Origin of the sequence: uncultured Roseivirga sp., assembly GCF_963973945.1 — a bacterium.
Lineage (GTDB): Bacteria > Bacteroidota > Bacteroidia > Cytophagales > Cyclobacteriaceae > Roseivirga.
Genome location: NZ_CAXBBV010000008.1, coordinates 57,672 through 173,014 on the forward strand (window position 1 = coordinate 57,672; position 115,343 = coordinate 173,014).

Annotated in this window: 99 protein-coding genes (2 of these 99 cut by a window edge); 41 read left to right on the forward strand and 58 right to left on the reverse strand. The window is 38.7% G+C overall.

Annotation, left to right across the window (positions count from 1 at the left end; all coding sequences use genetic code 11):
• Window positions 1-412, forward strand: the final stretch of a protein-coding gene (locus AAC026_RS13630) for a M20/M25/M40 family metallo-hydrolase (RefSeq protein ID WP_339699013.1). The gene continues 896 nt to the left of window position 1, outside the view; 412 of the gene's 1,308 nt are visible here — the last part of the coding sequence; its start codon lies beyond the left edge, outside the window; the stop codon is at window positions 410-412.
• Between the two features lie 80 nt (window positions 413-492).
• Here the strand turns inward: AAC026_RS13630 and AAC026_RS13635 are convergent, their stop codons facing one another.
• Entirely contained in the window at window positions 493-1,107 is a 615-nt protein-coding gene (locus AAC026_RS13635; protein ID WP_339699015.1) for a Pr6Pr family membrane protein, read from the reverse strand.
• A gap of 235 nt (window positions 1,108-1,342) precedes the next feature.
• On the opposite strand from AAC026_RS13635, the gene AAC026_RS13640 reads away from it, so the two are divergent.
• The gene (locus AAC026_RS13640) at window positions 1,343-3,196 is read left to right on the forward strand and encodes a hypothetical protein (RefSeq protein WP_339699017.1); all 1,854 of its coding nucleotides are present in this window, start codon (window positions 1,343-1,345) and stop codon (window positions 3,194-3,196) included.
• 5 nt (window positions 3,197-3,201) lie between these two features.
• On the forward strand, window positions 3,202-4,233 hold the full coding sequence (locus AAC026_RS13645) for a hypothetical protein (protein ID WP_339699020.1): 1,032 nt from the start codon (window positions 3,202-3,204) through the stop codon (window positions 4,231-4,233).
• A 172-nt stretch (window positions 4,234-4,405) separates the two neighbouring features.
• Here AAC026_RS13645 and AAC026_RS13650 read toward each other — a convergent pair whose 3' ends face one another.
• Window positions 4,406-4,807 carry a TIR domain-containing protein gene (locus AAC026_RS13650; RefSeq protein WP_339699022.1) on the reverse strand — a complete coding sequence of 134 codons (402 nt, stop codon included), beginning with the start codon at window positions 4,805-4,807 and terminating at the stop codon, window positions 4,406-4,408.
• A 6-nt stretch (window positions 4,808-4,813) separates the two neighbouring features.
• Entirely contained in the window at window positions 4,814-6,046 is a 1,233-nt protein-coding gene (locus tag AAC026_RS13655; protein ID WP_339699024.1) for a TRAFs-binding domain-containing protein, read from the reverse strand.
• Window positions 6,047-6,666: 620 nt separating this feature from the next.
• Between AAC026_RS13655 and AAC026_RS13660 the strand changes: the two genes are divergently transcribed.
• The 3 genes from AAC026_RS13660 to AAC026_RS13670 all read left to right on the forward strand — a co-directional run bounded on the left by AAC026_RS13660 (window position 6,667) and on the right by AAC026_RS13670 (window position 10,603).
• Window positions 6,667-7,668: a hypothetical protein gene (locus AAC026_RS13660; protein ID WP_339699027.1), complete on the forward strand. Its 1,002-nt coding sequence runs from the start codon at window positions 6,667-6,669 to the stop codon at window positions 7,666-7,668.
• 277 nt (window positions 7,669-7,945) lie between these two features.
• The gene (locus AAC026_RS13665; RefSeq protein ID WP_339699030.1) at window positions 7,946-9,910 is read left to right on the forward strand and encodes a tetratricopeptide repeat protein; all 1,965 of its coding nucleotides are present in this window, start codon (window positions 7,946-7,948) and stop codon (window positions 9,908-9,910) included.
• Between the two features lie 39 nt (window positions 9,911-9,949).
• Entirely contained in the window at window positions 9,950-10,603 is a 654-nt protein-coding gene (locus AAC026_RS13670; RefSeq protein WP_339699033.1) for a response regulator transcription factor, read from the forward strand.
• Between the two features lie 22 nt (window positions 10,604-10,625).
• Here the strand turns inward: AAC026_RS13670 and dcd are convergent, their stop codons facing one another.
• The 4 genes from dcd to mog form a co-directional block, all read right to left on the reverse strand.
• On the reverse strand, window positions 10,626-11,153 hold the full coding sequence (gene dcd, locus AAC026_RS13675) for a dCTP deaminase (RefSeq protein WP_339607885.1): 528 nt from the start codon (window positions 11,151-11,153) through the stop codon (window positions 10,626-10,628).
• Between the two features lie 4 nt (window positions 11,154-11,157).
• Entirely contained in the window at window positions 11,158-12,669 is a 1,512-nt protein-coding gene (cysS, locus tag AAC026_RS13680) for a cysteine--tRNA ligase (protein ID WP_339699036.1), read from the reverse strand.
• Window positions 12,666-13,358 (reverse strand): GTP cyclohydrolase I FolE, encoded by a 693-nt coding sequence (folE, locus tag AAC026_RS13685; protein ID WP_339699038.1) that lies wholly within the window; start codon window positions 13,356-13,358, stop codon window positions 12,666-12,668. The genes cysS and folE overlap by 4 nt, the downstream gene beginning before the upstream one ends.
• 179 nt (window positions 13,359-13,537) lie before the next feature.
• Window positions 13,538-14,065: a molybdopterin adenylyltransferase gene (gene mog, locus AAC026_RS13690; protein WP_339699041.1), complete on the reverse strand. Its 528-nt coding sequence runs from the start codon at window positions 14,063-14,065 to the stop codon at window positions 13,538-13,540.
• Between the two features lie 159 nt (window positions 14,066-14,224).
• On the opposite strand from mog, the gene AAC026_RS13695 reads away from it, so the two are divergent.
• Window positions 14,225-15,280: a DEAD/DEAH box helicase gene (locus tag AAC026_RS13695; protein WP_339607881.1), complete on the forward strand. Its 1,056-nt coding sequence runs from the start codon at window positions 14,225-14,227 to the stop codon at window positions 15,278-15,280.
• A gap of 1 nt (window position 15,281) precedes the next feature.
• Here AAC026_RS13695 and AAC026_RS13700 read toward each other — a convergent pair whose 3' ends face one another.
• The 3 genes from AAC026_RS13700 to AAC026_RS13710 all read right to left on the reverse strand — a co-directional run bounded on the left by AAC026_RS13700 (window position 15,282) and on the right by AAC026_RS13710 (window position 18,314).
• Complete coding sequence (locus AAC026_RS13700) at window positions 15,282-16,115, reverse strand: hypothetical protein (protein WP_339699044.1); 834 nt, start codon at window positions 16,113-16,115, stop codon at window positions 15,282-15,284.
• Between the two features lie 81 nt (window positions 16,116-16,196).
• Window positions 16,197-17,942, reverse strand: a complete 1,746-nt coding sequence (locus AAC026_RS13705; RefSeq protein WP_339699047.1) for an ion channel — start codon at window positions 17,940-17,942, stop codon at window positions 16,197-16,199.
• Window positions 17,943-18,077: 135 nt separating this feature from the next.
• The gene (locus tag AAC026_RS13710) at window positions 18,078-18,314 is read right to left on the reverse strand and encodes a hypothetical protein (RefSeq protein WP_339699050.1); all 237 of its coding nucleotides are present in this window, start codon (window positions 18,312-18,314) and stop codon (window positions 18,078-18,080) included.
• A 148-nt stretch (window positions 18,315-18,462) separates the two neighbouring features.
• Here AAC026_RS13710 and AAC026_RS13715 point away from each other — a divergent pair, with 148 nt between their 5' ends.
• Window positions 18,463-19,050, forward strand: coding sequence for a peptidylprolyl isomerase (locus AAC026_RS13715; RefSeq protein ID WP_339699053.1), 588 nt, complete (start codon window positions 18,463-18,465; stop codon window positions 19,048-19,050).
• 58 nt (window positions 19,051-19,108) lie between these two features.
• Here AAC026_RS13715 and AAC026_RS13720 read toward each other — a convergent pair whose 3' ends face one another.
• The 3 genes from AAC026_RS13720 to AAC026_RS13730 all read right to left on the reverse strand — a co-directional run bounded on the left by AAC026_RS13720 (window position 19,109) and on the right by AAC026_RS13730 (window position 23,309).
• Entirely contained in the window at window positions 19,109-20,296 is a 1,188-nt protein-coding gene (locus AAC026_RS13720; protein WP_339699056.1) for an MFS transporter, read from the reverse strand.
• Window positions 20,297-20,356: 60 nt separating this feature from the next.
• The gene (locus AAC026_RS13725; protein WP_339699059.1) at window positions 20,357-21,145 is read right to left on the reverse strand and encodes a thioredoxin-like domain-containing protein; all 789 of its coding nucleotides are present in this window, start codon (window positions 21,143-21,145) and stop codon (window positions 20,357-20,359) included.
• Between the two features lie 130 nt (window positions 21,146-21,275).
• Window positions 21,276-23,309, reverse strand: coding sequence for a M3 family metallopeptidase (locus AAC026_RS13730; protein ID WP_339699062.1), 2,034 nt, complete (start codon window positions 23,307-23,309; stop codon window positions 21,276-21,278).
• A 404-nt stretch (window positions 23,310-23,713) separates the two neighbouring features.
• Between AAC026_RS13730 and AAC026_RS13735 the strand changes: the two genes are divergently transcribed.
• The 3 genes from AAC026_RS13735 (at window position 23,714) to AAC026_RS13745 (ending at window position 33,259) form a co-directional block, all read left to right on the forward strand.
• Entirely contained in the window at window positions 23,714-26,857 is a 3,144-nt protein-coding gene (locus AAC026_RS13735) for a hypothetical protein (RefSeq protein WP_339699065.1), read from the forward strand.
• A gap of 196 nt (window positions 26,858-27,053) precedes the next feature.
• Window positions 27,054-29,177: a T9SS type A sorting domain-containing protein gene (locus AAC026_RS13740; RefSeq protein ID WP_339699068.1), complete on the forward strand. Its 2,124-nt coding sequence runs from the start codon at window positions 27,054-27,056 to the stop codon at window positions 29,175-29,177.
• Window positions 29,178-29,386: 209 nt separating this feature from the next.
• The gene (locus tag AAC026_RS13745; RefSeq protein ID WP_339699071.1) at window positions 29,387-33,259 is read left to right on the forward strand and encodes a T9SS type A sorting domain-containing protein; all 3,873 of its coding nucleotides are present in this window, start codon (window positions 29,387-29,389) and stop codon (window positions 33,257-33,259) included.
• A gap of 3 nt (window positions 33,260-33,262) precedes the next feature.
• Here AAC026_RS13745 and AAC026_RS13750 read toward each other — a convergent pair whose 3' ends face one another.
• Complete coding sequence (locus tag AAC026_RS13750) at window positions 33,263-33,805, reverse strand: hypothetical protein (protein ID WP_339699074.1); 543 nt, start codon at window positions 33,803-33,805, stop codon at window positions 33,263-33,265.
• A 74-nt stretch (window positions 33,806-33,879) separates the two neighbouring features.
• Window positions 33,880-34,851 carry a tryptophan--tRNA ligase gene (trpS, locus tag AAC026_RS13755; protein WP_339699077.1) on the reverse strand — a complete coding sequence of 324 codons (972 nt, stop codon included), beginning with the start codon at window positions 34,849-34,851 and terminating at the stop codon, window positions 33,880-33,882.
• A gap of 113 nt (window positions 34,852-34,964) precedes the next feature.
• Here trpS and AAC026_RS13760 point away from each other — a divergent pair, with 113 nt between their 5' ends.
• Window positions 34,965-35,999, forward strand: coding sequence for a DUF1573 domain-containing protein (locus AAC026_RS13760; protein ID WP_339699080.1), 1,035 nt, complete (start codon window positions 34,965-34,967; stop codon window positions 35,997-35,999).
• A gap of 108 nt (window positions 36,000-36,107) precedes the next feature.
• On the opposite strand, the gene AAC026_RS13765 is transcribed toward AAC026_RS13760, so the two are convergent.
• On the reverse strand, window positions 36,108-36,887 hold the full coding sequence (locus tag AAC026_RS13765) for a hypothetical protein (protein ID WP_339699083.1): 780 nt from the start codon (window positions 36,885-36,887) through the stop codon (window positions 36,108-36,110).
• A gap of 121 nt (window positions 36,888-37,008) precedes the next feature.
• On the opposite strand from AAC026_RS13765, the gene ppk2 (AAC026_RS13770) reads away from it, so the two are divergent.
• Window positions 37,009-37,908, forward strand: a complete 900-nt coding sequence (gene ppk2, locus AAC026_RS13770) for a polyphosphate kinase 2 (protein ID WP_339607063.1) — start codon at window positions 37,009-37,011, stop codon at window positions 37,906-37,908.
• Window positions 37,908-38,690 carry a polyphosphate kinase 2 gene (ppk2, locus tag AAC026_RS13775; RefSeq protein ID WP_339607064.1) on the forward strand — a complete coding sequence of 261 codons (783 nt, stop codon included), beginning with the start codon at window positions 37,908-37,910 and terminating at the stop codon, window positions 38,688-38,690. Before ppk2 (AAC026_RS13770) ends, ppk2 (AAC026_RS13775) begins: the two co-directional genes overlap by 1 nt.
• Window positions 38,691-38,703: 13 nt before the next feature.
• Here the strand turns inward: ppk2 (AAC026_RS13775) and AAC026_RS13780 are convergent, their stop codons facing one another.
• Window positions 38,704-39,900, reverse strand: a complete 1,197-nt coding sequence (locus AAC026_RS13780; protein ID WP_339699086.1) for a 6-bladed beta-propeller — start codon at window positions 39,898-39,900, stop codon at window positions 38,704-38,706.
• 146 nt (window positions 39,901-40,046) lie between these two features.
• Here AAC026_RS13780 and AAC026_RS13785 point away from each other — a divergent pair, with 146 nt between their 5' ends.
• The gene (locus AAC026_RS13785; protein WP_339699088.1) at window positions 40,047-41,624 is read left to right on the forward strand and encodes an FAD-dependent protein; all 1,578 of its coding nucleotides are present in this window, start codon (window positions 40,047-40,049) and stop codon (window positions 41,622-41,624) included.
• Between the two features lie 230 nt (window positions 41,625-41,854).
• Here AAC026_RS13785 and AAC026_RS13790 read toward each other — a convergent pair whose 3' ends face one another.
• Together AAC026_RS13790 and AAC026_RS13795 are read right to left on the reverse strand one after the other, a co-directional pair.
• Window positions 41,855-42,427, reverse strand: a complete 573-nt coding sequence (locus AAC026_RS13790) for a hypothetical protein (protein ID WP_339699090.1) — start codon at window positions 42,425-42,427, stop codon at window positions 41,855-41,857.
• 94 nt (window positions 42,428-42,521) lie between these two features.
• Window positions 42,522-43,730: a thioredoxin fold domain-containing protein gene (locus AAC026_RS13795; protein WP_339607068.1), complete on the reverse strand. Its 1,209-nt coding sequence runs from the start codon at window positions 43,728-43,730 to the stop codon at window positions 42,522-42,524.
• 102 nt (window positions 43,731-43,832) lie between these two features.
• On the opposite strand from AAC026_RS13795, the gene AAC026_RS13800 reads away from it, so the two are divergent.
• Window positions 43,833-44,198 (forward strand): CoA-binding protein, encoded by a 366-nt coding sequence (locus AAC026_RS13800; protein WP_339607069.1) that lies wholly within the window; start codon window positions 43,833-43,835, stop codon window positions 44,196-44,198.
• A 104-nt stretch (window positions 44,199-44,302) separates the two neighbouring features.
• On the forward strand, window positions 44,303-46,258 hold the full coding sequence (gene gyrB, locus AAC026_RS13805) for a DNA topoisomerase (ATP-hydrolyzing) subunit B (protein ID WP_339607070.1): 1,956 nt from the start codon (window positions 44,303-44,305) through the stop codon (window positions 46,256-46,258).
• A gap of 141 nt (window positions 46,259-46,399) precedes the next feature.
• Here gyrB and mnmA read toward each other — a convergent pair whose 3' ends face one another.
• Together mnmA and AAC026_RS13815 are read right to left on the reverse strand one after the other, a co-directional pair.
• Window positions 46,400-47,602: a tRNA 2-thiouridine(34) synthase MnmA gene (gene mnmA / locus AAC026_RS13810; protein WP_339699093.1), complete on the reverse strand. Its 1,203-nt coding sequence runs from the start codon at window positions 47,600-47,602 to the stop codon at window positions 46,400-46,402.
• A 172-nt stretch (window positions 47,603-47,774) separates the two neighbouring features.
• A complete protein-coding gene (locus AAC026_RS13815) occupies window positions 47,775-48,386 on the reverse strand; it encodes a hypothetical protein (RefSeq protein ID WP_339699096.1) in 612 nt (203 codons plus the stop codon).
• Window positions 48,387-48,663: 277 nt separating this feature from the next.
• On the opposite strand from AAC026_RS13815, the gene AAC026_RS13820 reads away from it, so the two are divergent.
• The 3 genes from AAC026_RS13820 (at window position 48,664) to AAC026_RS13830 (ending at window position 51,484) form a co-directional block, all read left to right on the forward strand.
• Window positions 48,664-49,410, forward strand: coding sequence for a hypothetical protein (locus tag AAC026_RS13820; RefSeq protein ID WP_339607073.1), 747 nt, complete (start codon window positions 48,664-48,666; stop codon window positions 49,408-49,410).
• Window positions 49,411-50,041: 631 nt separating this feature from the next.
• The gene (locus tag AAC026_RS13825) at window positions 50,042-50,824 is read left to right on the forward strand and encodes a sensor histidine kinase (protein WP_339699099.1); all 783 of its coding nucleotides are present in this window, start codon (window positions 50,042-50,044) and stop codon (window positions 50,822-50,824) included.
• Between the two features lie 6 nt (window positions 50,825-50,830).
• Window positions 50,831-51,484 (forward strand): response regulator transcription factor, encoded by a 654-nt coding sequence (locus AAC026_RS13830; protein WP_339699102.1) that lies wholly within the window; start codon window positions 50,831-50,833, stop codon window positions 51,482-51,484.
• 8 nt (window positions 51,485-51,492) lie between these two features.
• Here the strand turns inward: AAC026_RS13830 and AAC026_RS13835 are convergent, their stop codons facing one another.
• The 9 genes from AAC026_RS13835 to AAC026_RS13875 form a co-directional block, all read right to left on the reverse strand.
• Window positions 51,493-51,978: a hypothetical protein gene (locus AAC026_RS13835; protein ID WP_339607076.1), complete on the reverse strand. Its 486-nt coding sequence runs from the start codon at window positions 51,976-51,978 to the stop codon at window positions 51,493-51,495.
• 88 nt (window positions 51,979-52,066) lie between these two features.
• Complete coding sequence (locus AAC026_RS13840) at window positions 52,067-52,357, reverse strand: hypothetical protein (RefSeq protein WP_339607077.1); 291 nt, start codon at window positions 52,355-52,357, stop codon at window positions 52,067-52,069.
• A 320-nt stretch (window positions 52,358-52,677) separates the two neighbouring features.
• Entirely contained in the window at window positions 52,678-53,019 is a 342-nt protein-coding gene (locus AAC026_RS13845; protein WP_339699105.1) for a DUF6686 family protein, read from the reverse strand.
• Between the two features lie 6 nt (window positions 53,020-53,025).
• Window positions 53,026-53,352: a DUF6686 family protein gene (locus AAC026_RS13850; protein ID WP_339699108.1), complete on the reverse strand. Its 327-nt coding sequence runs from the start codon at window positions 53,350-53,352 to the stop codon at window positions 53,026-53,028.
• Between the two features lie 40 nt (window positions 53,353-53,392).
• Entirely contained in the window at window positions 53,393-55,450 is a 2,058-nt protein-coding gene (locus AAC026_RS13855) for a PepSY-associated TM helix domain-containing protein (RefSeq protein ID WP_339699111.1), read from the reverse strand.
• Between the two features lie 4 nt (window positions 55,451-55,454).
• Window positions 55,455-55,754 (reverse strand): hypothetical protein, encoded by a 300-nt coding sequence (locus tag AAC026_RS13860; RefSeq protein ID WP_339699114.1) that lies wholly within the window; start codon window positions 55,752-55,754, stop codon window positions 55,455-55,457.
• Window positions 55,755-55,756: 2 nt separating this feature from the next.
• Window positions 55,757-56,047: a hypothetical protein gene (locus AAC026_RS13865; RefSeq protein ID WP_339699116.1), complete on the reverse strand. Its 291-nt coding sequence runs from the start codon at window positions 56,045-56,047 to the stop codon at window positions 55,757-55,759.
• Window positions 56,048-56,153: 106 nt separating this feature from the next.
• Window positions 56,154-58,577 (reverse strand): TonB-dependent receptor, encoded by a 2,424-nt coding sequence (locus tag AAC026_RS13870; RefSeq protein ID WP_339699119.1) that lies wholly within the window; start codon window positions 58,575-58,577, stop codon window positions 56,154-56,156.
• A 310-nt stretch (window positions 58,578-58,887) separates the two neighbouring features.
• Window positions 58,888-59,214, reverse strand: a complete 327-nt coding sequence (locus AAC026_RS13875) for a hypothetical protein (RefSeq protein WP_339699122.1) — start codon at window positions 59,212-59,214, stop codon at window positions 58,888-58,890.
• Window positions 59,215-59,377: 163 nt separating this feature from the next.
• On the opposite strand from AAC026_RS13875, the gene AAC026_RS13880 reads away from it, so the two are divergent.
• Window positions 59,378-60,568, forward strand: coding sequence for a hypothetical protein (locus tag AAC026_RS13880; protein WP_339699125.1), 1,191 nt, complete (start codon window positions 59,378-59,380; stop codon window positions 60,566-60,568).
• Window positions 60,569-60,609: 41 nt separating this feature from the next.
• Here AAC026_RS13880 and AAC026_RS13885 read toward each other — a convergent pair whose 3' ends face one another.
• Window positions 60,610-61,038, reverse strand: coding sequence for a DUF5606 domain-containing protein (locus AAC026_RS13885; protein ID WP_339607086.1), 429 nt, complete (start codon window positions 61,036-61,038; stop codon window positions 60,610-60,612).
• 61 nt (window positions 61,039-61,099) lie between these two features.
• The gene (gene yihA / locus AAC026_RS13890; RefSeq protein ID WP_339607087.1) at window positions 61,100-61,690 is read right to left on the reverse strand and encodes a ribosome biogenesis GTP-binding protein YihA/YsxC; all 591 of its coding nucleotides are present in this window, start codon (window positions 61,688-61,690) and stop codon (window positions 61,100-61,102) included.
• Window positions 61,691-61,946: 256 nt separating this feature from the next.
• Here yihA and AAC026_RS13895 point away from each other — a divergent pair, with 256 nt between their 5' ends.
• Complete coding sequence (locus tag AAC026_RS13895; RefSeq protein WP_339607089.1) at window positions 61,947-62,375, forward strand: peptidylprolyl isomerase; 429 nt, start codon at window positions 61,947-61,949, stop codon at window positions 62,373-62,375.
• A 193-nt stretch (window positions 62,376-62,568) separates the two neighbouring features.
• On the opposite strand, the gene AAC026_RS13900 is transcribed toward AAC026_RS13895, so the two are convergent.
• The 3 genes from AAC026_RS13900 to AAC026_RS13910 form a co-directional block, all read right to left on the reverse strand.
• Complete coding sequence (locus AAC026_RS13900; RefSeq protein WP_339699128.1) at window positions 62,569-63,000, reverse strand: DUF3995 domain-containing protein; 432 nt, start codon at window positions 62,998-63,000, stop codon at window positions 62,569-62,571.
• Between the two features lie 100 nt (window positions 63,001-63,100).
• Window positions 63,101-63,907: a 3'-5' exonuclease gene (locus AAC026_RS13905; RefSeq protein ID WP_339607091.1), complete on the reverse strand. Its 807-nt coding sequence runs from the start codon at window positions 63,905-63,907 to the stop codon at window positions 63,101-63,103.
• Window positions 63,908-63,933: 26 nt separating this feature from the next.
• Complete coding sequence (locus AAC026_RS13910) at window positions 63,934-65,304, reverse strand: Mur ligase family protein (protein ID WP_339607092.1); 1,371 nt, start codon at window positions 65,302-65,304, stop codon at window positions 63,934-63,936.
• A 161-nt stretch (window positions 65,305-65,465) separates the two neighbouring features.
• Here AAC026_RS13910 and dnaB point away from each other — a divergent pair, with 161 nt between their 5' ends.
• Complete coding sequence (gene dnaB, locus AAC026_RS13915; RefSeq protein ID WP_339699131.1) at window positions 65,466-67,034, forward strand: replicative DNA helicase; 1,569 nt, start codon at window positions 65,466-65,468, stop codon at window positions 67,032-67,034.
• Between the two features lie 17 nt (window positions 67,035-67,051).
• Here dnaB and AAC026_RS13920 read toward each other — a convergent pair whose 3' ends face one another.
• Together AAC026_RS13920 and AAC026_RS13925 are read right to left on the reverse strand one after the other, a co-directional pair.
• The gene (locus AAC026_RS13920) at window positions 67,052-68,044 is read right to left on the reverse strand and encodes an NAD(P)-dependent alcohol dehydrogenase (protein WP_339699134.1); all 993 of its coding nucleotides are present in this window, start codon (window positions 68,042-68,044) and stop codon (window positions 67,052-67,054) included.
• Window positions 68,044-69,018 carry an NAD(P)-dependent alcohol dehydrogenase gene (locus AAC026_RS13925; RefSeq protein WP_339699137.1) on the reverse strand — a complete coding sequence of 325 codons (975 nt, stop codon included), beginning with the start codon at window positions 69,016-69,018 and terminating at the stop codon, window positions 68,044-68,046. The genes AAC026_RS13920 and AAC026_RS13925 overlap by 1 nt, the downstream gene beginning before the upstream one ends.
• Window positions 69,019-69,266: 248 nt before the next feature.
• Here AAC026_RS13925 and AAC026_RS13930 point away from each other — a divergent pair, with 248 nt between their 5' ends.
• Window positions 69,267-69,956, forward strand: a complete 690-nt coding sequence (locus AAC026_RS13930; protein ID WP_339699140.1) for an NUDIX domain-containing protein — start codon at window positions 69,267-69,269, stop codon at window positions 69,954-69,956.
• A gap of 92 nt (window positions 69,957-70,048) precedes the next feature.
• Here the strand turns inward: AAC026_RS13930 and AAC026_RS13935 are convergent, their stop codons facing one another.
• From AAC026_RS13935 to AAC026_RS13975, 9 genes are all read right to left on the reverse strand, one after another.
• Window positions 70,049-70,492, reverse strand: coding sequence for a nuclear transport factor 2 family protein (locus tag AAC026_RS13935; RefSeq protein ID WP_339699143.1), 444 nt, complete (start codon window positions 70,490-70,492; stop codon window positions 70,049-70,051).
• Between the two features lie 69 nt (window positions 70,493-70,561).
• Window positions 70,562-71,131: a Crp/Fnr family transcriptional regulator gene (locus tag AAC026_RS13940; RefSeq protein ID WP_339699145.1), complete on the reverse strand. Its 570-nt coding sequence runs from the start codon at window positions 71,129-71,131 to the stop codon at window positions 70,562-70,564.
• Between the two features lie 705 nt (window positions 71,132-71,836).
• The gene (locus AAC026_RS13945) at window positions 71,837-72,424 is read right to left on the reverse strand and encodes a serine hydrolase (RefSeq protein WP_339699291.1); all 588 of its coding nucleotides are present in this window, start codon (window positions 72,422-72,424) and stop codon (window positions 71,837-71,839) included.
• Complete coding sequence (locus AAC026_RS13950; RefSeq protein WP_339699148.1) at window positions 72,412-72,789, reverse strand: serine hydrolase; 378 nt, start codon at window positions 72,787-72,789, stop codon at window positions 72,412-72,414. Before AAC026_RS13950 ends, AAC026_RS13945 begins: the two co-directional genes overlap by 13 nt.
• 362 nt (window positions 72,790-73,151) lie before the next feature.
• Entirely contained in the window at window positions 73,152-73,454 is a 303-nt protein-coding gene (locus AAC026_RS13955) for a rhodanese-like domain-containing protein (protein WP_339606867.1), read from the reverse strand.
• A 2-nt stretch (window positions 73,455-73,456) separates the two neighbouring features.
• Window positions 73,457-75,286: a T9SS type A sorting domain-containing protein gene (locus tag AAC026_RS13960; RefSeq protein ID WP_339699151.1), complete on the reverse strand. Its 1,830-nt coding sequence runs from the start codon at window positions 75,284-75,286 to the stop codon at window positions 73,457-73,459.
• A 54-nt stretch (window positions 75,287-75,340) separates the two neighbouring features.
• Window positions 75,341-76,150, reverse strand: coding sequence for a PASTA domain-containing protein (locus AAC026_RS13965; protein WP_339699154.1), 810 nt, complete (start codon window positions 76,148-76,150; stop codon window positions 75,341-75,343).
• 210 nt (window positions 76,151-76,360) lie between these two features.
• The gene (locus AAC026_RS13970; protein WP_339606870.1) at window positions 76,361-76,597 is read right to left on the reverse strand and encodes a NifU family protein; all 237 of its coding nucleotides are present in this window, start codon (window positions 76,595-76,597) and stop codon (window positions 76,361-76,363) included.
• Window positions 76,598-76,612: 15 nt separating this feature from the next.
• Window positions 76,613-77,710 (reverse strand): Mrp/NBP35 family ATP-binding protein, encoded by a 1,098-nt coding sequence (locus AAC026_RS13975; protein ID WP_339606871.1) that lies wholly within the window; start codon window positions 77,708-77,710, stop codon window positions 76,613-76,615.
• Between the two features lie 120 nt (window positions 77,711-77,830).
• Between AAC026_RS13975 and dnaG the strand changes: the two genes are divergently transcribed.
• The 4 genes from dnaG to surE are packed head-to-tail and all read left to right on the forward strand — an operon-like array spanning window position 77,831 to window position 82,400.
• Entirely contained in the window at window positions 77,831-79,750 is a 1,920-nt protein-coding gene (gene dnaG / locus AAC026_RS13980; protein ID WP_339606872.1) for a DNA primase, read from the forward strand.
• A gap of 31 nt (window positions 79,751-79,781) precedes the next feature.
• Complete coding sequence (gene ribB / locus AAC026_RS13985) at window positions 79,782-80,942, forward strand: 3,4-dihydroxy-2-butanone-4-phosphate synthase (protein WP_339606873.1); 1,161 nt, start codon at window positions 79,782-79,784, stop codon at window positions 80,940-80,942.
• 42 nt (window positions 80,943-80,984) lie between these two features.
• Window positions 80,985-81,623 (forward strand): hypothetical protein, encoded by a 639-nt coding sequence (locus tag AAC026_RS13990; RefSeq protein WP_339606874.1) that lies wholly within the window; start codon window positions 80,985-80,987, stop codon window positions 81,621-81,623.
• The gene (gene surE, locus AAC026_RS13995) at window positions 81,624-82,400 is read left to right on the forward strand and encodes a 5'/3'-nucleotidase SurE (RefSeq protein WP_339606875.1); all 777 of its coding nucleotides are present in this window, start codon (window positions 81,624-81,626) and stop codon (window positions 82,398-82,400) included.
• Window positions 82,401-82,430: 30 nt separating this feature from the next.
• On the opposite strand, the gene AAC026_RS14000 is transcribed toward surE, so the two are convergent.
• A complete protein-coding gene (locus AAC026_RS14000) occupies window positions 82,431-83,099 on the reverse strand; it encodes an MCP four helix bundle domain-containing protein (RefSeq protein WP_339606876.1) in 669 nt (222 codons plus the stop codon).
• Between the two features lie 206 nt (window positions 83,100-83,305).
• Between AAC026_RS14000 and AAC026_RS14005 the strand changes: the two genes are divergently transcribed.
• Window positions 83,306-84,046, forward strand: a complete 741-nt coding sequence (locus tag AAC026_RS14005) for a membrane or secreted protein (protein ID WP_339606877.1) — start codon at window positions 83,306-83,308, stop codon at window positions 84,044-84,046.
• Here the strand turns inward: AAC026_RS14005 and AAC026_RS14010 are convergent.
• Window positions 84,043-84,615, reverse strand: coding sequence for a Crp/Fnr family transcriptional regulator (locus tag AAC026_RS14010; protein WP_339606878.1), 573 nt, complete (start codon window positions 84,613-84,615; stop codon window positions 84,043-84,045). The two genes, AAC026_RS14005 and AAC026_RS14010, sit on opposite strands and share 4 nt — an antisense overlap.
• Before the next feature lie 78 nt (window positions 84,616-84,693).
• On the opposite strand from AAC026_RS14010, the gene AAC026_RS14015 reads away from it, so the two are divergent.
• Window positions 84,694-85,284, forward strand: a complete 591-nt coding sequence (locus AAC026_RS14015; protein ID WP_339606879.1) for an HD domain-containing protein — start codon at window positions 84,694-84,696, stop codon at window positions 85,282-85,284.
• A 2-nt stretch (window positions 85,285-85,286) separates the two neighbouring features.
• Here the strand turns inward: AAC026_RS14015 and yidD are convergent, their stop codons facing one another.
• From yidD to AAC026_RS14035, 4 genes are all read right to left on the reverse strand, one after another.
• Window positions 85,287-85,526: a membrane protein insertion efficiency factor YidD gene (gene yidD, locus AAC026_RS14020; protein WP_339606880.1), complete on the reverse strand. Its 240-nt coding sequence runs from the start codon at window positions 85,524-85,526 to the stop codon at window positions 85,287-85,289.
• 60 nt (window positions 85,527-85,586) lie between these two features.
• Entirely contained in the window at window positions 85,587-85,796 is a 210-nt protein-coding gene (locus AAC026_RS14025; RefSeq protein ID WP_339606881.1) for a hypothetical protein, read from the reverse strand.
• A gap of 21 nt (window positions 85,797-85,817) precedes the next feature.
• On the reverse strand, window positions 85,818-86,390 hold the full coding sequence (locus tag AAC026_RS14030) for a hypothetical protein (protein ID WP_339699157.1): 573 nt from the start codon (window positions 86,388-86,390) through the stop codon (window positions 85,818-85,820).
• 98 nt (window positions 86,391-86,488) lie between these two features.
• Entirely contained in the window at window positions 86,489-87,439 is a 951-nt protein-coding gene (locus AAC026_RS14035) for a calcium/sodium antiporter (RefSeq protein WP_339699160.1), read from the reverse strand.
• A 350-nt stretch (window positions 87,440-87,789) separates the two neighbouring features.
• On the opposite strand from AAC026_RS14035, the gene AAC026_RS14040 reads away from it, so the two are divergent.
• The gene (locus AAC026_RS14040) at window positions 87,790-89,100 is read left to right on the forward strand and encodes a hypothetical protein (protein ID WP_339699163.1); all 1,311 of its coding nucleotides are present in this window, start codon (window positions 87,790-87,792) and stop codon (window positions 89,098-89,100) included.
• A gap of 513 nt (window positions 89,101-89,613) precedes the next feature.
• On the opposite strand, the gene AAC026_RS14045 is transcribed toward AAC026_RS14040, so the two are convergent.
• From AAC026_RS14045 to AAC026_RS14065, 5 genes are all read right to left on the reverse strand, one after another.
• On the reverse strand, window positions 89,614-90,093 hold the full coding sequence (locus AAC026_RS14045) for a hypothetical protein (RefSeq protein WP_339699166.1): 480 nt from the start codon (window positions 90,091-90,093) through the stop codon (window positions 89,614-89,616).
• Window positions 90,094-90,248: 155 nt separating this feature from the next.
• The gene (gene groL / locus AAC026_RS14050; RefSeq protein WP_339699169.1) at window positions 90,249-91,883 is read right to left on the reverse strand and encodes a chaperonin GroEL; all 1,635 of its coding nucleotides are present in this window, start codon (window positions 91,881-91,883) and stop codon (window positions 90,249-90,251) included.
• A gap of 30 nt (window positions 91,884-91,913) precedes the next feature.
• Window positions 91,914-92,192 carry a co-chaperone GroES gene (locus AAC026_RS14055; protein ID WP_053222081.1) on the reverse strand — a complete coding sequence of 93 codons (279 nt, stop codon included), beginning with the start codon at window positions 92,190-92,192 and terminating at the stop codon, window positions 91,914-91,916.
• 302 nt (window positions 92,193-92,494) lie between these two features.
• Window positions 92,495-93,340 carry a DUF2911 domain-containing protein gene (locus tag AAC026_RS14060; RefSeq protein ID WP_339606887.1) on the reverse strand — a complete coding sequence of 282 codons (846 nt, stop codon included), beginning with the start codon at window positions 93,338-93,340 and terminating at the stop codon, window positions 92,495-92,497.
• Between the two features lie 144 nt (window positions 93,341-93,484).
• Entirely contained in the window at window positions 93,485-94,024 is a 540-nt protein-coding gene (locus AAC026_RS14065) for a DUF2911 domain-containing protein (RefSeq protein ID WP_339699171.1), read from the reverse strand.
• Window positions 94,025-94,160: 136 nt separating this feature from the next.
• On the opposite strand from AAC026_RS14065, the gene AAC026_RS14070 reads away from it, so the two are divergent.
• The 8 genes from AAC026_RS14070 to AAC026_RS14105 all read left to right on the forward strand — a co-directional run bounded on the left by AAC026_RS14070 (window position 94,161) and on the right by AAC026_RS14105 (window position 109,740).
• Entirely contained in the window at window positions 94,161-94,757 is a 597-nt protein-coding gene (locus AAC026_RS14070) for a DNA-3-methyladenine glycosylase (RefSeq protein ID WP_339699173.1), read from the forward strand.
• The gene (locus tag AAC026_RS14075; RefSeq protein WP_339699175.1) at window positions 94,739-95,674 is read left to right on the forward strand and encodes a glyoxylate/hydroxypyruvate reductase A; all 936 of its coding nucleotides are present in this window, start codon (window positions 94,739-94,741) and stop codon (window positions 95,672-95,674) included. Before AAC026_RS14070 ends, AAC026_RS14075 begins: the two co-directional genes overlap by 19 nt.
• 156 nt (window positions 95,675-95,830) lie before the next feature.
• Complete coding sequence (locus AAC026_RS14080) at window positions 95,831-96,178, forward strand: PadR family transcriptional regulator (protein WP_339699178.1); 348 nt, start codon at window positions 95,831-95,833, stop codon at window positions 96,176-96,178.
• A complete protein-coding gene (locus AAC026_RS14085) occupies window positions 96,165-98,804 on the forward strand; it encodes an ABC transporter permease (protein ID WP_339699181.1) in 2,640 nt (879 codons plus the stop codon). Before AAC026_RS14080 ends, AAC026_RS14085 begins: the two co-directional genes overlap by 14 nt.
• A gap of 115 nt (window positions 98,805-98,919) precedes the next feature.
• Entirely contained in the window at window positions 98,920-99,555 is a 636-nt protein-coding gene (locus tag AAC026_RS14090; RefSeq protein ID WP_339606893.1) for a response regulator transcription factor, read from the forward strand.
• A 4-nt stretch (window positions 99,556-99,559) separates the two neighbouring features.
• Window positions 99,560-101,215, forward strand: coding sequence for a sensor histidine kinase (locus tag AAC026_RS14095; RefSeq protein WP_339699184.1), 1,656 nt, complete (start codon window positions 99,560-99,562; stop codon window positions 101,213-101,215).
• Between the two features lie 364 nt (window positions 101,216-101,579).
• On the forward strand, window positions 101,580-108,182 hold the full coding sequence (locus AAC026_RS14100) for an Ig-like domain-containing protein (protein WP_339699187.1): 6,603 nt from the start codon (window positions 101,580-101,582) through the stop codon (window positions 108,180-108,182).
• 10 nt (window positions 108,183-108,192) lie between these two features.
• Window positions 108,193-109,740, forward strand: coding sequence for a PorP/SprF family type IX secretion system membrane protein (locus tag AAC026_RS14105; RefSeq protein WP_339699190.1), 1,548 nt, complete (start codon window positions 108,193-108,195; stop codon window positions 109,738-109,740).
• Between the two features lie 34 nt (window positions 109,741-109,774).
• On the opposite strand, the gene AAC026_RS14110 is transcribed toward AAC026_RS14105, so the two are convergent.
• The gene (locus AAC026_RS14110; protein WP_339699193.1) at window positions 109,775-111,064 is read right to left on the reverse strand and encodes a hypothetical protein; all 1,290 of its coding nucleotides are present in this window, start codon (window positions 111,062-111,064) and stop codon (window positions 109,775-109,777) included.
• 273 nt (window positions 111,065-111,337) lie between these two features.
• Here AAC026_RS14110 and AAC026_RS14115 point away from each other — a divergent pair, with 273 nt between their 5' ends.
• Together AAC026_RS14115 and AAC026_RS14120 are read left to right on the forward strand one after the other, a co-directional pair.
• Complete coding sequence (locus AAC026_RS14115) at window positions 111,338-114,340, forward strand: glycosyl hydrolase (protein WP_339699196.1); 3,003 nt, start codon at window positions 111,338-111,340, stop codon at window positions 114,338-114,340.
• Window positions 114,341-114,528: 188 nt separating this feature from the next.
• On the forward strand, window positions 114,529-115,343 hold the 5' portion of the coding sequence (locus tag AAC026_RS14120; RefSeq protein ID WP_339699199.1) for a hypothetical protein. It continues 580 nt past the right edge of the window; the window shows 815 of its 1,395 coding nt (coding positions 1-815); its start codon is at window positions 114,529-114,531; the stop codon falls past the right edge of the window.

Sequence of the window (115,343 nt, forward strand, 5' to 3'; positions counted from 1 at the left end):
ATTGAATCCAGATGAAATTGTAGCCATGTTCAATATTGAAATGATTGGAAAAGGAGCGAAGGAAGGGCCAAACACTGCATGGATTACAGGTTTCGAAAAGTCTAGTTTTGGTAAATTATTGCAAGAGGCGGTTGAAGGAACGGAATACACTTTCTACCCAGACCCTTACCCAACTCAGAATTTATTCTACAGATCTGACAATGCTACATTGGCTAGGTTGGGAGTTCCTGCTCATTCGATTAGTACTACACAAATCGATATTGATCAAGATTACCATAAAGCTTCTGATGAAGTAAGTACTTTAGATATGGCACACATGACGAATACCATTAAGGCCATTGCTAAAGCCGCAGAAAGAATGATTTCTGGTGAACAAACACCCACCAGAGTTGACCCAAGTGGGTTAAGATAAACTGGATATAAACCTATAAAAGAGGCTCATCTGCAATTTGCGGATGAGCCTCTTTATATTATAATGACACTTTTACAAACTTAAACGCTCTTCTTGCTCAGCCACCTACCTTTAAAAACGAATAAGGCAGACATAACAACGAACACTAAAACTAAAGCCGCTGAATTGATTAAAACCTGAGATAAACCTAGAGCAGATACGTCTATAAAAGCGTAGGGGTAAAATTGAGAAATACTCCCTCTAAAGAGTATGAATATCAAATAGACAAGTGGAAAAACAAGCCATTTAGGAATCTGCTTGTAACTGATTTTTGATTTGTTTTCATATAAAAACCAAAAGCATATGACTAACAACGGATTTACTGAATGCAGCAGTTCATCTACTAACATGCTTAAGCCTTGAGGCTCCCATATTTGACGAAGTAAAATTTGATAAACCAAACCCACAATAGTAATGTAAACTGTAATTGCGGTTAAAAAGCCAGAGCTGTTAGCTCTAGTGCTTTTGGTTACTGAAATCGCCTGATCAGTAAAGTAAATGGCCACCAAGGAGTTGGTAAGGATAGTGAAGAAGCTAAAGAACCGAATTGTAGTTTCTGGAATTCCCGTAACCCTGTTTTCTAACATTATGTAATACTGCGCGACTACAGCGAACCAAACGATAAGAGCAAAAATTACAGATAAGGTTCTTTTCATTTTAAGACTGTTCACAAGGTTATTGAATCAAAGATATCCTCTAGTAATTACCTAAATTCTTTTGGAACAATAAGCATCTAGCAAACTATAAAGCCTCTTTTTTGAAAATTAAGCTGAGTAAAATTGGTTTAGTTTCCTCTTTGACTTTTACTCCATTCCCAATTTTACGGCAATTGCCTTATTGAAGCAGCTTGGGCGAGCAGGTAAGTTTGTAGAGTACATAAACCGTTCAATCATGCATTTTGAAAAGAAAGTCCTAGTGCTCATAATTGCTATTTTAGCAGTTTTTGCTTGCGACCCCAAAGAAGACACAGACCCAACTATTAAGGCAGCACAAAACGTCACATTCAAGAAAATTATGGAGCTTTCTCCCTTTGCTGCTGCTGAAAACATCAGTGTAAGCCCTAATGAGAAGTACATGATATTCTCGTATCAGGAGAACACCACGGTAAAAAATTATTATTCTAAAGATGGCGGAGAAACAGTTCAAGAGTTGTTTACCTACGGAAACGGCAGTGGCATCTCGACTCAAACCAATATCAGCAATAGCGGACTATTTGTTACAAGCGGTGGAGGAGTCTATGACCTCAACAATATCAGGTCAGGTTCTGCGGCTGTGCATTACGCCACAGGGGTAACTGATTCAGGAAAACTGATATACATTCAGAATGATGGTGCCAATGGCAAAACTTTCTTTATCGACAATAATGGCACTTATGAAAGTACAGGAGTTCGACTAACCATGGACCAGAGTTTCTACCTAGGTACTTCGGGTGAGAAAATGGGCTTTTTCGATAGCTATAATAGAGTGATAGGTGAGTTTGATGTAGCTACAAAAACCTTCACCCAAGCTACTTTAACCAACCTCAATTATTCACAAGTGTATGGCAATGGACTCAGTAGAAACAAAGTGAAAACTGCTTATAGCTACGGTCACTTCGCTTATGCAAAAGAGGGTGGAGTAATCATTATTACGCCAAGTAAAGAAATTCGGTACTATAATTACCCAGCCGATTATCAGATTTGGCAAAACACCGAAGGCGGTATGAAGCTTTTTGGCGACCATGCTTATGTAAATATTTTCGACAGGTGGGGCGCGAAAAAGTTGTATGTAGCTTCAGGCACTACGGTAGAACCAGTTGACCATGACTTTGCTGTTTGCCGAGTAGGAGATAAGGTGTACAGCCAAGGGTTTTTAGAAAATGGCTCTCGTTTTAAAAGCGGAATTATTAAGGAATCGAATGGGACGAAGTCTTACCTGCCATTGGAGTACGACTTTCAATATGCTTCAAATCAGATGTTTGGAAAAACTTATGTATTGGGCAATTACGCCTATGTGAGCGATAAAGTATACGACATTAGTGCTAAAACTTATGCCACTTCGCCCATCGGTGAAATAGTAAGCATTTATCATGACGAAAGTAAAACACTGGCTTACACTTCAAAGGGGATTTACACCAGTACTGATAACAGAAACTGGACCGAAGAATCTACTGACCCGATAAGACCTAACTTGGTGACCAAAGGCACCGATGGAAAATACCATGCGCTAACACTGGTTCAGCAAGTGTACATATCACCAAGTACCCAAGCTAGAACATATTCGGTCGATATCCGTGCCTACGAGTCTGTCAATGGTATTGGTTGGAACTTTGTAACCGGATCGGCCACAAACCTGTCAGGTACCGGTCCGAGATTTATGAGCTCTGATGGTAAAGTTCAGGCTATAAACAATAATGTGGGTAGTGCAGGTATCTCCTCTTTTAGTGAAAACTTTGGAGAAAGTTGGGTGAGGATTGTCAACGGTGTGAATACAACAACTGGCGAAGCAGTTCCAGCTGGTTTTAAAACCAGTGAATTTGAAATGAGCAACGGTAAGTTTTTGTCAGTGCAATTCGAATTCAACGGACAGATGTTCCTCAACTCTTGCGCAACTTCTACAGGCGATTGTACCGAAATAGAAATTGTTCCAAGTTTCAATGCTGAAAGCATGTATCAGTTCGATGATGGTAGTACCACTTTAACCAGTAAAGATGAATTGGTTTTCAATACGTTAGACGGTATTTACTTATCGAGCAGCATTCGCTAAGGTTAATGAAAGAACAACTTCCTTTAGCGCCAGAAGACATTAAAAGGCTGAGAAGGCACCTTATTCCCATGATGATTTTCCCAATCATGGTGGTGGTGATGTTTGGCCTTTTCGCCTCCTTTGTTTTCGAAGATATTTTTGAAACTTTCGGTAGCGACAGCAGCGGAAAAATTATGCTGGCTGTATTTGGCTTATTCTTTTTCGGCATTATCGGTTATATGATATGGTCGGCTTCTATCGATTTAAAAAGAGGTATTAAATATAGAATTACAGGCAAAGTTACCGACAAGCGCTTAAATGTAACCACGTCAACCACCACAGGCAGTGGTGGTTCAAGAGGGGCAAGTGGAACTAGTACTAAAACCACGAGAAGCTACTTTTTATACATCGATGGAGAAGAGTATTCTGTAGAGTATAAAGAGTATACGCGAACCAAAGTTGGTTCTCAAGTGGTGCTAGACCAAGCGCCAAAATCTAAACTTACTTTAAAACTGACCGAAGTACAGCCTGCAGGTTTCGATCAAAAAGTAGTGGAAGAGCAGAAAACCGAGAATAGAAAGTTTTTAGAAAGCACAGTTCAAGAAGTTCGCCTCAGCGACCGCGACCTAGAGGCCATAAAGGGTATTTATACTGCCGAAAAGAATAGACGGTTTATGTTTATGGGGCCTGTGCTAATTTTTGACCTGATGTTAATCGCTAATGGTTTATGGACTTTCGTGTTGGTGATTTTTCCGCTTCTGCTTGTGCCCTTATGTCAGTTTTATAGGGTGTTGAGAAGTTACATAAGGTACAACAATGCTAAGCTTTACGGATACAAAATAGGATACACAGCCTTGGTAGAAGATAAATTGACTTTCACTTCTAACCGTTCGGGCAATGTAAATAGGGTAGTGACTACCAGAGGCACTATTAATGTAAATACCCTTCTTTACGATAAGCTTTCAGTTGGTGATAAAGTCATTTTATTCGCTCCAAAGCAGGGTAAACACTACTTAAGTCTGGTCACTTTAGACAAAGAAGAGTTTCATTTGAGGTAGGGGAATGGTTAAGTCCGAACGGCTTGCACCCAACGGTTCTCAGCTATACGCAGGCAGGGCTTTTTACCACTGAGCTTCCTACGAAGAACTGAACTTCAAATTTACCACTTGCCTGTCCTACGAAGCACGAAACCCCTGCTTGCGTATAGGTGATGTTATGCGGTCGTACTTTTTAAGCCCATTTTCTTATAGCTTCTACAATACTATCTGTATTCCACCTAACAACTTCATTTGCTCTTGATGAAATAACTGTTGATACTCTCTCTGCTCCACGAGGCACAACACCAATAATAGGTTTTCCTAACCCCAAAGCCTTGTCCAATTCCCAAACCATCCATTCACTATGAGATGCATAGATACCTGCTATTCCTAGAACGACATCTGAATTTGATATTTTCTGTTTTAATCGTTGTCTTATATAATATGCATTATCTGAATTTATTGGAACGTCAGGTGTCGCTTCTTCAAATTGCACATTAAAATATCCTTTATTCTCTAATAGTCTTTTCAGACTGTTTAGGTCATCGATATAAGCCCAAGAGTGGCTTATGAAAATAGTGTATGTCTTTGCCATATTTTATTATTTTAAAAGATTCTTAATTTGATTAAGAGATTTTTGGTATGTTTCCAATTGCCATTCCTTTGGACTTAACTCCATAAATTTTTGTTCAAACTCTTTATGTTTTTCTTTTTCTCCTATACCAAAGTAACAATTTGATAAAGTAGCATAAATCCACATCAAATCACTTCTAATCTCAAAATCTTCATCCTCTTCAAAAAGATTAATGATTTTGATAATTTCCTTTCTAGTCTCTTTGGCAGAAAACTTCAAAAATACTTTTTCATCGGGATCCTCAATTAATTCAGCTTTTAGATTTAGGCATAAGGCAAAATTTTCACCTGTATAATAATCTTGATTAATTGTGAAGCCTCTTTTGTAATAATCTATTGCCCTATCAAGGTATTCTATTTCGTCTTGATTATTCTCCCAAAGTCTCTTATAAATTGCGCCTGTTATTCCTAAAGTTTCTGGGTCAATTGTATTCCTATCATCGGGTTCAAGCTGCTTTATTATGCCTAATGCGTCAATTAGAGCAACATTAGGGCTAACTGTTTTATCCTTGTAAGTACAAAGTGCAAGTTGCTGGATGAAATAAGTGTCATTATCAACCTTGTCTACGAGTTTTCTCCATAGTTTCTTAGCTTCTTTAAAGTTACTGTTTGACATTTCAATTTTAGCTTTCTCTGAAATGGCAAAAATGCTTTTCTCTTTCTCCGCCAAATCTTTAATGACTTGAATGTACTCTTCTTCAGGTAAGGTATATGGTTTTACGCCTCGAATATGATGAAATAAAGGACTGTCGGTTTCTTGACTTCTGTCTACTTCCTTTATTAATTCAGTTAATTCTCTAATACATCTTTCAGCCTCTTTACTCCCTATGTCCTCGCCCATATGAGTATATGTGAAAGTTTTGTTGTGGTTAATATCAAATGGGATGTTTCCATCCTTTTCTTTCATTACTATTGTAGAAAATGGGCGTGCTGCGTGTCTAATGCCAAGTTCATAAATTGCATTAGGGTTAAATGTCGTTATATCTGCAATTACAAGGTCAGAATGTATTAATAATGCATACATACTTTTGTCTATTATACCTGACTCTAATACCTCGTCACCTCTGATACATTTAAAACCTGCATTTTCTACCGCTGGTTTAATTATGGTGTTATATGTGACATCTAAGTCGAAGGTTTTACCTAATGTTGGGTCTGTTTTCTTTCCATAACCCATAATCACAAAACAAATCTTTTCCATTTTTTAGTTGTTCGTTGTTTTTTTAGTATGCCGCATAACGTTAGCTATCTTGCACTTTTATGCACGATATATTTCCAATAATTTACGAAAAGTGCACTATAGCCAACCAACGGGTACTGTATAACGTGCACTTTTTGAATTTTCTAGAAAAACACAGGGGTTTAAAAAGTATATGCGTGTTTTTCTTCTCGGAAGAAAAGAATTTAAAAGAATAATTACAAGGGTAGGTTGGTTTTGGAGCTAGAATTAGTCGGCTGAGCAATTGTCACCAACACAGGCCAGAGTTTCAGCTCTAAATCCGATTAACCGATAACTAATACACCAATCACCGATTTTTCTAGTCAAGTGCAAGGCCGTGGGAGATGCTGAAATAAATTCAGCAGGACGCTGTATGGCTGGCTTTTGAGCTAACCCCAACTTTTAACCATGAACCATAAACTCGGAACTTTCTTCCTCTTTTCCGATTAACTGATAACTAATCCTCTAATCCCCCAATGACTAATGACCGATCCACTGTTTCCCTGCTTCTGCGAAGCAGATTACGTCAATTGCCCTATTGAATGCCGTAAGCAAGCAGCCTAAGTTTGATTTATAATTTAGATTAAAATAGGAGGTACATTATGAATAGGAAATTATGGTTGTTTATGCTAGTCGCGATGTTTGCTGGCTTAACACTCAAGGCGCAATCAGTTGGTGAAATTAAAGTGAAAAAATTAGGGCCCGCTAACCTGAATTATCGCAAGAGTCCTAAACGAGTTGCCATTTCAGATTTTCAGGTAAACTATCAAACTGCACTTACCTTAGAAGATGAGAAAAAGGGCGGGAAAATGTGGCGAGGTGGAATTAAGGGAGATGCCAAAGCTTCACTTACCGTTGTGCTCGATGGTCTGAACCCAGATGATTTGCAAAAACTTACTGACCAGCTATATGCCCAGTACGTGAACGATTTAAAAGCTCAGGGTTTTGAAATCGCTTCCATTGATGAAGTTTGGAACCACAACGCTTTTGTGAAAAACCGTGAGAAAAGGTGGGAGTTAAAGGCAGGTGAAGGACCCGAGCAAGGCAAAGCCTTTGGTGTGATTCTGACCAGACCGTCTACGCAAAAATTTGTTGTTCCGCTTAAAACATTCGATAAGAATAAACCAGGTATCGCCAGTTTAGCCGATTATGTAGAAGGTACCGAAAACAAAGTGGTTAATCAGAAGCGTGACTTTATTTGGAACAAAGTAGTGATTGAGGTGACTGTTTTTGAAGATGGGCAAGGCGAGATGTCTAAAACGCTAAACAGACATGCAGGTTCGGCACAGGTAAAGGTGGAAACCAATTTTAAGGTGAATGAAGCCAGTACAAACCGATTTGATATGGGAACTTTCATGGCCAGAGGCGGAGTGGAAATCGAGGATGTTTTGGAAAGACAAAAGTTTGAGGCAGGTATGAATGCCGACAGAGATAAATTAGGAACAGATTATGGTGTTTTGAGAGTATGGAGTGTTGAAGATAGAGAGAAAACCAATTTTGCTACGGTGGTTTGCGATCCTTCTAAATACTTAAAAGGTGCTGAAATGGCAGTAGATGCATTCTTAAAATCTACTGTTCAGGAAATGGCCGCTAAAGCCAATTGAGAATACTTTTTATGGTGATGTGCATAAGCTCGTTGGGTTCTCAATTTATTCAGAACTCGCGGGCTTTGCCTTTTGAGTTTCTATCGCCATTTCTAATTTGCTTTCCCTTCTCAAAGCAGTTTTCAGAAAGAAATTCAGGTACGCTTCAGTCCAAACCTTGTTAATAATCAAATTAGGTTTGATCTTATAAAGGCTTGATCGGGTAATGAATGAAAAAATGTTTCAAATACTTTAAAGCTCAATTTCCCTAATTCAAATTCTTCTCTATTTTTATTACATGCGTTCATTCCATAAACTTCGTTTCCTAATAGCCATTTCGCTGCTACTATTCACGGGCGCCTACTTACAGGCACAGAATACACCTCAATCGGTTATCGATGCCCTTAAAGATTCCCTCTCTGTGAAGAGTGGAAAAGAGCGAATTGAGTTTTTAGGAGATATAGGCTTTAAGTACCGAACCATTAATAAAGATAGTGCATGGCATTACGTTCGCCAAGCCTATAAAGAAGCAGAGGCTTTTGGAGATAAGGATCTTCAAGGTAGAATATCAATGAATTTGGCCATTCTGAAAACCGAGGCCGGAGATTACGAGGATGCCATCAAGTCTTATAAACTCGCTATGAATTTGGTAGACTCTACCAATGGTTCGCAAACACTGAGTTTTGTATATCACAATATGGCGAATGCCTATGAGCGCACTGGCGTTATAGATACCGCTATTTACTATTCCTTAAAGGCGCTCAGACGTTATGAAATCGCCAATGATTCGCAGAGAATCGCATCGGTAAAGCTGAATATTGCCAGCCAATACCGAACCATTAAAGAGTATGAGTTGTCGGAAAAGGTGAATATGGAGTCTTTAGAAATGTATCGCGCTTTGGGCGATGTGTTTTTTCAGGCGGCAATTGAAAATAATTTATCCTTGCTCAATAATGATCAGGAGCGCTATCAAGAAGCACTTCAGCATGCAAAAAAGTCACTGGAATTATGGCAGTCTATTGGGCAAAGGTTGGTCGTAGCTTACAGTTATACCAACTTAGGTATTGCGCAAAAAGGACTGGGTCAGTTAAATGAGTCAGAGCAATCTCTTAAAAATGCCTTGGCACTTCAGCAAGAAAGGGGAGATAGATACGAGGTAATATTCTTGAAGATGCATTTAGCAGATGTATTAAATAAGAGAGGAAATTATACCGAAGCGGCAAACTTAGGTAAAGAAGCATATCAAGGAGCGGTGGATGATGACCTGCTTATCTTTCAACAAAAAACAGCACTCACGCTTTCTAGCATTTATGAAAATGAGCGCAACTACCAAAACGCATTAGTTTACCTGAAAAAGAGTAATGCGGCTCAGGATAGCCTATTTATTACCGATAAGGCCAAAGAAGTTTTAAAGCTTAAGCAGCAATACGAAACAGAACAAAAGGAAAACGAAATCCTTCGTCAACAAAATGAACTGGTTGAAAACGAGCTGATTATTAAAAAACGAAACAACTTGCTTTTAGCCAGCGGTGGCTTAGTGATACTTATTCTTGTGATAGGTTATGGGGTTTTTAGAGATCAGAAGTTGAAAGCACAAGCGCAAAAACGAGAGGCCGAACTGCAAAAGGCCATGGTAGAAGCGCAAGCACAAGAAAATTTAAAGGAACAACGTATTCGTATTGCCCGCGATTTACACGATAATATCGGGTCTCAACTTACCTACATTACCTCAATTACAGATACCGCAAAACGCAATATCGAAAAAGGAGAGGTGTTTATGGCAGAGAAACTAACCCAAATGAAGCAGTTCACTTTAGTTACCATTTCTGAATTGCGCGATACCATTTGGGCGATGAATAAGGATGAAATCAGTTTGGAAGACATTCAGGAGCGTACAAATCAATTGGCCGCTACCATTCACGATGCCACTGATGATGCCATTAGCGTACGCACAGTTGGCGACAATAGCGATAAGGTGCTGAATGCTTTTGTGGGAATGAACCTGTTCAGGATTATCCAAGAATCTATCAATAATGCCGTAAAACACTCAGAAACTAAAGAGGTGGTGGTGTCTTTTAAAGATGTTGGAAGCAAGATGGAAATTGTGATTGAAGACTTCGGAAAAGGCTTTGACACCAAAACACAGTCTGCTGGAAACGGACTTTATATTATGAAAAGTAGAGCGGAAAAAGCCGGGATAGAATTTAAGCTTAGCAGTAAAGTAGGAGAGGGAACAAAAGTAGAGTTAAGTGTAGAAGCTTAAAAATGTTAAAATTGGAGACCAATTAAGGCAGTGAAAAGTATGAGAACAAGGTTAGCCATAGTAGATGATAATACCTTTTTAGCGAGGGCTATTAATGAGAAACTGTCTCCTTTTAGTGATTTAGATATTAAATACACTGTTCATAACGGAAGTGAGTTTTTAGCCAAACTAGAAAAGAACCATAACCTTGATTTGGTATTGATGGACATTGAAATGCCTGTACTCGATGGTATTGAAACCGTGAACATTGTCAAGCAGAAATACCCTCATATCAAGGTGCTTATGCTCACGGTTTTCGATAATGATGAGAACATCTTCAATGCCATTCGTGGTGGAGCCGATGGTTACTTACTAAAGGAAATTGAAGGAGATAAATTATACAAAGCCATTGTAGAAACCATTGAGGGAGGCGCAGCCATGAGCCCTTCAATTGCAGTGAAAACGTTAAAATTGCTTCGGTATCCTGAAAAACAAGACTCACTCCGAATCGAAGAAGATATTGTGGGTTTAAGTACGCGTGAACAAGAAGTACTAGAGCAATTGGCCGAAGGGCTGAGCTATACTGTAATTGCCAATAACCTGTTTCTTTCGCCCAGTACAGTAAGAAAGCACATCGAAAATATCTACAAAAAACTACAAGTGCATAATAAGCTAGAGGCCGTTCAAAAGGCCAGAAGGCAAAGCTTGATCTGACCCAAGCTCAGTTTTTTTCAGATTAAGCCTTTTTCTCGAAATCCTTATAAAGTAAACTTGGCTGAATACCTTGGTTGTTCTGATACTTGCCTTCTTTGTACGTATCGTAATCCCCTTCAATGGTGTGATAGAAAATCTGACAAATTTCTACACCTGAATAGATTCTAATCGGTTGTACACAGAAAATCTCCAAAGTCCAGAAACCGTTGAAGCCTACATCGCCAAAGCCAGCAGTAACGTGAATAAACAAGCCTAAGCGCCCGATAGAAGAACGGCCTTCCAGCATAGGCACAAACTTAGAAGTTTCGGTGTGCTCCACCGTACGACCCAAGTAAAGCTTATTGGTTTCTAACAGTAACCCTTCTTCAGGAATAATCAGTTTTTCTGTTGGGTTAGGTTGCTTCATATCCAACTCGTTGTTGGAATAAGTGAGCAGCTCGTGATGTAACTTTAGGTTATAGCTATTTGGGTTAAGCTGAGAAGGACTAAAAGGCTCTATATTGATGCCTTTGCCCATTTCTCTTTGAATTTCCCTTCCTGAAAGAATCATATGATTAGTCTATGGTAAAAGAGGTTTCCCCTCCTTTTTCGTCTTTTAATTGAATGCCCACATTTTTGAGGTCATCTCTAATTTTATCTGAAAGCGCATAGTTTTTAGAAAACTTGGCTTCTTTTCTAAGATTGATCAAAACCTCCATTGCGCCCTCTAAAACATTGTTTTGAGCGGCATTTTCGGTTTCAGAAACTAGGCCTAGCACATCGTTAATAATGGCTTTAAATTTAGTTGTCACAAAGTCAAAAGCTTCCGCATCAATTTCAGCCAGTTCCGAAGGGTTTTGATAGTAGGTGTTAACTTTAGAACTGATTTCAAACAAAGAAGCAATCGCTTTTGCTGTATTAAAGTCATCGCTCAAATTTTGTATGGCTTGGTCGATAAAACCTTTCAGCTCTTCAGATTTCTCTTTAGAAACCTTTCCAGTTCCAGCAGCTGGCAATTTATCGATCAATTGAACGCTGGCCATTAAACGCTTAAAGCCTTTTTCTGCGGCCTGCAAGGCTTCGTTACTGAAGTCTAGCGTGCTGGCATAATGACTTTGAAGCATAAAGAAACGCACCGTCATTGGGCTATAACCACGCTCCAAAAGTTTGTGGTTTCCTGTAATCAGTTCTTCTGGAGTAAAACCATTGCCTTCACTTTTTGCCATTTTGCGACCGTTTACGGTAAGCATGTTGGCATGAATCCAATAATTGGCTCCTCCAGTATGGTGACAGCCTTTGTTTTGGGCAATCTCAGCTTCGTGGTGCGGGAATTTTAAATCCATTCCTCCTCCGTGAATATCGAAAGACTGACCCAAGTATTTTGTGCTCATGGCAGAGCATTCCAAATGCCAACCTGGAAAACCTTCGCTCCAAGGCGATGGCCAATGCATTAAGTGTCCTGCTTCAGCCTTTTTCCATAAAGCGAAATCCAATGGATCGGCTTTTTGGTCTTGGCCAGCCAAAGCACGCGTGTTCGAAAGCATATCGTCTACGTTTCTGCCCGAAAGCTCTCCGTATTCGTGTGCTTCGTTGTATTTTCTTACATTGAAGTAGACTGAGCCATCTTTTTCATAGGCAAATCCATTTTCAATGATCCTCTTAATAAATTCAATTTGTTCTATTAAATGGCCGGTGGCCGTAGGTTCAATAGAAGGCGCTTGAATATTGAAAATTTGCATTACATCATGGAAGCCATTGGTGTATTTCTGCACCACTTCCATAGGTTCAATTTCTTCTAAACGAGCCTTTTTTGCAATTTTATCTTCTCCTTCATCGGCATCGCCTACAAGGTGACCCACATCGGTGATGTTACGCACATAGCGTACTTTGTAGCCCAAAAACTTGAGGTACCTAAAAACAATATCGAAAGAAAGAAAGGTGCGAACATTACCCAAATGGACATCGCTATACACGGTGGGTCCACATACATACATGCCCACTCGGCTTTCTACTAGTGGCTTGAAAGCCTCTTTTTGTTTTGTGAGAGAGTTGTATACTGAAATTGGATATTGTTCAATCAGGCTCATTTAAGCTTGTCGTTCACGTAAGTTAAAAATTCTCTTTTGGTTTCTTCTTCTTTGAATTTACCGCTGTATTCTACCGTAACCGTAGATGAAGATTGGTCTGACACACCTCTAGAGCTTACACACATGTGTTCGGCATCAATATATACTGCTACATCTTCGGTGTTTAGAGCACTTTTCATTTCATCAAGAATTTGCAAAGCCAAACGCTCTTGCACTTGAGGTCTTCTTGAGTAATAATCTACAATTCTATTGATTTTAGAAAGGCCTATTACGTTTCCGTTTGGAATGTACGCCACATGGGCTTTACCCACAATAGGTAGGAAGTGATGCTCACAGTTTGAGTATAGTGTAATGTTCTTTTCAACGAGCATTTCACTGTATTCATACTTGTTCTGAAAAGTAGAAAGCGATGGCTTATTCTCAGGTTTTAAGCCTTTAAAAAGCTCCTTTACGTAAAGCTTGGCCACTCGCTTTGGCGTTCCACTTAAACTATCATCGGTTAGGTCTAAACCTAAAGTGTGCATGATTTTTTCGAAGTGGGCTTGAATAATAGCGATTTTCTCTTCGTCTGATAAGTCAAAAGCACCTTCGCGCATCGGTGTTTCAATAGAGGACATCACGTGATCGTCACCCATCTCTTCAATTTGCTTCAACAAATCCTCTGAACTTTTACCGTTTTTGTTTTTCATTTATTGATTACCTAAAACAATGAATCGTTTATACTGCCCGTAAGCAGAAAAGTTGTGCAAAAGTACAATTAATTGACTGGCTTTTGAAACGGGATTTCAAAAATGATTAATGCCCAATGCAGCCTTTAAACATGGTATTGCTCTATGTAGTTCAAAAGCCGTTTACTATCCCTTTCTAACTACTGTTTTGGTCTGAAAACCTTCATTATTTCGGGCTTGGTTTCGATAAACGCTCCGCCAATCAAATCGATACAATAGGGGATAGCAGGGAATACAGCATCGAGGCATTCTCTTATCGACTTAGGTTTGCCTGGTAAATTCACTACGAGCGACTTTCCTCTGATACCTGCCGTTTGCCTTGATAAAATGGCTGTGGGCACGTATTTCAGACTTTCTTGACGCATTAGTTCACCAAAACCTGGCAGCATTTTATGGCAGACGGATTCTGTGGCTTCGGGGGTTACATCGCGTGGAGCAGGGCCTGTTCCGCCTGTGGTAACGATTAAAGAACAGTGTTCTTTATCTGCCATTTGTTTGATGGTACTTTCAATTAAATGTTGTTCATCTGGAATCACATGATAAACAGGTTCCCACTTAGAAATGAGGTATTCGTTAAGGGTGTCGATAATGGCAGGGCCAGAAAGATCTTCGTAGGTTCCTTTACTGGCTCGATCTGATACTGTGATTATTCCTATTTTAACTTCCATGTTCCTTGTTTTGATGCAAATAAGTCAGGTTGAAAGAAGAATCCAATGCTTTAATGCGAAGTATTCGTTCTACCTTTGTGGCTGAATAAAATAAAACAAACAGTGACTACATTTTCCGAACTCGGCATATCCAAAGATTTAATCAAAGGTTTAAGCGAAATGAATATCCTTGAACCATCTCAGGTTCAGTCGCTTTCCATCCCAATTCTGCTTCAGCAAAACACGGACTTTATTGGTCAGGCGCAGACGGGAACGGGTAAAACCGCGGCTTTTGGTTTGCCATTGCTTCAGAAAATTGATGCAAAGAAACAGACTATTCAAGGTTTGATTTTAGCGCCAACACGTGAGTTATGCCAGCAAATAGCGAAGCAGCTATTTAAATTCACCAAGTACACCGATAAGATTTTTATTGAAGCGGTATATGGTGGTGCCGATATGCAAGTTCAAATTCAGCGCCTACAACGACCTACGCATATTGTTGTTGCCACTCCTGGTCGCTTAATGGATTTGATCAAAAGAGAAGTGATTGATATTTCTCAGGTGAAGTACGTGGTGATGGACGAAGCGGACGAAATGTTGAGCATGGGCTTTAAACAAGATATGCACAGTATTCTTGATTTTGTTCCTGCCGAACGAACCATTTGGCTATTCTCGGCTACCATGCCTGATGGAATTAGAGAAATTATCTCGAAGTTCTTAAGAAATAATGCTCAGAAAATAGAAGTAGGTAGAAGTGCTGGTGTAAATGCCAATATCAGTCATGAGTATGTGGTTTGCCAATCGAAAGATAAGGTACAGGAAATCAATCATTTCTTATCGTATCATAAAGACGAACGAGGAATGATTTTCTGCCAAACTAAAAATGCAGCTCGTATTCTAACCAAGCAGCTTTTGGCCAAGAATATTGCTGTAGATGTAATTGAAGGCGATATGGGCCAACGCGACCGCGATAAGGTAATGCGTATGTTCAAGAGCGAAAAAGTTGAGCTTTTGGTGGCTACCGATATTGCTGCTCGTGGTATCGATGTAAAAGGCTTGAGCTTTGTATTGCACTATCAACTTCCGCAGCAAATTGAATATTATACCCACCGTAGTGGAAGAACGGGCCGTGCTGGACTGAAAGGAACTTCGATCTTATTCATTTCTGAAAAAGAGAAGTCTAAAATTTTCGAAATCGAAAAGGAATTAAAGATCAAGATTAAACCGTTGAGTTAATTCATTCAGCCATTAGCTTTCTTAAAATACTAAAGTCTTGAGTTTCTGATTTTAGCCCAGTAGCCATCACCTCATGGTAGTTGTTTTCGAATTGAACGTTAACGATGTAAGTTTCTGCGCTATGCAGTTGGCTGGCAATTCCATGATAGATGTATGAAGCAATTTGGTCGTGCGACATCTGGAATGAATTGAAGTAGCCTGCGCTGAACAAGCATACTCTAATTGTATTGATAGGCTTTAGCTTTAGGCTATTTGGACTGTTGTGTAGTGTGAAATTTTTGTTGTAGTACATTACAGCCCTGATAATGTTTTCAGCAGTGTCTTCAATAGCATTCAAAAAATCGTTTGGGGTGCTGTACAAATCGGCTAGGGGAGGCACCACGTAAATCATGGCATAATTGGCATCTATTTGATAGGGGCGTAAATGATCTTTGAAAACATCTACGAAAACCGTTCCGTCAAAATCAATACAAGCTGTATCTATTGGTGGCTTTTGAACAAGCGCAAACTGCACCCCAAAATCACTATCGAAGTCATCTATAAAAGCGGTCTCATTATTTTCGGCAAGACGGTGTAATGTTTTGTGTATTTTCTGATAAGGGTGCTTTCCTACAAAATTTTGTTGTACACTGAGGATGCCATAAAAAGCGCCTGTCATACCTTCTTGCCCCATTTCAAATAAAGACCCTGTGTAGGAAGTTCCAGCGTTTACTGACCCCATAACTACTTCTGGCTGAAGCGGTGGACTTTCGTAAAATACCTCACAAAAGTTGGAATGCTTTGGGTTGAGTAATTCTGCCGTGATGTGGGTTCCAGGGAATTTATTGATGATCATGGTTCAGAAAGCTAATTAAAATTGACGATTGGTCTTTACAAACTACGAATTTCTGCTCACAATTTTAAATGTCAGTATCTATTAAAACATTACCTGATTAATTAAGCTGGCGGTAAAGACGCTTAGCAAGAACCAACCAATAAAACCTTGAAGGATACAAACGTACCGCGCCAAGCCAGTAGTAGGAATGGAACCAAAGCCTAAGGTTACAAATGAGTTCAAACTGAGGGTAAAAGCATTGACCAAACTGACGGTAAAACCACCAGAAAGTCTCAGGAATGGCTTGAAATATCCGTGGTCATTTTTCTCGATAAAAATCTTATAGTCTGCTATTAGTTGTCCCTTGCTTTTTGTGTCCCATTCGCTTGGGAAAAAGAAGTAGAAGATGGCGAATAAGGCCACTACAAAAATTGAGATTCGGATGGCTCGGGCAGGGTTTGTTCCATAGTCGGTGTAGAAACGCAGTAGCTGATTCAGGCGCCACTGGATAAAGTTTTCAAGTCCACCATAGGTTTTGTATTTGTATTTCAGCTGCCTTAGCTGCACATCTTTCATTTCAACATAAGTATGGTTGGCATCATCAATTTGCCCATTTTCTTTAAAGACCTTATATATTCTGTAATAGCTTGAAATAAGCCCTTGGAAAAAATATTCATCTTCAAAGCCGAGTTCTTGATCTCCTTGAAAAGGGATAAGAATCATGTCACTAGTTTGAGCAAAAACGGAATCTCTTTGTGAGAGGTTTAAGCCATAAATTTCGAGGTTTTCAGATAAAACTGATTCTACGGCCAGAGCCGCTGCTAATTTGAAGCCCTGAAGATCCTTCCAATGTAAATCGTTGTTTTTACCTTGAAGTATAAGGTCTGTAAATATAAGGCCCTCTAATACTTCATTCTCGATGAATGTGAATTTGTTAGCAACAGTGCAAGAAGGAAAAAACCTAGATTCAAATAGGTTTTCACTTACTTGCATATAATCAAAATCCCCTTCTATATAAATGATTTGATCCTCTCCATTGGATAGAAATTCATTTCCTTCAACTATCATTTGGTTTACTTCACCAAAAAGATTTGCCCTCAATTGAGTGCGGGGAGTAAAATTTTCAGGAATTAAATCAGGGTATTGAATTTCCATGCTTGAGGAAATTGGGTCGAAAGTATTCCTAGCCAAATAAAAATCAGTAAAGTTGCCCTCAAAAACTGGAGCAATGTACGCACCTTCTTTAAACCTAGAATCTAGGGTCCAGAATTCTTCATTTATGGTGGAACTACCAAGTTCAAAAAAGGAATCAAATACACATGCTGTTATTTGATATTTTATAAAATGGTTTTGATAGTCTCGGAACTTACCAAAGTTAACATTGTCGTAAATCACGCCTTTATTTACCTTGGACTCATAAATGGAATAAAACGAAATATTAGAGTCGTAAAGATTCAAGTACTCAATTTCACTTAAGTCAATCAGAAATTCCTCTATGTTTAAATTCGACAAGGTTAGGACCTTCGCAGAAACATTGATTAATGACAGTTCCAGTACATTGCTTATTAGGCCTGAAGAATCAAGAGGAACTGACTTTCCCAATATTGACTCCAGAGCTGCTATAAAGTTCAGCGAATCATTTTGTAATTGCCTTTTATTGATGTCATCAATAATTGTAGTGTTTTCATAGATCAATACTTCCTCTTTGGAACTTATTAAGTCCTTATAAATTGAAGACAGGTTAATTTGCTTTGGTGTTTGATAAGCAAATGACTGATTACAAATTGATACTGTAAAAAGAAGTAGTAAACTCGTTTTAAAAAAGCTGCTTAGAAATTGGGAATTCATGTTCTTGAAATCGATTAAAGTAGGCTTTTGATAGTGCTGAAATCTTGTTTTATACTCTTTACTTCATCTCCCATTAGGTCATAATAATTGTTTTCGAATGGTATAGAAGTAATACAGGTATAGCGGCTATGTAATTCACTCGCTATACCTACGAATAAAACTCTGTTGCACACTCTCGTAAAAAGCTCCAGTCATGCTTTCTTGTGCCATTTCGAAAAGCGGACTTGTATAAGAAGCACCCGCGTTTACAGTAGCCATTACTACTTCGGGTTGAAGCGGTGGACTTTCGTAAAATACCTCACAAAAGTTAGAGTGCTTTGGGTTGAGTAATTCTGCCGTGATGTGGGTTCCAGGGAATTTATTGATGATCATGGTTCAGAAAGCTAATTAAGGTTGACGATTGGTCTTTACAAACTACGAAAAATAATCGAAGAATTGGTAGGACTATAGTCCTGACTTCATTGTAATTCTCCCATTATGATGACACGTTCATTTTTTATACTTTCATGAAAAAAAGAGAATGAAAAACCTGTTAGCGCTATTATTCATTGGATTCCTTTCAAGTTGCACTCCAGAAACCACTTACCCTGTAGGTCAAATTAAAACCGATAAAGGCGATATTTTGATTTGGCTTTACGATGAAACCCCAAAACATAAAGAAGCTTTTATTGAACTGGCCGAAGAGGGGTATTGGAACGACTATACCTTCAACCGTGTCATTGAGAATTTTGTAGCACAAGGCGGTTGCCCAGATACGCCCGAAGGTTTTGCTTATTCAACCCACCTTTTAGAGCCTGAGTTTGATCCAATTGCCAAGCATGTTTATGGTGCTTTTGGAGCAGGTCGCGATAACAATCCTGGTAAAATTTCGGCTGCCTGTCAATTCTATATTGTTCAGAACAAAAAGGGTTTACCACGTTTAGATGGAGACTATACTATTTATGGGCAAGTGTTTAAAGGAATGGATGTGGTTGATCAAATAGTTAAGGTAGAAAAAGACTCAACGAATGCGCCTTTGGTTCCTATTAAGTTAGATGTTAGTGTTGTACAAATGACAGCCGCTCAAATTGAAGCAGAAGGTTATACAATGCTGACCAAAGGCCAGTAGTTTGGATAGTTTTTCTGATGATTAGGCTTTGTCTCTTCTGTCTGAGTAAAGGAAACATTTAAGCTTTTGAGATATTTTTCTTTACTAGTTTCCAAGTATTGATTAGTCCAAATAAAGGCCCTACAAACAAACTAAACATCAACCATTTGGTATCGATAACAGTGGCCAGATAACCCAAAAGTTGAATACTGGGAATGGTCAGTAGAAAGCCGATACTCACTACAATGGTAATGGCCGTACCGACAGATTCTTTAGGTGCGGTCTGCGCAGTGAGTGATGAAAACTGAGCAGAGTCGCCAATTACGGCAAACCCCCAAACGAGGAGTATTACTATAAAAGCTATTTCGTTCAAATTAAAAATTAGTGGCGAAAGCACGCAGAGTATTCCAGAAATCAATAGGAACATGAAAGCTACTTTGGTACTCCCTTTCTTTACAGAGATAAACCCACCTAAAACACAGCCAAAAGCACCAATGGCCATGATGATAAATGTATATAGACTTGCTGAAAGGTTGGTGTTGTGTGTTTCATTATAGTACACCAGCAATACAGGAAGAAATGCCCAAAAGGTGTATAGTTCCCACATATGGCCGAAATAACCAAAGGCGGCAGATCTAAATTCACGTACTTTGAAAACTTCGAAAATCTTAGCGGGATTGAATTTTGCACCTTTTCTGCGGTGTGGCCCTTCCCCCACAAAAACCACCATGGCTAAACCACCAAGAATGGCCAAAATGGAAGTGCCTATCAAAACGAATTCCCAAGAAAGACTACTGCCAGTATAATTGAGTAAGTGCGGAAAAGCCGAGCCTAAAACCAAGGCGCCCACTAGGTAGCCAAGTGCTTTGCCAAGTTTACCTTCAAACCAATCAGAGGCTATTTTCATCCCAACGGGATAAATTCCAGCAATGAAAATTCCTGTAAGAAAGCGAGCGGAAAGCAGAATAAAATAGGTAGGGGGTAAGAAAATTAATGAGACGTTTAACGCGCTACCTATAAGGGCGCAAAACAGAAATACCCAAGAGGGCTTAAAACGATCGGCAATACTGAGCAAAGCAAAAGTAAAGGTGCCGAAGATAAAACCTAGTTGCACAGAAGATGTTACAGTAGCCAGGGCATCTTTAGGCAACTGCCATTCTAATTGGAGTTCTTTTAAAATAGCGTTACCAGCAAACCAAAGGGAGGTTCCCGCGAATTGGGCAAATACTATAGTGGGCAGTACCCGCTTGGGAACGTTCAAAGTCAAAATTAATGAAGCTTGGTTGGAGTAAAGTTACTCAGTATAGTTTGACTTGCTAAGGGTAACTCACATCTTCTCGATAATCTTTTGAATCAATTCGTTTGTAGTTTCGTAATCTGTATCGCTTTCTTTAGCAAGATCGATTGCCTCTTTGGCTTTTTTAAGTGCTTCAGTGTATTGACCTGAAAGGTATAAAAGGGCTGCGTAAGTATCGGTATTGTTGTAATTAGCATTTAAACTGATGGACCGCTTTACAAACTCCAACGCTTTTGCCATTTTTTCGTCTGTCTCGGGAATAATTTTGTCTTCGGGTTGTTCTAAATAATAGTCCCAAGCATAAGAATTAAGACCTTCAGAATCTTCCCAAATAAACTCTTTACCAAAGTAATCCACAAACATATAAGACCTTAAACTATAGCTTGCATCGATATATTTAACGTGGCCCATATCATCAAAAAGCATTATAACTGGGGCTTTTGCTACTGTGAAATAATTATCAAAGGAGTTGTTTAAATCACTGTCTACATACAGGTTGGTTACATTGCTCCAGTAGTTATTATGATAATTATTGGCTTTCATGGCTTTCCAATCTTCGTCAATATTCACTGCCAAAACCTGAACTTTACCCGATTTTGCGGCAGCTCCCAATGATTTGACTACATCCATGCATGGAGTACACCATTCTCCGCTCCATGTAATTAAGAAAGTTTGTATGTAATCTCCATTCTTGTCTTTTATCAATGTTGAAATGTTAACGGTTTCGTCATTATCCGCTTTTCTCAATTCAAAGCTAATCTGAGCATTGACATATGTAGATAGGGTTAGACAAAGAGCGAGAGTGAGTAGACGTTGCATAAGGGTCGATTTTTAGGCCAATTTAGAGAAAATCAAACATCTAAATCAAACGACTCACATAAAAAAAATAGACACCTGAGAACAAAGGTGTCTATTTTTAATCATTGATACCGAAAGCAAAATGCGGCTTCTAGTTTAATAACCCCGCCCTTCTTAAAAGAGCTTTTACATCTGGTTCTTGACCTCTAAATCTCTTATAGAGAGTCATAGGGTGTTCTGAACCTCCTTGAGATAGAATGTTGTCTTTGAATTTAGTTGCTACTTCTTTATTGAAAATGCCGTTTTCTTTGAAGTACTCAAAGGCATCGGCATCCAGCACTTCAGCCCATTTGTAACTATAATATCCAGCGGAATAGCCTCCTTGAAAGATGTGTGAAAATGAACAACTCATGTTAGTTCCATCAATAGGAGAGAGCACTTCGGTATTCTTCAAAATGTCTCTTTCAAAATCAGAAACACTCGTAATACTAGAGTTGTCTTGCCCGTGCCATGCCATATCTAACTTGCCAAAGCCCAACTGACGCATGGTTTGATAACCTTCTAAGAAATTAGCACTTTCCTTTATTTTTTCTACCAGCGATTCAGGAATAGTTTCTCCCGTTTCGTAATGCTTCGCGAAAAGGTCTAAACATTCTTTTTCGTAACACCAGTTTTCTAATATTTGAGAAGGAAGCTCAACGAAATCCCAGTATACACTTGGGCCAGAAAGACTTTCATATTGAACATTCGAGAGTATTCCGTGTAGGGCATGACCGAACTCATGGAAGAGGGTGGTTACTTCGTCAAATGTGAGTAAGGAAGGTTTACTTTTTCCGGGTTTGGTAAAGTTGCATACGTTTGAAACTAATGGGCGATGATCACCAAGTTCATCTCTGTATTGGCCTGCAAAAAGGGTCATCCAAGCTCCAGCTCGTTTTCCTGGACGTGGAAAGAAATCGGCATAGAAAATTGCCATGTGTTCACCCTTCTCATTCTTCACTTCATAGGCCGTTACATCAGGGTGATAGACTTCTATTTCATCATTCTTCTTGAACGTTAAACCAAATAGCTTTTGAGCAGTTTGAAAAACACCGTCTACCACGTTTTCAAGTTTGAAGTATGGTTTTAGCATTTCATCGTCAATGCTGTACTTTTCCATTTTCAGCTTTTCAGAATAATAACCAAAGTCCCATCGCTCTAACTTTTCTATACCATCTAATTTTTTTGCAAAAGCCTCTACTTCTTTTACATCGTTTTTAGCAGCCTCAATTCCGTGCTTCTGTATTTCATCTAAAAAGGCGAGGACCTTTTTAGGCGATTCAGCCATTCTTTCTTCTAAAATAAAGTCAGCATGTGTTTTGTAACCCAAAAGCGCTGCGCGTTCATTTCTAAGCTTTACAATTTGCTTTACCGTTTCTTGGTTGTCCAAATCATCTCCTTTAAATGCTTTTGAAGAGAAAGCAATACTGAGTTCTTTTCTCAATTTCCTGTTGGCTGCGTAAGTCATAAAAGGAACATAACTAGGGTAATCGAGGGTAATAACCCATTTGCCTTCATGTCCTTTGTCTGTTGCATCTTGAGCAGCTTGCTCTATGGCGTAGTCTGGCAGCCCTTTTAAGTCAGTTTCATTTTCTAAAACCAGCGCATACTTATTCGTTTCGGCTAAAACATGCTCTCCAAATTGTAGAGATAATTTTGACAGCTCTACATCAATGCTTCGAAGTTTTTGCTTTTGTTCATCATTTAAAAGTGCTCCGTTTCTTACAAAACCTTTATAGGTTTTATCTAATAAGGTGATCTGCTCAGGAGTAAGTTTTGAACGATCTGTTGAGTCGTATACCGATTTCACCTTCTTGAAAAGTGCTTCGTTTAAAAGTATATCATTTGAAAACTCAGTCAATAGTGGAGACACCTCTCTTGCAATTGCCTGCATCTCATCACTGGTTTCAGCAGAATTTAAATTAAAAAAGATAGATGAAGCCCTGTCAAGTTGCTTTCCTGAAAACTCTAATGCTTCTACCGTATTTTTAAAATTAGGTGTTTCACTCAGTTTATTAATACTATCAATTTCAACCTTTGCCTGATTGATTAAAATTTCAATAGCGGGTTTGTAATGTTCGTTTTTGATTTGTGAGAAGTACGGAGTTTGAAATGGGTTGTCGTTTTTATTAATAAGGGGATTCATCGGAACAATTTTAATCTGTTTGAACACTGCAATATTAACCAACTCAAAATAGAAGCAGTTTCTAATTCCGGAAAAAGTTTTTCATTCTTTTTGATCACAAAGAGGGTTTGTGTTTTGAGTATTTATCTGGGTGTTATTACAGGGCTTCTTGTATTATAGTCCAAATAAATTGAATCGTGTTTTTCTTTAATGGTTGGCGGGTAAATTGACGCTCCTTTATATTAAATAACGAAATAAAAATAAGCATAGAATTTGAGTAGGGTGTAAACTATTAAAAGAGTAATGAGGTTGTATGAATACAAAAAAGCGCGTTTCGCAATATGAAGATATTCTTAGATTGATAAATCCGACCCCTCCGAACCTCTCGTATGTCAAATCTTTAAAACGCTAACTGATCATCTTTGATGAGATTTATTACTTTCACCATTACCCTTTTCTTGCTATGCCATTTCCCCACTTTTGCTCAAGCTGTATTTGAAACAGCTGGGAGTTCAACATGGAATAGTACATCAAGCTGGACTTTAATTAGTGGAACAGATGCTGATGGAATTCCTGACTCAAATGATAATGTAACAATCAAGTCTGGCCACTCCATTAGGATTACTACAAATGAGGCTGCTAATAACTTGGTTTTTAATGGAGGAACGATTGCTTTTAACAGTACAAGAACGCTAACGGTTAATGGCAATGTTACCATGACTGCTAGTTCTGAAATTTCGGGATATAACAATGCCCATATATTTCGAGTATTGGGTAGCTTAAATGTAAGTACAGGTAATACACTTACTGTAGGTGCAATTAAGTTTGAAATTCAAGGAGCTTCTACCGTAAGCGGAACTTTGGCTATTTCTGGCTATGGAGCAAAACCTCGTGATTTTGGTGATTTAACAATCAACTCAGGAGCCACTATGACAGTAGGTGGTCAAGACCTTTACACTTTCAATGGTAATGTAACCAATAACGGAACTTTTACGGCCAACGATCAAACGGAATTTAGATTTGCTAAATCAGGAGGTACAATTGGTGGAAGTGGAGTTATGAGCATGTATAAAGTGGTTTTTAATTCTCCAGCTTCATACACCAATAATGGAAATTTAGCGGTGAGGTCTACCATGTCGGGTACGGGTAGCTTTACCAACGGAGCTGGCGGAAACCTTGAGTTACAGAATGGAGGGCCTTTTACTGTTAGCACTTTTAATGCTTCGGCTACTGGTAATACAATTACTTACACTGGTTATGGTAGCCCAACTTCATTTTCTGGTAACTACTATAATCTTGTGCTGAATAAATCCAGCGGAACATTGAGTTTTGGAAGCAGTCTATCCGTGTTGAATGATTTAACCATTCAGGATGGAATACTTCAGGTAAATGCTGTAACGCTTACTATTGGTAATGATTTGACAATTGAGGATGGTGAGTTTACTCCCGATAATGGGTCGGCAGTAGTGAACATTGGAGGAGATTTTATAGGAACGGGAGGTCAGTACGACCATAATAATGGCGATGTAAATGTTACTGGTGTTGTTGATATTTCAGGTACTGAATTTCTGTTTAGTGGAGTTTCGTCTACTTTAGATGCCGGCTCTTTTTCAATGAATAATGCCGCAATTACTTTTAGTAGTGGTACAATCTCTACCTCGGGTAACTTCACTTTAAACGGAACGAGTAATTTAATTGTAAATAATGCTGCTGCTACGCTTTCAGTTGGTGGCCAGTTTTCTTTAGTGAATGGAACCACCAATTTAAGTGCTGGAAACTTCTCAGCAGGGTCAATATTAGTGGCTGCAAGCAAAGAATTGGTTATAGGAAATGTGCCTACCACAGTGTCAGGAACTACTACAGTGAATGGAACCATCACATTCAATTCATCAGGGAGTGCCAAAAATTTCAGTTCGATTTTAGTGAACTCTGGAGGTTTATGGGCGGTTACACAACCCAATAACTTTACCGTTTCTGGAAACATTACGAACAATGGCTCCTTTACTAGTCCAGGTTATGGAACCAGTATTTATACACTTTCTAGTACATCAGGTAGTTTAAATGGCTCTGGAAGTTTATCTCTTAGGGATATCCTAATCAACACACCAGCTGTTTATACTAATAATACAGATTTAACAGTTGGGGCTAGTTTGAATGGATCAGGCACATTTATTAATGGATCAGGAGGAACACTGAGGTATCAAGGCGATAACAGTGGAGGTTCAAATTTCACAGTCTCAAATTTTACGGCATCTGCTACAGGAAATACCGTGGTATATGGTGCAGCTTCTTCAAGCCAAAGATGGAGGGCAACAACTAGCACAAATAACGATTACTATAATGTAACCTTAAATTTTACAGGCACGGGGGATTATCAACGTTTGCAGTTGGTAAATAATGTAAGAGTCAATGGAACTTTGAACATAGTGAATGGAGACCCAGTATTGAATACTTACAATTTAGAGCTAGCCTCTGGAGCCAGCGTAACAGGTGGAAGTGCAACTGATTACATTAGACAAAACAGTTCTGGAACCATAAGAAAGTATTATTCAGCCACAGGTGAATCTATATCGCTTCCAATGGGAGATACCGATGATTATTCTCCGATTACCAACTTTACTTTAAGTGGAGGTACTTTAGGAGTAAACCCATTTGTGAGTTTTGGAGTTACAGATGCTGTTCACCCCAATAGAAATACAGACAACACAGGCTCTGGAGGAGACGATGACGGAACCGCAGCAGTTTCTTATTTAAGCAGATATTGGACAGTGAGCGGAAGTAATATTTCAGACCCAGAATTTAGCGCCACCTATCAATATGTAGATGCAGACGTTACTGGTACGGAATCAGACATGGTTGCTGCACTTAGAAGAACAAGGACTGGAGGAATGGGGCCAGTTTTAGACTGGAAAGAAGCAGGAACAGTAAATCCCACTACAAATACTGTATCTCTAAATAGTGGAGATGGATTTGGCGATATGTATGCGATGGACAACACAGATAGTCGTTTGCCCATTGTACTCCTTTCATTTATGGCAGAAAGGAGTGAGTTTGGTGTGAAGTTAAAGTGGATTACTACTTCAGAAATAAACAATGATTTCTTTACAGTTGAACGCTCTGTAAATGGTATCGACTTTGAACCAGTTTTATATGTTCAAGGAAAGGGGACAAGCGAGGAAACTAATACTTACGAAACCTTAGATGACAGCCCATTTTTAGGAAGAAGTTACTATCGCTTAAAGCAAACCGACTTTAATGGCGCTTTTGATTATTCAGAAATAAAGATGGTTGAGCTTAATTCAACTCAAGATGAAACACCTTCTTTTAGCGTTTATCCAAACTCTGTTTTGGCTGGGCAGACTTTAAATCTAAAAACTAAAGGTAAACCAGTAGAAAAGTCCGTTTTGTTAGAAATGAAGTCATTAAATGGTACCACTATATTTCAAAGGAACTTTCAGCTTTCAAAAGAAGAAACTATTGAAGTTCCAGCTGGGTTGGAATCAGGTTATTACATACTAAGAATATTAAGTCATGATCTCAATAAGACGTTTAAAATTATGGTTGAATAATATTCGAATTAGAGTTGAAGTTTATCTTATCTAGCTTCAAGTTTTAACCTCTGATTGATACCCCAATAAAAGTAGGGTGCTTGATTTGTAAAGAGTAAATAGCACAAACCTCCCGAGCAACCAAAGTATAGTGAATTAATTGTAGCCTCACATTACGATTAATGTTTATCGAATAAATATTAAAACAAAGTTAATTTTGGTTACTAGCCACATAAGTATTTCAAAATCAATACTTCTTCAGTTTGTTTTTTTAGCGTTGCTATCTCAAACCGCAGTTGCTCAGGCTGTATTTCAGAGCGCGGGTTCTGGTGGAAGGTGGGATAGAAGTGCAAGTTGGACAATTGTTAGTGGAAGTGACGCTAATGGAATACCAGATGCTGATGATCAAGTAACTGTATTAGCTGGTGATGTTATTGAAATAAGGACAAATGTGGCATGCAATAATCTCACTGTGATTGGAACCTTGGATTATGGGTTGAACCGCACACTTTCAGTTGGAGGAAACTTAACAATGTCAGGTGTAACTGCAGAGATTATAGGTGGGAATAATAAAGTGTTAAACGTCTCAGGGGCATTTTCTGTAGCCTCTGGTGCCAACGTTGATTTAGATATTTCTGACTTAACAGTTACGGGTTTAACTACTCTTAATGGTACACTTAATTTTACCCAAAGTCACGACCACGTTTTTGCATCTATTATTGTTTCATCTACTGGTACTTGGAACAACGCGACAATCAGTGATTTTATAATCAATGGAAACTTAACCAACAATGGTGGCTTCACTGGCTGTACCAACGACCTAGCCTGCGAATACTATTTAAACAGCAGTTCGGGCACAATATCTGGTTCTTCGGTAATTAAAGTTCCTGATTTTGTTATTAACAGTCCAGCCTCTTATTCAAATACAGGTAGTATTATTATAACAGATAATTTAGATGGAACTGGGACTTTTGTCAACTCTACTTCTGGAACAATAGAATTTGAATTATCTACACAAACTAATATTTCAAATTTCACAGCTTCCGCCACTGGTAATACCGTAATCTACAATGTTGGTATCGACAGAGATTTAATCAACCCTACGGCTAGTACTTTTTATAATCTGGTGATTAATAATGAATCGAACCTAGATGATATTAGCCTAGTAAGTAACATTACAGTTACGAACCAACTTACTCTAACACTTGGTGATTTAATACTTGGTACTAACACTTTAACATTGGGCTCAGCAGCATCGGTGTCCGGTGGCAGTGCCAATAGTTATATTCAACTGAATAGTACTGGTGTAGTAAGACAGAATTATGTGTCAACAGGTGGTTCTGTTAGGATTCCACTAGGAGATAACAATGATTACTCCCCCATAATCAGCTTTGTCTTGAGTGGAGGAGCTTTAGGGATAAATCCATTTGTGAGTTTTGGTGTAACAGATGCTGTTCACCCCAATAGAAATACAGACAACACAGGCTCAGGAGGAGACGATGACGGAACCGCAGCAGTTTCTTATTTAAGCAGGTACTGGACAGTGAGCGGAAGTAATATTTCAGACCCAGAATTTACCGCCACTTATCAATATGTAGATGCAGACGTTACTGGTACGGAATCAGACATGGTAGCCGCACTCAGAAGAACAAGGACTGGAGGAATGGGGCCTGTTCTAGATTGGAAAGAAGCAGGAACAGTAAACCCCACTACAAATACTGTATCTCTAAATAGTGGAGATGGATTTGGCGATATGTATGCGATGGATAACACAGATAGTCGTTTGCCTATTGTACTCCTTTCATTTATTGCAGAAAGGAGTGAGCTTGGCGTGAAGTTAAAGTGGGTTACTACTTCAGAAATAAATAATGATTTCTTTACAGTTGAACGCTCAGTAAATGGTATCGACTTCGAACCAATTTTATATGTTCAAGGAAAGGGGACAAGTGAAGAAACTAACACTTACGAAACCTTAGATAATGGTCCGCTTTCAGGAAGAAGTTACTATCGTTTAAAGCAAACTGACTTTAATGGCGCTTTTGACTATTCAGAGGTAATTGGAGTAAATGCAGCGATAAACTCAGAACTTGAAACCCTTGTAAAGATATTTCCAAATGCAATTTCACCTGGTGATTACTTGAACATCCACCTGAATAAAAACGGAGAAGAAGAAATCATTGTCAAGTTGTTTACGCTTGAGGGAATTGAAATATTAGAAATACGAAAGCAAACCAACGAAGGATTTAAAGTAGAGATTCCAACCTATTTAAAATCAGGTATATACATTTTGAAGATTAAGAAGGGCAGATTCTTAAGTTCATCAAAACTAGTTGTTGAATAACCCCATTACCATTTTTTGCTATTTTTCTGGTCAAAGATGATTTAGAAAATCCGAATATTTTTTGTTCTTTTACAGCCAGAACCTCAATTATTTTAATAAGCTCAAAGCGTCTTTCACCGCTCTACTCAAATTTGAGATTATTAAAACGACTATTATAATTCCTAGCACTAGTGCTGAATTAACCAAATAGATTAAATACCGAAACTGCTGTGAAATTTATATTTACCGTCACATTATTTGTGTGCAGTATACTTTGTAGTGCTCAAGCTACTTTCCAAAGTAATGTTGCTACAGGCAACTGGACTGCTGCTGGGAGTTGGCTCTTGGTTAGTGGGGCTGACGCAGACGGTATTCCCGATAATGACGACAATGTTACTATCCAGACCGGACATACCATTAACATAGCAACTACCACCACCCAAAATTGCAACAACTTAACCATTGATAGAGGTACTTTAGCCTATACAGCAGGCTCAGGAAGATTAAATGTCAGAGGTAACTTAATCGCCAACTCTACAGTAGGAACTAGGGCAACATTATCTGGTTCGTCTAATAATCACCGAATAGTAATTACTGGGAGTTCTACAGTAAACGCATCCAGTCATTTAGAAGTAATTGCAGTTAGAATTACAGCAAACGGACCAACAGTTCTTAGTGGCCTCCTAGAATTCACCACGGCTCAAACTTCTAATAATACATTTATTGATGTCACAATCAACGGAAGCGGTACTTGGACTAATAACTCCACCCAAAATTTTGCTATTAGTGGCTCTCTACTTAATAATAGCGGAAATACAATGACCCCATGTTCTACAGTAGATGGTTGTAATTATGCATTTACTGGGGATGGCGAGAGTATTGATGGTACGGGTACAACTACTTTATCTAGATTAATAATTAACACGGTATCAATTACTAATAATGGCACATTGGTAATGAACGATGATATTGTAGGATCTGGAACTTTAATCAATGATGGTTCTATTACAGTAAACACTCATGCGGGAGGCGCTAACTTTACTCTTGATAATTTTGACCTGAACAATGTTGGAAGCTCATTCACTTATCAGGGAACAACCAATGAAAATATTGATATCACATTTCCTTTTTATGACCTCATAGTAAACATGGATAATGGTGTTCTGCTTCAAGTACTCAATAATGATGTGTCTGTTGAGAATAACCTAACCATAAACTCTGGAGAAATGAGAGTGAGGGACAACCGAACGCTAGCTGTGACAGGAAACTTAAGTATTGCTGGTGCTAACGCTGAATTTGCTCCTACTTCAACAGGCAATATTGTAAATATTGGTGGTAATCTATTAATGTCTGATGGGAATTATGACCAGAATGAAGGTGATGTAAATGTAACTGGCGATATTATTCTGACTGGCGGCACCATGATTATCTCCGAAACAGGCTCTTCTACTTTAGATGCTACCGATATGTCCATAACGGATGCAGCCGTTACCTTGAATAGCGGGACAATGACTATTTCTAATGCTGCTGGAGGACTTACAAGTAATAGTAATGCTCAGAATGTGGTGATTTTAAGCACCTTAGATGTAGCAGGTCAAATTGAAGTACAAAGTGGTACTACTATTCTTAATGCAGGAGCAGATGTTTCAGCAGGGGCAATTACAGTTTCTGGGGGAATTTTAAGACCAAATAACGCTACTGCCATACTTGATGTGACAGGAGATATAACTACTTCGGGAACTGGTCTTTACGATCAGAATGATGGTGATGTGAATGTGTCTGGAGATTTTAACCTAACTAATGGATCTGCCTTTTTAGATGGAGGGACGTTAGATGCTACTGATATGACCATTGCAATAGGAGATGTCCAACTGAGGGCTGGTACAATGAATGTAACAAATGCAGCTGGAGGTGTCACTATCAATTCTGGTAGGCTATTAATGAATGGAGCAAATACACTTAACGTTACAAATGATATATCTATAGCAGGAGGAGAGCTCCTTTTTAATGATAACACGGCTGTTATTAATATTTCAGGAGACCTAACCATGTCATCTGGTGAATATGACCATAATGATGGAGATATGAACATTACTGGCGATATCATTATTACGGGTGGGACCATGGATTTAAACGTAATAGCAACAGCCTCGACAGTAGATGCCACAGACATGACGCTGGCTACAGGTACAGTCGACTTAAGGGGAGGTACTTTAACACTTTCGAATGCTTCTGGAGGATTAACCGTGAATAGCGGTGCTTTGAGTCTTTTAGGGACAACGGTAAACATATCTGGAGATTACGATATAAATGGAGGTACGAATGATTTAAATACTGGTGACATATCCTTTGTGAATATGGACATTGCTTCAGGAGGCGTAATAACTGTAGCAAATGCTACTATTGCTTCTTCCGGTACAGTCACAGTAGATAATGGAAGTTTTACAATTGATGGTGCTGCAGGAACTTACAACTTCAATAATATTGATGTAAATACCAATGGTTCTTGGCTCGTAACAGCTGCATATTCACCAACCATTTCGGGCAGTATATCCAGTGACGGCACATTTACAGGCTGTAATGGCGCTGGCTGTGTGTATACACTTACCAGTGCTACAGGAACTATTTCTGGAACAGGAGCAATGAATACCATGTCTGATTTTTTAATTGATGCACCTGCTAGTTATACCAACACAAACTCTGGGGGAGTAGATATATCCGATGCCCTTGGTGGAACAGGAACATTTATTAATGGCGCGAATGGAGCAATGCTCTATGGAGGGTCGAACGGAAACTTCACAATTACATCATTTACAGCCTCAGCAGTTGGAAATACCGTTACCTATAATCGTACTGTAAGTAATCAACTTATTCAACCTACAACAGATGCTGGAAACAATTATTATAACCTCATCATTAACAAGGCAGATGGTCAGGATGTAACTACAAGTGCCGATATCACTGTAGACAACCAGCTAACACTTACTCTTGGGGATATAATAATGGGAGGTCAGAATATAATCATGTCATCAGGCTCAACCATCACAGGAGGTAATGCATCAAGTTATATTCAGGATAACGCTGGCGGGGTATTAAGGTATGAACTGTCTGCGGTTGGGACATTCTTTGTCCCCATTGGTGGAGATCGATATTCACCTATTACATTGACTTTAAATTCAGCAACGATAGGAGGAGGGGCTTCAATTGATTTTAGTATTACGGATTCCGCTCATCCAAATCGTGATAGAGATAATACTGGTGATTCACCTGCGGGTGACGATGACGGAACTGCTGCTACTGATTTTCTGGATGTATACTGGACTCTTTCAGGAAACAATATAAGTAGCCCTGTTTATAGCGCTAGTTATATTTATGATGCTTCTGATTTTACTCAAACTACAGAAAGCAACATGGTAGGAGTACTTTATAGGGTTATTGCAGGTGGTACTTTAGATTGGTTTGTAGCTGGAACAGTTAACCCTACCAACAATACAGTAAGCATTAGCGAGGCGGATGGATTTGGAGATTTGTATGCTATGGATAACACCTCTCAGCGTCTACCTATTGTGTTAATTTCTTTTAAGGCATCACCACTAATTAACTCAGTCAATTTAAAATGGGTCACTGCAATTGAAGAGAACAATCAACTCTTTACAATTGAAAGATCGGTAGATGGTAAAGAATTTATCCCGATTCTGTACATAGAAGGAGCAGGGACAACCAATTCATTCCGTTCATACAGTGCTTCTGATCTTGACCCAATTTTAGGTAGATCATATTATAGATTAAAGCAAACTGATTTTAATGGGCAATTCGAATACTCCGAAGTGATCAGTGTTTTTTATGAAGGAAGTAATGCTTTCGACTTTGGGTTAAAAGGAAACTTGATTAAGACAGGAGAGCGGCTTGGGATATGGTGTGAAAATGCACTTGAGGCTCCTCAGTTAATGATTAGAGATATAAAGGGAGAAGTGTTGGTAAGTAAGAAATTTACTTCTGATTCTTCAGAAATTGAAGAAACTAGCCAACTATCTGCTGGAGTATATTTCTTGATAGTGAATTACTTTGGTAAGGTAGAAACCAAGAAATTCATTATTAGATAATGATTAGTTTCCAAAATTAGAGTTACAAACCGTAATGCTTTTTGTTCCATCAAAATAAGCCTGATTCTGGTCTGAGTTAAGTCCAATGTTTGTAGAACCTAATATTTCGTTTTCAAGAGGACCAGAGGATTCAAAGTGTATTTTAACACTTCCATCAAAACGAATCAGGTCGTTATAACTAATTTGGGTATTGTTATCAAGCGACTCAAGAATAGTAACGCTTTTCCCAATGCCATTTTGTTCTTTTAAAGTAGTTAAGAAAGTAGCTACATCACCATCGCTGCTTAGGTCACCAAAATGAAGGTGTACTGGGTGCTCAGCTCCTGAAATCACATTGTTCAAAGTAATTTCAATTTGAGCTTTCCCGTCATTCCTTTCCCTAATCTTCAGAGTCCCTGTGGTGGTATTTCCTTCTACCGAACCTGGAATTAAGGCCAGTTCCATTTCATTATCGGTAAACTCAGAAATTTCATTTCCAGAATCACTACAAGACCATGTATAAAATGTGACCAGTAAAATCAAACAAGATGAAAGTAACTTTTTCATAATTTTCAAATTAAGCAATTCTCTAAAATAAACGGTTTCAAACGTGCTTTGGTCTATAAACTGAGTGATTTTTATTACATAAAGCCAACTGCTTTTTTTGCTCTTATCAACACTTCTCTTGCTACTACTCTTGCCTTAGCTTCGCCCTCTTCTAATTTTCTATTAAGCTCGTCAAGATTTTCCATATAGTAATTGAAAATTTCTCTTTCCTTGGCATACTTCTCTTTAATCAATTCGTAGAGCGCTGTTTTTGCATGCCCGTAACCGTAGTTTCCACCTTCATAATTGGCCCTCATTTCCTGAGTTTGAGCCTCTGATGCGATCAGCGAATAGATAGCAAAAGTGTTATCCGTATCAGGATCTTTAGGTGCTTCAAGCGGTGTGCTATCCGTAACAATCTGCATCACGTTCTTCTTGAGCGGCTTATCTGCTTGAAAAATATCAATGGTATTACCGTACGACTTACTCATTTTCTGGCCGTCAGTGCCTGGAATGGTCATTACCTTATCATTGATTTTTGCCTCGGGCATCTTGAATACTTCTCCATACTGGTTATTAAAAGTATTGGCCATATCGCGGGCCATTTCAAGATGTTGTCTTTGGTCTTTTCCTACGGGGACAAAATTGGCATCATACAATAATATATCGCAGGCCATCAACACGGGATAGGTAAATAATCCAGCATTAACATCTGAAAGCCGATCGGACTTATCCTTGAACGAATGCGCATTTGCAAGCATTGGGAATGGCGTTAGACAGCTTAGATACCATGTAAGCTCACAAACTTCTGGCACTCTAGATTGGCGATAGAAAGTGTTTTTATCTGTGTCGAATCCAAAAGCCAACCAAGCAGCAGCCACAGCATTTGTATTATCAATTCTAGTTTGAGGATCTTTTATTGTTGTAAGCGAGTGTAAATCAGCAATAAAGAAGAACGATTCATTTTTTGGGTCCTTCGATAATTCAATTGCTGGAATAATTGCCCCAAGCAGATTTCCTAAATGTGGTTTGCCCGAACTTTGTATACCTGTTAAGATTCTTGCCATGAATTTAATATTTGTCACAAATAAATGATTATTGACTGGTCGATTCAAGTCTTGGCTTGTTATTTTTGCTCTTCAACATATATTAAAATAGATACTCCTGTCGTCAATAGCATATGACTAAATTCTGTAGCCTTCTTTTCTTGATTTGTATTTCCACTTTAGTTTGGGCTCAATCGCCAGAATTGATTGATGTAGGGGTGATTGATGGCGAAATCAATACTTTTTATGGTGAATTTCAATGGGAAAATAACTCTGCCGATACCATCCAGATTACCTTTTGGTCCGGAGAAGAGCGATTGAAGCTTGAAAAGAAAACTATAAAAGCTGATCCAAGAGAAACTTTAGACATTCCTTTCACCATTTCTACAGAGGGCCACATAGGGGGATTTAAAATAGGACTGAGAGTTTTAAGTAAATCTGAGGTTATTCTGAAGGAGTATGTTGTGGCGGGAAGAATTCTAGCACCCGTTAAAGATGTTTTTAAAGCCTATAGGAATGTTTTTTGGCCGTTTCGTTCGAAATATCAAGTGGTTAATTTTAAGTCAGGCTTTATTGGAGATCAGTTGAGTGCGGAAATGATACTGTATAATTTTGGGGGTAAAGAAGTTAACTTGATTGACGCCAGTATTTCGGCCTATTATAATGTGAGCTTTCAGCCCATGGTTATTCCTCATAATAGCTTTGCGAAAATGAATGTTGTACTCAAAACAGATTCTTTGTTAGCTCCTGGATTTGTAAAGGAAATGGTACAAGTGAAGGATAGAAACGATTCACTTATTTTCTCTATTCCGGTTCAGTTTACATTAGAGAATAAGCCTACAATGGCAAACCCAGACTCGCCTTACTTATCGGTGAGCGATTTAGATCACGACTTTAAAGTGCTTGGAGTTAACGATAAAGGAAATGTTACGATTAAGCTGTCTAACTCAGGAAATGAACCTTTAGAGCTCTTCAAGATTGAAAGCAACTGTTCATGTTTGAAATATGATATCGATAAAGCAGTTCTTGCCTCGGGAGAATCCGTAGATATGGAAGTTACTTTTGATGCTACAAACCGATTGGGCTTTGAAAGAAAAACATTGGCAATTTTTAGCAATGATCCGCGAAAACCAACTGTGGTGATTACTTTTAGAGCTCATGTTAAATAAAGCCTAATCGACTTTCGGTCATATTTGAAGGTATGACTGAAAATCAAATTTCACATCAATAAGGCAAAGTGTATTGTCAATTGGGCTATTAATAAATAAAAGTTAGCTTCAATTGATGATTTTATTCATCAATTCCATTAGTTTTTTGTCGTTTTTAATTGCGTTTTTAATTGCATTAATAAGGTAATCTGATGCTTTTTCTCCATTATTCAGTTTTGATGAAAAGTTAGAAAACATGTCAATTACATTGTCTTTATCTTCAACCTTTTCAGAATACTTCAATAAAGCCTCAAAGTCCTTTAGCATGGTTTGTTTGGACTCTGATATGTTAGAGACATTGGTATTATAAGATATGGGATTTTGTTCGATTGAATTTTTTAATGCAATGCAGGCATTATAATCATTTACAATCTGATCTATGTCGTTTCTTTTTAATTCCTTTTCATCAATTTTATCTGATACTTCAGGGCAATCAGAAAGGTAATCACTCAATAGTTTTCTAAATCCCACTATACCAGGTAGTACAAACGTAGATCCACCAAATTTTTGTAATGCTGTCGTTCCAAAATCATCCATCCTGTTTGACGTAGAATATTTGTAAACACTCAAATAACCTTCAATTTCAAGCAAACCAAACCGATATTGTTCCCCAACCTTTATTGGTTTAACAAGACCAATTTCTGGAAGTGAAATGTTTTTTATGCTAAACAATTCTACTTTTTCTTTATCTTTTCCATTTTTAACTATTGCATATGGCATACCATCTGAATTTGCTAAAAGCTTAACGTCTCCCGTTATAGTTTCTCCTGAAAGCTTTGTTAGAATGTCTTGACCAGTGGCTGAGAATGAAAGAATTGAAAGGGTGAAAATAGATAGATATCGTTTCATATAGTTTTATTCAGTTAGCGAAGGTAGGGCATATTTTTTTTTAATTCCACAGAATTGATGAAGCTTAATGCAAAGGGTGTAACCATTTTGATTATTTTAACGCCAGAAACCAATTCCAATTATGGGCGAATTTTTAATAACAGATGATTCTGTTCAAAATAAGTTAACCAACGATCAAATGCTTGATAATCGAGATTTCTCGAATATTAAGAACGGAGCTGATTTAGAGCGTTTACTTCAAGAAAAAGGGAGGGATTATTCAAAGGCACTGTACAACCTTGAATATGAAAAACAACTAGAAAAACTGCAGGTGGAGTTGGTTAAACTTCAACATTGGATTGCCGAAACTAAACAAAGGGTTGCTGTAATTTTTGAAGGCCGCGATGCAGCTGGAAAAGGCGGAACCATTAAACGATTTACAGAGCACCTTAATCCGCGATCAATGCGCGTGGTAGCCCTAAATAAACCTACCGATTTGGAAAAGGGGCAGTGGTATTTCAGAAGGTATATAAAGGAACTTCCCTACGCAGGCGAAATGGTTTTCTTCGATCGTAGTTGGTACAATAGAGCGGTAGTAGAGCCTGTCATGGGATTTTGTGATGAAGAGCAGTATCAGCGTTTTATGCGTCAGGTACCAGAATTTGAACATATGCTTTTTGAAGATGGTGTTCATATTATAAAGTTTTGGTTTTCAATAGGTAAGGACGAGCAAGTGAAACGCTTTAATGATAGAAGAGCAAATCCTTTAAAGCAATGGAAGTTAAGCCCAGTAGATGAGAAGGGGCAAGAAATGTGGCAGAAGTACACCTACTATAAAGAGCAAATGTTTGCCCAAACGCACAACAGTTTTAGCCCTTGGGTAATTATAAAAACCAATACTAAAAAGCAGGCTCGCTTAGAAAGCATACGCCACGTACTATCTAAATTTGAGTACCCCGGGAAAAAAGATGCAGATATTGTTGTATTACCCGATCCAAATATTGTAATGAGGTTCCACCGATCAATTTATCACTTGATATAATGTCTGAATTAAAATACAACTTTACTGATAAGGAATTGAAGCTCTTAAACAGCAACAAGGCCATTAAACTACTGTTGAAGGATAAGAACAATATCAATCCTGAAAAGGTATTACGGTATGTTAAATACGAAAAGCGCCTTGAAGAATTTCAGGTAGAGCTTATCAAGCTTCAACAGTGGGCAATCAATGAAGGCAAACGCATTTGTTTATTATTTGAAGGTCGAGATTCGGCAGGTAAGGGCGGAGCGATTAGAAGGGTTACACACCACTTGAACCCCAGAAACTATAGAGTAGTAGCATTACCAAAGCCCTCAGAACAAGAACGTGGGCAGTGGTATTTCCAGCGCTATATAACTCGCTTACCAAACCCAGGTGAAATTGTTTTTTTCGACCGTAGCTGGTACAATAGAGCGGTGGTAGAGCCTGTCAATGGTTTTTGTACCAAAGAGGAATATGAACGCTTTATGAGCGAGGTTAATAACTTTGAAACCATGTTGACCAACGATGGAATTATTCTATTGAAGTTCTATTTTTCGATTACAAAGAAGGAGCAAGCCTCTAGGTTTAAAGACATTATGGAAAACCCATTGAAGCGTTGGAAAATGTCGCCAGTGGATGAAATGGCGCAAGAGCTATGGGATTCCTATACAGAGTACAGAGTAAGAATGTTTGCAGAAACAAATACAAAAAACAATCCTTGGATTGTGTTGAAAGCTAATAAAAAGACTTCTGCAAGAATTCAAGTCATTAGGCATATTTTGGAAAAAGTGCCTTATAAGTAGCGTGTAATGCTCTTTACTTCAGGTGGTATGAAATCATCACCAAAGGATCTTCTGGGTTAAACGCATTAGTGAAATTCAAAAAAGCCTGTTCTTTTTGATTGAACTTACTTTTCTCTTGTTGCAACTTATAGGCCTTCGCAAGAACGTTTTCAGAATCAAAGATCATAATGATATCACGATCATTAATTGTATGAGCCCAATAAAGGGGTAAGCCTCCGTCAACATCATTTTTAGCGGTAGTTTTTAAGACGATTTTAGATCCATTCTTAATATCATAAATCAAATGGTGACTATTACTTTTCGAAAACTGTGTTATTAAGAAGTTAGCGTTCCCTTGTAAACTCGGAGTATGATAAGCTTTATCCTTATTCTTATTCAAGTAGCCAATATAGTCGTCATATGGAGAATTATGTTCAAACATTTCAGGAGGTAAAGCGTCAGGAGAGAAGTCAAGTATAACTTCTGGAACAAAACTATTATCCTGTTTTTCATAGATTGTGTCATTAAAATAAGTGCCATAATATGTTTTACTAGCTGTGTTTTTCAAAATATTTCTCTCCCTAAAAGAGTGGGGGTCTTTTCCATTATGAATTTCGAGCAGACAGTCTGATTTTTTTGTCTCCAAATTATATTGAACCACTTCACAAGACTTTCCATTTCTCCCGAGTTCATTCGGTATTTTACCTGTTTGAAATTGGTAATCATTACCTCTTTTTAAGAATGCTTGTGCAGAGAAAGGTAATTTTTCACTCCTCTCAAAAATGCCTTGATTATCATAAAACACCAGTTTTCCTCTAGCATCCAGCACTTCAACCTTGCTCTTGTCCACTAAAAAGTCTTGAATTGATAGGTATTGGTTGGGGCCTTGTCCTGGTTTGGTAATGGCAAATTGGAAGTTGCCTTTTAAATCATAAACCGACAGTGATCGACCTGAGTAGTAATCAAAAATATAAATCAACCCATCTTCAATCAAAACCTTATCAATTCTGTAGGCACGGTGTTCTGGGTGGTCTTTCAGAGCGGTATAACTGATGTTATCAATTACATCCGACAGTTTACTTACCTTGATATCAGCAATAGAAATCACCTCAATACCTTCAGAAGTAGACTCGGAGCTCTGTTTGCCAGAATTAGAGCCACAGGATGAGGTCAGAAAAATAATTATGACGATTAACCCAGAAATTAAAAGTGTCTCTTTGGTTGATTTCATAAATATAAACTTAACGAATATATTTCTGTGTTCTGATCAAAACCAAGCCGCTAACCATGTTGTGAGGCAGTAGGTTTGTCGATGTTTTGAATCTAACTTTGCAGCAGATAAAATAACAATCACTTTAGAGATAAATACTCTACGCTATGCAAAAGACTATCAAAACTACACTTCGCCCCGAAGAAGCGTTCAATCCAGAAGTATTTGAGGCTATTATTCTGAAAAGGGCCAACATAACCAACCCCAAAAGTGCTCAGGTACGGGCTTTGAAACGCTCTATCGATGCACGTTCACGCAATGTGAAAGTCAATATTGAAGCGCAAGTTTTTATTAACGAAGAGCTTCCGCCTGTAATTTCCTATAAAAGAGATTATCCGGTGGTCACTAATGCCGAACCAGTTATTATAGTAGGTTTTGGCCCAGCTGGAATGTTTGCCGCGTTGCGTTTGATCGAATTGGGTTACAAGCCCATTGTTATTGAACGAGGTAGCGATGTACAGAAAAGGAGACGCGATCTTGCTGCCATCAACAAAGAGCATATAGTGAACCCTGAATCCAACTATTGTTTTGGAGAAGGAGGGGCAGGCACTTTTTCTGACGGTAAACTTTATACTCGTTCCAAAAAACGTGGCGACATTCTCAGAACCTTAGAGATTTTAGTCGCCCATGGTGCTACTGAAGATATTTTGGTAGATGCACATCCGCATATTGGCACTAACAAGTTGCCTAAAGTGGTGCAAGAAATCAGACAGAGCATTATGGATGCTGGTGGAGAAATTCATTTCGATACCAAAGTTGCTGATTTCATTATCAAGGAAAAAAGAATGACAGGAGTGGTTTTGGCAGACGGCTCTAAGGTAGAAGGCTTAGGTGTTATTCTGGCTATGGGTCATTCCGCTCGAGATATTTTCCATTTACTACAGAAGAATGAGGTATTGATTGAAGCCAAACCTTTCGCTTTGGGCGTAAGAATTGAGCATCCTCAATCGCTAATCGACAAGATTCAATACCATTGCGATACCGATAGGGGTGATTTTTTGCCAGCATCCTCTTACGCACTTGTTCATCAGACTTACCATGAGAGCAAACAAAGAGGCGTATTTAGTTTCTGTATGTGTCCGGGAGGCTTTATTGTGCCTGCCGCTACTGCTCCGGGCGAAATCGTAGTCAATGGAATGAGTCCTTCAAGAAGGGATTCAGCCTTCGCCAATTCTGGAATTGTTTCGGCAGTTGAATTGGAAGACCTTACCGCATATTCCAAATTTGGTGCTTTGGCGGGAATGGAATTCCAAAGAGAAATAGAACAACGTGCTTGTCAGATTGCAGGTGGAAACCAAACAGCTCCAGCACAGCGCATGACTGACTTTGTCAATAGTAGGGTTTCATCTTCCCTAAATGACACTTCCTATCAGCCAGGATTAATGTCTGTAGATATGCGTGAAGTGTTGCCTGAGTCGATTCACTTGAGGTTGAGAGACGCCTTTAAAGGCTACGCTAAAAAAATGAAAGGCTATTACACTAACGAAGCGCAAATAGTGGGAGTGGAGAGCAGAACTTCTTCGCCAGTAAGAATTCCAAGGGATAAAGACAGCTTAGAGCATGTGGAAATCAAAGGCTTATTCCCGTGTGGGGAAGGAGCAGGTTTTGCTGGAGGCATTGTTTCTGCTGCTATGGATGGCGAGAAATGTGCTGAAAGCTTGATAGCTGGTTTGAAAAGAAAGTAAAGAACGGATGGAGTTAGAATAGGTAGATTAGAGGTTAGCTGAAGTCCTCGTTGCAAACGAGGATTGGTTATCTTGAAATACATTGTGAGGTGTATTTGAGTAGCACATAAGGATTCTGCTCCTACGAGTTGAAGTCGTTCACCTCCTGATTAATACCTCGGTAATACTCTACTGTGGAATACCAAGAAGTTCCCCCGATTAAGCTTAATGTTTTCATTTTGTAGTTTCAGTCAATTGTTGAGTTTTGCCTTTTTAAGTTCGGTCTCAATCTCTTTGTAAACATGAATGAATAATTTGACGCATTTTGAGTTAAGGCCTCGATCAAAAAAAGTATCCTTTAGAGAAGTGCTTTCAACCCTAACTTGCCCTGTGTTAGTGATACTGACCATTATCTTCTCTGTCCACGGTTTGTTTGCATCATTAGCTCTTCTTGCTTCTAGATGTTTTGAGTCAATATAAACCAATGCCCATTCAAGCCTTTTGAAAACCGCCATGGCAGTTTGTTGGATTAAGTCATTATCACTTGAAGAGGTGAATGTTTCGGTAAAAATGGGCCTAAACCGGAAGCTAGATGTTACACTAATGGACTTTTTAAACTCATCGTATCGCTCTTCTCCCTTATAAGGGTTTTTCTTATGCTCAATTTCTTTAGCTAACCTTCCGTCCTTTTCTCGTTTTTCTAACTCCCAACGCGCGGCAGTCTTTGCTTCTTCAAGATATGCACTACCTGATGAAATTATACTATTCAATTCATCTGAGCTTTTGGAGGCCATTTTTGTTGAGAATGAATTGCTGTTTTTCATAGAACTTTAATCCCTTTTATGGTCTAAATTTCTTGAAAACTATGATACTAGGATGTCCATCCATCAAATAAAATAGACCCGTTGTTACCCTAACCTAATTCCCCTTCATTTGCTGAACAGCCAGAATAAGGCTGTCAGCCATTTCTCTTTGCTCATCACTTTGGGCAATGGTTTTAGCCTTTTCTAATTGTTCAATGGCCGCATCATAATCACCTAACAAGCCTTTGGCATAACCTAAAAGCGCAGCAGCTTCAAAGTGAGTAGGATCTATTGCAGCAGCTTGGGTAAGTAAATTGGCAGCGAACTGAAGCATTGAAATATCTTCTTCATCCTCAATAATTTCAAGACCATTGCTAAACAAGAAATCGACTTTTGAATCTTCGTCCACATGGTTATTCATGTAGCTGTTTACTTCAAACTGATATTTTTGATAGTTCTCTCGTTGTCCAAAGTATATCTTTTTGGTAATAAAGGCGGCTTCAGGAATTTCCATTTCTGAGAGAAATTGAGGGATCACCTCACGAATTAATTGATAGAGTAAGTTTTCATCACCGTATTTAATGGCCAACTGGAGGTTGTCATTATAAACGGTTTTGAAATAATCATGGTATTCATCTAAACCATGTGCTTCAACAATCAGGTCTTTATTGTTAGTGATATAGTTATAGGGCACAGAACTTAGTTGGTTCTCGAACCTAGACACCAGCCAAAGGTTTTCAATATTGTTTAAATAATCATCAAGCTTTAACTGACTGATGTAGTCTTTTGCGACTTCAGCAGCTCGTTCGAAGTTCTTGCCCTCGAGAATTCGGATCAGTTCTAGCTTCTCCTCACTGGTGGCGATCAAATCATCATATTTCTCTTCTAACTCAGGAAGTAAGGCGTAATCATCTACCGCTCTTTGTCCATACGCCATTAGTTGCGGAGCAGGAACAAAACCCAAAACGGTATCGAATACTTCTTGCTTTTCGGTTAGAAAGAGTAAAGTCGGTAGACTAGATATTTTAAATGCATAGGCCAATACTTCTCCATATTCCGATTCAGTATCAAACTTTACATTAATAAAATTTTCATTAAAGTATGTGATTACCTGTTCGTTAGTGTATACTTCTTCATCTAATTGATGACAGTAAGCACACCAGTCGGCATAAGCATCTACAAACAAAAGTTTTTTCTGTGCTTTAGCCATTTCAAGTACTTTTTGCCAATCCTTTTCACTCGTGATTTCATTGAAATTAAGTGTATCGTTGGCAAAGCTTAAGGTGGAGATGAAAAATGATATTGCTAATAATGGAACTCTCATAAATCTTTTGGATGTTCGGAACTGGATAACGTGTGTACTATACTCACATTGCAAGTGCAAAGTTATTCATTTAGTTTCATGTCAATCGTTAATTATAGTTAAGTGAAAAGAACGGTAATCATAGGGAGCAATCCTAAAACCAATAATTACGCATTCCTTGCTGCAAATAGACTTCAAGATCATGGTCATGAGTTTATTCCTGTTGGTATTAGCGAAGGCCAAGTTTTGGGTAAATCAATTATGAATATTCATGATAAACCTGAAATAGAAGAAGTAGATACTGTTACACTTTACATCAATCCACAGCGGCAAACTGAATGGTATGATTATATCCTTTCATTGAAGCCAAAGCGTATTATTTTCAACCCCGGAACTGAAAATCAGGAACTTAAAAAGAAGGCCGAAGCTCAAGGTATAATTTGTGAAGAAGCCTGTACTTTAGTGATGCTTTCAGTGGGCAATTTCTAAGTTATTTTACGTATCTTCGTACGTTGTATGAGGGCGGTCTAAAATCCTTAAGATTTAATTCCTAAACCGACCGTAACCTCCTTTTTTAACAGTTTTTATTCACAATGAGCGAAGAGAAAAAGAATCAAGAATATTCAGCGGTTAACATTCAAGTATTAGAGGGTTTAGAGGCGGTTAGAAAGCGGCCAGCCATGTATATTGGAGATATTGGAGTTAAAGGACTTCACCATATGATTTGGGAAGTAGTAGACAACTCTATTGATGAAGCCTTAGCAGGCCATTGCGATACAATCACAGTTACTATTGAAGAAGATAATTCGGTAATCGTAACAGATAACGGTAGGGGAATCCCAACCGATATGCACGAAAAAGAGGGTAGATCAGCACTAGAGGTTGTAATGACAGTACTTCATGCTGGTGGTAAATTTGATAAAGACACATATAAAGTTTCTGGAGGTCTTCATGGTGTAGGTGTATCCTGCGTTAATGCGCTTTCATCAATGATGTTAGTGACTGTTGAACGTGGTGGTTCTAAATTCCAGCAAGAATATTCAATAGGCATTCCTAAGTACCCGGTAAAAGAAATAGGCACTTCTGATAGAACAGGTACTACTGTTCATTTTAAACCAGATGGTGATATTTTTACGGTTTTAGAATACAAATACGAAACTGTAGCAGGAAGACTAAGAGAACTGTCATTCTTGAATGCAGGGATCACAATTACACTTACAGACAAAAGAGAAAAAGACGAAGAAGGAAACTTCATTGGTGAAGTATTCCATTCTGAAGGCGGTTTGAAGGAGTTTGTTGAGTACTTAGATGCTACTCGCGAAAAGCTGATTGAAGAGCCAATTTATATTGAAAATATTAAGGGCGAAGTACCTGTTCAGGTAGCCATGAGTTATAACTCATCTTATGCTGAAAATGTGGTTTCATATGTAAACAACATTAACACCATTGAAGGTGGAACTCACGTTTCTGGATTTAGAAGGGCTTTAACCCGAACCTTAAAATCTTATGCAGATAAATCTGGTTTGCTGGATAAGGTTAAAATAGACATTACCGGAGACGACTTTAGAGAAGGGCTTACGGCCATTATTTCTGTAAAAGTAGCAGAACCTCAATTCGAAGGTCAAACCAAGACTAAGCTCGGTAATAATGATGTTATGGGTGCAGTTGAATCTGCCGTGGGAGAAACCCTTCAGTATTACTTAGAGGAAAACCCTAAAGCCGCTAAAACCATTGTTCAAAAAGTGATTCTTGCAGCACAAGCGCGACATGCCGCAAGGAAAGCACGTGAAATGGTACAAAGAAAGAATGTGCTTTCTGGTACTGGCTTGCCAGGTAAACTTGCCGATTGCTCTGAAAAAGATCCTGCGCTTTGCGAATTGTATCTTGTTGAGGGAGATTCTGCGGGTGGTTCTGCCAAGCAGGGTAGAGATAGAAATTTCCAAGCAATTCTTCCATTAAGAGGTAAAATTCTGAATGTAGAAAAAGCACAAGAACATAAGATTTACGATAATGATGAGATCAAGAACATGATCACAGCATTGGGTGTTTCCTTCGGTACCGAAGAAGACGATAAGGCTTTGAACATGACCAAATTGCGTTATCATAAAATCGTAATTATGACGGATGCGGATATTGATGGAAGTCACATTCGTACTTTGATTTTAACCTTCTTCTTTAGGTATATGCGACCTTTGATCGATGCAGGTTACTTATACATAGCGCTTCCTCCTTTGTATTTGCTGAAAAAAGGTAAAGACCAACGTTATTGCTGGAATGAGCAGCAACGAGCTCAACTGACTAAAGAAATGGCTGGAGATTCTGGCAAAGAAGATTCTGTAAGTATTCAGCGCTATAAAGGTTTGGGAGAAATGAACCCAGAGCAACTTTGGGAAACTACAATGGACCCAGAATCTAGAAGTATGAAACGTGTAACCGTAGAGTCAGCTGTGGAAGCAGATCACTTGTTCTCTATGCTTATGGGAGATGAAGTTCCACCTCGTAGAGACTTTATCGAGAAAAACGCAAAATACGCTAAGGTTGACGTTTAAGACCTTGTAGCCATAGATTTAAAAACCCCGTTAATCTCTCAAGGTTAACGGGGTTTCTATTTTATATAAATCATTTGTAATGAGCTTTTTAGCGACAATTGTTTGAATTAAAAAACAACTACAACAAAAGAAGATCTTTAATTACTGAATCTCGCCAGAACCAATCAACTCGTTATCATCATACCAAGCCACAAACTGTCCAGAGGCAATCCCTTTCTGATGGTTTTCAAAAATGACATAAAGACCATTTTCTTCCATAAAAAGCTCAGCTTTTTCTAGGGGCTGTCTATATCGAATACGGGAGTCATAAGTTCTAGATTCTCCTGCTTTTAAAGCCAAGTCTGGACGCACCCAATGCACTTGCTCCTTCGGTACAAATAGTCCCTTTCTCAATAGCCCAGGATGGTTCTCACCTTGACCAGTATAGATCACATTTTCCTTCGTGTCTTTTTCAATCACAAAAAGTGGTTCTGGCGTTCCACCTACAGCCAAACCTTTACGCTGACCAATAGTGAAATAATGAGCTCCATTGTGTTCACCTATTTTTTTACCATCTGTAGATGCATATTCATAGGGCTTTGAAAGGTGTTTTAGCTCTTCTAGTTTTGTATCAAAATGAGACATCTCTTTTTCAAAGAAAGAACTGAAATTAGCTGAATTTGGCTCTAATTCACGTATCTCGCCTTTTTTAGGTGCAAGCTGTTGCTGTAAGAAATCAGGCAACCTCACTTTTCCTATAAAGCAAAGTCCTTGTGAATCCTTTTTGTCGGCTGTAATTAAATCGGCCTCTTTAGCAATGGTTCTTACTTCGGGTTTTTGTAAATGTCCAATAGGAAAAAGTGCTTTGGCCAATTGCTCTTGGCTTAGCTGACACAAGAAATAGGACTGATCTTTATTTTGATCAGCTCCAGCTAAAAGCCGATGAATTTCCTTTCCATTTTCAACAATAGTTTCCTTTTGACAGTAATGGCCAGTGGCCACAAAATCTGCTTTGAGCTTCATGGCAGCTTTCAAGAAAATGTCAAATTTCACTTCGCGGTTGCAAAGAATATCAGGGTTTGGAGTACGACCTTTTTCATATTCAGCAAACATATAATCTACAATACGCTCTTTGTACTGCTCACTCAGATCGATTACATGAAAAGGAATTCCAAGTCTTTCAGCCACAGCCAAAGCATCATTGCTGTCTTCTACCCAAGGGCATTCTTCCGAAATAATCACAGAATCGTCTACCCAATTGCGCATAAACATTCCAATTACCTCGTAACCTTGCTCAATCAGTAAATGTGCTGTAACACTTGAATCTACACCACCAGAAAGGCCTACAACTACTCTTTTTGCCATTAATTTGAATTATGAATTAGGCTAACATCATTTTTGCAAAAATAGTTGATTTGAAAGTGAAAAAGTAATGCCTTATGTTCTAAGTCAAAAAGCCTTGCTTGGAAATACTATTTTAGGAGATTAAGAAAAGAAGTGTCACGAAACTTAAGCATTCGTGACACTTTTTAAGCATTTATCTTGGTGTGGGAATCCAATGTATTGGAGAATGAATTACGGGCCACAGAGCTGTAATGTAGACTCCGTTTCCTCTATTCATTAAACCAACTAGTGCAGCATGAGCAGCAAGTATTGCAGTAAGAACACCTGGAATAATAGCTAGGGTATTTGCTGGAGGAGGTAATACTGAAATTACACCAGTAATAGCTCCTAGCACAGTTGTAAGCCCCGCTTGTCCCGAAGCAAGATCTTTGGCAGCTTGATCAGATAAGATGAAAACCAATCCCCACCATTGTGCTTCAACTTGAACATAAGGCTCTGTACCCGAACCAAGTTCTGCAGCTAATCTTTCACCAAGTTCTTTTAAATACTCATTTGTTTTTTCAACCGGCATAAAAACATGGGATAAGTTCCTTTGTGGAACAATAGCATTGATTTGCATGTCAGTTGGTATATCAATTTTATACTCGGCTAACACCCCTTTTGGGTCTTTCATGAATCTAATGTAAAGTTTTGGGTCACGAATCATATCCGGAAACAAAATCTTATTCATATCATTTTGTGCATGTACACTTAATCCAAAGTTTTGGATTTGGTTACTAGAAGAGTTTGTGTTCTTGTTTTTCATAATGGTAAAGTTTATTTGGTTAGAAAAAATTATGAAGTAAAGGTAGAGCGTTGGGTAGGCTCAGGTAAGCGTGCAAACAATGGAAAGTAAAACCACGGGAAAACCCCTGAATTTCCGGTTGTTTTCCACCTTTTTATGAGAGTTGTTTCAAGTGTAAATCGGTATAATCAACTGAATTACAGTTGATTAAATGATTGTTTTGCTAGTTCAATATATTTGCTTTAACCAAGTTTTCTATTCAATTTCGGCTTGTACTTCACTTTAAATATATTGTACTATGCAAGTAGAAAAGGCTATTGACTATATTGACAATTGGAAGAAATGTGATATCTCTCGTTTGGTTAATCACTTCCATTTTATCAAGGGAAAGGATGTATCTTCCCAGTATCAAAGGGTTCAATCAATGACCTTAAAAACAGATTCTTTAAAAGCCTCACTTTTAAAGAATGATATTAAGAGTATGGCAATTCATATGGGCTTGAGTAAGGCCCAGGCAAAACCAGAAGAGTTGTCTTTCAGTCCTGTATTTAGCGTAATAGGTACTATTGGTAAACCGACTTATGATGACTTTTCTATATTAGAAGAGGAGCCTAAAGGGATTGTGCCTGAGTCTTTTAAACAGGCACTTTCAAACAACTGGTTAATGACAGATCAATCTATGATTGATGACCTTTTTGTTGCTGTGTCTACTGATAAGAATTCACCGCAATTACAGCGTTTACATAGCTATCAGATTACAAGGGAGATCAATGACCTTTTATTCAGTATTCTAACAGACAAAGGAATTGTCTCAAAAATGAAGAGTCTTCATTTTCATTTAGGAGCAGACATGAACAAGTATTCCGACAAATATGCTTTTACTTTTTCACCAGTAATTGAACTTGTAATTGAAAAGTTGGATGATGAAGAATTGTTGAGAGTTGCTAAACTCGGAATGCGCTCAAACATATCATTAATGGACGATGAAGACGACTCAATCTTTATTGAGTATTTAAAACCCTGTCCTTCAACTTGTAACGAATAGTTTTGGATCAAAAAGAATTCTATTCACAACTCGTTATAGTGCCCTATATTCTTATAGGGCTATGTTTGTTTATAGGGATGGTCCGCTTTAACAAGCTATCAAATACTCAACGATTATTGTTTTGGCTGATTCTGGCTACGGTAATAACTGAAACAGTTTCTGAGGTTTTATGGAGAAAGGAAATGAACAACTTTCCTGTTTTTCATTTTTATGCAATCATCGAGTTCAGTTTAATTTTCACAATCTACTATCGGGCTTTATATCCAAGTTTTTCTAATAAGTTTCTGTATTGGACCTTAGGCGGGTTTTTAGGGTTTGCGATATTCAACGCTCTTTTTTTACAAAGCCTTTTTACTGCTAACTCCAATGTAACCACGTTGAGCAGTGTTATTTTGGTTGTTTTATCCTTGTTATACTTTTATAAGACTCTGAAAGATTCAAAACTGATTCATTTAGAAAAAAGTATTATGTTTTGGGTGAGTACAGGCGTGCTTATTTATTTTTCGAGTAGCCTAGTTTTGTTCACCTTCGGAAACCTATTGGTATCGGAATCAATCAGCGATACAATGAGCATTTGGGTGGTTCATGTTTGCTTCAATATATTCTACTATTCACTTTTAAGTATTGCATTATGGATGAGGTCAGCGAATTAAACACCAATATACTTTTGGTAGGTATGTTGGGCATGTTTGTGCTTGCCCTGTCCATAATCTTCTTTATAGTGGTTTATCAAAGAAGACTTTTGGCACAACAAACAAAACATAAAGAGTTGGAGGCAGCTCACCAACTAGACTTGTTAAAGGCTTCGCTTAAAACACAAGAACTTGAAAGAGTCAGAATTGCCAGAGATTTACATGATGAAGTTGGTGCAATGCTTTCTTCTACAAAGCTGTATTTTAATCAGTTGGAACTAGAAGAGGATAGAGGGCAGTACCTAAACCTAATCGACAAGGTGAATCATTTGTTCGATGAAACTATTCATTCGGTAAGGCGAATATCACAAGATTTGCGTCCTGTTATATTAGATAACTTAGGTCTTGTAGAAGCCATTCGTTTCTTTTCTGATCAGGTTAATGAAGTTGCCGAGTTTTCAGTACACCTTACCACAGATTACTCAAATGGTTTATTAAGTAAGGGTGAAGAACTTTCAGTTTATAGAATTGTACAAGAGCTGCTAAACAATGCTTTGAAACATTCAAAGGCCACCGAGGTAAAATTAACACTAACGAGTTCCGCATCGAAAACCATACTTGAATACATAGACAATGGTATTGGAATGCCGTCAGGTGCTGTACTTCAAAAGAGCAATTCGTTAGGGTTGAAAAATATGGAAAGTAGAATAAGTATATTGAACGGACGGCTTGAAATTATTGAACCGAAGAATGGGGGGACAAAAATTAGAATTGAGATTTAATCTATAATGGAAACCATAAAAGTTGCTATAGCCGATGATCATAGCCTTTTTAGAGAGGGTTTAAAGTTTATTCTGGCTAAAATGAGTGGTATTGAACTCATATTAGAAGTGAGCAATGGAGTAGAGCTATTGAAGGGCTTTGAAAAAGAAGTGCCAAATGTAGTTTTGCTTGATTTAGAAATGCCAAATGGTGATGGGGTTGAAACCTGTAAACAATTGAAGAAGGATTATCCTGAGGTTAAGGTTTTGGTACTTACTATGCACAGCGAAGAACGGATGATTTCCTATTTGATGGAGATTGGCGCCAACGGGTATCTGTTAAAAGACATTAGGCATGATGTATTGAAAAATGCCATAGAAGCTGTTCATACACAAGGGTTTTATTTCACCAATGAGGTGTCTAAATCACTACTAGAGGGGTTGAAAAAACATAGTAGACAAGTTCCTAAATTTGGTATGGAAGTTAGTTTAAGCACAAGAGAAAAGGAAGTTTTAGAATTAATAGCCAAGGAATTAACCACCCTAGAGATAGGGGAAAGACTATTTATAAGTGAAAGAACGGTAGAAGGGCACCGTAAGAATTTACTGTCGAAATTTGATGTAAAGAACACTGCCGGCCTTATTCTAAAAGCCGTAAAGCAGGGCTTCTTACAAGTTTAACCTAGAGTTTAATAATTATCTGGCCCTGCGAAATCTAAGGCGTAGTCGGCTACAATAATTCCATTGGCTGAAAACAGATTTCCTTTGTTCATTAGCTTAGTAGGGGTAAGAGAAGTAGAAATAACATGGGCACCACCCTGATAAGAGCCTATTGTGATTTCAGAGATTTGTGATGTTGTTCCATCAGCTAAAAAAATACTCCATTGGGTAGATATATCTTCTGACTTCCTCAATTTACCATCTCCTATTAGAATTTTTTGTTCTGGAGAACAGATTAGGCTTTTACCATTTGCAAGTGTGATATGAACCATAGTCTCTGTAATAGGAGCATTGCCCGTACCACTCGACATTACTACATCGAGTAGGCCACCACTGGTGAGCCCGTTATCATTAGAATAATTGAAGGTTTTGATTTGAGATCCAACTACAATGTTATGAATGATGACTGTTTCGTCATAAGAAATGGCTACAAGCGTATTTGAGTCTAAAGACATAGTGTGTTGTTCAAGGTGAAAGGATTGGAATAAGGTGTTTAAATTCAGCTAACATTTTGAAAGAATAAGCCTTTTGCTTAATGTCTTTCTAAGAAACCGTTATATGCACTTGAGGCAAGTCCGTTTCATTATAACTGTTGATATAGTATTCAACTGTAGCTCCGGCTTGAGGCCTATAGCTAAGACTTTGATCGCTGGCAGTTACATTTTTAGTAACCTTTTGTACATTGTTTTCATATATAGCGAAGTTGGCAGTTCCAGTAGCTAAATTTGATAATGTCATAGTTATGCTTTGAAGCCCATCGAATTTGCCAGTAAATAATGACCTCTGAGCTGAAGGGTCTTTTGCTAATCGGGCATAAAGTTCAAGAATTTTCATAGTAAGTGCTTTTGGTCAATTTCCTACTCATTTAGCTTTTCGGATTACTCCCTGTTTTTCTCTGTTACAGTCAGTTCTTAAATAAAGAATCGTTTGAAGCATTGAATGCTCATACCTGAGTAGATTCAATGTCAATTCAAATTTGAATGATTCTGATAATGATACTTTACCGCAAAAGGGTGGTTGTGCCCGATACCTAGAAAGAGGTATTGGAAGAAGTGATGAGAAGAAAACTAAGTATTGATTATTTGGCGATTTGCACTTTCAAATCTCAAAATATTAAATCGATTGAGTCATGTTTTTGGAGAATTCAAACAGTTTTACAACTGACTGTCATTACCACTTAGTAAGTCGAAAGCCGATTCTAAAATTAAAGCTTGATTGATTTTTATCAGAATATGCTGAACCTCTGTTGCAGTAAAGGCCATATGGTAATTAGATTTTGCATTGCCAATTACTGCTTTCAAGCCTTCGGGGTGACTCACTGTATAGTTTAATGGCTTAAGCGATTCAAGCATTTTCTGGAAAAGCCTAAACTCCTTTTTGCTAAAATCAACAAATAGATTGCGGTAATTAAGGTTGTATCTGCTACAACAACTGCACTTTGATATCTGCAAAGAGTTTGACTCTGCTAAAATTGTCGATTGGTGAAGATCTCCCATGTTATTTTAAGCTTCTAGGGCAGTGTAAACATCCAACATTAGCCGAGCTTCCTCCATTAAGTTTTGAAACTGTAAAAACTCATCATGGTTGAAACAGAACTGTACATCAGGATGACAAGTGGTCACAATAATGTACAGCTCATGATTTGGGAAAAGAATTGCCCCTTCATTGAAATTAAGACTTTGTACACCCTCAGAAAAATGCTCGAATTCAATTACATCAAAGCCCGAAAGAATGTTGTTATAGAAAAGCCCGATACGTTTACAACAGCCACAGTACGAAACATTGAAATGATTACCTTCTGCAAGAATTTTGGTCTGACACTGATTCATGGGCTATTTGTTTTGTGAGTTTTTTTAGGTGTACATTTTGTTATTCCGATACCGTATTAATCATACCTTCCTTTTTCCATGTCAATAAGGTTTTAACCAACACTATATTGGCCACGAGCATTAAGCCCAGAATCAGTATTTCTGAAAAATTTGAAGCCTCGTGTAGTATGGCTGTAACCACATGATATGCATTAAACAACCCTAGAATTACAGCCCAGAAAATCGATGTAACTCTAAACCAAGCAGCTTTTATTTCGAGTGTGAACAAACAGAAAAGCATTGATGCACCTTCCAGTCCAATTCGCCAAAGGTGATGGTCTACAGGTACTATTCCCGTTGCGCCTTCCATCATTACACTTTCGTAATAATAGACATTGAATAGTCCGTAAATGTGATGTATGATATAACCAATGGCGATAAACAGCCAAAGAAATGCAATTTTAGATTTCATGTTTTCTATAGTTTTAAGGTTTGAATTATTGTGAATTAGTTCAGGGTATTCTTGTCGATAGAATGTTACAAGCTCCTGCAGCAACTGTTTGTGCTCGACTTTTTCTACAGGGCGTTTTAGTTTTTTCAGTACAACAAAAGTCATTGCGGCCATGGCAAGCCAAAAGAGGTCAATAATTAAAATAGGGAAGGCGTTATTGGAATAACTTACCCAAAGCCAGTTACCAGAAATTAAACCATTAACAACGGGAATTATCAGACCCAAATAAGCAGCCAATCGGAGTGACCAGAGCGTAGTAAAATAATTGTCTCGTTTAAAGCGGAAGTATAAAGTGGCCAATAGCCAGCCAATAAAAAATACAGCATATAAGATTGACTGACGCTCTGGATCTAGCGAGCGAGGCAAGGCTTTGGCAACAATAAATGAGAAGGCGATAATAGGGTAAAGGCTTAAACAGATGGCTATGTAAATATGTCCCACCTTTCGGTTAAACAACCTTTGGTGTATTGGAATCACCTTTTTATTACGCGCCTCTAACCAAATGAGCACGCCCGATATAATGACAAAACAGGTAACAAGTGCTAAAATGAAGTAGAGTATTTTCAAAGGGAATCCACCAAAATCACCAAAATGGAGCGATCGTACTGTATGTTCCACACTCTCTAAGTAACTAGTTTCAAAAGGGTTCTTTTCTGAAAAAATTGCTCCGCTGCTTACCTCGTAAACAATTCGACCAGTTCCCATAAATTTGTCTTTCGAATTGGCCTTACCATCTATTTGGAACTTCATATTTTCAGCTCCATAATTCTTTATATACACTTGGAGAGGCTCGAATCCAGGCCATTTTGCCTGTGTCTGATCTATAAATTGGTTTATCTGTAACAGCCTATCTGTCTTACCTTCAAGTTGGTAAGTTTGCGTCATAGGGCGCAGATCCGTTAATAATTTGGCTTGGTCTCCACTATATAGATAATTAGCTGGAATTAGCACCAATGCAGAAAGGCACAAAAAACAGCTGGTAAGTGCAAAAATAAACTGAAATGGAAGCCCAATCATTCCAAGCGCAGTATGGGCATCAGTCCATACCGTTTTCAATTTTACTTTGGGGCGAAAAACATAAAAGTTAGAAATGATTTTCTTCCAGTGAACAATAACCCCAGTAACTATGGCAAAAAGGAAAAAGAAAGCTACAAAGCCTGCAATGTAAATACCAATGGTAGGTATTTGAGAAAAGAAATGAAGTCGGTAAATCAGCTCTCCAATACTATAGAAGCCATAGTATTCTGATTTTTCATAGGTTAAAGTGTTAATGAAGAAGTACGATTTCTGGCCGGGCTTGTATACTACCGTGCTGTCTTGTGACGGGCTTAAAAGCACATAAAGTTGCTGTTTGGCATCTGGTAATAACATGCGGATATCGCGGCCATAGAGATCATAACCTTCTTTTTCCATTGTAGCAATGGCCCTTTCATAATCCACATCATAAGCCTGTTCAAGATCTATGGGATCACCTTTTTCCCAAGCTGTAATTTCATCTTTAATTAGAGCAAATGCTCCACAGAAAAACAGCACAAACAGTACTGCACTAATAATAATACCGCTTACGGTATGTGTATGAAAAAAAACGTTGTATAGTCTCTTGCTCACAGTTTTAAAGTATTGGATGGTTGGTTTGTAGTGAATTGACAAGTAGGCTCAGTAACAGTGCTACAGATGTATAAATTGCTAGGGCTTTCCATCCACTTTTGAATAGAAAGACCATAATAAAAAGTGTCATCCAGAGCAGATAGAGCGAAAATATAGATGTTATTAAAACAATCTTATGATCAGTAACTAAAGCCAAACCAACATGGAACAAGGCCGATATGGCATATCCACCGATTAATCCCGCAGTTATTTTGGCAAATCTTTGAAAACCGTTTTGAGTCAGGTATTTAGTGTTTGCTGGCATAATTAGAAGAGCATTTCTAAGGTGAAAAGAAGGAGAGTAATTGCCATAAAGCCTTTGAGTGAAAAAAGCTTCAGAGGCACTAGTAAAATGCCCAAACTGAACACAGTCATGATTAAAATGGTGAACCATAATATGCCCGTTCCCACTCCGTATAAATACATGAAACCTCCCGTAGAAATAAGAATAAGCCCCAGCCCAAAGTATTTAAAATACGGAGCGACAATGGGGAGTTTCTGCAGTGTGTTTTTGAATTGGCTTTCCTCCGCCTTTTTAGAAGAGCTATAGCAGAACATAAATCCGAGTGTACAAAAGAGGGATAAAAGTGAAATCATGTCAATCAGAAGAAATGTAACATCCTTGCCATATAGCAAGGATGTTCTCTGTTAAAAATGGCTGTTATTAAAACTTGTAAATGAAATTAGCCATCAAGCTTCTCGGTTCTTGGGGAGTAATGGTCGACCACCCCTTATAATATTCTTTATCCAAAGCATTGTTGAGTTTCAGCCCAATTCTAAACTTTTCTGCCTGATAGAAAATAGAAGCATTTGCTATTAAGTATTCGGGCAACATAAAAGTACCTGTGTTTACATAGTTAATAGCCGCTTGCTCGCTGCCACCATTAAAGCCAGCGCCAAAACCTACACCATTCAAGGCTCCTTTCTGAATTTCATAAGTAGACCAGAAATTATACAAAGACCTTGGACCCGCTTCCAACGGACGTATATTCAGAATATTCGGGTTGTCTGTTTTTGTAGTCTTGCTATCGTTGTTAGAGTAGCCTGCGCGTATGTTAAATCCAGCAACTGGGTTGGCATTGATCTCTATTTCATAGCCAGAGCTTGTTACTTCACCACCCTGAATTTTGTTGAAAGGAGAGTCTGGATCGGTGATTACTCGGTTAGATACCAATATATTGTAATAGCTCAGGGTGGCATTAAATCTATAGTCGAACAGATTGGTTTTAATACCCGCTTCAAACTGATTGGCTTGCTCTGGCTTAAAGTTTTTAACCGTTTGAGGTCCAGCATTTGGGTCGCCCACTAGTGCAGGTGCTACATTAGAAAAACCGTTTTGGTAATTAGCAAAAACCGAAAACTTATCGAGAATAGGTTGATACATTAAACCAAACTTCGGAGACAAGGTAGTTTGGTCATAATCATCAGCATCAGTTAAAACATTGCCTTGATTATCGAACACATCCAGTCTTACACTCGCCATGGCAGAGAATGCAGGTGTGAAATTGATTACATCAGATACATAGGCACTGTAGACATTAGTACTTGTTTTGGAAGTAGTAAGTGCAGAACCAGATAACGCTTGATTTACAGCCACTTTCGAAAGAGGGAAAGGTGCAGTTTCTACCGCTGGAGTAAATGGATTATCGTTGTTTACGCCACCTTGTGGAGTAATATTGCCATAGAATACATAACCAGTATTATTGCTGAGCATGGTGGCATTGAAGAAGTCTAACCCAGCCACCATTTTATTTCTAAAATCTCCAATTGAGAAATCACCAATAAAATTTTGCTGAACATCGGTAGTATGCGTACTGGCATTCTGATGAGAAATGAACCTTGTATAAGTGTTACCACCTAATATATTATGGTCGAACAAGTAAGAGTAATACCCTTCGGTTGACGTATGGCTCTGAGAAATAATGGTTTGCGAATTCCATGCTTCTGAAATCTTATAGTCAGTTTCTACTCTATAGTTAGAAGATGGGTTTTTTAGTGTTAGATCATTACTGGTGAAAGACAATTTGTTGTTGTAATTCAGTTCATCCAAGTTAGAAGCCTCCGTAGGTGCAGACCTGTTCAAGAATAGAAATACCGGATTGGTTTGCTCTGCCTGCGAAATTTCAGAATACAATGAGAATGTAAGTCGGTTGTTTACTTTATAGGTTAGGGAAGGGGCTACAAAAAACGACTTTCTAAACCCAGCATCCTGAAAACTGTTTTTGGTTGAGTAAGAAGTGTTCAACCTGAAATAGATATTGTTTTCTGAATCCAATGGGGTATTGAAGTCGCCAGTTATGGTATTTAACCCAAAAGAACCTGTGGTATATGACATTTCGCCTCCAAAACCTGCATAAGGTTTTTTTGTAACCACGTTAATCAAACCACCATATGAGCTTACTGTATTACCAAACAAAGTAGCCGAGGGCCCTTTTATAACCTCAATTCGCTCTATATTGGCTGCGTTAATAGACCCGTTAGTAATACCAGGCAAGCCATTTACTAACCTTGGTTGAACGGAAAATCCTCTGAGTGAATAATATCCGGCTCCATCTCCACCACGGCCAGTAGATGTCCATAGTTTCTGTACACCAGCAGCATTTTTCAAAGCATCCTCAAAATTGGTTACCACTTGAGATATTAATAGATCACTCGTAACGGTGCTGTATACCTGTGTGTTTTCTAAATCCTTTAGTGGAAGTTTGGCCACATAAGCTGTTTCTTCTCTAGAAAACTTATTGGTACGCTCACCAGTAACTACTACATCTTGAAGTATTTCGCTTCCTTCATAAAGTTTTATTGTTCCAAAGTCATGCACTTCATTGCTTGAGATTGCTACTTCAATTTCTCGGTTTTTAAAACCTACGAATGAAAAGAGAAAAGTTTGTTTCCCTTGAGCTATCCCATTTAAAATGAAATATCCATTGGTATTGCTGATAGTGCCTATGGAGGTACCTTTCAGTGTTATGTTTACTCCCGGAATAGGGAGATCATTGTTGTCGGTAATTCGGCCTTCAATACCACCGTTTTGTGCTTTTACAGAAACTGTGGCAATAATTGCGATAATAAATGTTATGAGTTTTTTCATTCTTATTTAGACTGATTAAAAATAGTGACACAAATGTAAGAGCCGAATATTGGCGAGACAATCACTAGTGCTAGTGAAATAAAATCACTAGGGATGAAGAGCAGAATAGTCCAATACGGCTTATCAGCCACAGTTTTTTGGCTACTATTTTTAATTATTGAATGGTGAGAATGGGTTAGAAATCATTGCTAACCTCGCTGATTTCCTGACTATTGATTCGGGCCTATGGAGGAAAAGAACAGATGATAGTTTGATGGTAGATTCCCAATCAATGAATTGTATTACTGAAAAGGTTGCTTATGATAATTCCCTATTTGCTAGAGTAGCGTTTTCTTGTTTCAACCTTTTGTAATTCTCTTTCCCAAATCATTTGAGCGACTGTTTTAGCGGGATTATCAGATTCAGCCAAGGCCATTTTTAATTTTTCTTCCGATACATCAATTCTGTAAAGACTGTTGAGTAGACGATTGAAATCATGAGTCATGAGATTTTCTACTAGCTTGAGTAGAAAGTCAAAAGCCTTGTCTTGAGTCAGTTCTGTATCATTGGGTAATTGCCAATCCGAAGGATCAACTTGAAAATCTTTGCTGATAAGAGCAAGACCAGTTTGAATGTCTTTTGAATTGATTGAAGCCATCTTTTATTGAATAGAACTTAAAGTAAAGACGATCTGATTTATATCTCAAATCAAATGAATTTTAATTTTTTGACCACTCATAAATTATAAATGCAACTACGTTGCATTTATTGAATTACATATTATGTTTGCAACATTGTTGCATTAACATGAACCTATAAAAATGATGAAAAAAGTAATTCTATTCTCTGTTCTACTTGTTTTTACGCTCAGTGCTTGTAAAGACGATGACGAAAAAGTACCCGCTCAATCAGAAGAGGGGCAGTTTGTAAGACTAATGGCCTCTGATCAAGATCAAGCCAACTATTACCTAATTAACCCCGGCAAGGCTACAGTTGAAACGCATTCCGGACAATTTGCAAATGGCAGGCTATACACCAGTCCAAGCGGCAGATTTGTTTCTGTAATCAATACAGAAGAAAATTTAGCCACATTCTTTGATAGCGGTATAGAAGGGCATGATGATCATGTACACATTAAAGGCACACCAAAATGGGCTTTAAGTAAAGCTACTGCGTCAAGGCCAGTACATTATTACGGCAGTGGAGATAATATTTTGGTATTTAATGATGGAGAAGGAAGCATCTCTCACTTTAAAGAAAGTACACTACACACTGAGGCGAACGCAAGAGTTTTTAATGTTGGGGTGGCGCATCACGGAGCTCCGGCCTTGTTCAATAATGGTACAATTGCCGTAACAGAAAAGGACGGTAGTGCAGCAGGAACTTTACCTGAGCGTGTGAAAATTATAGACATGAATGGTGGGTTGCTTCATGCCTCTACCATACAAACTGGTGGTATTCACGGAGAAGCGGGCAACGGAAGCTTAGTTTTGTTTGGTTGCACAGATGGAATATTACAGGTAAATCAAGATGGTAGTCAAGTACTTATTCCAAATCCTTCTTCTTTTGGTACCAACTGGATAGGAACAATTCTTTATGGCAAAGAGAGCGATCAGTTTGTTGGCTTCAAGTCTAAATATGGTTTGTATAAAATCGATGTGAATGGAAAAACCATCAATGCGATTGAAGAGAGCGCTGACTTGGTTGGAGCCATGTTTGATTGGGAGGGGCATGACTTATTGGTGCTTTATACTGATGGTACAGTTAAAGTATTGGACGGACATGATTTTGATATCAAAACCTCAAAGAAGCTGAACGTAAACTTTCCTGCAACGGGAACCCCAGCTTTCGCGGCTAGCGAGGATTTTCTTTACATTACCGATGCAGAAAACAGTAAAGTGAGTATGTATAAGAAAAGTAATTTGGAATTGGTTAAGGAAATCAGTTTACCTGGAAAGCCTAGCAAAATAGCTTTGATGGGAAGCCTTGCTGATGATGAAGATGGGCATTAAGATGTCTGTAAAAAAAATGCCGGTGATAAGCCGGCATTTTTTTATTTCTCTTCAGTTGTTTCTTCTTCCACTTCTTCTTCGAAAACCTCAGGATGGTCTTTGGCCAAAAGGTTATACCAAGTTACTAGTTTCTTAATGTCAGAAACATACACTCGGCTTTCATCATAATCTGGAAGAATGTGCTGTAAAAAAGCTTTTAATTCATCAGGGTCAGAAGTTTTGCTCAGGCCTGTGTCGCCATTAAATTCACTGTGAATCTTTCTCATTACATCAGCTAGGGGAGTGGCTCCTTCTTCAGTATGTGTGTAGATCGAAATCTCACTTAAAATAGAAACTTGTGCATCGGCTCCAACCACAACCTTCTTTTTTTGAGCATCCATTGATTCTAAAATGATGCCCGTTCTTCCTGGTTTTGCTATTCTAAACAAACCGCCTTTTCCAGTTACTGCGGCAATTTCTTCAAACTTCATATTTATGTTTTATACATTAAGTGCCTTTGGCCAACGAGCCACTGACTTTGATTTAAAAAAATTAAGTAGTTAATACTGCGTGAATATACTCTCCAATTTCTTCACGACCCAAACCTGTTTCAGAAGAACTTACAAACATTACGGGCAGTTCTTCCCAAGTTTGTTTCATTACTTTTTTAAAGCGCGCAATACTCTGTTGAGATTTATTAATCGATTGTTTGTCGGCCTTGGTAAAGATTAACCCTAGAGGAATCCCTGCTTGACCTAGCCAATTCACAAATTCTATGTCAATCTTTTGCGGCTCCAGTCGGCTGTCAATCAGCACAAACACCATTTGAAGGTTTTGCCTTTCCAAAAGGTATTTCTCTATCATAATGCTCCAAGCCACTCGGTTCGACTTACTGGTTTTGGCATAACCATAACCCGGCAAATCTACCAAATACCACTGTTCATCAATAATAAAGTGATTGATTAGCTGCGTTTTCCCAGGTCGACCAGAAGTTTTAGCCAAGTTCTTCTTTTGTGTAAGCATATTAATGAGGGAAGACTTACCCACATTCGATCGGCCAATAAATGCAAACTCAGGCTTATCTGGTTTGGGACATAAATTGTGATCGGTGTTGCTTATTACAAAACTAGCAGTTTCAAACATGCTGCAAAGGTAAATAAGTACCGCGAACCTTTAAACCTTTCTTAGTTCTTATTTGTGAAGGTTTTTGTATGTGTTGTAGAGATTGATTATCATTATTTCAAACAGTTATAACAATACCCAGTTGAGTCTGTTCTACCTTAAGAACCCTTAAAAACAAAGAGGTTGGCAGCTTTTCCCATTATTACTGGGCATTGCGCTAAGGTTTTGTAACTTTGCAACTTCTTGAAAATCAAGGAAAAATTTAAAAGAAAGAATTATGTCAAAAGCAAAGCAAGGCGATAACGTCAAAGTGCATTACACTGGAAGATTGAAAGATGGAACGGTATTCGATTCATCTGAAGGAAGAGAACCATTAGGTTTTCAGGTGGGTGCAGGTCAGATGATCAAAGGATTTGATGCTGCCGTAGATGGGATGGAAAAAGGACAAAAAGTAACTGCTGAAATTCCTGCAGCAGAAGCTTATGGTGAAGTAAATCCTGATTTATACTTCGATGTGCCAAAAGCTAACTTACCTGAAGATTTAAAACCTGAAGTGGGACAACAACTTGCAATGTCTCAGCCAAATGGACAACAAGTGCCAGTAAAGGTGAAAGAAGTAAAAGAAGATATAGTAGTAATTGATGCCAACCATGATTTGGCTGGAAAAGACTTAGTCTTCGATATAGAATTAGTTGAGATTGCTTAAGTAATCACCAGTCTAAAAGTAAAACGGACTCGCCTTAAAGTGAGTCCGTTTTTTTATGCATTGACCTAGAAATTAAAGCAAAGGTTTCCTCAAGGTATTACTCACTAAAAGTTTTCAAAGACTTCTGATGAAGTGGTTTGCCATTGATATCATAAATGATGTCAACTTTTAGAGGGTGCTAAAATACTAAGCGTCAATCTACCAATAACTGAATAGCGAACCCCGCTAAAGCCATAAATAAGCACAAAGGAGAAAACAGCTTAGTGTCCATTTTGGCAAAAGGAGTAGACTTGATTTTCTTAAAGAAGCCCACATATTTAAAGTCACCCACTGCCCTCAGTAAAAAGATAGAGGGTATAACCCAACCCCCATAAGTGCTAAGCCAATAAGGCATTTCTATCGCTGTAATTATTGCTTGAAATAAATAGAAAGCTCCAAACGCAGAAAGACCTAAACCTACAATCAGGCTATCGATTTTTTTAGGGTTGAGTACTCTTTTTCCATTTTCATTTGTAGGTAGAGCGGCCTCAAAACCCCATTTGCCACCTAACACCCAATTGAAATGGATTAGCCCAAGCGCAATTAAGGTAATGGATAATAGGAGAGAGAGGATGGAAGAAAGCATTGGCTGATTTCAGATATTGGTTTGGTTAACTTTTGTATTCTAAAATCTAAATGGTATCGATTACTATCTAGATACTAGCTACCATATACTAAATACTAATTTACCCCATTTTAAAGCCCTTGAGCTTAATCTGTGTTAGTTTACGTTTAGTATCGAGAGGGAAGTCTCCTTGCATCATCCAGTCGTAATAACCACGCTCTTTTTCGAGTACTTCGGTTACTGGCTTTCCTTTATGTTTGCCAAAGTTAAAGACTTCAATGCCTTTGTCGTTAAACACAAAGCGTCCGCCCAAGTCTACCATATTAGAGCCCACCAATTGGTGTAGAGAGGCCATGTCATTTTCTATTTTAGCAATTACATTGCCTCCAATATCTTCTACGGGTTGGCCATTGTACTTATCAAGTTGCGCTTTGAGCACTTCATAAGTTGCCTCGGTATCGGCCATGGCACCATGAGCACCTTCTAATTCTTTATTGCAATAGAACTGATAGGCAGCAGAAAGCGTCCTTTTTTCCATCATAAAGAAGATTTTTTGGGCATCGACTAATTTTCGGTTGCCTACTTCAAAATCTACCCCAGCCCTTAAAAATTCTTCCACCAAAAGCGGAATATCAAAACGAACATGGTTAAAACCCGCTAAATCGGCCCCTTCTAAAAATTTAGCAATGTTTTTGGCTAAAGATTTAAATGTGGGCTTGTCCTTTACATCTTCATCACGAATGCCATGAATCATGGATGACTCTTCAGAAATAGGGATAGTGGGGTTAATGAGGTGATGCATCTTTTCCACTTCGCCATTGGGTTTTACCATCAGTATGGCCAATTCAACGATTCTGTCTTGGGAAATATTGATTCCTGTCGTTTCCAGATCGAAAAACGCCAATGGGTTTTTTAGGTTTAATTCCATGATTTCCTGTTTAAGCAGGTGTTTTTTTAAAGAATGTGTTGTTGTAGTGCGTCTAAGTTAAGTCCACCAAAATTACCTGAGCTCATAAGAATAAGGTTTTTGTTGGCCCAACTGTGTTGCATTAAATGATCATTCAGTTCAGCGCTGTCATTAAACAGCATAATATCTTTTCTATTGAAGGCTGTTCTAAGGTCGGCTTCTGTTAATGCATCAAGCCCTTTTTGCTTTGCAGCTTCTGGGTTAATGTAAATAATAGCCTCATCACTATTATTGAAAGTATTTTGGTATTGTTCAATAAAGTCTTTGTTCAAGCTGCTAAAAGTATGCAGCTCAAGACAAGCCACTAAAAAGCGGTTTGGAAACTGATGCTTTATGGCTGTAGTAGTGGCTAAAAGTTTAGATGGGGCATGAGCAAAGTCTGTATAAATGGTAGTGGTATTGTTTTTACCTAAAATCTCCATTCTTTTTCCAGCACCTTTAAAGGTTACAATGGCTTTGTAGAACTGATCATCGGTAACTCCAATTCTCTTAAGCAATGCTTGGGCACCACTAAGGTTTTGCATGTTGTGATAGCCGAAAATTTCAACTTTAATTTCGCCATCAGGCAATCTTAAATAGGTAATTCCATCCCTAACTACATGCTCATGTGCTTTGTAAGGAATGTTGGTTACATCAGGCCTGTCTTTTTCAGAAATAATCATTGAGGCCAAATTGTCTTCTTCACAATAAATTAGCGTGCTTGCCTTAGAGGAAGAATCAGCCAGCAATTCAAACTGGGTAACATAATCTTCTAGTGTGGGGAAAACATTAAAGTGATCCCAGGCAATTCCTGAAACGGTAGCTATATGATGATGGTAGTGTAGAAACTTGGGTCTTGAGTCTAAGGCTGATGTTAGGTACTCATCGCCTTCAATAATAATAATTGGAGCGTCTGATAACTTGACCTGATCATCAAACCCTTTGATTTGCGCCCCAACCATATAGTCGAAGTCGCGGCCAATATCTTTTAAAACATGCATTACAATGGCTGTCATGCTAGTTTTTCCGTGGCTCCCCGCAATTACTATTCTTTGCTTGTTTTTGGAAGCTTCGTAAATATATTCAGGAAACGAAAGTACTTTTAAGCCTAATTCCTGAGCCTTTAATAATTCTGGGTTGTTTGCTTTGGCGTGCATGCCTAAGATTACCAAGTCCAAACTACTGTCAATTCTAGTGGCATCCCAACCTTCATTTTCGGGTAGCAGTCCTAATTCTTTTAATTTCGATTTAGAAGGCTCGTAAAAATGATCGTCAGATCCGCTCACTTTGTGCCCTGCCTTATTTAAACTCATGGCTAGGCTGTGCATGATGCTTCCTCCGATAGCAATGAAATGGATACGCTGAGAATTTTGAGTCATATTATTAAATGAGTTGAACGTTCAAAATTAAGACAAAAAGGACGTTCAACAAATAAAGCAAAATAAACTAGAACCTCACGTGTATAACACAGTGTAAAAATTGTGGGTAAGTACTGGGCTCAATCGTTGTTGAACACAGGAATTTGCTCTAGGTTTGAAGGATGGAAAAAGGAAAGTCTGCAGCGTTGCGTTTGGGTTATAAATCTAGGAACAATCTAGGGAATGATCTTAGCCAGTTGGGTAAGTTACCACCACAAGCTACAGACCTTGAAGAGGCCATTTTGGGAGCTTTAATGTTGGAAAAGGACGCCTTAACCAATGTAATTGATATTCTCAGACCTGAGTCTTTTTACAAAGAGGCACATCAAGTAATCTATCAAGCTATTTATGATCTTTTTCAGGCTTCGGAACCCATCGATATTCTTACGGTAACCAGCCAGCTGAGAAAAGAGGGTAAAATAGAAATGATTGGTGGGCCGTATTACATTACGCAGCTTACCAACCGGGTGAGCTCTGCCGCCAATATTGAGTACCACGCCAGAATAGTTGTAGAGCAATCTATTAAGCGAGAGTTGATCCGTATTTCATCTGATATTCAGCGCGAAGCTTTTGAAGATACAACGGATGTTTTCCAGTTGCTCGACAAAATGGAGCAGTCGTTGTTTGAAGTTTCTGAAACCAATATTCGTAAGGAATATCAGAAAATGAAGGACATTATGACAACTGCCCTTGAAGAAATTCATGCCCGTAGAAATCATAAAGATGGCCTTACAGGAATTCCTTCTGGCTTTACCAGTTTAGATAGAGTAACCTCTGGATGGCAGAAATCTGATTTAGTAATTATAGCTGCAAGACCAGCCATGGGTAAAACTGCTTTTGTGGTTTCTGCCTTGCGAAATGCAGCTGTGGACCATGGGCATGCCGTGGCAATTTTCTCTTTGGAGATGTCATCGGTACAATTGGTAAATCGTTTGATTTCTGGCGAAGCTGAATTGGAAGGTGAGAAGATTAAGAAAGGCAATTTGGCCGAACACGAATGGGCACAGCTCGTTCATAAAACAGCGAATCTAACAAAAGCCCCCATTTTTATAGATGACACCCCTGCGCTTTCCATCCTTGAATTAAGGGCGAAGTGTAGAAGGTTAAAACAACAGCACGACATTCAACTGGTGGTAATTGATTACCTCCAGCTGATGTCTGGCGATTCATCTAAGAGTGGAGGCGGAGGAGGTAACCGTGAACAGGAAATTGCTTCAATTTCGCGAGCCTTAAAAAATATAGCTAAAGAATTAAATGTGCCTGTAATTGCCCTTTCTCAGCTGAGTAGGGCGGTAGAAACCCGTGGTGGAGATAAAAGGCCGCAACTTTCAGATTTGAGGGAATCGGGTTCTATTGAGCAAGATGCAGATATGGTAATGTTCCTTTACCGACCTGAATATTACGGTATTACGCAAGATGAAAACGGAATGCCAACTCAGGGTGTGGGTGAAGTAATTATTTCTAAGCACAGAAACGGTTCTTTAGAAAACGTTCAACTTAAGTTCATTGGTAAATACACCAAGTTTACTGATTTAGATGTGACTGGTTTTGGCGGAAGTTATGGTACATCGCTTCCGGGTTCTGGTGCGGCCAGTTTTGAATCTGGTGGTGCTATGACCTACCAAAGCAAAGCCAATGGAAACGACAGTCCTCCTGCATTGCCTCCAAGTGGTGAAGATGCTCCTTTTTAAGTTTTGTGATCTTAAAGCTAGATAAGGGTATTATCTTCATCACCTACTGAAATGATAATTTTCCCTTTGTGTTTACCTTGCCCAAAATAATCAAGGGCTTGAGGCATTTTTTCTAAGGGATAGGGCCCATCTATCACTGGTCTGATTTTGCCAGCACTGTACAGTTCGTTGATGTAGTCTGAATTCTTGTTTGGCTTTAAGCTTAGTAGCTTTAATTGCTTTCCAGTAATTAGTTTGATTAATGGACCGAGAAATACAATTTGTATTAGTCGAGACATATGGCCGCCAACTGTTACATATTTTCCACCCGATTTTAGGGATTTGAGATATTGAAATGGTGAGCGATTGGTCTTTGTATCAAGAATTAAATCATACTGCTTTCCATTTTTGGTGAAGTCTTCACTTTGGTAATTTATAGTCTCGTCATACCCCATAGACTTCATCATGGCTTGTTTGTCCAGGCTGTCTACACCTGTAACTTTCGCTTGATATAGTTTGGCTATTTGTATTCCAAATGTTCCCACGCCACCTCCAGCACCATTGATGAGTACTTGCTGGCCTTTTTCAATTTTTCCTTCATCAATAAGGCCTTGTGTAGTAAGTGCAGCGGCATGAGGGATAGCTGCTGCTTGATCAAAAGTCATATTTGAAGGTTTGATTGTGAGTGCTTTAGCTTCTGCGCAAACATATTGGGCAAAGCCTCCAAACCCACATTCTGAAAGGTCTCCATATACTTCATCGTCAGGTTTAAAGGCGGTAACGGCTTTTCCCGTAGCTACTACTTTTCCAGCAATGTCGACACCTAGAATTTTAATCTTCGGTTTGAAGAAAGCACCATATAGCATTCTAATAACGAATGGCTTACCAGTCAGTAATGCCCAATCCCAATCATTGATTGAAGCAGAGATTACTTTTACTAAAACCTCATTGTCCTTTTGGACAGGCTTTTCAATTTCTTCCAGTTTGAGGTTCTCTATTCCTCCGTATTGCTTGAGTACTATGGCCTTCATCACTGATCGGTTATTTTCATAATTACTTGACCTACTTTATCGCCTTTTTCTACATAATGATGGGCCACAGCCATTTCTGACAAAGGAAAGGTTTTGTCAATAACAGTCTTTAGCTTGCCTTCTTCTACAAGTTGCTTCAGATAGACTAAATCTTTTGGGTCTTCTTTTGCTAGTTCTATAATGAATTTCTTTTTACTCATCAGCGAACACCAAAAGCCTTGTATTACCTGATACACCCAAGGTGTGGCTAAAATGTAGCGTCCTTTTGGAGTGAGTGCCTTCATTCCTTGACGTACCGATTTGCCTACTACATCAAAAATGACATCATACTTTTTATCGCTTTCTGCAAAATTCTCTTTCGTATAATCAATGAGGTGATCAGCACCTAAGGTAGTGAGCGGCTGGAGTTTATCAGTGCTATCTACACAGGTTACCTCTGCTCCAAAGTGTTTAGCAAGTTGGATGGCGTACGTACCAAAACAACCTGCAGCACCATTGATCAGTACTTTTTCACCAGGTTGAATTTTTCCTTTTCTAAGGTAATGAAGTGCATTTGTTCCTCCTGTGGGAAGTGAGGCTGCTTCCTCATAGGTCATGTTTGAAGGTTTAAGTGCAATCATGGCATTGCTTTTCAAACATTTATATTCTGCGTGAGCTCCAAATCCAAGACTTGTTCCGCAGACTATTCGATCGCCAACATTAAAGTTTTTAACCTTTTGGCCAATTGCTTCTATTTCTCCCGATAACTCCATCCCTAAAATGGGGCGTCTTGGTTTGAATATACCAAAGTAAATACGAAGGGGAATCCAGAATAAAACGTGCATGTCGAACCTTCGAACTTCGCAATCACCAGGGGTTACTGTTGCTGCATGAACCTTGATAAGCACTTCGTCATCTTTAGGAACAGGTTTTTCAATATCTGCTAATTCGAGGTAGTCAGGTGAACCATATTTTTTCCAAACTATTGCTTTCATGTATTTATGCTTCATGGTAAAGGACACTTATCATAGCTCTGTACTGCTTGGTTAATTCAAATGCTTTTATCACGTAATTGTGTGTAATCTACGCAAACTAAATAAAAAATAATGATCGAAACATTAATATGCGTTTTAATTACGCAAATAAATGTTAATTGTTGGTTAATAAGCGTTTAACGTTGTTTTGAGAAGATGCTTAGCAAGTGAGTTTGTTCTGTTCATATATAATGTATTAACTTTATTGCGTGAATAGAACGCAAAATATTGAAGTGGCCGTAGATGCAATCGTTTTTGGATATAGCAAAGAGGAGGGAGTATCTATTCTTCTAATTAAAAGAAAGTATGATCCTTATAAAGGTGCATGGGCGATACCAGGCGGATTTGTGTTAGATGATGAATCATTGGAAGCGGCAGTAGCGCGAGAGCTTCAGGAAGAAACGGGTGTTGAAATTAATTACCTCGAACAGTTATACACATTTGGGAAACCAGATAGGGATCCTAGAAAACGCATTTTATCCGTGGCTTATTTTGGCTTGGTAAAATCGAAACAATTCGAAAAGCTGAAGGCATCTACAGATGCAGCCGATGCAGCATGGTTCAACTATAAAAAGCTTCCCAGACTGGCTTTCGACCACAAGGAAATCTTGAAAATGGCTATCGAACGACTGCGAGCTAAAATTGTGTATCAGCCCATAGGGTTTGAATTGCTTGATAAGAAATTCGCATTTTCTGATTTAGAACATCTCTATTCTACATTGTTAGATCGCCCAATTGATAGAAGAAACTTCAAAAAGAAGGTGATGAGTCTGGGTATTTTAGATGAGCTCGATGAAAAGGCAAAATCAACAGGAGCAGGTAGGCCTGGAAACCTATTTCAATTCAATAAGACCACATACAACAGGCTACTCAAAGAAGGAATGCACTTTGAGATATAGAGTTCTTGATAAATAAGTGGTCGCAGGTTCTACCTACTGCTAATAAATCGAAGAACCCGCGACAGAGATAAGACTTTTCTATCTTCTCTACATTAGTTTTTTTCGATCACGACAGGAATGTCACTCACAACCTTCCATTGATCGTTTTCATCTAATACCAGTATCAAGTATTTGTGCATATTGGAGCTAATGTCCGATGTAAAAACTAGATCTACCATAGCGGTATGACCGGTGATACTGATACTTTTGAATTGAGTAGTATATGAGGTGCCTCCAATTTTACCGGCTTGCATCATTTCTAGATACACTTCTCTTGTAATGATGGTTGTCGTACTTGATCCTTTAAACCTGTTGGCGACAACTCGATAGTCTTTGTGAAGGTATTTTTCTATTTCTAGAATGTTCCTTTCAGCGGTGGCGCTTTCCAAATTCAACACTACTTTTTTGATTTCATTTTCCATAAGCGTTTTGTTTTGTGCTCTGCAACTCACCAGGCCAATTACCCCTAGGCCAGCAAGTATTAAGATTTGTTTCATATGATTGTTTTTTGAAACAAATTAAGGTCAGAGGTTTTTCCCTTCCTTTGACTTAAGTCACAAAACAATTTATGAAACCCGCTTACGAATTCTGCTTAAAGACTCTCGGCTGATCCCTAAATAGGAGGCAAGGTGTTGCAACGGAATGCGATGGACCAATTCAGGCTTATTTTCTAGAATATGGAGGTATCTCTCTTTTGGTGAGTTGGCAGCTAAAAGTGCACTGTACTTTTGTTCTGTTATGGCCAATTGTTCCAAAATTCTTCTACCCAATTCTTGAAAGAAAATGGATTGTTGGTAGAGGCCAGTGAGTTTGCTTTTTTCTATATAAAACAACTTACTGTTTTCAATTGCCTGAATGTATTTCTCTGAAGGTTGATTATTGGCTAAACTTTCAATTTCTCTTAAAAAATCATTTTCAAAATTGAACGAGGTATTAATCTCTTGCCCATCTTTTAAATAGAAAGTTCGTACAGCGCCTTCCCTCAAAAAGTATATCCCATTACAAATTTGACCCGCCTTTAAGATGTAGTCTGCTTTTTTGACTTCTAAGGTGTATAGAATGGACTCAAAAGTTTTCCAATCCTCATCTGATATTTTTAAGGTTTCCTCTAGTTTGGCTCTTAAAGCTTGGTGCATTGGTCTGCATGAAATTTGAATAAAAGTAAAATTGTATCTGATCAGTTAAGAAATGATTGTCATAACGATCACTCTATAAATTAGCGGACTCTTTCATTCTTTTCATACTATTATTGATGAAAAACAGAAACCTGAACGAGCAGATGGTCACAGGTTCGGAGAACCCGCGACAGAGGAATCGAGACTTGACTAACTGCGAAATGACGGTTATTCCGTCCCTTCAGGACTCAAATAGTGTTTGTGGTAGCGTTTTTCCGAAGGGTTTCACCCTTCGTTTTAATATTTGGCCCTTTCAGGGCAGTGAAACTCGCGTTGCAAAGGATGATGGGTTGATTGAGCAGCTAAAGCCCCAACGGGGCGAAATAGCATAGGAATGGGTGCAACCCATCCTAATTCAGTAAAAATTAGTTTTAGCCCTGTAAGGGCGGAATACTTTTTTATGGACAAAGAAATCATCAGTCGCCTTGTTCTGAGGCTCAGAAGGTTTTGTCGATGAAAAGAAAGCGGACAGAGTCCTTGATTAATAGTTGGTCACAGGTCCTGCCTATGGTAGATAAATCGGAGAACCCGCGACAGTTGATGAGTATTTGAATTTGAGCATTGAATCCTTGTTCTAAACGAGGGTTAATGAGATTTCATTAGTTAAATACAAACGAAAACGCCTTGCACTAAATAGGTAGTGAAATAATACTGTATATTACTGTTTTACAACAAAGGTAGAATGTGTTTCCTTATGAATGTAATTCGGTCTTTCGCTCTTGGCATAAATAGGGAAGTAATTGCAATTACTGTTTTCATGACAGGGTCTACATAGATTACATTTCCTCCATCGCCAATAGCTGCAAAGCAATTATTTTTCTGGTCATCAATTATCCACCAGAGATAGCCGTATGATAACTCTCCATAGTTGCTATGCGCCTTGGTACTATCTTCAACCCATTTTGACGATAATATTTGTTGATTATTCCATTTGCCCTTGTTTAAGTATAATTGTCCAATTTTTACTAAATCCCTTGTAGTTAGAGTTAATCCCCAGCCAGCTGTATTGGTTCCTATGGGGTCTATTATCCAACCATTAACATGCCTTCCCTTGAGAAAATCAAAGTGCTCCTGTTTATTATGTATTCTTAAATTATTAGGCTTTTTAATCCCCAATGGTTTAAATAGGTTTTCATTAGCAAAGTTGAGTACAGAATGTCCTGTTGTGTTTATTAGAATTCCAGATAAAACCTGAAGCCCGATGGTCGTGTATTTGAAGTTTTCGTTCAGATTTTTCCCTCCTATTTTGTCCAGTCTTCACTTGAATATACTTGTGTATATGGCTCAGATTGGAATTTGTAAGGGGCTGTCATAGTTAATAAGTGCCGGACTGTTACTTTTTGTATTACCTGTTCTCTTCTCTTTACCTGATAATCAGGGAAAAAATCTAAAACATTTTGATCTAAACTTTTTATGAACCCCTTATCAATTGCTATTCCAATAAGAATGGATAATATGCTTTTGGTAACAGAGGCAATATGAATAGTATCATTTTGATTGTATTCATGAAAGTAATTTTCATGAGTTATTTTATTATCCTTTAAAACAACAATTCCTCTAATGTTATCGTAACTGGTTGCGATTAATTGAATTATCTCTTCTGGAACTCTTCTGATCATATACTTTAAATATTTTGCAAGAATTGGGTTGTCATTTTTTTACAATGACATGCAGCAAATATGCTTAGTTTACAAAACTATTATATAATTATAGCGTATTAATTTATGATGATTCTTTTTTTAAAATATTTTATTGAAAGAAAGAATTAGTAATGATCTTAGCTAATAGAAATGAAAAGCAGCTTACAACTTAACTTTAAATATGTACGGTTGATAGGGTTTAACAGGCACGGTCTATTTCATACAGAGCTTTCTCAATTCTCAAAGGAATTAACTCTTTCGTCTAAAAATTATAGAACCTCTGAATTTGAGGGATAACTCAGAATATACTGATTACCTAGGTCAAAGAAGGGGAGTGGGGCTTAGTCTTGGTCCGCTCTGAAGGCTTCAATTCCGCCAACAAGGTTTCTTACATTGGTGAAGCCTCTAGAAATAAGGTATTTCTGAGCCCTACCAGCCCTTGCGCCAGACTTACAGTGAATAATGATCTCGGCATCCTTTAAGTCTTCAATTTCAGCAACTCTATGCGGAATATCACCCAATGGAATTAATTTGGCACCTAAGTTATCTTCATCATACTCCCACTCTTCTCTCACATCAATAAAGTTTTTAACTTCTCCGTTGAGCATTATTTCTTTGAGTTCTTTTACTGTAATATCAGCCATGGTCAGTGGTTTAGAATCAGTCTTTTGGTGATGATTTTGCCTTCTTTTTTAACGTGGAGCAAATATATGCCTTTTTGATTTTTTCCGAAAAGAACTTTCAACCCAGTTTGAGTTTCTTCTACTGTAAACTGAGCTTCTTTTCCCCAGCTATCGAAAAGTTGAAGAGCTTCCACTTGGCCTCTTATATTAAATTCACCCTCACTTGGGTTAGGGTATACATCCAATTGAACTTCAGGAGCCACTTTTCCGGGAACAAAGGTTGATGCTACTGTTTTATCAAATCTTGGGCGCATGAGGAAACTGCCTTTTACATTTTCGTTTTTTCTCCATGTACCGTCCACATTGTAGAACATTTTATCTCCAGAATCTTGATTTTTATCAAGCCCCACGGCTAAAAACTCGTTGGTAGCCTGCTGAAAACCAATAAAGAAGGTACCTTGAACAAAAATTGGGGTATCTAATTCGTAAGTGGTCATAGCGCCAATACTAGCAGGGCGCAAAACACTGTAGGAGTCTTGAAAGAGTATTTCTTCTGACCGAGCCTCTTCTTCAATATTCGTCCATACAAATAACTCAATGGGTTCTCCTGCCTGCTGCGTGAAGGGGAAGTTGATGTCTATATGCGTAAGTAGGGCTCGTTCTTCTGCAAAAAACTCATAAGCTAGTTTACCTCCATTTTGATTGATGCCAGCAGCGAAATCAGCTTCATTATCATCATAAGCAAAGAAATCGTCAATTTTTGTGATTACCCGAACGGTGTCGTTTACTCTGTAATCAAGGTTGGTATTGAAGGTGGTGTCATTGGTAGCCGAAATATTTTCAATATAAAAGTTATCGCCTGACTTAATGTAGTAAGTGGTTTCTAGCCAAAGAGAATCAGCGTCAACATCAATATTAGCAACAGAAAGAGTAGGAGAAGTGAACGTTCTTCGAGCATAGGGGCCTGGTGGTGGATTAGCTACGCTCTCATTGTTTAAGACTTCCAATTGATTTCCAGTGCCAAGATCTTTCACAGTAGTTGTAAATTGAATGGGTTGAAAGAAATCGTTCAGGTTGTAAAATTCTGTATTGGTTTCGGATAGGTATTTTGCAGGGTCAGCAAAAAACTGCTCAGTTGGCATGGCGGAATACGGAGCAATTAAAAACGAAGGTCTTCTTGTTAATGCTCTATCCACATGTGCAACATCGTTTTGATGGCGTCCATCATTAAGGTAAATATAATCTACCAACCAAGTATCAAAAGCACCTGCTAAGCGGGTGAATGACTTAAATCGAAATTGGAACCCATCATAAAAAAACTCTGGATTTACTTTTAGAACCACCTGGTTAAATTCTTCAGATTGATTGTCGAGCCCACCAATTTGGCGCCAGGCACTTTGCCAGATACCATCGGGTTTTTTGAATTGAAGCACTAATGAATCTTGTCTGTCGGGCATTTCTCCATTGCCTGTTGCTTGCCAAAAGAAGCTGATATAAACAGAGTCAACTTGATCTGCCGTTAAGGTACTTAAATCAATCATTTGAGAAACCAAACTGTCCGTAGCACCATTCAGTAAACTAGTAGCATTATAAGGTCTGCCGCTGGCATCTACACCATCGAAAACGGCAACATTTAAAGTGGGGGCAGATTTAGCAATAGAGCTACTGATTCTAACATGTTCCCCCGATAGCCATAATGTAGGGTTTGGTGAGAAACCAGCTTGTGAGAAATCATCCCAAAAAGGAAGCGTTAAACTGGCTTGGGTTTGGTTATTTCCAGCTGCTTTAGATACGAAATTATTGTTGTTGCTATTTTTTTTAAAGGGTAAAGGTCGCTCAGTAATCTGAGCCATAGTTTGAATGGCAATAAAAGCGAATGATATGAGCAGCAGCTTTTTCACTAAATATTATTGCATTTTAACATCCCCATCAGGTGACTCATTTAACTCTTCATCATTCGAATCCTTTCCATTCACCCAGATTTCAATCAAACTTCCAGACCTGATCATGCTGCCTGCAGGAGGCAATTGTTTATAGATCGTATTTTCAGCTACACTGTCCACCTTAATAAAGTTGATAACATCAAGCTTAAGTTTTGAAGCATTGATTTGGAATTTCACATCATCCAAAGTTTTCCCAATAAAATCAGGAGTCAGAAAACGCTGAACGCCTTCACCATCTCCAATCACTAGGTCGATAGACGAACCTTTGAAAATGGAAGTGCCGGCATCGATTGGTTTACCATTGATAGTTTGAGCTAAAACCGCATTGTTTGCTAAGTTGGGTTCGTAAGTTAAAGACCCTAGCTTCAACCCATTGGTGTTTAAAATGTCTTCAGCGTTTTGAACATCCGTATTGATAAGGTTTGGCATTTTTACTTTTGGAGGAACCTTAGCGTTAAGAGCAATGTAAATTTTTCGGTTCATCTTCACTTTAGACCCGGGCTTTGGGTTTTGAGAAAGAATAGAAAGAGGAGCGGCAGATTCAGAATAACCTGAGTCTTCCACAATCTCATACCTCAAATCTCTTTTGATTACAAACTCGTCTAAATCCTCATAGGTCAAACCAATCAGTTCAGGAACTGTGATGGTTTCATTGTGATTGGTTGAAGAGGGGAGATAGATGTAAAAAAAGAACAGTACGAAAACAATTCCGATACCGGCCATAATCAATACATTCTTCAAAAATCTGCTAAAGGTAAAAGACTTGTCACTCATAAGGTTTGATATTGGTTGAAGTAGGTTAAAAATGTGATGGTTCCTAGGTTACTTCGTCCACAAAGATAATCAATTAAGAAAACGGTCAAATGTTTAATAATAGCATGAACACAACAAGTTATTTTTTGTTTGGCATTACTGCTGGTTAAAAATCAAAAAGGCATAGTGCTTTAACACTATGCCCATTTAATAGGTGTTGGCTGAGGAAAGTTATACTGTTGCAGTATTTACCGCAACTACTCCCTTTATTTCAGGAATATCTCTTTTAATAGCTTCTTCAATACCCGCTTTCATTGTCATGTGCGACATGGGGCAACTTTCGCATGCGCCAAGCAATTCAAGCCTAACAACCATGTCTTCTGTAATCTCTAGCACTTTTACATCTCCACCATCTGCCAATAGAAATGGCCTAATCTTCTCTAAAGCTGCCTCAACTCTTTCTTTCATAAGTATAAATGTACGTTAAACTTTTAATTCTACCCGCTTTGTTTCAGCTAATTGCGCATTTCTTATAGCAACCTGTTGTGCAGTTTGCTGCGCCAATGTTTTAAATGCATCGGCAGTAACCGAATCTTGCATTACCGCTGGGTAACCAATATCTCCTGCTTCGCGAATACTCTGCACCAATGGAATTTGTCCTAAGTAAGGTACATTGTGCTTTTCTGCCAGTTTTTTTCCTCCATCTTTTCCAAAGATATAATACTTATTATCAGGTAGTTCTTCTGGGGTGAAATAAGCCATGTTTTCAACAATACCCAAAATTGGCACATTGATTTGCGGTTGCATAAACATAATCAGACCCTTTTGAGCATCGGCTAAAGCTACTTTTTGCGGGGTAGTAACCAGTACAACTCCAGTAACTGGTACAGTTTGTACCAAAGTCAAATGGATATCGCCTGTTCCTGGGGGTAAGTCAATTAATAAATAATCGAGTTCTCCCCAATCCGTATCGCCAATAAACTGTTTCAATGCGCTGCTAGCCATCGGTCCTCGCCAAACCACTGCATTTTCGGCAGGAGTTAAGAAACCAATTGAGATAAGCTTTACACCATATTGCTCAATAGGAATGATCAGATTTCTTTCTCCTTCTTTTCTAATATTCGGTTGTTCATGTTCGCAATTAAACATGGTAGGGATGGATGGCCCATAAATATCGGCATCGATTAAGCCTACTTTTGCACCACTTCTGGCCAATGCTACAGCAAGATTGGCCGTAACAGTAGATTTACCTACACCTCCTTTACCAGAAGCAATGGCGATTATATTTTTTACTTGAGGTAGAAGAGGAGCATTGTCTCTTGTGCTGGTTACATGCGAACTCATGTTAATACTCACTTCGATATCAGCACCTACATGTTCTTCAATGGCCTTTAAACAATCATTTTTGATTACTTCTTTCAGCGGACAAGCAGGTGTGGTTAACATCACCGTGAAGGCAAGTTTATTTCCTTCAATTTCAATGTCTTGAATCATGTTTAGTGTTACCAGATCTTTCTTAATGTCTGGGTCATCTACATGTCTCAGTGCTTTGATTACATTTTCTTTAGTCAGTGCTGCCATAGTTCTTGAATTCCGCTGCAAATTAACGGCTTTTTGTCTAGTCTGAATAACAGGATTAAATGAAATTCGTTCCGTGCTTTTTCAAGCCTTATCAATGCCCTATATTTGAGGCAAGAAGGGATGGCAATCAGCGACAGTACAATACAAGAAATTAAGAACCGCACCGATATAATCGAGGTGATCAGCGATTTTGTGTCATTGAAAAAAGTGGGGTCGAATTATAGAGCACTTAGCCCTTTCACCAACGAGAAAAGCCCTTCTTTCTACGTTTCTCCCTCAAAAGATATTTTTAAATGCTTCAGCTCTGGAAAAGGAGGCGATGCCATCGCGTTTATAATGGAGGTTGAAGGTGTTAATTATATTGAAGCGCTGAAGTACCTGGCCAACAAATATGGTATTGAGGTTCAGGAAGAAGAACAAACAGACGAGCAAATTACTGCTCAAAATGAGCGAGATAGCCTTTTTATAGTGCTTAAATATGCTGGTGAATTTTATCAAGATGTTCTTTGGAACCACAGCGAAGGAAAGAGTATTGGGCTTAGCTATTTTAAAGAAAGAGGTTTTTCAGAAGCCACAATAAAGAAATTCAATTTAGGATATAGCCTTGATGCTTGGGATGGTCTAATGAAACCTGCTTTGGAAAAAGGGTATTCCGAAGAAATATTAGAAAAGGCGGGCTTAATTCTTAAGTCTGAAAACAAAACCTACGATAGGTTCAGAGGTCGGGTAATGTTTCCTATTCATAATGTAGGAGGAAAAGTAATTGCTTTTGGTGCTCGAACACTCCGTAAGGACAAGAAGCAGCCGAAATATATCAATTCACCCGAAACAGGGGTGTACCATAAGAGTGATATCGTTTATGGTATTCACCAAGCCAGACAAGCCATTCGGAACGAAGACCTTTGCTATTTGGTAGAAGGCTATACTGATGTCATTTCAATGCATCAGTCTGGAGTTCAAAATGTGGTTTCTTCGTCAGGCACTTCGCTTACTAAAGAGCAAATCCACCTGATTGGTCGCTATACAAAGAACATTACCGTGCTTTATGATGGCGATGCGGCAGGTATAAAAGCTTCGTTCAGGGGTATTGATTTGATTCTTGAGCATGACTTAGATGTGCATGCGGTGGTTTTCCCTGAAGGGGAAGATCCAGATAGTTTTTCGCGTAGCATGAGCTCAGAGGCCTTTCAGCAATTTCTGAAAGACAACGCTCAAGATTTCATCACCTTTAAAACCAACATACTTACCGAAGGCGGTAAAAACATCGATCCGGTTAAAAAAGTAGCCGTTATTCGCGATGTAGTAGAAAGTATCTCGCTTATTCCTGATGGCATCAAGCGCTCGGTGTACATAAAGTCTTGCGCCAATTTACTAGAGATTGACGAACAGGTTTTGATTTCAGAATTGAATAAAATTCTGATAAAAAATCAAAAAAAGGACAGACAGCATAATGAACGTGAGTCTGCTGTGGATGAGCAGTTGGCCGATGCACTTCAATCGAAGCAAGAAGAACAGCCTGGTTTTACACCGTTTTATGTTGAAAGGGAATGTTTAAGAATGATCATTAATTATGCAAACGAACCTTTTGATGAAAATCAGAAAATAGGGGAGTTCATTTTAAACGAAACGGCAGACCTGAAATTTGACGATGTATTGATTAATGAAACTATTTCTAAGGCTTCTGGATTTATAAGGGCAGGTAAAAAGGTAGAGCCCGACATGTTTATTGGGCCAAGTAACCCAAGAATGAGTCAGTTGGTGATCGATTTACTTGATATGAAGTATTTTATCAGCGATGGTTGGGAAGAACTTCACAGAATTAGTACTTCTCATGAGAAGGAAGATTTACCAAAAGCTACCTACAAAGTGATTCTGAGATTGAAAAGAAAGAAGATCGAAGAAATGCTAAAACAGAATGAAGAACAACTGAAGAAATCGTTGAGCGCAACAGAGCAAGACGAGTTACTTCAAATGATAAAACACCTAAAAACACTTTTCGATCAGGTTACCACCGAATTGGGAATTGTGGTGTCTAAATAAAGGAATTTTATACCCTCGAGAGTTAAAGAACATGACAGAAGCAAGTACAATTGATATTGCTAAAGATAAAATTCAATTGAATACGATTGAAGAAGCCATTGAAGCTATAAAAAATGGTGAAGTAATTATTGTGGTAGACGATGAAGATCGTGAAAATGAAGGTGATTTCATTTGTGCCGCAGAAAAAATAACTCCTGAGATTATCAATTTCATGGCTACCCATGGTCGTGGGCTTATTTGTGCAGCAGTGATTGAAGACCGTTGTGATGAACTGGGCTTAGAGTTAATGGTAGGTTCAAATACAGCGGCCTATGAAACTCCATTTACCGTTTCTATAGATTTAATTGGCCACGGCTGTACCACTGGTATTTCTGCCAGCGACCGATCTAAAACGGTTCAGGCATTGGTAAATCCAAACACAAAACCTGAGGAATTAGGCAAACCAGGACATATTTTCCCGCTAAGAGCAAAGAGAGGTGGTGTTTTGAGAAGAACGGGCCACACTGAAGCTGCTATTGATTTTGCACGTTTGGCGGGCTTGCAGGCTTGCGGTGTTTTGGTAGAAATACTGAATGAGGATGGCACAATGGCGCGTTTACCAAACCTTAAAAAGGTAGCTGAAAAGTTTAATTTGAAGCTTGTCTCTATCGAAGACTTGATCTCTTATCGTTTAGAAAAGGAAAGTCTTATTGAGCGTGTAGACTCGGTTGATTTACCGACAGACTATGGTGATTTTCACCTTCAAGCTTTCAGGCAAACAAACACCGAAGAAGTGCATTTGGCTGTAGTAAAAGGAGAGTGGAAAGAAGATGAGCCAGTTTTGGTGCGGGTACATTCCTCAAGTACTTTGGGCGATGTTTTTGGTTTCAATAGAGACACTGGCAATCCAATAAAGCATGCCATGCGTATGTTGGAAGAGGAGGGAAAGGGCATTGTTCTCTATATGAACCAAGGCGCAAGAGGAGCCCGTTTATTAGACGAGCTGAGAGCAATTAAAGCTTCGGAGCAAAAAGAAGGTAAGTTCGGAGTGAAAATGGATCAGAAGGACTTTGGAATTGGAGCTCAAATTTTACGCGACCTCGGAGTATCTAAAATCCGTTTGATAACAAATCATCCTACAAAACGTGTTGGCCTTATTGGTTATGGCCTCGAAATCGTTGAACACGTTACATTAAAGAAGAATAAGCATTAGGGTTTTCTGCGATTTCGACCCAGTATTAAAACTTTGTGAAATATGAAGTTATCAGTGTTTCTTTTCGTGCTTTTTAGCTTTATCGTTTTTGGTGCCAATGCTCAGGTATTTCCATCCGAACTATGGCATGATGGACAAGTTACTTTGACCGATAACAGTATTAAGCAAGGCAGTGTTAAATACGATCTGGATAGACAAACCCTTCAGTTGAAGATTGGGCAACGCACTGAAACCTACGATGCTAGCCAAGTAGCTTCATTCTCGTTTTTGCAAGAGTCGATAAACCTTAGAAGAACCTTTTACTCTCTTCCTTATGCTATTCAAAACAATTACAAACGTCCCGTTTTTTTTGAAGTAGTTATTACCGGGAAAATGACATTACTGGTTAGGGAATACGTAGTGATTAGAAATAACAATACACCATCTAGTTTCAACAGCAGGTACAGGTATCGAGATTATTCCAATTTTAACACAAGCAGAAGTTATCTGGCCTATAAAATGTTTTTTGTTAAAGAAGATGGTGTAATAAGAGAGTCTTCAGGTAAAAGAAATGACATATTGTATGAGTTTGGGGCAGCACGCTCGGAATTGAAGAAATATGTCAAAAAAGAGAAATTAAAGCTTGACCAGATAGAAGATGTTGCGAAATTGGTGCTTCATTACAACGAAGAAATCAATTAAATGTCAAAGCCTCTTATTCTTGTTTCAAATGATGACGGTATTACCTCAAAAGGTATTCGTGTGCTTATTGAAGCCATGTGCCAAATTGGTGAAGTAATAGTTGTAGCACCAGATAGCCCACAATCGGGAATGGGGCATGCCATTACCATAGGAAATCCGCTAAGACTTATTGAAACCAATATTTTTGATGACTTGGGGGTGGTAGCTTATAAATGTTCTGGCACTCCAGCCGACTGCGTTAAATTGGCCAAGCATTTTGTGATCAAAGATAGAACACTTGACTTGGTTGTGAGTGGTGTAAACCATGGAAGCAATTTGGCCATTAGTGTACTCTACTCAGGTACAATGTCGGCCGCTATTGAAGGAGCAATAGAGGGCTTTCCATCCATTGGTTATTCTTTGGCCGATTTTTCTTTAAAAGCGGATTTTTCCCACGCTATTGACCAAATTATACACATTGCTAAAGAGGTTTTAGAAAAGGGAATGGCAAAAAATGTGGCTTTGAATGTGAATATTCCCCCTAAACAAAACGAGAAAATTAAAGGCATTAAAGTGTGCCGACAAGCAAAAGCGCATTGGCAAGAAGAGTTCGATCAGAGAAAAGACCCATATGGTAGGCCTTATTTTTGGCTAGCCGGAAATTTTGTGAATAACGATAAGGGAGAAGACACGGATGTTTGGGCAGTTGACCATAATTACGTTTCTGTTGTGCCTTGTCAGTACGATATGACTGCCTATCATAGTATTGCTCAAATCAATGATGATTGGGATATTTGATTATAGCACCAACTCTATTCTTTACCCTAGTTAATTCAAGTGAGGCTTTTGTTTTACAGTGGTTTTTAATGATTTAGAAGAGAAGATCAGTGCCTGAATAAAAAGACCAATGATAACTAAAATGGCCATTTCTAATTGAGAGATAGTAATATTCCCCAGAATTATTTTTTCAGACTCTTCACGAATAGTTTGCGCTTCTGTAGTTTGAATGGAAGAAAGGGCCGATAGACTAGAGAAAGCCTTGGTGGTAGTTTCATTATTGTCGCTCACTAATTGGTGCAATTGATCGATAGAAGTTTCATTCTCTACAAGTTGGTTTTCAATCTTGTCGATGTTCTCAACCACACCTTTCAATCTTTCAAACTCAACCTCTTCTTCAGGTGTAAGGTAGGTTGTTGCGTACTTTTCAATCAGTTGATTTCTTTGCGCTCTTGAGTCTGAAAGCCTAGTTTCTAAGTGCTTAAATCCATTCTGAGGGTCGGGTTCTATAATCAAAGCTTGACGCTTGTGAAGGTTTTCGTATAGCTTGAAAATATAGCTTTCAACAAGCATTCTATCTTCATACATCGAAGCAAATGAAGCATCGAGTTGTTTAAAATGACTTCGTTCTACAAGGTTATTGGCCAAGGTAATTATCATAATAGCCGCCAAAAGTACCGCAGCGGTGATTTTATTTTTAATACTATATGTCCATTTCATAATCCTACGTTCTGCTTTGAAGTAAAAACGCTATATGATACGAAATATGTTTTGAAACTGAGTTGAAAATGGGTGCTATCGGTAGCGCTGCTACAAGTTTCTTTGTAGAAACATCAAAGTTACTTGAGTTTCTACCTTCTAAATTATACCTGTTGGTTATCTGTCTATCGTTCAATACCTTGTGATTATCTCTAAATATTGATGTTATGAAAACTCTAACTGCCCTTTTCGCACTTGTACTAGTTAGCTTGTATGGCCCTATTGAAGCAGATTACTCTCCTGAAGCTTTAAAAGGCGCTTGGGAAACGACCTTTAAAAATGATAATGGAAGAGAAGTACATGCCGTGGCAATTTTAAGTGGGGGCTATGTAAGCTCAGCCGCCCATTATACGGATGATAACTCATTTATTTATACCACTGGTGGCTCATGGAAGGTAGAAGGAAATACTATAGTTCAGACTTATGAATTCAACACACAAGATTCTGAAATGGTAGGCAAGTCTGAAACCTATGAGTATAAGATTGAAGGAAACAAACTTACTTTTAAGGGTGATGAAAGGGTTTGGACAAGAGTAGATAATGGAACTGGAGGAGATTTAGCGAATGCTTTTTTGATTACTGGAAGACAACAAAATGGAGAAATCGTAAATCGCCCGATTAGAGCTAGAAAAACCATGAAGATATTGTCTGGAACTAGGTTTCAGTGGATTGCCTATAATGTAGACACTGGTGAATTTTCTGGAACGGGTGGTGGTACTTATACTACCGTAGATGGAAAGTATACTGAAAACATCGAGTTCTTTTCAAGAGATGTAAACAGGGTAGGAGCTTCATTGGAATTCGATTACAAAGTGGTTGACAAAGCTTGGCATCACAGCGGATTAAGTAGTACAGGAAGTCCTATTTATGAGGTGTGGACTCCTCGTGAAATTATAGAGAAGAATTAACTGTTTTCTTTTAAGGTTTTTATTGCCCTGTTTAGGTTGCGTTCGGTTATGCCCAAATAGTTGGCTATATCTTTTTTGGGAATCACACCATACAAACCTGGGAATTGAGACTCTAACCTCTGTAGGTTAGTCTCAGTGCTATGCGATTGATTAAAAGAATGCCTAATGCCTTTATACTTTATTTTAGAAGCCAACAACTTCAATATAAACCAGTTGAATTCTCTGTTCTGACTTAGTAAATAGATGAAATTCTCTCTTGAAATTTTAAGTACAGAAAGAGGAGTTAGCGCTTCGATAGAACAAAAACTAAACTCATCATTAAACATTTCTACTTCTCCAAAAATTTGGCCTTCGCCAAAAAACTCTTGAACAAAATCTTTTCCTGTATCTTCGGTTAAATAACATTTAGCTATTCCCTCCCTTACAATAAAAACATCTAATACTTTACTTTCTTGTTTGATAATTAGCTCTTTAGGCTTGTATTGCTGCTCAATAATTAGGTCTTTAAACCCTGATTGAGTTGAGCACTTGTTAATGAAGTCGAGGAATTCCTGATTAATTCGAATCATACTACATAGATCGGGACAATTGTCCTTTTTTTAAACCCTCAGGCTATTGTTCTTTGCAAACATAAAAGTAAAGGAAGTATGAATACAGAAAGACTTAAAAGTCAGATTGAGTTTATTTATGAAATTGATCGATTGAAGTACATTCAACGGAAAACAAAGCTTTTTAACAGTGATAGGCACGAGAACGATGCTGAACACAGTTGGCATTTGGCTATGATGGTAATGGTATTGGCCGAACATTCAAACGAACCTATTGATGTTCTTAAAGTGCTTAAAATGGTGCTGATTCATGACATTGTAGAAATTGATGCTGGCGATACATTCCTATATGACACCAAAAAGAATCATGACAATTGGGCTGAAGAGCTTTCTGCTGCGGAAAGAATTTTTGGATTGTTACCCACAGATCAGAAGGAAGAGTATATAATGGTTTGGAAGGAGTTTGAAATGGGAGAAACCAACGAATCAAAGTTTGCCAAAGCTATAGATAGGTTTGAGCCTGTTTTGCAAAACCTTTCAAATAATGGAGGCACTTGGACTGAGTTCAATGTTGAGTTCAATACCATTATTCAAAAGATCAATGGAATTCAGAAAGGTTCAAGTGCCATATGGGACTATACCGAAGATATGATCCATGAAGGACTTAGAAAAGGCGATTTTACCCTGTAGAATTAATGCTTATGTTCCTTTTTTGGAACAGGGTCATAACCATGCCCACCCCAAGGGTGGCACTTACTGAAGCGTTTTATCCCTAGCCATGTTCCTTTCAGCGCTCCCCATTCTTTAATGGCATCAATAGTATAAGCCGAACAAGTAGGAGTAAATCTACAATTGGCACCTAGCATTGGTGAAATGGCGTATTGGTAAACGCGAATTGGAAATATGAAAATGGCAGAAATTATCCGCTTCATGCTGCAAGATAGGAGTTTGGGGCAAATAGCGTTTTCTTCATTTGTATTGAAAAAGTAAGGTTACTTCCGTTTGTGGGCTTCTTCAAAAATTACTTTTCTTAAAATTTTAACCTCACCCACCATCAACAGTCTCATATCTTCTACAATATAATCTGCCAATTCCTCGTCAGAAATGGAGTCGCCTTCAATGTCAAGTCGAAAGTCTTCTCCTTTTAAATTACCTCCATTTGAGAAGTAAATCTCAAAATCAAATTTCACTCTTTTTTCCATGCATTAATTTTAGAACAAATTTCACTTGATTTCAAACTCCTTTACTAACGAAGTGATTGGAATGGCTGTTACTTTTTCATCATTTAACAAAAAAAGAACATTGGCAGTCTTACCAATCATAATACCTGTTTTTACTTCGTTGTCTGAAAAGCGAATTTCGACTGGTGTCTGTTTCTTGATTTGTCTGCTAGCATAATTGCCATATTCATCTGCAGAAAGGTATAAATAGGTTATGAAAAGAAAGCTAAATGCAATGTATCGATACCTGTTAAACCAAGGCTTTTTATCCAAACCAAAGCTAGATTTTGAATATGATTTAGGGAATTTCTTTTTCCAGATAATGTCGGTTTGGAGTAATATTGATGAAAACCCTATGGAAGCCACGGAGAATAATAAGATTTTGAAATCAGCAAAAGGAGCAATTAAGAAATCAAAAACATCTGAATAATCGAAAACATTGATGCCAAACTCAGAATAAAGCTGATAATTGAAGAGCATTCCAATGCCCACCGTGAGAATATAGCAGATGGTAATTACTGTTTGAATTTCTTTGATTAATGCTTCATAGGCATCTTTAATTAAGCCCTCTTTCATTGATTTTCTATTTTCTGAAAATTGCAGAAAACTTAATAATTAACCTATTCAGAAAGAGAAAAGACAACTCGAAAATATTTCAAGAGTCTATCAGGCCATTATTTTTGAATGATATACGCCATGTACCCAAGGTAGCCGATTAGTAGTATTGCAGCCTCCCATCGGTCGAGCTTTTTCTTTTTACCAGTAAACATAGCAATGAAAACAAGTAAAGTTCCACCAGCTAAAATGTACATGTCTAGATCGAAAACAGTATCGTAAGCGATTGGTTTAATAACTGCTGAGGTAGCCAAAATGAAAAATAGGTTGAATATGTTAGATCCAATAATATTCCCTACGGCTATGTCGCTATTCTTTTTAAGTGCTGCCACCACAGATGTGGCCAATTCTGGCAGAGATGTTCCTGCCGCTACAATGGTTAGTCCAATCAATTTCTCACTCATACCAAAAGTAGTGGCTAAATCTACAGCAGTAGTTACCAAAAGCCTTCCTCCAATAACCAGTCCTGCCAATCCAAATATGACATAGCACCAAATTTTTAGGTTAGAGTAATTATTGACTTTGACTTCTATTTCAACAGGGTCAGATTTTAATTGTTTATAAACATAATAAAGGAATAATCCGAAGAGCAATAGTAGCAGAAAACCGTCCACTCGTGTGAGAGTATTACTATCACTACCCAGAAAGTGATGCGTCAGTAAGTAAACGAGTACAATGCCTAAGAAGGAAATAGGAATCTCTTTCCATATGGTGCTCGATTGAACCACTATTGGAGTGATTAAGCCTGTAATCCCTAAAATGATAAACAGGTTGAAGTTATTACTGCCAATTACATTACCAAAAACAATATCCTGATGCCCCTGATAAGAGGCAAAAACATTGACAACCAATTCGGGAGCAGAAGTACCAAAGGCCACAATAGTAAGGCCAATGGCAAGGTCTGATACATTAAACTTTTTGGCTAGGGCAGAGGCGCCATCTACCAAGCCATTAGCGCCAGTGATTAACAATACAAGGCCTAAGGCCAGCAATAAAATCTGAGTGATCATCAATTTTCTACAGTGAGAATTAGCGAAAACGTAGTTTTTGAAAAATAGTTTTCATCTCTAAAACAAATGAAAATTAGAGATTTAGTTTGATAGTTAAGTTGTTTATGAAAGCCTTTTAGCAAGAAGTCTACTTTCTGTGTGTGTTTTGTTAAAAAAAAACAGATTTTAAGGCTTTAACCGAGTACAAACCTAGGCTAAATTATCTATGGCAGATTTTGGTAGCAAGTAAGGGCTACCTCTTTAAACCCATTGGACTACCACTTTTAGGGTATCTGTCATTTACCTTTTTTGCTCTATTAGAATCGAGCTGAATAGCCAGAGATTTATAATATCATCAAAACCAAAAGATTATGACTAAAATACTACGTGGAATGAATTACAGCCCAACATGGATAGGCTGGAGCCCTGGTCAGCCAGGACAATTCTCTGATTCCGATTTTTTCAATGATGCCTTTGAGGCAATGTGGAACAAGGGCGAAACTAGTGGGAGCCAAGTTCATCAATATCGAGATGACCTAGGAGTTATCAGCAGTGCTGGACTGAACCTGATTAGATTATTTAATTGGGGGCCAACCCGAGGCTGGAATGGAACCAAAGGCAATGGGCATATAAGTGCATTGAATAGAGCAAGTACATTGGGAATGAAAGTTATCGTTCCTGTATCTAATTACTTTTTGTCAGACGATAAGTATGCATGGGATAATACAGACCCAGATGATAGTTTTTCATTTAGTTCTGCACCGACTGGAATTCAAAGTGACCTTACCAATTTTATCAGTAGTGTTACTGTAAGCGGATCAATACATTCAGCTGTTCACTCATTTTCTGTAGGAAACGAAATCGATTTGAATAACATGGTAGGACAGGGAACGAGCGGGCCCGTTTCTCCTACCTCCAGATTAAAACGTGTGATCTGGTGGCTAATAAACCTACAAGCAAAATGTGCGGACAGTGGATTACTATTCACTAGTCCTATCTCTGATGGAGATCAGGGTGGGACAGAGGCAGCAACGCCAAGTTATTGGTTTCAGGCCATTGTTAATGGTGTAACAAATAGTACTAGCTTACCTAATGGCACAGTGTCGGGTGGTGAAACTACTTTTAAAAGCACTGTTAGTGGACTTAGTACCGCAGCTTCTTCTTACGCTAGTTGGTATTACAACAGTGTGAATATTTACACAACAGGTAGCAAGCTATCATCTACAATTGGACAGTACGATTCATGGACAGCAAATTCTAAGAATTCATTAAACTGGCCAGGACAACAATTTACTGTGCCGTTAATGCTTACAGAAGTAGGCAGTAATAGAGGAGGAGGAATTGTATCTGCAAGTGCTCAAGAAACTCAATACACTACAATTGTTACAGACATAGTAACGGAGATAGAAACTTATGTGACAGGGCATACCGATTCGTTACTGATTGGGTATTGTGTTTATGAGTTTAGTGATGAGACAACACTTAACGCTAACTGGGGCACTAACATGGTTGAGTCACCAACTGAATCAGGTGGAAATATACTCTTTTCGCCTATGACGGGGGCTACGATTGTTAGCTTTGGAACCTTCCCAAGTGTAAGTTATCCCGTACAGGAGTTGTTCCCTGTAACCTCGTCAGGAGGAACTACTCTGTTGGCTGGAATAAAGGCCGCAATTAGCTAAAACTAATCTCTAAATAATATGAGTCAAGCCCTGTGCTTGCTTGATGTTTCATATATACGAAGCCCTCTTTTGGAGGGCTTTTTTTAACATTCTTCAATTTTTGAATTAGAGTTTCTATACACTAAGATTGAATGCTGACTTTCTGGTTAGTTCCTTCGTTGCCACTAAGGATAAAAAGGAGAGTGCTAATAATGGAATAAGGCGGCTATGCTTGCTTTCTAGTCATCCCTGTAAGGATCTTTTTCAGGAACACAGAGGTTGTGATTTCTATAATACAGAATATCATTAGAGGTACGCTGCTTATTTTCTTCCCTGAGGTAACGAAGGGTCTAAAAGCTTGAGCGCTGGTTTCTTGTTTAGTTCCTTCGTTGCCACTCAGGATAAAAAGAATAGTGCTAATAATGGACTAAAGCGGCTATGCTTGCTTTCTAGTCATCCCCGTAAGGATTTTTTTCAGGAACACAGAGAGGGTTTGATTATCAATATATTGAGGGTTAATGGCGTGTCAGAAGATTAGTGAGATTTTACTTTTTTTTCAATTATGAATGTGATCGCGAAGAAGAGAACCCAAACTGAAATTGATTCAAAATTTGAATGGTTGAATATGACAGCTAATATTCCAGTAAGCATAAATGTTATAAAGCCAATGATTGAGAATAGTTTGCTTTGCCTTATTTTAGTGTATAACCCGTCTTCCAGCATATTCATACGCTTGGCAAACTCAAAGAATGGTAATAACCAAAGAAAAAAAGATCTCATTTTTTCAAAAAAGGTTAGTTCAATTTTAGCAATGTGATTTGAAATTTCAGCTTCAACAATTTGTTTTTCAATGTAATCTTGAACTTGATCTTTTTTAATATCTCTTTTATTTATTTCATCCATTGCCGCACCAATAGCATCAGTTGTATACTGATCATTTTTATTGATGATGTCGAGAAGATTCTTATCTGAGAATGTCGAATATAGTTTAACTAGTTCTTCTTTTGTAGGCATAAGTGGATAGGTTGTTAGAAATCGTTTACATTAGAAAGTTCCTCAAAACTTCAATAAGAACCAACACAAAAGAGCCTGACTCTTTCGAATCAGGCTCTTTCTATATATTAGATACTATTGCCTAAACTAGGGACTTAATACTAATCGCTTCGCGATTACATCATGCCGCCCATTCCGCCACCGCCCATTGGAGGCATTGGTATTCCGCCACCTTCTTCAACTTCTTCAGCAATTACGCATTCAGTAGTCAATAGAAGTGCAGCAATAGAAGCAGCATTTTCAAGTGCCAAACGAGTTACTTTAGTTGGGTCAATTACACCCGCAGCAATTAGGTTTTCATACTTTTCAGTACGAGCGTTGTAACCGTAATCCGCTTTACCGTTTTTCACTTCGTTTACTACCACAGAACCTTCACCACCACAGTTGGCAACAATTGTTCTTAATGGCGACTCAATAGCCACTCTAATGATGTTTACACCAGTAGCTTGGTCTTCGTTGTCAGTTTCTACGCTATCTAAAGCAGCAGCTGCTCTGATAAGCGCAACACCACCACCAGCAACTACACCTTCTTGTACGGCTGCTCTGGTTGCGTGCAATGCATCGTCAACTCTGTCTTTTTTCTCTTTCATTTCTACCTCGGTAGCAGCTCCAATGTAAAGGATGGCCACACCGCCAGCAAGTTTTGCAAGTCTTTCTTGCAACTTCTCTCTGTCGTAATCAGAAGTAGTGTTTTCAATTTGTTGTTGGATTTGCGCTACTCTTGCTTTGATATCGGCTTCAGTTCCAGCACCATTTACAATGGTAGTGTTGTCTTTGTCGATATTCACTTTTTCAGCAGTACCAAGGTACTCCATGGTAGCGTTTTCTAACTTGTAACCTCTTTCTTCAGAAATTAAAGTTCCACCAGTTAAGATGGCAAGGTCTTCCAACATTGCTTTTCTTCTGTCGCCAAAGCCAGGAGCTTTAACCGCAGCAATTTTGAGAGAACCCCTGATTTTGTTTACTACCAAAGTTGCAAGGGCTTCGCCATCTACATCTTCAGAAATAATCAATAAAGGCTTTCCGCTTTGAGCTACTGGCTCTAGGATTGGAAGTAATTCCTTCATTGAAGAGATTTTTTTGTCGTAGATCAAGATGTAAGGATTGTCCATCTCTACTTCCATTTTCTCTGTGTTAGTAACAAAGTATGGAGAAAGATAACCTCTGTCAAACTGCATACCTTCTACAGTTTTTACTTCAGTTTCAGTACCTCTGGCTTCTTCAACAGTGATTACACCGTCTTTACCTACTTTGTCCATCGCATCAGCAATCATTTGCCCGATTTCTTCATCGTTGTTGGCAGAAATGGTAGCTACTTGCTTGATCTCGTTAGAGTTCTGGATTGATTTTGATTGACTTTGAAGGTTAGCAACAACAGCTGAAACCGCTTTGTCGATACCTCTTTTCAAATCCATTGGGTTTGCACCAGCGGCAACGTTTTTAATACCAATGTTGAAGATTGATTGAGCAAGAACAGTGGCAGTAGTAGTACCGTCACCAGCGCTATCAGCAGTTTTAGAAGCAACTTCTTTAACCAACTGAGCACCCATATTTTCGATTGGCTCTTTTAGCTCGATTTCTTTTGCTACAGAAACACCATCCTTAGTTACAGTAGGAGCACCGAATTTTTTGTCGATGATTACGTTTCTACCTTTTGGACCCAATGTTACTTTTACAGCATCTGCCAAGGTGTCAACACCTTTTTTCAGACGGTCTCTAGCGTCATTACGAAAGAATAATTCTTTAGCCATTTTATTTTAGATTTTTAATTTCTGATTTGATTAAACAATTGCAAAAATGTCAGACTCTCTCATGATCAAGTAGTCTTTACCTTCTACTGAAATTTCAGTACCAGCATATTTACCGTATAATACAGTGTCGCCAACTTTTACAGTTAAAGGCTCATCTTTTTTTCCAGCTCCAGCTGCTACTACAATACCTTTTTGTGGTTTTTCTTTCGCAGTGTCGGGAATGATTAAACCAGAAGCAGTTTTTTCTTCAGCAGCGGCAGGTTCTACTAGAACTCTGTCGGCTAATGGAGTGATGTTTACTTTTGACATTTTCTATAAATAGTTAAGTGTTAAAACAATTTGTCGAGGAGCCCATTTGCATTAAATGTGCCAATCCCTAAATATGAAGTTTTGTCAGGTTCTTGTCACAGTTTATGTCGGATGCGGCTTTCCGGTAATGACAAGAATATAATTTTGTCAGGCTTTGCATTGATAAGCCCATTGGTAGGTAGGCCGTACTGTCAGGTAAAGAAATATTCTGGCTGTTCTTTACTTTCTTACCCAATACCACAAAACAAAAAAGAGGTAACCATTACGGCCACCTCCTTCTATATTTTATGATTGTAGAAATCTTACTTCAGCGAAGCAATTAACTTCTCATTCAATCTCACATAATCAGGGTTTCCACCAGTTTTGGCCAATGCCATTGATTTTTGTGCCGAAGCAATGGCTTCTTTGTTCATCCCTAATCTAGCCTGTAATTTGGCTTTAAGATGAATTACCCAATATTGCTCTTCATTACTACCTGCAATTGCTTTGTTTACCCATTCTAAGGCTAATTTTGAATCACGCTCGGTGTCGTAATAGTAACCAGCCGCTTGAAAGTATACACCTGCATTTGAAGGGTTTTTGTCAATTACTTGCGCTTTAATGTCAGCCATTACTTTGCTGTCCACATCTGATTCGATAGTAAACATTGCTTTAGTATGTTCCCATTTCATGTTTAGGTTGGCAGAGTTCATGGTGAAATCTGAAAAACTAATGGTAAAGGTTTCGTACATGCTGCTAGGGTGTTTTACAGGTACATCAAACCTTAAAAGGTCGTCTTTTTTATCATAACCAATGGCACCCCACCAAGTAAGGTTTTTACTCAAAATAATGGTTGCAGTTTCTTCGGTAAACTGGGTGTAAAGCGCATAAGTACCAGCAGGCACAGGGTTGCCATTCAGTTTTACACTTTCGCTAAAAGTAATTTTAGTAGAAGCATTGGCACCTGTTCTCCATACTTCGTTGTAAGGAATTAATACGCCAGCTACTTGTCGGCCGCGAGCGCTAGGTCTAGAATACACTACTTTAACATCGGCCAATCCTACAGTACCTTTCAACTCAAAAGTTGGGCTTGCAGGGGGCATTTTAATTTGGGCAATGGCCATTGCACTTATCAAAAGAGCAGCTAGGGCGAATGAATATTTTCTCATGAGGTTTTGTGTTTGTTCGGTTCAAATATAAATGATTACTAGGTAACAGTTCAGCAATTCGTTTTCCCTTAATTAAGTTCAACAACACATAAAAAAAGGTCGAACCTTAATGGCCGACCTTCTCTTATACTTTTTTAGTGTGATTTAGTTATTCACTTTCACTGGAAATTTCACTGAAAGATTTCCCCAAGCCAATTCGATATTTCCTTTGTCTTTAGAGTTTTTGTCGAAGTCAGTAAGGTTGATCACGAATGTCTCTACTTTATTAGACGTTTTTGTTACAGGAGTGAAAAAGCTTAAAACATCACCAGAGCTATCGTAGGCAGTACCCCACTTGTCTGTAATGCTGCTAATAATAATTTTCCAAGTAGTATCTCCAGGTACAGTCCATAATGAATAGCGTCCAGCTTTGATTGGTTTACCTTTAATCATTACATCTTTATCAAAGCCAATAATGGTGTTTGTATTTGCGCCCGTGCGCCATACTCCATTGTTCAGGGAGTTTACCAATTCGTTTACATCTCTGCCATCAAGGCTAGGGCGACTGTATACCAATTCCATTTCGGTAGTTCCAATCATTTGTTTTACCGTAGCCAATGGACTGGCGGCTGGTTTTTGAGCAAAGGCGTTTTGAGTAAAGACAAAAAGGCCAAGCATTACAATTAGGGTCAGTGTTCTTTTCATAGCTATAAATTTAGTTTTTAATTTTTAAAATCGAATTTTGATTCTGTAGACTAAACTGAATTTCTTGTTTTAGGTTCCTTATAATTGATTTGAAGCAAAGGATTAAAGTGGTGTTTGGTCAGTAATATTTCATTTAATGCAATTAACACGGAAATTTTACGAAGAGAGTAATGTTGAGGTTTTATCCAAGAAGCTTTTGGCTAAAAAGCTCGTTACCAACTTTAACGGAGTGATTACCGCTGGTTTTATCACTGAAGTTGAGGCGTATTCGGGTAGAAACGACAAAGCCTGCCATGCAAATAACGGACTTCGTACTCCAAGAACAGAAGTAATGTACGGAGCGGGAGGTCATGCTTATGTCTATCTCTGTTATGGAATTCATCATATGATTAACATTGTATCGAATGTAGAAGAGCAGGCCGATGCAGTTTTGATTAGGGCATTTGAACCGATCGAAGGAATTGATGCCATGCTTGAAAGAAGAGGGTTTGATAAGTTGACCAAAGCACTAACTTCGGGCCCAGGAAATGTAGGTAAGGCTTTGGGTTTAGATACTAAAACTCATAACGGACTTAGCCTTTTGGGAAATGAAATATGGATTGAAGACCAACCCGAAGTTTCTGAAGAGCAAATAATTACAAGTACACGAATAGGGGTGGATTATGCGGAAGAAGACGCATTGAAACCTTGGCGATTTTACATTAAAGATTCAAAATGGGTAAGCAAAAAATAGATATTTTACTTTCAACTTCAGTATGGGATCCTAAAGCATGGATTGAAGGATTAAGCCAGTCGGAATTGGTAGGCAAAATTCATGTTTGGCCTACGGAAGAGGATTTAACTAATGTAGAAGCACTTTTTGTTTGGAAGCCTTTGGCGGAAGGAGTGATTAAAAGGCTGCCCAATTTAAAATGGATCAGTTCCCTCGGGGCAGGAGTAGACCATTTAATGACAGACCCTCAAATTCCTAGAAATATTCCCATCACTCGAATTGTAGACCCAAACTTAACTACCGACATGACCAATTATGTGATGATGGGCGTAATCATGCATCAAAGAAGTTTCAGATTGCTTCAGCAGAACCAACAAAAGTCTCACTGGAAACGCATTACCTACAATAAACTCCGAGTAGGGGTAATGGGGCTTGGTGAGCTTGGCGGACATTTAGCGAAACAACTTTATTCGGCAGGTTTTGAGGTTTCGGGTTATTCTAGAACTCAAAAGCAGATTGAAGGGGTGAAATGTTATGATGAAAATCATCTTGATACGTTTCTTTCTGAACTAGATGTTTTGGTGAATTTACTGCCCATCACTCCCAAAACGATTGGCATTTTGAATTATGACCTGCTGAGGAAAACACCAAAAGGTTGTTACTTGATTAATGTAGCGCGGGGAAATCACTTAGTTGATCATGATTTGCTAAAACTTATTGATGAAAACCACCTTTCTGGTGCTATGTTAGACGTGTTCCACCAAGAGCCGCTACCGAGCGATCATCCATTTTGGGCGCACGATAAGATAACAATTACCCCTCATGTGGCCAGCGTAACCTCACCCGAATCAGCCCTTAACCTTCTTAAAGAAAACGTTGAAAGGTTGATTAGAAAAACACCATTATTACACCAAGTCGATCTGAATAGAGGCTACTGAATTTTAGTCAATAGTCAATAGTCAATCGACTGTTGACTGATATCAAACGCCCAATTCACTCCTCTAATTTCCCGATTCAATTCATCCTTTGTTTATTTCATTTGCAATAGTGAAACATATCTATTTCATTTACTATTGTGAAACTAATAAAAACAGATGCAAAGAATTAACCTAGGAGAGTTTGAAGAACTGGTTTTACTCATCGTGGCTATTCTAAATGACAATGCTTACGGCATTAGTGTAATGGAAGAAATTGAAGCCCAAACTGGACGTAAAATCAACATTAGCGCAGTTCATTCGGCTTTAGATCGATTAGAAAGTAAGGACTTTCTGAAATCTGAAGTTGGCGGAGCCACAAATGAAAGGGGAGGTAGAAGAAAGCGATTTTTCACCGTAACTGTTGCAGGAAATAAGGCCCTCAATTTTGTGCGCGAACAGCGTAATCGACTACACGAACAAATTCCAAACATAGATTTTGGTCTGAATCAATATGCCTCAATTTGATCACAATCCACCACGCTGGGCACTTTGGTTTTTACAATTGTATTGCAAGTCACGCGTGAGGGAAATCATTGAAGGAGATGCCTATGAACTATTTTATAAAAGAGTTGAAACAGAGGGTTTAAAGGCAGCAAAACGCAAATTCGGATGGGATGTGCTTCGGTTCTTCCGTCCAAAATATATCAAAGGTCTAGAAGATATTAACTCATTAAACAACATTGCCATGTTCAAAAACTATTTCAAAATCTCGGTCAGGAGTTTGGTTCGCCAAAAGTTCTTTTCCATAATCAACATTTCAGGGCTTTCATTAGGTTTAGCGGCCTGTTTGCTCATCATGCTCTACATTACTAATGAGCTTAGTTACGACAATTTCCATAAAGATGTAGACCGTGTTTATCGGATTGCCAATGGTCAGGGGGGGCAATACACACCCGCTCGATTAGGAGCTCAATCCAAAATGGATTTCCCTGAAATAGAAGAGGTCGTTCGTTTGTCGGGTCCTTTCGATCAGACTTTTAAGGTCAATAATCAGATATTTAAAGAGCAGGAAGGTTTTTCAGCCGATTCTACTTTTCATAAAGTTTTCACTGTACAGTTTATAGAGGGAAACCCAGATAAAGCATTGACTGAGCCAAATTCAATTGTATTGACTGAAGGTTTAGCTAGCAAGCTTTTTCCTAAGCAAGAGGCCTATGGTCAGTTGATTACCGTTAATGGGAACTCAATAAAAGTAACTGGTGTGGTGGCCGATCCGCCTAAGAACACCCATTTCCATTATAATTTCATTGAATCTTTTCCACATGAAAGCTGGATTACTGTAGGCAACTGGACTGGAAATAACTTCTTTACTTATACCAAACTGGTGGCGGGCGCCACGCCTGAGTCTGTAGAAGCCAAATATCCAGATTTTGTTGCTAAATATGTGGGCCCTGATTTAGTAAAATATACAGGACACACTAATTATGAAGAATACTTAGCGGACGGTGGAAGGGAGCGGACTTTCACTTTAAAACCAATGAAAGACCTTCACCTGTATTTCCCACATATGGCTTTAGGTTCGCAAGGAAATATTAACAATGTGTACATATTTTCTGCCGTGGCAGTTTTCATTCTGTTAATAGCTAGCATCAATTTTATGAATCTTTCTACCGCCCGATCGGCCGCTCGCTCAAAAGAAGTTGGGATGCGCAAAGTATTGGGTTCTAGGCGCAATCAGTTGGTTTATCAATTTTTGGTGGAGTCCATGATGATCAGTGTTTTAGCCATGATCCTGTCAATGGGATTGGCCAGCCTGTTTCTTGGTGGTTTTAATGAATTGGCCAATCGAAATTTTAGTTATACGGATTTATTAGCACCAAGCACGTTGTTTTTATTGTTTGGCCTTGTACTCGTAGTTGGGCTTTTTGCAGGGAGTTACCCAGCTTTTTATCTTTCTGGTTTCAAACCACTTAAGGCACTAAAAGGAGAAAACAAAGCAGGTGGAGGAAATGTGTTTTTGAGAAAGGGATTGGTAGCATTTCAGTTTGCTATTTCCATTTTCTTGATCATTAGCACTATGGTGGTGTTTTCTCAGCTAAGGTTTATGGGCAATAAAAAATTGGGTTTTGAGCCAGAGCAGATTATGGTGGTAAAAAACACGGGACTGTTAAGAGAAAAATTATCTGCCTTTAAAAATCAACTAATTCAAAAACCGAATATAGAATCACTTACACTTACCAATCAATATGTATCCAGCAGTGTTGCAGATTGGGGATATTCAACAGTTGAAGACAACCCTCGGTCTTTCGACCTGATGAATATGTTTACCACCGATGACTTTTTGAAAACCATGGGCTTACAATTGGTAGAAGGGCGGTTCTATTCAAATGATTTGGCATCCGATTCCGCTGCCGTAGTAATCAACGAAAGTGCCAAAAAGGAATTGGGCTTTGAAGATGTAATTGGTAAGAAAGTATCTAGGGGAGATAGTGAGGATTATACTATAGTTGGTGTGGTAAAAGACTTTAATTATGCCAGCTTAAAGCGTTCCATTGAACCCCTAATCTTAAGAAGAATGTTTGAAGACGGGCGGACGGAAGGAGAATGGTATGGAGCTAACTTCTTATCGCTTAAAGTAACGGGTAATTTTGCCGAAACTGTAAAACAAGTAGAGTCAGAATGGAATGCTATGGTGCAAGATGAACCCTTCGATTTTGTTTTCCTCGATGATTCATTCAACTCACTTTATGAAGAAGAACGAAGATTTGGAAAGCTATTTACCGTTTCTTCAGGCTTGGCCATTGCCATTGCTTGTTTGGGATTATTCGCTTTGGCAGCATTTACTTTAGAAAGAAGAAGAAAGGAAATAGCCGTAAGAAAAGTAATTGGAGCGTCTGTTAAAAGTTTAACCATGCTTGTGGTATCAGACTTTACTAAACTAGTGGCTATAGGCTCTTTAATTGCCATTCCAACTGGCTACTGGATTATGCAAGATTGGTTAGCCACATTTGCCTACCAAATTAACATTAATAACCCCTTGCTGTTTTTAGTCCCTGTTATTCTCGTTACCGTGATCGCTTGGCTTACAGTAGGTTTTCAGTCGGTAAAAACCGCTACGAGCAACCCTGTTAAAGCGCTGAGGAGCGAGTGATATAGTTGCTGAAAAATCCACTTATAAGTGCATAACATGTAACAATACGTAGCGCTACGTATTGTTACATGTTATGCATAAGGGTTATCTTCACGTTCCAAATACTCAATTTTAAATGAATAAGGTAACCCTAGTTTTGGCTGATGACCACCCTTTACTATTGCAAGGACTAAATACAGCTTTAAAAGCCAAAGGATTTAATGTTTTGGGAACAGCCTGTGACGGAAGTGCAGTTTTGAGTTTAATTACCGAACTTAATCCTCAAATTGCTATTCTAGATATTGAAATGCCACATATGGATGGGCTTTCTGTAGCCAAATACTGTATGGAAAAGGGTTACGAGACTAAGTTTATTATCCTTTCATATCATAAAGAAATAGAGTTTATAGCTAGAGCCAAGAGCCTGAATGTGTCAGGTTACTTGTTAAAAGAAGATGCTTTGGAAGAAATAGAAGCCTGTATTAAGGAGGTGGCAAATGGAGGGCAGTACTTTAGTAGCGCTTTCCAGTTAAAAGACGTAAAGTTTGCTCAGTCATCTATAGAAAAAGTAGAAGCACTGACTCCTTCAGAGCGAAAAATACTCAAGCTTATAGCTGCAAACCAATCTACAAGGGAGATTGCAGATAGGCTTTTTATTTCAGAAAGAACTGTAGAGAAGCACCGGAGTAATGTTATTCAAAAGTTAGATTTAGAAGGTAAACCGAATGGATTAATTGCTTGGGTTTTGCATAACAAACACCTGTTAAATTAGTGTGGTGAGAACTTATTTGTTTAAAATAGTTGTCTTAATTCTACTAACTGAGGGGGTAATACTTGGGCAGAACTCCAATGAAGTACATCAAGAGCTCGATAGCCTTAAGCGAGAGCTCTCTACCGCTACAGATTCACTTGTGGTAGCAGATTTATGTTTTGCTATCTACGAAATGAACACTTTTGGAATAATGCGGGATGTGAGTGAAACTCCCAGTTTATTATTCAGAGCCTTAAGGATTTATGAAACCACCACAGAATTCACTAAGCTGGCAGACGTTCATAATGCTTTAGGTGGTTTTTATTATAATCGCGACTTATTGGATCAAGCCAGAGAACATTGGAGCAAAAGTAGTGGCTATTATCAGAAGGCAGGAGATAATTTTGGAGTTGCTAAAAGCTATAATAACCTGTCCCTTACTTACCCTGCTAAGGATTCCCTCAAGGTGAGCTATCTTCTGAAAGCTATTGAAATTGGAGACGCTAGAGTTCAGGGGAGTGCCTATAATAATCTTTCCGATCACTACCTACTAAATGGAGATTACGCAAAGGCAGAAGAGTATTTGTTATTTTCAATTAAGACTGGCGAGAGTATAGGAAGAACATCAACACAGCAGGCTGGATATTATGATTTAGGTAGTTTGAAAAAGAAGCAAGGTAAGCCAGAGGAGGCCATTGCTTATATTGAAAAGTCATTAACATTTGATGCAATACGTTCGACAGACCCTAGTGTAATTGGGGCTTATGAGCTATTGGCTGAGCTGTATGAAAGCAAGAATGAGTATGATAAGGCATTTTACTATCAGAAACTGTGGATGGGAGCGAAGGATTCACTTTTTAATGCACAAGTGGGGCAGGAATTATTATCGTTAACCACCGAATATGAGACCGAAAAGAAGGAGCTCACAATAACAAGCCAACAATCAAAAATCGACTTGTTTGAAAAAGAGAGTCAATTGAAAAATCAGCTGTTTACTTTTATTTTACTTATGATTTTTGTGACTGCCTTAATCATCTATCTATGGAAGTCGCGCCAATCTTCACGGAATGGTATTGAACTTCAAAAGGTGTTTGCTCGAGATTTGATTAAGAACGTAGAAGAAGAGCGAAAGAGAATATCTAATGAACTTCATGACAGTGTTGGGCAACAACTTATTTTGCTAAAGAATCAGGCAAAAATGGAAGGTAAGCAAGCAATAGTTGACACTGTAGCTTCCACACTCGAAGAAGTAAGAAGTATTACTCGTGATTTACACCCCGCAATTTTAGATAGACTAGGGCTAAAAGCTGCTTTAGAAGAAATGATCCGTAAGCTCGATGAGAATACAGATATTTTTTTCTCTACTGAACTTATAGAGATTGATAGCTTATTCTCTCCTGATGATCAATTGAATATATATCGAATTGTCCAAGAAGCATTTAACAACGTGCTAAAACATTCAAATGCCACTTCAGCCAAACTCTCTATAGATTATAAAGAGAACAATGTAATTGTTACGATTCAGGATAATGGTCATGGATTTAAACCAGAGGTTGAGGTAAAAAGAAGGGATTCATTGGGTTTAAAAACAATTCAGGAAAGAATTACGATGCTCAATGGGAAAGTACGGATTCTATCGGGAGGGGTAGGAACGCGCATTATACTTGAAATCCCGAAGTAGTAATTTAGGTTACCCCTTATCTTTCAATCACTTGATTACAAGTGAAAAACGCTTGCAGTTTCTTATTCATACTTCAAATCCAGAGAAAGAGTATACAATTAGATTTTATATACATGTCTCAGAATTTCGGAGTCATACAAACCCTTTCTAAGTTGTTCAGGTCCTTTTCATTTTAAGAACTCCATAGTAAAATCATATATAGAGTTTCAGCTCCGCAAAATACGTATCGCTACGTATGTTCTGATGTCTCTTTGAGGTTTAGTTTTGTTCTAACTCAACTGATCATGGAAGCTCTATCAACTAAATCTATATTTTGTGCCATAGTACGGTATTTAACAGTCTATTTTCTTAAAGCGGTAGAGGCATGAAGAGACTGTTAATCTTTACTTTAATGCTTTTTTCGGTAGTGCACATTTCTGCCCAAGAATGTGATGTACTTTCTAGTGAGTGGCTTAACCCATCTCCACAAACAACAGTCTTTAACTACTCAGGTGGAAGACTTACAGGTATACCAGATCCGGCCAACTCAAATAACCCAACAGACTCAAAAACAATATTTGAAGGGTTTACCAGTCCCACTCCGGGTACAACCCCAGTAGGTGCAGTTACATTGGGTTTGGGCTTTCTTTCTGATGCTAATGATAATCTTAGGATTGACGTGATTGTTTATAATGACAATGCAGGAAAACCTGGAACTGCGGTAGGTGGAGTTACAGGACTTTCTCCAACCGCTTTAGGAGTAACTCACGCTTTTAAGGAGATATGGGTAGAATTATCCTCACTTCCTGTTCCTACTACGAGCAGGTTTTATGTGGGAGTGGTGATGCATCCTGGAGATGCTAGTGATCAATTGGTGGTTCAAAGTAATGCTAAGGGACAGGGGAATGGAGACGGTTCTAATAGTATTACCACAACCAAGTTTGGAAATGAAAAATTACTAAATACTTACAGTAGTGATGTGGACCTGAAGGTACTTCCTAAACTTGGAGTTTATAAAGATGCTTCTTTTAGCTACGGGAGCAGTAGTTATTGTTCCAGCCTTTCCGATCCTACACCTACAATTTCGGGAGATGCAGGCGGTACATTTACCAGTTCCCCTGCTGGGCTTTCTATCAATAGCTCTACTGGTAGAATTGATTTGTCGACAAGTACAGGCGGAACATATACCATTCGGTATTCTATTGCGGGTAGCTGTCCAGTTTCTGAAACGCAAACAGTTTCCATTTCAGCGCCTATTGCGGATTTTCCAGCACCCCCTAAATTTGGTTGTGGCCCTCTTACCGTAAATTTCACTGATGCTTCATCTATTTCAGGTACTAATACCATTGTAGGTTGGGCTTGGGATTTTGGCGATGGAAGTACTTCAACAGCTCAAAACCCTTCACATGTTTACGATAAACCAGGGCTCTACAATGTAAAACTGAGGATTACAGACTCCAAGGGCTGTACTAATGAAAAAACCAGAGTTAATTACGTTCAGGTCATTGGCCCTGAGGTTAAATTTAGTACGACTGGCACCACAATATTGGGTGGCCCAGGAGCAATAACTTTTCAAAACCAATCAACTTCAACTTCTCCTATTGTTAATTGGAGCTGGAACTTCGGAGATGGTTCAACTTCTAACTTACAAAACCCGACACATACTTATACTACATCTGGTACTTTCGATGTAAGCCTGACAGTCACTGATCTTGACGGTTGCTCCAGAACACTCACAAAAACGAATTATGTAAATACTATATCAGGTGCTTTTGATATATCCAAAGCAATCTTTGAAGGTAATGAAGACCGATTTTCAGTGGCTGCGCAAGAGAGTGAGCCCAGATCCATTGCTTTTAATCTGGATGGCACAAAGTTGTACGTAATGGGGGGTAGTGGTGATGATATTAATGAATACAATCTGTCTGTTGCTTATGATGTTACCTCATCAGTTTATGCTGGGGATGCCGAGCGATTTTCAGTGGCTCTAGAAGAAACTAATCCACGCTCTTTTGCTTTCAATAATGATGGCACCAAAATGTTTGTAATTGGAACAATTGGTGACGATGTTAACGAATATAACCTTTCCACTGCTTTTGACATTTCTACGGCAGTTTTTGCCGGAAACGCACAACGTTTTTCAGTTGCAGCTCAAGAAACCTATCCAACATCGCTCACATTCAATCATGATGGCACTAAAATGTATGTGGCTGGTAGCGATAATGATGCAGTGAATGAGTATATACTTTCAGAGGCCTTTGATGTTTCTTCTGCTACTTACAGCAAAAGGTTGCTCGTAGGAACGCAAGAATTGTTTCCTCAGTACATTGTATTTGTGAACAACGGCTTCAATTTGTTATTGATGGGTTCCTCTGGTGATGATATTAACCAATACACACTAACTACTGCTTTTGATTTGTTTACTGCTACTTTTGCAGGTAATGCAGCACGTTTTTCTGTAGCTTCACAAGATGGTCAACCTAATTCAGTTACTTTCAATTCTGATGGTACCAAAATGTTTGTACTAGGTTTTGAAGGAAAAGATATCAACGAATACTCCCTAGCTGCCCCTGTAATTACTGGTGCTGTTGCTAATCAGGCGGTAAACGACAATGCTACAATTAGTCCATTTTCTGCAATTACAGTAGCCGACCCTAATGGAGACAATGTTTCAGCCACCATAACCTTAGACGACAATGCCAAAGGAGTCTTGTCAGGAACAGGCCTTACGGGTTCGGGGCCATATACCTTAGCAAGTACTGATGCTGCCAGTTTACAGGCCAGTTTAAGAGCTTTGGTATTTAACCCAACGGATAATAGGGTTGCCTCAGCAAGTACTGAGAAAACAACTTTTACTATTCAACTGAGTGATGGTGAACGAAATGACACAGACGCCAATACTACCGTAATTTCAAGTCCAGTGGCTCCAACAGTTTCATTGAGTAGCCTAGCCACTGCACCGACAAATGGTTTTGGTATAACTATTACTTTCAGCGAAGATGTGACTGGGTTTACCGTTGGTGATATCAATGTAAGCAACGGCACCGCAAGTGCTTTCAATGCAACAAGTGCTTCTGTTTATACAGCTCTTATCACTCCAACAACTGATGGCGCTGTCACAGTGGATGTTGCAGCGAATGTGGCCCAAGACGCAGCAACCAATGGAAATACCTCCGCCACTCAGTTTAGTATTACTGCTGACTTGACTGTTCCAACCGTCACCATTTCAAGTACGGTGGCAGATCCAACAAACGGAGCCTTTACGACTACTTTTACTTTTAGTGAAGCAGTAACTGGTTTTGCAATAGGAGATATTACTTTAGGAAATGCGACAGCTTCTAACTTCAGTGCCATCAGTTCAACGGTTTATACTGCACTAATTACTCCCACAACTGATGGTGCTGTAACGATTGATGTAGCTGCGAATGTAGTCCAAGACGCAGCGACCAACGGAAATACAGTAGCCACTCAGTTTAGCATTACTGCTGATTTGACTTCACCAACGGTTATCATTACCAGCACTGCAGCTGACCCTATCAACGGAGCGTTTACAACTATTTTTACTTTTAGTGAAGCCGTGACTGGTTTCGCGATAGGAGATATTACGGTAGCCAATGGTACAGCAAGTAACTTTGCCTCTACCAGTACAACAGTTTATACGGCTCTAATTACGCCAACTATCGATGGTGCAGTGACGGTAGATGTCACCACGAATGTAGCCCAAGATGCAGCAACCAACGGAAATACAGCAGCCACTCAGTTTAGTATTACCGCAGACTTGACTGAACCAACGGTGGTTATATCTAGCACGGCAGCCAATCCGATCAATGGAGCATTCTTGACCACTGTAACTTTTAGTGAAGCAGTTACAGGTTTTGCGGTGGGAGATATTACTGTTGGAAATGGGACAGCAAGTAATTTCACTTCAACCAGCGCAACGGTCTATACCGCTCTAATCACACCAACCGTAGATGGTGTAGTTACAGTGAATGTTGCAGCAAATGTGGCCCAAGACGCAGCGACCAATGGAAATGTCGCTGCCACTCAGTTTAGTATTACTGCTGATCTGACCAATCCAACGGTACTTATTTCTAGCACCGCAGCCGACCCTATCAATGGAGCGTTTACGGCTACCTTCACTTTTAGTGAAGCAGTTACAGGCTTTGCAATTGGTGATATTACAGTTGCAAATGGCACAACAACTAACTTCACTTCAACCAGTGCATCGGTTTACACGGCATTGATTACCCCAACTACTGATGGTGCTGTAAAGGTTGATGTTGCCGCGAATGCAGCCCAAGATGCAGCAACCAACGGAAATGCCGCTGCCACTCAGTTCAGTATTATTGCTGATCTGACCAATCCAACAGTACTTATATCTAGCACCGTAGCTGACCCTGTCAACGGAGCGTTTACGGCTACCTTCACTTTTAGCGAAGCAGTAACAGGTTTTACAGTAGGGGATATTACAGCAGGGAATGGAGCTGCAAGCAATTTTACTTCAACCAGCGCAACGGTTTACACTGCTTTAATTACCCCAACTACAGATGGTGCAGTGACGGTTGATGTTGCCGCGAATGTGGCTCAAGACGCAGCAACCAATGGAAACACCGCAGCCACTCAGTTTAGCATAACTGCTGATCTGACCAATCCAACTGTGAATATTACGAGCACCGCAGCTGACCCGATCAATGGAGCTTTTACAACGACATTTACCTTCAATGAAGCCGTTACCGGTTTTGTAGTGGGAGATATTACTTTGAATAATGCTTTGGCTTCGAATTTTACAGCCACTAGTACATCTGTTTACACTGTATTGATTACTCCAACTACCGATGGTGCAGTGACGGTAGATGTTGCTGCGAATGTGGCACAAGATGCCGCTACTAACGGAAATACAGCAGCTACTCAGTTCAGTATTACTGCAGATTTAACTTCACCGACAGTAACAGTTACAAGTACAGCAGCCGACCCGATCAATGGAGCCTTTACAACGACATTTACTTTTAGTGAAGCAGTTACAGGTTTTGCAGTGGGAGATATTACTGTTGGAAATGGGACAGCAAGTAATTTCACTTCAACCAGCGCAACGGTCTATACCGCTCTAATCACACCAACCGCAGATGGTGCTGTAACGGTGGATGTTGCCGCGAATGTAGCCCAAGATGCCGCAACCAACGGAAATACAGCAGCCACTCAATTTAGCATTATTGCTGATTTGACTAATCCAACGGTGGCAATCACAAGCACCGCGGCTAATCCAATCAATGGTGCATTCACGACTACTTTTACTTTTAGTGAAGCTGTAACCGGTTTTGCAACAGGAGATATTGTGGTTGGAAATGGTGTAGCAAGTAACTTTGCTTCTACAAGCACGAGTGTTTATACTGCTTTAATTACCCCAACCACGGATGGTGCAGTAACGGTTGATGTAACAGCGAATGTTGCTCAGGATGCCGCAACCAATGGAAATGTCGCTGCCACTCAGTTTAGCATTATTGCTGATTTGACTGAACCAACGGTGGTTATATCTAGCATGGCAGCCGACCCGAGTGATGGAGCATTCTTGACCACTTTTACTTTTAGTGAAGCGGTTACAGGTTTTACATTGGGCGATATCACAGTTGGAAATGGTGCAGCAAGTAACTTTGCTTCCACAAGCGCAACAGTTTACACGGCATTGATTACCCCAACTACTGATGGCGCAGTGACAGTTGATGTTGCCGCAAATTCAGCCCAAGATGCCGCAACCAATGGAAATACAGCTGCCACGCAGTTTAGTATTAGAGCAGACTTTACAGCCCCGACTGTAATAGTACAAGGAGTGCCAACCGAGCTAAATACATTCGACCCATTTACAGTTACGTTTAGCTTTAGTGAACCAGTAGCAGGCTTTGCTTCTAATGACTTTATTCTTGACAATCTGTCGGTTATCAGCTTTTCAGTTGTGGATGCCAGTAATTATGAGGTAAGTCTGAAGGCAATTACAAATGAAGATGTGTCTTTAAAGTTACCCGTCAACTCACTCCAAGATTTAGCAGGGAATACCAATACGCTTGAAACCACTATGAATATCTCATTCAATAGCCTGCCCATGGACATTTCATTATCAGAGATAAAAATTGATGAAAACAATGCCCTTGCCGCAGAAATAGGGCTATTGGCAACAACTGATGCTGACCTTGGAGATACTCATTCCTATAGTCTTGTGGCAGGAACTGGGTCAGAGAATAATGATCAATTCAGTATAACATTTGATAAACTTCGGGCAGCCACCACTTTTAATTATGAAACAAAGTCGAGCTATAAAATTCGGGTTAAGACTGACGATGGAAAAGGCGGATTGTTTGAGAAGACCTTTGCTATTTCGATCAACGATGTAAACGAGCAGCCTACCGATATTGCCCTAAGCAATACCCTGATAGACGAAACAGACGAACCTAGTGTGCTCGTGGGTGTTTTTGCAACAACCGATCAAGACAATGGAGATACTTTCGCTTATGAACTGATAACAGGAAATGGATCTGCCAACAATAATTTCTTTGCTATTTCCAATGGCCAACTGCATACAAATCAAGCCATAAATTTTGAAGAACATGAGTTGCTTTCTATTAGAGTGAAAGTAACAGACTCGGGAGGTTTATCATTTGAGAAAGCTCTCGAGATAGGTGTAAACAATGTCGTGAATGAAGATCTTCGGGATTTCACCAAAGATGCCCCAGATGCACGAGTAAAGAATTTCTTTACACCTAATAACGATGGTATGAATGACTTTTGGGTCATCGAAGACATCAAAGATAACCCAGTCAATGAAGTCAAAGTATTTACCCAAAGTGGGAAAATGGTGTTCAGTGCCAAAGACTATCAGAACGATTGGGCAGGTAAGTTCGAAGGCAGTGTTCTTCCTAGCGGTACTTACTATTATGAAATCAATATATCCAATGGACAAGCCATTGTGAGAGGTACATTGTTAATTCTCACCAAGTAGATAAGACATCATGAAATTCTCTTTGAAATCCTTCTTTGTTTGGCTTTTACTTGTAATCGGTAGCACTGCTTACGGGCAACAAGTGCCATTGTTTAATCAGTATTACACTCAACCAGCCCTGATTTATTCATCGGCTAGTGCACTTCAAAAAGCCCCACAGCTAAGCCTGATCTACCGTGGGCAATGGGCGGGGCTTGACGGTGCTCCTCAAAACTTTGTACTCAGTTATGCACAGCCATTTGCTAAAAAAATGGGTTTTGATATTAATGTAAATAGCTTTGAAACAGGAATACTTCGTCAAACAAACGTGGGTGGGGGGCTGGCCTATAGTTTTAAACTAAACAAACACCAATTTTCCATCGGAACGGAACTGGGCATAGCTCTCCATTCTTTAAATGAATCGAAGCTGAGTATAGAAAGCCTCAATGATGAATTGATCCAGAGCCTTTTAGGCAATAATGGAAGCAGTGTTAACCTTGGTTTGTCATTATCATATCAATATAAATCGCTAGTAGCCCATATGGCTATGCCCAAAGCCTTAAGCGAGAGTATTAAAAACAATGCATTTGCGGAACTAAGCGATAATGACTTATCAGATTACATTGTAGGATTAGGCTATTCATTTACAATAGATGCGCTTCATCAAGTGATATTTACACCTAATGCGACTTGGCGATACCAAGACATTACAGGAAACACCTTAGATTTTATGGGGAAGCTTGATGTAAAGGAAAAGTTTCATGTTACTGCAGGATATCGTCAGGATTATGGAGCTACAGCAGGTTTAGGTGTTAAAGTAAAGCCTAATATTCTTTTCACCTATAATTATGACTTTGGTAAAAGTGATGTTCCTTTTGTTTCTGATGGATTTAACGAAATAGGCTTACATTTTTCATTCAAACAAAAGCACGATAGTGATTCAGTAATTGAAAGAAAAGGAGAAGCCATTATTGAAAGGTTAAGGAAGGAAGAGATTTATGATCGAAAACTAATCAGTCCCGAAGACCAAGAAATTGTGATAGAGTATCTCTCAGCTAATGAAACAGGTAGAAAGAAGGAGAGAAGAGAAAAAGGAATAGAGGCCTTCGATGCTATTCTGAAAAACATTGAAAACACTGGACTTGCCCGAATGCAGGCAGAAGCAAATGCAAGAGCTGCAAAGCAAAAAGAGGCCGCTTTGGAAGCTAAACGTATTGAAGAGGCCGAAAGGGAACAAGGTCGAATTGATCGCGAAAAAGCCGAAGCGGCAAGATTGCTGGAAGAGAAGCGTTTATCAGATGAAGCAGCGAAGGATTCAGATGAACTTACAAACAATTATATCTTAGTAGTAGCCAGTTATTTGCCAAACAGTAAATGGAAAGATCAATACTTAAATGAGCTGAAAAACAAGTACCCTAAAGCGGGAGTTTTTAGAAACTCAGAAAGAGGCTACGACTATGTTTACATTCAAACATTCAGCAATTTAGAAGCTGCAGTTAAAGCTATGTTGGATTTAAAGGCTAAGAATCAATTCTTAGATAGTTGGGTGCACATACTTAATGTTAAGAGGGATAGATAGATAGTTAAACTAGCCTAAAGCTAGATAGGCTATACTACCTAGAAGTAATGGGCTTGAATATTCCCCCAAGGTCTTTAAAACTAAAGGCCTTGGATATAGTTGCAACGAAAAATGGCCTCGGGTTTTTCCATGCATTGTTTACCTCCGCCTGTAATGTAAGGCCTGTGCTAGCTTCAGTAATCCAAGCCCTACCTGAGAAAAAAATGTCTTGAAGTTTTGTAAATCGAGCATTACCACTGTTGTCTACTCCTGAATATATAGATGTGTAACCTACGGATCCATGAACTCGAACACTAAGGTCTTTATTTTCAAGGATCATGAATAGACCTATCAATCCAGCGTTAAATGCGTACTCATTGTAATTTCTGGTTAAACTAGGCGTACCCGTAGAGAATGGAGGAGCCGACCCCATCACTATTGAAGTATCTCTTGAAATCTCTTTGTAGGTAATTAGTTCATTGGTTCTTCTCCAAACAAACTCTAAAGATGGAGCATAGTAAAAAGCAAATTTACTTTTTGGGTTGTTCGATTTGTGAAACATTTTTAATCGAATCAAAGGACTAATATATGACCCCAAATTATCACTAGTTCTTTCAACAATTGCATCATTACTAATGCGAACCTGTCGATAGGTAGAATCGGTAAGTCGAGAGTTTTGAAGAAAACTTACCCTTCTTGTGCTATCTATTTGTGTCATGGCTCTATTCCCATACAAGCTTAAATAGAAACCAACTTTATTGTCGGGTGTATTGGGAAGCTTCAACACGTTTGAAGCAAAGAATAAATTTTTCGATTGAATTTTACCTTCTGCTAAATCGAAGTTAGTGCCTAAATAAGCCAAGTGATCAAAATCACCACCATTGTTAGGTACAGAATAGGGTTTAATAACAATGGTTATTTGTTTGTTGCTCGCAATATTATCCCCATTAACGGCTGTACCAGTACTGTCAATCAAATTGAGCTTCAAAAAGATTGCTCTTGTCCTATCTATGGTAGAGTCGCCCTTAAGTTCAACATAAACCCTTAACAAACCACCATTCAGATTTTTTAGTTGGTTCTTGCCGAAAGTCTGTTGGCTAAGCTTAAAGTCAGAGTAAAGAAATGTACTTAAATCCCTATTGTACTCAAGAGCCAAACTTTCATACAAGCTATCAGCAGGCAGCAAACTTACATCTAAATCAATATTGAAAATAGTCGGTTTGTCAGATCTGTTTACCGTAATAGAGTCTTTATTGAAACCAACTGAAAAATCTTGTTGAGACCAAAGTTCGGGTTGCAAACAGAAAACTAAAAGAACAGAGTAGAGAATAGTACGAGCTTTCATATTTTAACCAATTGTACCTAATAAAGGTAGTAATTGGATTATGAAATTCAAATAAGTCGTATTTAATGCTTTTACGTTCTCTGTTTATGAAAATTGAATATCTTACTATCAGTGCTAGTAAATGTGATTTCTATTTCGTGGCATAAATCATGTCCTTCCTAACAGGCCAAAATCGCTTTATGGTTGTCATATCTATAACCATATGACCAGTCAACCTATTTTTGAAGGGTTCTAAACCTTAGTTTATTATCTTCCCAATTCAAGATATAGGATATGCGAAAAACTAGACTACTAACCCTTTCCGCGCTTTGTCTGCTGATTTTTAATTTCGGCCAAGCGCAGGATAATCCTCAACTCGATGCTTTTCAATTTAGAAATGTAGGTCCAAACCGTGGTGGCCGTGTTACAGCCGTTATGGGAGTGGAATCACAACCCTCTACTTTCTATATGGGAGCTACTGGTGGAGGCGTTTGGAAAACCGATGATTATGGAAATTCATGGGAGAACATTTCAGACGGATATTTTTCAACCCCTTCAATTGGTGCTATTTCAGTGTACCAAAAGAAACCAGACATTATTTATGTAGGAACTGGCTCTGACGGTCTTAGATCGAACGTTATTACCGGTAAAGGAATGTACAAATCGACCAATGCGGGTAAAACTTGGGAGTTTATAGGATTGAAAGAAACTGGTCAAATTGGCGCAGTAGAAATTCACCCAAATAACCCTGATGTTGTGTTTGTTGCGGCAATTGGTAATGCTTTTGGAAGAAATACTGAGCGTGGTGTTTACAGAACAAAAGATGGAGGAAAGAACTGGGACAAAATACTTTATCATTCAGATAGTGTTGGTTTCTCTGATTTAGAGTTTGCTCCAGACGATCCAAATACTATTTATGCAGGTGCTTGGCGTGCTGAAAGAAAGCCTTGGGATATCATTTCGGGCTCAATGGAAGGTGGAGTGTACAAGTCAACCGATGGCGGTGAAACTTGGAAGAAGCTAACCAATGGTCTTCCAAATGGCCTTATCGGTAAAATCGATTTTGCTGTTTCACCTGCAAATCCAAATAGGGTATATGCAAACATTGAAGCAGGTGATGACAAAGGTGGGCTTTATAAGTCGAATGACCGTGGAGCATCATGGGAGTTTGTAAGCGACAATTCAAATCTTACTAACCGACCATTCTACTACACAAACATTTATGCTAATCCAAAAAATGCTGATGTGCTATACAATAGTGCATTGCGCTTTATTAAATCAACCGATGGCGGTAAAACATGGAGAGGCGTTTCTACTCCACATAGCGACAACCATGACATTTGGATTAACCCTAACGATACTTCAATTTGGGTACAAGGAAATGACGGTGGTGCAAACGTAACCATCAACAATGGTAAAACTTGGTCAACACAATTGAACCAACCAACTGCAGAGCTTTACCAAGTAGATATTGATGATCAAGAACCATATTGGTTATATGCAGGGCAGCAAGACAACTCTACTTTGGCTGTACCTAGTTTGCCAACTGGCTCAAACGATTTTCCAATCTTTAACTTAGGAGGTTGCGAAACTGGTCCGGCAGTACCAAAGCCAGGTAATCCAGATATAGTGTATTCAAACTGTAAAGGAAACTTTGGAGTGTATGATAAGCGCACCGGCCAAGAAATGCAGTATAGTGTAGGAGCTATGAATATCTATGGTCATGATGGCGATAAATTGAAATTCAGGTTCCAACGTGTAGCACCAATTTCGGTTTCACCACATAACCCAGATGTAGTATACCACGGTTCTCAGTACTTACACAGAACATCAGATAACGGTAAAACTTGGGAAATCATTTCTCCGGATTTAACGGCCTTCGACCCAACTAAGCAAGTTTCTGCAGGTAGACCAATTACGAGAGATGTTACTGGTGAGGAGTATTTCAGTACCATTTATGCCATTCAAGAATCAAGAATTCAACCAGGATTAATTTGGGTTGGAGCCAATGATGGTCCAGTACATGTAACTCGCGATGGCGGTACAACTTGGACGAACGTAACACCAAACATGCCTAAGGATGGTCGTGTTGATTCAGTAGAACCTTCACCACATAATCCGGCCAAAGCATATGTTACCGTATTACGCTATCAATTAGATGATTATAGACCATATATCTATAAAACAGAGGATTATGGTAAAACTTGGGAGCTGATTACAAAAGGAATTCCTAATGATTACCCAGTAAGGGTAGTAAGAGAAGATCCAGCCAAAGAAGGCCTTCTTTTCGCAGGTACAGAGTTCGGTTTGTTTATGTCTATGAACGATGGTAAGGATTGGGTGACATTCCAAAACAACCTTCCTGTAACACCAATTACAGACCTTAAGATTTACAAGAACGACATCGCCATGTCTACCATGGGCAGAGGCTTCTGGATTCTAGATAATATCACAAGCCTTTACAATATGGAGGCAGCCGTTAACGCTGATGCATTCCTATTCAAACCAAAAGATACCTACCGTTTCAGATATCGTGGTGGAAGAGGTGTTCCAGAATATCCAAATTCAGCAGTAGCTATTGATTATTATTTGAACGATACCAATGAAGAAGTTCAATTGGACATTATTAATGAAGAAGGTAGAATTGTAAAATCATTTACTAGTGGAAAACCTGCACCAGTTGAAAATCTTGAAGTAGATATGGCTACAGGCTTCTCTATGCCGCCACCTTCTTCTGGTTTAAGCAAAGACAAAGGTCTGAATCGTTTTTCTTGGAACATGCGTAGTGCAGGTGGTTGGGATGCTAACCCTAGAAGGTCATATCAAGGTTTTGGTCCAATGGTATCGACAGGAGAGTTTACTGTGAAGTTGAAGGTCGGAGATAAAGTGTCTACTGAGAAGTTTACTTTGAGCTTAGACCCTAGAGCCACTTTGGTGACCGATGCCGATGTGAAAGAGCAAGAAAGAGTAGCTTTATTGCTTCAAGATTTCTCTACCGATGTAGATCGTTTATTGATCAGTGTAACAGAAGCTAGAAAGGCTTTGGACAACTCATTAAACAAAGAAAGAATCAGTAAAAAAGATCAGAAGAAGAAAGATGCTTTGGATGGTTTATACTATAGAATTGTGACTCCTCCGGGAACTTACATGCAAGGAATGCTCCAAAGCCAATTAGGCTATTTAAATGGTATGTTGAGCAGAGCTGACCAAGCACCAGGACAAGATGTTTACGAGCGTTTAGAAGAACTTAGAGCTGAGTACAACGCAATTAAAAAAGCTTTAGAAGAATTGAAATAAACACCAACCTTTTAAGTGAACCCTCCAAAAGCTTCGAATTTTTGGAGGGTTCTTTTTTTTAACCTGATTTATGTATTAGGTTTCGTAATGAAGAGATAAAGCGCAAATAAAGAGTTGCTTATATTGAAGAGGCATAGCACCGCTATGGTGAATTAATAGTTTTAAGTTAGCTTCTACCAAAATAACCTATGGAAAAGAAGAAATGGTATTCGAGTATTCCGCATCCAGTTGTGATGCTCTTCGGTATTCTGGTACTCATTACTTTGTTAAGCCACTTTATTCCAGCCGGAGCTTACGATAGAATAGAAGTAGATGGTCGCCAAATGGTGGAGCCGGGCTCATACCATCAAATCGACCCAACACCTTTGTCTTTTCTAGATATGTTTAGGGCCATTCCAGGCGGTTTCTCCTCTGCCATTCTTATCATTTTTGTAGTGCTTTCCAGCGGTATCATGTTTGGGGTTTTAGAAAAAACTGGAATGATTGAAAACGCTGTCGGTACTTTCGTTAAGAAAATGGGCTTCGAAAGAAGAATGCTGCTGGTCGTAATTATGACTTACCTTTTTGGAGCACTTGGTGTTTTTGTCGGTTATGAAAATAACATCGCCATGATTCCGATTGCGGCCATTGCCAGTTTGGCATTAGGTGGAGATTTAATGTTGGCGGCAGGAATTGCCGTAGGAGGTGTCACTGTTGGTTTCGGGCTATCGCCCGTTAATCCGTACACCGTTGGTACAGGACATACTTTGGCCGAAATGCCTATGTTTTCGGGGTGGCTCTTACGTTCCGTGCTTTGTTTTGTAGCGCTTAGCGCTTTGGCCTATGTCAATGTTAGTTACTTCAGAAAAATATTAAAGAACCCAGAAAAGAGTCTTTCAATTGGGTTAGAAACGAAAGGCTTTCAGCTTTCAAAGCCATTAGATACTTATGGAATGACAGCCAAAGATTGGCTAATGTTAATCATTTTTGTTGGTGGTTTGGTGGTAATGCTTTATGGCGTATT

What these genes read in the sequence shown, in the direction of transcription:
- AAC026_RS13635 (WP_339699015.1), bottom strand. Translation starts at nt 1,107, where the DNA reads ATGAAAAGAACCTTATCTGTAATTTTTGCTCTTATCGTTTGGTTCGCT.
- AAC026_RS13640 (WP_339699017.1), top strand. Translation starts at nt 1,343, where the DNA reads ATGCATTTTGAAAAGAAAGTCCTAGTGCTCATAATTGCTATTTTAGCA.
- AAC026_RS13645 (WP_339699020.1), top strand. Translation starts at nt 3,202, where the DNA reads ATGAAAGAACAACTTCCTTTAGCGCCAGAAGACATTAAAAGGCTGAGA.
- AAC026_RS13650 (WP_339699022.1), bottom strand. Translation starts at nt 4,807, where the DNA reads ATGGCAAAGACATACACTATTTTCATAAGCCACTCTTGGGCTTATATC.
- AAC026_RS13655 (WP_339699024.1), bottom strand. Translation starts at nt 6,046, where the DNA reads ATGGAAAAGATTTGTTTTGTGATTATGGGTTATGGAAAGAAAACAGAC.
- AAC026_RS13660 (WP_339699027.1), top strand. Translation starts at nt 6,667, where the DNA reads ATGAATAGGAAATTATGGTTGTTTATGCTAGTCGCGATGTTTGCTGGC.
- AAC026_RS13665 (WP_339699030.1), top strand. Translation starts at nt 7,946, where the DNA reads ATGCGTTCATTCCATAAACTTCGTTTCCTAATAGCCATTTCGCTGCTA.
- AAC026_RS13670 (WP_339699033.1), top strand. Translation starts at nt 9,950, where the DNA reads ATGAGAACAAGGTTAGCCATAGTAGATGATAATACCTTTTTAGCGAGG.
- dcd (WP_339607885.1), bottom strand. Translation starts at nt 11,153, where the DNA reads ATGATTCTTTCAGGAAGGGAAATTCAAAGAGAAATGGGCAAAGGCATC.
- cysS (WP_339699036.1), bottom strand. Translation starts at nt 12,669, where the DNA reads ATGAGCCTGATTGAACAATATCCAATTTCAGTATACAACTCTCTCACA.
- folE (WP_339699038.1), bottom strand. Translation starts at nt 13,358, where the DNA reads ATGAAAAACAAAAACGGTAAAAGTTCAGAGGATTTGTTGAAGCAAATT.
- mog (WP_339699041.1), bottom strand. Translation starts at nt 14,065, where the DNA reads ATGGAAGTTAAAATAGGAATAATCACAGTATCAGATCGAGCCAGTAAA.
- AAC026_RS13695 (WP_339607881.1), top strand. Translation starts at nt 14,225, where the DNA reads ATGAATATCCTTGAACCATCTCAGGTTCAGTCGCTTTCCATCCCAATT.
- AAC026_RS13700 (WP_339699044.1), bottom strand. Translation starts at nt 16,115, where the DNA reads ATGATCATCAATAAATTCCCTGGAACCCACATCACGGCAGAATTACTC.
- AAC026_RS13705 (WP_339699047.1), bottom strand. Translation starts at nt 17,942, where the DNA reads ATGAATTCCCAATTTCTAAGCAGCTTTTTTAAAACGAGTTTACTACTT.
- AAC026_RS13710 (WP_339699050.1), bottom strand. Translation starts at nt 18,314, where the DNA reads ATGATCATCAATAAATTCCCTGGAACCCACATCACGGCAGAATTACTC.
- AAC026_RS13715 (WP_339699053.1), top strand. Translation starts at nt 18,463, where the DNA reads ATGAAAAACCTGTTAGCGCTATTATTCATTGGATTCCTTTCAAGTTGC.
- AAC026_RS13725 (WP_339699059.1), bottom strand. Translation starts at nt 21,145, where the DNA reads ATGCAACGTCTACTCACTCTCGCTCTTTGTCTAACCCTATCTACATAT.
- AAC026_RS13730 (WP_339699062.1), bottom strand. Translation starts at nt 23,309, where the DNA reads ATGAATCCCCTTATTAATAAAAACGACAACCCATTTCAAACTCCGTAC.
- AAC026_RS13735 (WP_339699065.1), top strand. Translation starts at nt 23,714, where the DNA reads ATGAGATTTATTACTTTCACCATTACCCTTTTCTTGCTATGCCATTTC.
- AAC026_RS13750 (WP_339699074.1), bottom strand. Translation starts at nt 33,805, where the DNA reads ATGAAAAAGTTACTTTCATCTTGTTTGATTTTACTGGTCACATTTTAT.
- trpS (WP_339699077.1), bottom strand. Translation starts at nt 34,851, where the DNA reads ATGGCAAGAATCTTAACAGGTATACAAAGTTCGGGCAAACCACATTTA.
- AAC026_RS13760 (WP_339699080.1), top strand. Translation starts at nt 34,965, where the DNA reads ATGACTAAATTCTGTAGCCTTCTTTTCTTGATTTGTATTTCCACTTTA.
- AAC026_RS13765 (WP_339699083.1), bottom strand. Translation starts at nt 36,887, where the DNA reads ATGAAACGATATCTATCTATTTTCACCCTTTCAATTCTTTCATTCTCA.
- ppk2 (WP_339607063.1), top strand. Translation starts at nt 37,009, where the DNA reads ATGGGCGAATTTTTAATAACAGATGATTCTGTTCAAAATAAGTTAACC.
- ppk2 (WP_339607064.1), top strand. Translation starts at nt 37,908, where the DNA reads ATGTCTGAATTAAAATACAACTTTACTGATAAGGAATTGAAGCTCTTA.
- AAC026_RS13780 (WP_339699086.1), bottom strand. Translation starts at nt 39,900, where the DNA reads ATGAAATCAACCAAAGAGACACTTTTAATTTCTGGGTTAATCGTCATA.
- AAC026_RS13785 (WP_339699088.1), top strand. Translation starts at nt 40,047, where the DNA reads ATGCAAAAGACTATCAAAACTACACTTCGCCCCGAAGAAGCGTTCAAT.
- AAC026_RS13790 (WP_339699090.1), bottom strand. Translation starts at nt 42,427, where the DNA reads ATGAAAAACAGCAATTCATTCTCAACAAAAATGGCCTCCAAAAGCTCA.
- AAC026_RS13795 (WP_339607068.1), bottom strand. Translation starts at nt 43,730, where the DNA reads ATGAGAGTTCCATTATTAGCAATATCATTTTTCATCTCCACCTTAAGC.
- gyrB (WP_339607070.1), top strand. Translation starts at nt 44,303, where the DNA reads ATGAGCGAAGAGAAAAAGAATCAAGAATATTCAGCGGTTAACATTCAA.
- mnmA (WP_339699093.1), bottom strand. Translation starts at nt 47,602, where the DNA reads ATGGCAAAAAGAGTAGTTGTAGGCCTTTCTGGTGGTGTAGATTCAAGT.
- AAC026_RS13815 (WP_339699096.1), bottom strand. Translation starts at nt 48,386, where the DNA reads ATGAAAAACAAGAACACAAACTCTTCTAGTAACCAAATCCAAAACTTT.
- AAC026_RS13820 (WP_339607073.1), top strand. Translation starts at nt 48,664, where the DNA reads ATGCAAGTAGAAAAGGCTATTGACTATATTGACAATTGGAAGAAATGT.
- AAC026_RS13825 (WP_339699099.1), top strand. Translation starts at nt 50,042, where the DNA reads ATGGATGAGGTCAGCGAATTAAACACCAATATACTTTTGGTAGGTATG.
- AAC026_RS13830 (WP_339699102.1), top strand. Translation starts at nt 50,831, where the DNA reads ATGGAAACCATAAAAGTTGCTATAGCCGATGATCATAGCCTTTTTAGA.
- AAC026_RS13835 (WP_339607076.1), bottom strand. Translation starts at nt 51,978, where the DNA reads ATGTCTTTAGACTCAAATACGCTTGTAGCCATTTCTTATGACGAAACA.
- AAC026_RS13840 (WP_339607077.1), bottom strand. Translation starts at nt 52,357, where the DNA reads ATGAAAATTCTTGAACTTTATGCCCGATTAGCAAAAGACCCTTCAGCT.
- AAC026_RS13845 (WP_339699105.1), bottom strand. Translation starts at nt 53,019, where the DNA reads ATGGGAGATCTTCACCAATCGACAATTTTAGCAGAGTCAAACTCTTTG.
- AAC026_RS13850 (WP_339699108.1), bottom strand. Translation starts at nt 53,352, where the DNA reads ATGAATCAGTGTCAGACCAAAATTCTTGCAGAAGGTAATCATTTCAAT.
- AAC026_RS13860 (WP_339699114.1), bottom strand. Translation starts at nt 55,754, where the DNA reads ATGCCAGCAAACACTAAATACCTGACTCAAAACGGTTTTCAAAGATTT.
- AAC026_RS13865 (WP_339699116.1), bottom strand. Translation starts at nt 56,047, where the DNA reads ATGTTCTGCTATAGCTCTTCTAAAAAGGCGGAGGAAAGCCAATTCAAA.
- AAC026_RS13870 (WP_339699119.1), bottom strand. Translation starts at nt 58,577, where the DNA reads ATGAAAAAACTCATAACATTTATTATCGCAATTATTGCCACAGTTTCT.
- AAC026_RS13875 (WP_339699122.1), bottom strand. Translation starts at nt 59,214, where the DNA reads ATGGCTTCAATCAATTCAAAAGACATTCAAACTGGTCTTGCTCTTATC.
- AAC026_RS13880 (WP_339699125.1), top strand. Translation starts at nt 59,378, where the DNA reads ATGATGAAAAAAGTAATTCTATTCTCTGTTCTACTTGTTTTTACGCTC.
- AAC026_RS13885 (WP_339607086.1), bottom strand. Translation starts at nt 61,038, where the DNA reads ATGAAGTTTGAAGAAATTGCCGCAGTAACTGGAAAAGGCGGTTTGTTT.
- yihA (WP_339607087.1), bottom strand. Translation starts at nt 61,690, where the DNA reads ATGTTTGAAACTGCTAGTTTTGTAATAAGCAACACCGATCACAATTTA.
- AAC026_RS13895 (WP_339607089.1), top strand. Translation starts at nt 61,947, where the DNA reads ATGTCAAAAGCAAAGCAAGGCGATAACGTCAAAGTGCATTACACTGGA.
- AAC026_RS13900 (WP_339699128.1), bottom strand. Translation starts at nt 63,000, where the DNA reads ATGCTTTCTTCCATCCTCTCTCTCCTATTATCCATTACCTTAATTGCG.
- AAC026_RS13905 (WP_339607091.1), bottom strand. Translation starts at nt 63,907, where the DNA reads ATGGAATTAAACCTAAAAAACCCATTGGCGTTTTTCGATCTGGAAACG.
- AAC026_RS13910 (WP_339607092.1), bottom strand. Translation starts at nt 65,304, where the DNA reads ATGACTCAAAATTCTCAGCGTATCCATTTCATTGCTATCGGAGGAAGC.
- dnaB (WP_339699131.1), top strand. Translation starts at nt 65,466, where the DNA reads ATGGAAAAAGGAAAGTCTGCAGCGTTGCGTTTGGGTTATAAATCTAGG.
- AAC026_RS13920 (WP_339699134.1), bottom strand. Translation starts at nt 68,044, where the DNA reads ATGAAGGCCATAGTACTCAAGCAATACGGAGGAATAGAGAACCTCAAA.
- AAC026_RS13925 (WP_339699137.1), bottom strand. Translation starts at nt 69,018, where the DNA reads ATGAAAGCAATAGTTTGGAAAAAATATGGTTCACCTGACTACCTCGAA.
- AAC026_RS13935 (WP_339699143.1), bottom strand. Translation starts at nt 70,492, where the DNA reads ATGAAACAAATCTTAATACTTGCTGGCCTAGGGGTAATTGGCCTGGTG.
- AAC026_RS13940 (WP_339699145.1), bottom strand. Translation starts at nt 71,131, where the DNA reads ATGCACCAAGCTTTAAGAGCCAAACTAGAGGAAACCTTAAAAATATCA.
- AAC026_RS13950 (WP_339699148.1), bottom strand. Translation starts at nt 72,789, where the DNA reads ATGATCAGAAGAGTTCCAGAAGAGATAATTCAATTAATCGCAACCAGT.
- AAC026_RS13955 (WP_339606867.1), bottom strand. Translation starts at nt 73,454, where the DNA reads ATGGCTGATATTACAGTAAAAGAACTCAAAGAAATAATGCTCAACGGA.
- AAC026_RS13960 (WP_339699151.1), bottom strand. Translation starts at nt 75,286, where the DNA reads ATGGCTCAGATTACTGAGCGACCTTTACCCTTTAAAAAAAATAGCAAC.
- AAC026_RS13965 (WP_339699154.1), bottom strand. Translation starts at nt 76,150, where the DNA reads ATGAGTGACAAGTCTTTTACCTTTAGCAGATTTTTGAAGAATGTATTG.
- AAC026_RS13970 (WP_339606870.1), bottom strand. Translation starts at nt 76,597, where the DNA reads ATGAAAGAAAGAGTTGAGGCAGCTTTAGAGAAGATTAGGCCATTTCTA.
- AAC026_RS13975 (WP_339606871.1), bottom strand. Translation starts at nt 77,710, where the DNA reads ATGGCAGCACTGACTAAAGAAAATGTAATCAAAGCACTGAGACATGTA.
- dnaG (WP_339606872.1), top strand. Translation starts at nt 77,831, where the DNA reads ATGGCAATCAGCGACAGTACAATACAAGAAATTAAGAACCGCACCGAT.
- ribB (WP_339606873.1), top strand. Translation starts at nt 79,782, where the DNA reads ATGACAGAAGCAAGTACAATTGATATTGCTAAAGATAAAATTCAATTG.
- AAC026_RS13990 (WP_339606874.1), top strand. Translation starts at nt 80,985, where the DNA reads ATGAAGTTATCAGTGTTTCTTTTCGTGCTTTTTAGCTTTATCGTTTTT.
- surE (WP_339606875.1), top strand. Translation starts at nt 81,624, where the DNA reads ATGTCAAAGCCTCTTATTCTTGTTTCAAATGATGACGGTATTACCTCA.
- AAC026_RS14000 (WP_339606876.1), bottom strand. Translation starts at nt 83,099, where the DNA reads ATGAAATGGACATATAGTATTAAAAATAAAATCACCGCTGCGGTACTT.
- AAC026_RS14005 (WP_339606877.1), top strand. Translation starts at nt 83,306, where the DNA reads ATGAAAACTCTAACTGCCCTTTTCGCACTTGTACTAGTTAGCTTGTAT.
- AAC026_RS14010 (WP_339606878.1), bottom strand. Translation starts at nt 84,615, where the DNA reads ATGATTCGAATTAATCAGGAATTCCTCGACTTCATTAACAAGTGCTCA.
- AAC026_RS14015 (WP_339606879.1), top strand. Translation starts at nt 84,694, where the DNA reads ATGAATACAGAAAGACTTAAAAGTCAGATTGAGTTTATTTATGAAATT.
- yidD (WP_339606880.1), bottom strand. Translation starts at nt 85,526, where the DNA reads ATGAAGCGGATAATTTCTGCCATTTTCATATTTCCAATTCGCGTTTAC.
- AAC026_RS14025 (WP_339606881.1), bottom strand. Translation starts at nt 85,796, where the DNA reads ATGGAAAAAAGAGTGAAATTTGATTTTGAGATTTACTTCTCAAATGGA.
- AAC026_RS14030 (WP_339699157.1), bottom strand. Translation starts at nt 86,390, where the DNA reads ATGAAAGAGGGCTTAATTAAAGATGCCTATGAAGCATTAATCAAAGAA.
- AAC026_RS14035 (WP_339699160.1), bottom strand. Translation starts at nt 87,439, where the DNA reads ATGATCACTCAGATTTTATTGCTGGCCTTAGGCCTTGTATTGTTAATC.
- AAC026_RS14040 (WP_339699163.1), top strand. Translation starts at nt 87,790, where the DNA reads ATGACTAAAATACTACGTGGAATGAATTACAGCCCAACATGGATAGGC.
- AAC026_RS14045 (WP_339699166.1), bottom strand. Translation starts at nt 90,093, where the DNA reads ATGCCTACAAAAGAAGAACTAGTTAAACTATATTCGACATTCTCAGAT.
- groL (WP_339699169.1), bottom strand. Translation starts at nt 91,883, where the DNA reads ATGGCTAAAGAATTATTCTTTCGTAATGACGCTAGAGACCGTCTGAAA.
- AAC026_RS14055 (WP_053222081.1), bottom strand. Translation starts at nt 92,192, where the DNA reads ATGTCAAAAGTAAACATCACTCCATTAGCCGACAGAGTTCTAGTAGAA.
- AAC026_RS14060 (WP_339606887.1), bottom strand. Translation starts at nt 93,340, where the DNA reads ATGAGAAAATATTCATTCGCCCTAGCTGCTCTTTTGATAAGTGCAATG.
- AAC026_RS14065 (WP_339699171.1), bottom strand. Translation starts at nt 94,024, where the DNA reads ATGAAAAGAACACTGACCCTAATTGTAATGCTTGGCCTTTTTGTCTTT.
- AAC026_RS14070 (WP_339699173.1), top strand. Translation starts at nt 94,161, where the DNA reads ATGCAATTAACACGGAAATTTTACGAAGAGAGTAATGTTGAGGTTTTA.
- AAC026_RS14075 (WP_339699175.1), top strand. Translation starts at nt 94,739, where the DNA reads ATGGGTAAGCAAAAAATAGATATTTTACTTTCAACTTCAGTATGGGAT.
- AAC026_RS14080 (WP_339699178.1), top strand. Translation starts at nt 95,831, where the DNA reads ATGCAAAGAATTAACCTAGGAGAGTTTGAAGAACTGGTTTTACTCATC.
- AAC026_RS14085 (WP_339699181.1), top strand. Translation starts at nt 96,165, where the DNA reads ATGCCTCAATTTGATCACAATCCACCACGCTGGGCACTTTGGTTTTTA.
- AAC026_RS14090 (WP_339606893.1), top strand. Translation starts at nt 98,920, where the DNA reads ATGAATAAGGTAACCCTAGTTTTGGCTGATGACCACCCTTTACTATTG.
- AAC026_RS14100 (WP_339699187.1), top strand. Translation starts at nt 101,580, where the DNA reads ATGAAGAGACTGTTAATCTTTACTTTAATGCTTTTTTCGGTAGTGCAC.
- AAC026_RS14105 (WP_339699190.1), top strand. Translation starts at nt 108,193, where the DNA reads ATGAAATTCTCTTTGAAATCCTTCTTTGTTTGGCTTTTACTTGTAATC.
- AAC026_RS14110 (WP_339699193.1), bottom strand. Translation starts at nt 111,064, where the DNA reads ATGAAAGCTCGTACTATTCTCTACTCTGTTCTTTTAGTTTTCTGTTTG.
- AAC026_RS14115 (WP_339699196.1), top strand. Translation starts at nt 111,338, where the DNA reads ATGCGAAAAACTAGACTACTAACCCTTTCCGCGCTTTGTCTGCTGATT.